The organism is Pseudomonas brenneri (genome assembly GCF_007858285.1).
In the GTDB taxonomy this organism is placed as follows: Bacteria; Pseudomonadota; Gammaproteobacteria; order Pseudomonadales; family Pseudomonadaceae; genus Aquipseudomonas; species Aquipseudomonas brenneri.
The window spans coordinates 1-94,327 of the sequence record NZ_VFIL01000016.1 but is presented as its reverse complement, the minus strand read 5'-3'; the positions used below and the strand labels follow the sequence as shown (position 1 = coordinate 94,327).

100 protein-coding genes, 4 tRNA genes and 1 pseudogene are annotated in these 94,327 nt (G+C 59.0%); 27 read left to right on the top strand and 78 right to left on the bottom strand.

Annotation, left to right across the window (positions count from 1 at the left end; translation table 11 throughout):
- Positions 1 to 188 precede the first annotated feature (188 nt).
- From FJD34_RS26170 to FJD34_RS26150, 5 genes are all read right to left on the bottom strand, one after another.
- Positions 189 to 473 (bottom strand): YceK/YidQ family lipoprotein, encoded by a 285-nt coding sequence (locus FJD34_RS26170; RefSeq protein WP_090292149.1) that lies wholly within the window; start codon positions 471 to 473, stop codon positions 189 to 191.
- The gene (gene ubiX / locus FJD34_RS26165; RefSeq protein WP_090292151.1) at positions 466 to 1,095 is read right to left on the bottom strand and encodes a flavin prenyltransferase UbiX; all 630 of its coding nucleotides are present in this window, start codon (positions 1,093 to 1,095) and stop codon (positions 466 to 468) included. The genes FJD34_RS26170 and ubiX overlap by 8 nt, the downstream gene beginning before the upstream one ends.
- Positions 1,092 to 2,441 carry a UDP-N-acetylmuramate:L-alanyl-gamma-D-glutamyl-meso-diaminopimelate ligase gene (mpl, locus tag FJD34_RS26160; RefSeq protein WP_090292153.1) on the bottom strand — a complete coding sequence of 450 codons (1,350 nt, stop codon included), beginning with the start codon at positions 2,439 to 2,441 and terminating at the stop codon, positions 1,092 to 1,094. The genes ubiX and mpl overlap by 4 nt, the downstream gene beginning before the upstream one ends.
- Positions 2,442 to 2,632: 191 nt before the next feature.
- Positions 2,633 to 3,739 (bottom strand): hypothetical protein, encoded by a 1,107-nt coding sequence (locus FJD34_RS26155; RefSeq protein ID WP_146552284.1) that lies wholly within the window; start codon positions 3,737 to 3,739, stop codon positions 2,633 to 2,635.
- A 425-nt stretch (positions 3,740 to 4,164) separates the two neighbouring features.
- Positions 4,165 to 6,090 carry a sigma-54-dependent Fis family transcriptional regulator gene (locus tag FJD34_RS26150; protein WP_065942793.1) on the bottom strand — a complete coding sequence of 642 codons (1,926 nt, stop codon included), beginning with the start codon at positions 6,088 to 6,090 and terminating at the stop codon, positions 4,165 to 4,167.
- Between the two features lie 291 nt (positions 6,091 to 6,381).
- On the opposite strand from FJD34_RS26150, the gene exaC reads away from it, so the two are divergent.
- From exaC to FJD34_RS26105, 9 genes are all read left to right on the top strand, one after another.
- A complete protein-coding gene (gene exaC / locus FJD34_RS26145) occupies positions 6,382 to 7,902 on the top strand; it encodes an acetaldehyde dehydrogenase ExaC (RefSeq protein WP_032861665.1) in 1,521 nt (506 codons plus the stop codon).
- A 141-nt stretch (positions 7,903 to 8,043) separates the two neighbouring features.
- A complete protein-coding gene (gene eat / locus FJD34_RS26140) occupies positions 8,044 to 9,477 on the top strand; it encodes an ethanolamine permease (protein WP_032861664.1) in 1,434 nt (477 codons plus the stop codon).
- A gap of 52 nt (positions 9,478 to 9,529) precedes the next feature.
- Positions 9,530 to 10,924, top strand: a complete 1,395-nt coding sequence (locus FJD34_RS26135; RefSeq protein ID WP_065942792.1) for an ethanolamine ammonia-lyase subunit EutB — start codon at positions 9,530 to 9,532, stop codon at positions 10,922 to 10,924.
- Positions 10,921 to 11,763, top strand: a complete 843-nt coding sequence (eutC, locus tag FJD34_RS26130) for an ethanolamine ammonia-lyase subunit EutC (protein ID WP_032861661.1) — start codon at positions 10,921 to 10,923, stop codon at positions 11,761 to 11,763. Before FJD34_RS26135 ends, eutC begins: the two co-directional genes overlap by 4 nt.
- Before the next feature lie 105 nt (positions 11,764 to 11,868).
- Positions 11,869 to 12,327 (top strand): GNAT family N-acetyltransferase, encoded by a 459-nt coding sequence (locus FJD34_RS26125; protein ID WP_029292284.1) that lies wholly within the window; start codon positions 11,869 to 11,871, stop codon positions 12,325 to 12,327.
- Positions 12,328 to 12,615: 288 nt separating this feature from the next.
- The gene (locus tag FJD34_RS26120) at positions 12,616 to 13,272 is read left to right on the top strand and encodes a DedA family protein (protein WP_029292285.1); all 657 of its coding nucleotides are present in this window, start codon (positions 12,616 to 12,618) and stop codon (positions 13,270 to 13,272) included.
- Between the two features lie 6 nt (positions 13,273 to 13,278).
- A complete protein-coding gene (locus FJD34_RS26115; protein ID WP_090292158.1) occupies positions 13,279 to 14,091 on the top strand; it encodes a M90 family metallopeptidase in 813 nt (270 codons plus the stop codon).
- Between the two features lie 111 nt (positions 14,092 to 14,202).
- Positions 14,203 to 14,730, top strand: a complete 528-nt coding sequence (gene ppa, locus FJD34_RS26110) for an inorganic diphosphatase (protein WP_003176323.1) — start codon at positions 14,203 to 14,205, stop codon at positions 14,728 to 14,730.
- 225 nt (positions 14,731 to 14,955) lie between these two features.
- Entirely contained in the window at positions 14,956 to 15,729 is a 774-nt protein-coding gene (locus FJD34_RS26105) for a LexA family transcriptional regulator (RefSeq protein ID WP_082445637.1), read from the top strand.
- A gap of 337 nt (positions 15,730 to 16,066) precedes the next feature.
- Here the strand turns inward: FJD34_RS26105 and FJD34_RS26100 are convergent, their stop codons facing one another.
- From FJD34_RS26100 to FJD34_RS26075, 6 genes are all read right to left on the bottom strand, one after another.
- A complete protein-coding gene (locus FJD34_RS26100; protein WP_090292161.1) occupies positions 16,067 to 17,440 on the bottom strand; it encodes a DUF1329 domain-containing protein in 1,374 nt (457 codons plus the stop codon).
- 34 nt (positions 17,441 to 17,474) lie between these two features.
- Complete coding sequence (locus FJD34_RS26095; protein WP_167360834.1) at positions 17,475 to 19,379, bottom strand: DUF1302 domain-containing protein; 1,905 nt, start codon at positions 19,377 to 19,379, stop codon at positions 17,475 to 17,477.
- Positions 19,380 to 19,517: 138 nt separating this feature from the next.
- Complete coding sequence (locus tag FJD34_RS26090; RefSeq protein WP_090292165.1) at positions 19,518 to 20,828, bottom strand: phospholipase; 1,311 nt, start codon at positions 20,826 to 20,828, stop codon at positions 19,518 to 19,520.
- Positions 20,829 to 21,033: 205 nt separating this feature from the next.
- On the bottom strand, positions 21,034 to 22,623 hold the full coding sequence (locus tag FJD34_RS26085) for an FGGY-family carbohydrate kinase (protein WP_050593406.1): 1,590 nt from the start codon (positions 22,621 to 22,623) through the stop codon (positions 21,034 to 21,036).
- Positions 22,624 to 22,633: 10 nt separating this feature from the next.
- Positions 22,634 to 24,223 (bottom strand): glycerol-3-phosphate dehydrogenase/oxidase, encoded by a 1,590-nt coding sequence (locus FJD34_RS26080; protein WP_090292167.1) that lies wholly within the window; start codon positions 24,221 to 24,223, stop codon positions 22,634 to 22,636.
- 4 nt (positions 24,224 to 24,227) lie between these two features.
- The gene (locus FJD34_RS26075; protein ID WP_090292169.1) at positions 24,228 to 25,823 is read right to left on the bottom strand and encodes an FAD-binding oxidoreductase; all 1,596 of its coding nucleotides are present in this window, start codon (positions 25,821 to 25,823) and stop codon (positions 24,228 to 24,230) included.
- Positions 25,824 to 26,052: 229 nt separating this feature from the next.
- On the opposite strand from FJD34_RS26075, the gene gliR reads away from it, so the two are divergent.
- The 7 genes and pseudogenes from gliR (at position 26,053) to FJD34_RS26040 (ending at position 33,434) form a co-directional block, all read left to right on the top strand.
- Complete coding sequence (gene gliR, locus FJD34_RS26070; RefSeq protein ID WP_090292171.1) at positions 26,053 to 27,072, top strand: AraC family transcriptional regulator GliR; 1,020 nt, start codon at positions 26,053 to 26,055, stop codon at positions 27,070 to 27,072.
- A 92-nt stretch (positions 27,073 to 27,164) separates the two neighbouring features.
- A pseudogene (locus FJD34_RS26065) lies at positions 27,165 to 27,760 on the top strand (NAD(P)H-dependent oxidoreductase).
- Positions 27,747 to 28,145, top strand: a complete 399-nt coding sequence (locus FJD34_RS26060) for a MerR family transcriptional regulator (protein ID WP_032861655.1) — start codon at positions 27,747 to 27,749, stop codon at positions 28,143 to 28,145. The pseudogene FJD34_RS26065 and the gene FJD34_RS26060 overlap by 14 nt, the downstream one beginning before the upstream one ends.
- Positions 28,146 to 28,258: 113 nt before the next feature.
- Positions 28,259 to 28,501 carry an exodeoxyribonuclease VII small subunit gene (locus FJD34_RS26055; protein WP_032861653.1) on the top strand — a complete coding sequence of 81 codons (243 nt, stop codon included), beginning with the start codon at positions 28,259 to 28,261 and terminating at the stop codon, positions 28,499 to 28,501.
- A complete protein-coding gene (ispA, locus tag FJD34_RS26050) occupies positions 28,498 to 29,385 on the top strand; it encodes a (2E,6E)-farnesyl diphosphate synthase (protein ID WP_032861652.1) in 888 nt (295 codons plus the stop codon). The genes FJD34_RS26055 and ispA overlap by 4 nt, the downstream gene beginning before the upstream one ends.
- Positions 29,386 to 29,495: 110 nt before the next feature.
- Positions 29,496 to 31,394 carry a 1-deoxy-D-xylulose-5-phosphate synthase gene (dxs, locus tag FJD34_RS26045; protein WP_090292172.1) on the top strand — a complete coding sequence of 633 codons (1,899 nt, stop codon included), beginning with the start codon at positions 29,496 to 29,498 and terminating at the stop codon, positions 31,392 to 31,394.
- Between the two features lie 138 nt (positions 31,395 to 31,532).
- Positions 31,533 to 33,434, top strand: coding sequence for a TonB-dependent receptor domain-containing protein (locus tag FJD34_RS26040; protein WP_032861649.1), 1,902 nt, complete (start codon positions 31,533 to 31,535; stop codon positions 33,432 to 33,434).
- A gap of 46 nt (positions 33,435 to 33,480) precedes the next feature.
- On the opposite strand, the gene FJD34_RS26035 is transcribed toward FJD34_RS26040, so the two are convergent.
- The 11 genes from FJD34_RS26035 to nrdR form a co-directional block, all read right to left on the bottom strand.
- Positions 33,481 to 34,278: a cobalamin-binding protein gene (locus FJD34_RS26035; RefSeq protein ID WP_090292174.1), complete on the bottom strand. Its 798-nt coding sequence runs from the start codon at positions 34,276 to 34,278 to the stop codon at positions 33,481 to 33,483.
- Positions 34,278 to 34,697 carry a hypothetical protein gene (locus FJD34_RS26030; RefSeq protein ID WP_032861647.1) on the bottom strand — a complete coding sequence of 140 codons (420 nt, stop codon included), beginning with the start codon at positions 34,695 to 34,697 and terminating at the stop codon, positions 34,278 to 34,280. The genes FJD34_RS26035 and FJD34_RS26030 overlap by 1 nt, the downstream gene beginning before the upstream one ends.
- On the bottom strand, positions 34,694 to 35,311 hold the full coding sequence (gene ribA / locus FJD34_RS26025; protein ID WP_032861645.1) for a GTP cyclohydrolase II: 618 nt from the start codon (positions 35,309 to 35,311) through the stop codon (positions 34,694 to 34,696). The genes FJD34_RS26030 and ribA overlap by 4 nt, the downstream gene beginning before the upstream one ends.
- Before the next feature lie 255 nt (positions 35,312 to 35,566).
- Positions 35,567 to 36,295: a substrate-binding periplasmic protein gene (locus FJD34_RS26020; protein ID WP_065942776.1), complete on the bottom strand. Its 729-nt coding sequence runs from the start codon at positions 36,293 to 36,295 to the stop codon at positions 35,567 to 35,569.
- A gap of 66 nt (positions 36,296 to 36,361) precedes the next feature.
- Positions 36,362 to 37,327: a thiamine-phosphate kinase gene (gene thiL / locus FJD34_RS26015; protein WP_090292176.1), complete on the bottom strand. Its 966-nt coding sequence runs from the start codon at positions 37,325 to 37,327 to the stop codon at positions 36,362 to 36,364.
- 18 nt (positions 37,328 to 37,345) lie between these two features.
- The gene (gene nusB, locus FJD34_RS26010) at positions 37,346 to 37,846 is read right to left on the bottom strand and encodes a transcription antitermination factor NusB (RefSeq protein WP_029299437.1); all 501 of its coding nucleotides are present in this window, start codon (positions 37,844 to 37,846) and stop codon (positions 37,346 to 37,348) included.
- Positions 37,843 to 38,319, bottom strand: a complete 477-nt coding sequence (gene ribH, locus FJD34_RS26005; protein ID WP_003176356.1) for a 6,7-dimethyl-8-ribityllumazine synthase — start codon at positions 38,317 to 38,319, stop codon at positions 37,843 to 37,845. Before ribH ends, nusB begins: the two co-directional genes overlap by 4 nt.
- Positions 38,320 to 38,409: 90 nt before the next feature.
- Positions 38,410 to 39,501, bottom strand: coding sequence for a bifunctional 3,4-dihydroxy-2-butanone-4-phosphate synthase/GTP cyclohydrolase II (gene ribBA / locus FJD34_RS26000; RefSeq protein WP_032861641.1), 1,092 nt, complete (start codon positions 39,499 to 39,501; stop codon positions 38,410 to 38,412).
- A 15-nt stretch (positions 39,502 to 39,516) separates the two neighbouring features.
- Complete coding sequence (locus FJD34_RS25995) at positions 39,517 to 40,179, bottom strand: riboflavin synthase (RefSeq protein ID WP_029299435.1); 663 nt, start codon at positions 40,177 to 40,179, stop codon at positions 39,517 to 39,519.
- Between the two features lie 48 nt (positions 40,180 to 40,227).
- Positions 40,228 to 41,364 carry a bifunctional diaminohydroxyphosphoribosylaminopyrimidine deaminase/5-amino-6-(5-phosphoribosylamino)uracil reductase RibD gene (ribD, locus tag FJD34_RS25990; RefSeq protein ID WP_032861638.1) on the bottom strand — a complete coding sequence of 379 codons (1,137 nt, stop codon included), beginning with the start codon at positions 41,362 to 41,364 and terminating at the stop codon, positions 40,228 to 40,230.
- The gene (nrdR, locus tag FJD34_RS25985) at positions 41,361 to 41,825 is read right to left on the bottom strand and encodes a transcriptional regulator NrdR (RefSeq protein WP_029299433.1); all 465 of its coding nucleotides are present in this window, start codon (positions 41,823 to 41,825) and stop codon (positions 41,361 to 41,363) included. Before nrdR ends, ribD begins: the two co-directional genes overlap by 4 nt.
- A 139-nt stretch (positions 41,826 to 41,964) precedes the next feature.
- Here nrdR and FJD34_RS25980 point away from each other — a divergent pair, with 139 nt between their 5' ends.
- The 4 genes from FJD34_RS25980 (at position 41,965) to trxA (ending at position 45,280) form a co-directional block, all read left to right on the top strand.
- A complete protein-coding gene (locus FJD34_RS25980) occupies positions 41,965 to 42,420 on the top strand; it encodes a YbaY family lipoprotein (RefSeq protein WP_032861635.1) in 456 nt (151 codons plus the stop codon).
- Complete coding sequence (locus tag FJD34_RS25975) at positions 42,417 to 43,070, top strand: class I SAM-dependent methyltransferase (protein ID WP_090292178.1); 654 nt, start codon at positions 42,417 to 42,419, stop codon at positions 43,068 to 43,070. The genes FJD34_RS25980 and FJD34_RS25975 overlap by 4 nt, the downstream gene beginning before the upstream one ends.
- Positions 43,071 to 43,333: 263 nt before the next feature.
- Entirely contained in the window at positions 43,334 to 44,335 is a 1,002-nt protein-coding gene (locus tag FJD34_RS25970) for an Abi family protein (RefSeq protein ID WP_090292180.1), read from the top strand.
- A gap of 72 nt (positions 44,336 to 44,407) precedes the next feature.
- A complete protein-coding gene (trxA, locus tag FJD34_RS25965; RefSeq protein ID WP_090292182.1) occupies positions 44,408 to 45,280 on the top strand; it encodes a thioredoxin in 873 nt (290 codons plus the stop codon).
- On the opposite strand, the gene FJD34_RS25960 is transcribed toward trxA, so the two are convergent.
- Positions 45,277 to 45,630, bottom strand: coding sequence for a hypothetical protein (locus FJD34_RS25960; RefSeq protein WP_065942772.1), 354 nt, complete (start codon positions 45,628 to 45,630; stop codon positions 45,277 to 45,279). The two genes, trxA and FJD34_RS25960, sit on opposite strands and share 4 nt — an antisense overlap.
- Positions 45,631 to 45,755: 125 nt before the next feature.
- On the opposite strand from FJD34_RS25960, the gene FJD34_RS25955 reads away from it, so the two are divergent.
- The 5 genes from FJD34_RS25955 (at position 45,756) to FJD34_RS25935 (ending at position 49,803) form a co-directional block, all read left to right on the top strand.
- On the top strand, positions 45,756 to 46,352 hold the full coding sequence (locus FJD34_RS25955) for a DUF2796 domain-containing protein (RefSeq protein ID WP_032861628.1): 597 nt from the start codon (positions 45,756 to 45,758) through the stop codon (positions 46,350 to 46,352).
- A 135-nt stretch (positions 46,353 to 46,487) separates the two neighbouring features.
- Entirely contained in the window at positions 46,488 to 47,198 is a 711-nt protein-coding gene (locus FJD34_RS25950; RefSeq protein ID WP_065942770.1) for an ABC transporter ATP-binding protein, read from the top strand.
- Between the two features lies 1 nt (position 47,199).
- Positions 47,200 to 48,465 (top strand): ABC transporter permease, encoded by a 1,266-nt coding sequence (locus FJD34_RS25945; protein ID WP_032861624.1) that lies wholly within the window; start codon positions 47,200 to 47,202, stop codon positions 48,463 to 48,465.
- A gap of 11 nt (positions 48,466 to 48,476) precedes the next feature.
- Positions 48,477 to 48,995, top strand: coding sequence for a DUF3299 domain-containing protein (locus FJD34_RS25940; protein WP_032861623.1), 519 nt, complete (start codon positions 48,477 to 48,479; stop codon positions 48,993 to 48,995).
- Positions 48,996 to 49,104: 109 nt separating this feature from the next.
- On the top strand, positions 49,105 to 49,803 hold the full coding sequence (locus FJD34_RS25935; protein WP_029299417.1) for an OmpW/AlkL family protein: 699 nt from the start codon (positions 49,105 to 49,107) through the stop codon (positions 49,801 to 49,803).
- 142 nt (positions 49,804 to 49,945) lie between these two features.
- Here the strand turns inward: FJD34_RS25935 and FJD34_RS25930 are convergent, their stop codons facing one another.
- Positions 49,946 to 50,830, bottom strand: a complete 885-nt coding sequence (locus FJD34_RS25930) for a sugar nucleotide-binding protein (RefSeq protein ID WP_032861622.1) — start codon at positions 50,828 to 50,830, stop codon at positions 49,946 to 49,948.
- Positions 50,831 to 51,107: 277 nt separating this feature from the next.
- Entirely contained in the window at positions 51,108 to 52,091 is a 984-nt protein-coding gene (locus tag FJD34_RS25925) for a GlxA family transcriptional regulator (protein ID WP_032861621.1), read from the bottom strand.
- A gap of 96 nt (positions 52,092 to 52,187) precedes the next feature.
- Here FJD34_RS25925 and FJD34_RS25920 point away from each other — a divergent pair, with 96 nt between their 5' ends.
- Entirely contained in the window at positions 52,188 to 52,736 is a 549-nt protein-coding gene (locus FJD34_RS25920) for a cysteine hydrolase family protein (RefSeq protein ID WP_032861620.1), read from the top strand.
- A 39-nt stretch (positions 52,737 to 52,775) separates the two neighbouring features.
- Here the strand turns inward: FJD34_RS25920 and tam are convergent, their stop codons facing one another.
- The 3 genes from tam to FJD34_RS25905 all read right to left on the bottom strand — a co-directional run bounded on the left by tam (position 52,776) and on the right by FJD34_RS25905 (position 55,617).
- On the bottom strand, positions 52,776 to 53,537 hold the full coding sequence (gene tam / locus FJD34_RS25915) for a trans-aconitate 2-methyltransferase (protein WP_065942768.1): 762 nt from the start codon (positions 53,535 to 53,537) through the stop codon (positions 52,776 to 52,778).
- Between the two features lie 160 nt (positions 53,538 to 53,697).
- Positions 53,698 to 54,213: a single-stranded DNA-binding protein gene (locus FJD34_RS25910; RefSeq protein ID WP_017849542.1), complete on the bottom strand. Its 516-nt coding sequence runs from the start codon at positions 54,211 to 54,213 to the stop codon at positions 53,698 to 53,700.
- A gap of 9 nt (positions 54,214 to 54,222) precedes the next feature.
- The gene (locus FJD34_RS25905; protein ID WP_032861616.1) at positions 54,223 to 55,617 is read right to left on the bottom strand and encodes an MFS transporter; all 1,395 of its coding nucleotides are present in this window, start codon (positions 55,615 to 55,617) and stop codon (positions 54,223 to 54,225) included.
- Between the two features lie 180 nt (positions 55,618 to 55,797).
- Here FJD34_RS25905 and uvrA point away from each other — a divergent pair, with 180 nt between their 5' ends.
- A complete protein-coding gene (uvrA, locus tag FJD34_RS25900) occupies positions 55,798 to 58,632 on the top strand; it encodes an excinuclease ABC subunit UvrA (RefSeq protein WP_029299403.1) in 2,835 nt (944 codons plus the stop codon).
- Positions 58,633 to 58,699: 67 nt separating this feature from the next.
- Here the strand turns inward: uvrA and bfr are convergent, their stop codons facing one another.
- From bfr to FJD34_RS28165, 50 genes are all read right to left on the bottom strand, one after another.
- Positions 58,700 to 59,164, bottom strand: coding sequence for a bacterioferritin (gene bfr, locus FJD34_RS25895; RefSeq protein WP_029299402.1), 465 nt, complete (start codon positions 59,162 to 59,164; stop codon positions 58,700 to 58,702).
- A gap of 155 nt (positions 59,165 to 59,319) precedes the next feature.
- Positions 59,320 to 60,768: a catalase gene (locus FJD34_RS25890; RefSeq protein WP_032861614.1), complete on the bottom strand. Its 1,449-nt coding sequence runs from the start codon at positions 60,766 to 60,768 to the stop codon at positions 59,320 to 59,322.
- Positions 60,769 to 61,008: 240 nt separating this feature from the next.
- Positions 61,009 to 61,395 carry a 50S ribosomal protein L17 gene (gene rplQ, locus FJD34_RS25885; RefSeq protein WP_007918448.1) on the bottom strand — a complete coding sequence of 129 codons (387 nt, stop codon included), beginning with the start codon at positions 61,393 to 61,395 and terminating at the stop codon, positions 61,009 to 61,011.
- A 41-nt stretch (positions 61,396 to 61,436) separates the two neighbouring features.
- On the bottom strand, positions 61,437 to 62,438 hold the full coding sequence (locus FJD34_RS25880) for a DNA-directed RNA polymerase subunit alpha (protein WP_003176403.1): 1,002 nt from the start codon (positions 62,436 to 62,438) through the stop codon (positions 61,437 to 61,439).
- Between the two features lie 22 nt (positions 62,439 to 62,460).
- Positions 62,461 to 63,081 (bottom strand): 30S ribosomal protein S4, encoded by a 621-nt coding sequence (gene rpsD / locus FJD34_RS25875; protein ID WP_003210056.1) that lies wholly within the window; start codon positions 63,079 to 63,081, stop codon positions 62,461 to 62,463.
- 18 nt (positions 63,082 to 63,099) lie between these two features.
- Positions 63,100 to 63,489, bottom strand: a complete 390-nt coding sequence (gene rpsK, locus FJD34_RS25870; protein ID WP_002555466.1) for a 30S ribosomal protein S11 — start codon at positions 63,487 to 63,489, stop codon at positions 63,100 to 63,102.
- Between the two features lie 30 nt (positions 63,490 to 63,519).
- A complete protein-coding gene (gene rpsM, locus FJD34_RS25865; protein ID WP_024077676.1) occupies positions 63,520 to 63,876 on the bottom strand; it encodes a 30S ribosomal protein S13 in 357 nt (118 codons plus the stop codon).
- Between the two features lie 129 nt (positions 63,877 to 64,005).
- Positions 64,006 to 64,122, bottom strand: coding sequence for a 50S ribosomal protein L36 (gene rpmJ, locus FJD34_RS25860; RefSeq protein WP_002555468.1), 117 nt, complete (start codon positions 64,120 to 64,122; stop codon positions 64,006 to 64,008).
- A 28-nt stretch (positions 64,123 to 64,150) separates the two neighbouring features.
- Positions 64,151 to 65,479: a preprotein translocase subunit SecY gene (secY, locus tag FJD34_RS25855; RefSeq protein ID WP_018612224.1), complete on the bottom strand. Its 1,329-nt coding sequence runs from the start codon at positions 65,477 to 65,479 to the stop codon at positions 64,151 to 64,153.
- Complete coding sequence (gene rplO / locus FJD34_RS25850; RefSeq protein WP_016969471.1) at positions 65,480 to 65,917, bottom strand: 50S ribosomal protein L15; 438 nt, start codon at positions 65,915 to 65,917, stop codon at positions 65,480 to 65,482.
- A gap of 3 nt (positions 65,918 to 65,920) precedes the next feature.
- Positions 65,921 to 66,097 carry a 50S ribosomal protein L30 gene (gene rpmD / locus FJD34_RS25845; protein ID WP_003176408.1) on the bottom strand — a complete coding sequence of 59 codons (177 nt, stop codon included), beginning with the start codon at positions 66,095 to 66,097 and terminating at the stop codon, positions 65,921 to 65,923.
- 2 nt (positions 66,098 to 66,099) lie between these two features.
- Positions 66,100 to 66,600 (bottom strand): 30S ribosomal protein S5, encoded by a 501-nt coding sequence (gene rpsE / locus FJD34_RS25840; protein ID WP_003186035.1) that lies wholly within the window; start codon positions 66,598 to 66,600, stop codon positions 66,100 to 66,102.
- A 3-nt stretch (positions 66,601 to 66,603) separates the two neighbouring features.
- The gene (gene rplR, locus FJD34_RS25835) at positions 66,604 to 66,954 is read right to left on the bottom strand and encodes a 50S ribosomal protein L18 (RefSeq protein ID WP_003186037.1); all 351 of its coding nucleotides are present in this window, start codon (positions 66,952 to 66,954) and stop codon (positions 66,604 to 66,606) included.
- A 10-nt stretch (positions 66,955 to 66,964) separates the two neighbouring features.
- Positions 66,965 to 67,498, bottom strand: a complete 534-nt coding sequence (gene rplF, locus FJD34_RS25830; RefSeq protein ID WP_003176412.1) for a 50S ribosomal protein L6 — start codon at positions 67,496 to 67,498, stop codon at positions 66,965 to 66,967.
- A gap of 12 nt (positions 67,499 to 67,510) precedes the next feature.
- A complete protein-coding gene (gene rpsH, locus FJD34_RS25825) occupies positions 67,511 to 67,903 on the bottom strand; it encodes a 30S ribosomal protein S8 (RefSeq protein ID WP_017848802.1) in 393 nt (130 codons plus the stop codon).
- A gap of 208 nt (positions 67,904 to 68,111) precedes the next feature.
- Positions 68,112 to 68,417: a 30S ribosomal protein S14 gene (rpsN, locus tag FJD34_RS25820; protein WP_003176414.1), complete on the bottom strand. Its 306-nt coding sequence runs from the start codon at positions 68,415 to 68,417 to the stop codon at positions 68,112 to 68,114.
- 13 nt (positions 68,418 to 68,430) lie between these two features.
- On the bottom strand, positions 68,431 to 68,970 hold the full coding sequence (gene rplE, locus FJD34_RS25815; RefSeq protein ID WP_003210069.1) for a 50S ribosomal protein L5: 540 nt from the start codon (positions 68,968 to 68,970) through the stop codon (positions 68,431 to 68,433).
- 22 nt (positions 68,971 to 68,992) lie between these two features.
- Positions 68,993 to 69,307 carry a 50S ribosomal protein L24 gene (rplX, locus tag FJD34_RS25810; protein ID WP_029299388.1) on the bottom strand — a complete coding sequence of 105 codons (315 nt, stop codon included), beginning with the start codon at positions 69,305 to 69,307 and terminating at the stop codon, positions 68,993 to 68,995.
- 11 nt (positions 69,308 to 69,318) lie between these two features.
- Complete coding sequence (gene rplN, locus FJD34_RS25805) at positions 69,319 to 69,687, bottom strand: 50S ribosomal protein L14 (protein WP_002555479.1); 369 nt, start codon at positions 69,685 to 69,687, stop codon at positions 69,319 to 69,321.
- A 23-nt stretch (positions 69,688 to 69,710) separates the two neighbouring features.
- Positions 69,711 to 69,977, bottom strand: coding sequence for a 30S ribosomal protein S17 (rpsQ, locus tag FJD34_RS25800; protein ID WP_003176419.1), 267 nt, complete (start codon positions 69,975 to 69,977; stop codon positions 69,711 to 69,713).
- A gap of 2 nt (positions 69,978 to 69,979) precedes the next feature.
- Complete coding sequence (rpmC, locus tag FJD34_RS25795; RefSeq protein WP_002555481.1) at positions 69,980 to 70,171, bottom strand: 50S ribosomal protein L29; 192 nt, start codon at positions 70,169 to 70,171, stop codon at positions 69,980 to 69,982.
- Positions 70,171 to 70,584: a 50S ribosomal protein L16 gene (gene rplP, locus FJD34_RS25790; protein WP_003232424.1), complete on the bottom strand. Its 414-nt coding sequence runs from the start codon at positions 70,582 to 70,584 to the stop codon at positions 70,171 to 70,173. The genes rpmC and rplP overlap by 1 nt, the downstream gene beginning before the upstream one ends.
- Positions 70,585 to 70,596: 12 nt before the next feature.
- The gene (gene rpsC, locus FJD34_RS25785; RefSeq protein WP_003176422.1) at positions 70,597 to 71,283 is read right to left on the bottom strand and encodes a 30S ribosomal protein S3; all 687 of its coding nucleotides are present in this window, start codon (positions 71,281 to 71,283) and stop codon (positions 70,597 to 70,599) included.
- Positions 71,284 to 71,296: 13 nt separating this feature from the next.
- Entirely contained in the window at positions 71,297 to 71,629 is a 333-nt protein-coding gene (rplV, locus tag FJD34_RS25780; protein ID WP_003103908.1) for a 50S ribosomal protein L22, read from the bottom strand.
- 11 nt (positions 71,630 to 71,640) lie between these two features.
- On the bottom strand, positions 71,641 to 71,916 hold the full coding sequence (gene rpsS, locus FJD34_RS25775) for a 30S ribosomal protein S19 (RefSeq protein ID WP_002555486.1): 276 nt from the start codon (positions 71,914 to 71,916) through the stop codon (positions 71,641 to 71,643).
- A gap of 16 nt (positions 71,917 to 71,932) precedes the next feature.
- Positions 71,933 to 72,757 carry a 50S ribosomal protein L2 gene (rplB, locus tag FJD34_RS25770; protein ID WP_003176423.1) on the bottom strand — a complete coding sequence of 275 codons (825 nt, stop codon included), beginning with the start codon at positions 72,755 to 72,757 and terminating at the stop codon, positions 71,933 to 71,935.
- A gap of 14 nt (positions 72,758 to 72,771) precedes the next feature.
- A complete protein-coding gene (gene rplW / locus FJD34_RS25765) occupies positions 72,772 to 73,071 on the bottom strand; it encodes a 50S ribosomal protein L23 (protein WP_002555488.1) in 300 nt (99 codons plus the stop codon).
- A complete protein-coding gene (rplD, locus tag FJD34_RS25760) occupies positions 73,068 to 73,670 on the bottom strand; it encodes a 50S ribosomal protein L4 (protein ID WP_029299292.1) in 603 nt (200 codons plus the stop codon). Before rplD ends, rplW begins: the two co-directional genes overlap by 4 nt.
- A 12-nt stretch (positions 73,671 to 73,682) precedes the next feature.
- Positions 73,683 to 74,318, bottom strand: coding sequence for a 50S ribosomal protein L3 (gene rplC, locus FJD34_RS25755; RefSeq protein ID WP_003194649.1), 636 nt, complete (start codon positions 74,316 to 74,318; stop codon positions 73,683 to 73,685).
- Positions 74,319 to 74,399: 81 nt separating this feature from the next.
- The gene (rpsJ, locus tag FJD34_RS25750; protein WP_003186070.1) at positions 74,400 to 74,711 is read right to left on the bottom strand and encodes a 30S ribosomal protein S10; all 312 of its coding nucleotides are present in this window, start codon (positions 74,709 to 74,711) and stop codon (positions 74,400 to 74,402) included.
- A 158-nt stretch (positions 74,712 to 74,869) separates the two neighbouring features.
- Positions 74,870 to 76,063, bottom strand: a complete 1,194-nt coding sequence (gene tuf / locus FJD34_RS25745; RefSeq protein WP_003176426.1) for an elongation factor Tu — start codon at positions 76,061 to 76,063, stop codon at positions 74,870 to 74,872.
- A 30-nt stretch (positions 76,064 to 76,093) separates the two neighbouring features.
- On the bottom strand, positions 76,094 to 78,199 hold the full coding sequence (gene fusA / locus FJD34_RS25740; protein ID WP_003232412.1) for an elongation factor G: 2,106 nt from the start codon (positions 78,197 to 78,199) through the stop codon (positions 76,094 to 76,096).
- A gap of 30 nt (positions 78,200 to 78,229) precedes the next feature.
- Positions 78,230 to 78,700 carry a 30S ribosomal protein S7 gene (gene rpsG, locus FJD34_RS25735; RefSeq protein ID WP_002555493.1) on the bottom strand — a complete coding sequence of 157 codons (471 nt, stop codon included), beginning with the start codon at positions 78,698 to 78,700 and terminating at the stop codon, positions 78,230 to 78,232.
- 117 nt (positions 78,701 to 78,817) lie between these two features.
- Complete coding sequence (rpsL, locus tag FJD34_RS25730) at positions 78,818 to 79,189, bottom strand: 30S ribosomal protein S12 (protein WP_002555494.1); 372 nt, start codon at positions 79,187 to 79,189, stop codon at positions 78,818 to 78,820.
- A 216-nt stretch (positions 79,190 to 79,405) separates the two neighbouring features.
- On the bottom strand, positions 79,406 to 83,605 hold the full coding sequence (rpoC, locus tag FJD34_RS25725; protein ID WP_032861612.1) for a DNA-directed RNA polymerase subunit beta': 4,200 nt from the start codon (positions 83,603 to 83,605) through the stop codon (positions 79,406 to 79,408).
- A 64-nt stretch (positions 83,606 to 83,669) separates the two neighbouring features.
- The gene (gene rpoB, locus FJD34_RS25720) at positions 83,670 to 87,743 is read right to left on the bottom strand and encodes a DNA-directed RNA polymerase subunit beta (protein ID WP_090292184.1); all 4,074 of its coding nucleotides are present in this window, start codon (positions 87,741 to 87,743) and stop codon (positions 83,670 to 83,672) included.
- 219 nt (positions 87,744 to 87,962) lie between these two features.
- Positions 87,963 to 88,328 (bottom strand): 50S ribosomal protein L7/L12, encoded by a 366-nt coding sequence (gene rplL / locus FJD34_RS25715; RefSeq protein ID WP_003176432.1) that lies wholly within the window; start codon positions 88,326 to 88,328, stop codon positions 87,963 to 87,965.
- Positions 88,329 to 88,406: 78 nt separating this feature from the next.
- Positions 88,407 to 88,907: a 50S ribosomal protein L10 gene (gene rplJ, locus FJD34_RS25710; protein ID WP_032861608.1), complete on the bottom strand. Its 501-nt coding sequence runs from the start codon at positions 88,905 to 88,907 to the stop codon at positions 88,407 to 88,409.
- Between the two features lie 199 nt (positions 88,908 to 89,106).
- Positions 89,107 to 89,802 carry a 50S ribosomal protein L1 gene (gene rplA / locus FJD34_RS25705; RefSeq protein ID WP_003176434.1) on the bottom strand — a complete coding sequence of 232 codons (696 nt, stop codon included), beginning with the start codon at positions 89,800 to 89,802 and terminating at the stop codon, positions 89,107 to 89,109.
- A complete protein-coding gene (gene rplK, locus FJD34_RS25700) occupies positions 89,802 to 90,233 on the bottom strand; it encodes a 50S ribosomal protein L11 (protein ID WP_003210097.1) in 432 nt (143 codons plus the stop codon). The genes rplA and rplK overlap by 1 nt, the downstream gene beginning before the upstream one ends.
- A gap of 117 nt (positions 90,234 to 90,350) precedes the next feature.
- Positions 90,351 to 90,884, bottom strand: a complete 534-nt coding sequence (gene nusG, locus FJD34_RS25695; RefSeq protein ID WP_003176436.1) for a transcription termination/antitermination protein NusG — start codon at positions 90,882 to 90,884, stop codon at positions 90,351 to 90,353.
- A gap of 9 nt (positions 90,885 to 90,893) precedes the next feature.
- Complete coding sequence (gene secE, locus FJD34_RS25690; protein WP_090292187.1) at positions 90,894 to 91,262, bottom strand: preprotein translocase subunit SecE; 369 nt, start codon at positions 91,260 to 91,262, stop codon at positions 90,894 to 90,896.
- 45 nt (positions 91,263 to 91,307) lie between these two features.
- Positions 91,308 to 91,383 (bottom strand) — tRNA-Trp (locus tag FJD34_RS25685).
- A 158-nt stretch (positions 91,384 to 91,541) separates the two neighbouring features.
- Positions 91,542 to 91,617 (bottom strand) — tRNA-Thr (locus tag FJD34_RS25680).
- A gap of 26 nt (positions 91,618 to 91,643) precedes the next feature.
- Positions 91,644 to 91,717 (bottom strand) — tRNA-Gly (locus FJD34_RS25675).
- A gap of 24 nt (positions 91,718 to 91,741) precedes the next feature.
- Positions 91,742 to 91,826, bottom strand: a tRNA-Tyr gene (locus FJD34_RS25670).
- 142 nt (positions 91,827 to 91,968) lie between these two features.
- Positions 91,969 to 92,415 (bottom strand): hypothetical protein, encoded by a 447-nt coding sequence (locus FJD34_RS25665; protein WP_032861606.1) that lies wholly within the window; start codon positions 92,413 to 92,415, stop codon positions 91,969 to 91,971.
- Between the two features lie 7 nt (positions 92,416 to 92,422).
- On the bottom strand, positions 92,423 to 93,172 hold the full coding sequence (locus tag FJD34_RS25660) for a pantothenate kinase (RefSeq protein WP_032861603.1): 750 nt from the start codon (positions 93,170 to 93,172) through the stop codon (positions 92,423 to 92,425).
- Positions 93,162 to 94,121: a bifunctional biotin--[acetyl-CoA-carboxylase] ligase/biotin operon repressor BirA gene (birA, locus tag FJD34_RS25655; protein WP_065942767.1), complete on the bottom strand. Its 960-nt coding sequence runs from the start codon at positions 94,119 to 94,121 to the stop codon at positions 93,162 to 93,164. Before birA ends, FJD34_RS25660 begins: the two co-directional genes overlap by 11 nt.
- 12 nt (positions 94,122 to 94,133) lie before the next feature.
- The coding region (locus FJD34_RS28165; RefSeq protein WP_211365105.1) for a hypothetical protein at positions 94,134 to 94,327 on the bottom strand (194 nt) is incomplete at its 5' end.

The window sequence follows — 94,327 nt, the reverse complement described above, 5'->3', positions numbered from 1 at the left end:
TGTTCTGAACCCTTTGCCATCCTCCAGGTAGGCCTGAACAGCGGTGAGCTTGAATTGATCTGAATACTTGCTCATGTGAACACCCCAAGAAATTGGATTTGTGTCCAACTTCTTGGGGGCAGTCCACAATGTGGGAGCGGGCTTGCTCGCTCCCACATTTTAGGTCGGTGTTAAACCTTGGCTCAGTGTTACAACCCACCCGTCGCATTAAACCCAACCCCCAATACCGTCAACGTCGACAGCGGCAACAGCAGCGTGTCGAGCAACGCGCTGGCCGGCAGATCAAGGCCCGGATAGCTCGGCGCTTGCGCACCAAAACGGTCCATGGCGCAACAACCTCCCTGCAGCGCATACAGGTCCAGGCGCGTCCCTGCATAGACCACCGGCGCGCCGGGTTTCGCCGCATCCAGGGTGCGCGCCGTGGCGCAACCCGCCAGGTGCAGCGCCAGCACGATCAACAGTGCTTTATTCATCGCTGCTCAAATGATGCTCACCCCAACGCGGCAGCATGTCCTGGGGGATATTCAGCAGGTTGAGGATCCGTGCCACCACAAAATCCACGAGGTCATCGATGGTCTGCGGCTGGTGATAAAAGCCCGGGGACGCCGGCAGGATGGTCACGCCCATGTTCGACAACTTGAGCATGTGCTCCAGGTGAATGCTCGAATACGGCGCCTCGCGCGGCACCAGGATCAACTGGCGGCGCTCCTTCAAGGTCACGTCTGCCGCGCGCTCGATCAGGTTGTTGCAGGCACCGGTGGCGATCGCCGACAAGGTGCCGGTGGAACACGGCACCACCACCATCGCTGCCGGCGCACCGGAACCGGAAGCCACCGGCGACATCCAGTCTTCCTTGCCGTAGACCTTGATCTGCCTCGCCGCAGCACCGGTGTATTCGGTAAGGAAGGCCTGCATCATCTGCACTTTAGGCGGCAGCGAGACATCCGTCTCGGTGGCCATTACCAACTGCGCCGCCTTGGAAATCAGGAAGTACACCTCGCGGTCTTCGCGCACCAGGCAGTCCAGCAGGCGCAACCCATAAGGTGCACCGGACGCGCCGGTCATCGCCAGGGTGACGCGCTCCGGCCCGCTCACTGCAGGGCCTCGGCGAGTTTACCGTGCAGGCCGCCGAAGCCGCCGTTGCTCATGATCACCACGTGAGTGCCGGGTTTGGCCTGGCTCTTGACCCGTTCAATGATGCCTTCCAGCGAATCACTGACAATCGACGGCACGCTGCAGAGTTTGGCCACGGCCGCCAGGTCCCAGCCAAGGTTGGCCGGTGCGTACCACACCACCTGGTCGGCATCATTGACGCTTTCCGGCAGGCCGTCGCGGTGTGCGCCCAGTTTCATGGAGTTGGAGCGTGGCTCGATAATGGCGATTACTGGCGCATCGCCCACGCGCTTGCGCAGGCCATCAAGCGTGGTGGCAATTGCCGTCGGGTGGTGGGCAAAGTCGTCGTAGATGGTGATCCCGTTCACTTCAGCGACCTTTTCCATCCGCCGCTTGACGCTCTTGAACGCACTCAGCGCAGCAATACCCATCGCCGGCACCACGCCGACATGGCGCGCAGCCGCCAGGGTGACCAGGGCGTTGGCGACGTTGTGCTGGCCGGTCATGTCCCACTCGACAATGCCCTGGGCCTCGCCCTCGAACAGCACCTCAAACCGGGAGCCATCCTCGCGGAGCAACTTGACCTGCCATTGGCCGCCCGCGCCAGTGGTTTGCACCGGCGTCCAGCAGCCCATCTCGATCACGCGCTGCAAGGCAGGCTCGGTGGTCGGATGGATCACCAGGCCTTCGCTGGGGATGGTGCGCACCAGGTGATGGAATTGCCGCTCGATGGCCGGCAGATCAGGGAAGATATCCGCATGATCGAACTCCAGATTGTTCAGGATCGCCGTGCGTGGGCGGTAGTGAACGAACTTGGAGCGTTTGTCGAAGAAGGCGCTGTCGTATTCATCGGCCTCGATCACAAAAAACGGCGTGTCGCCCAGGCGCGCCGATACCGAGAAATTCTGCGGCACACCGCCGATCAGGAAGCCGGGGCTCATGCCCGCGTGCTCCAGTACCCAGGCCAGCATGCTGCTGGTGGTGGTCTTGCCGTGAGTACCCGCCACCGCCAGCACCCAGCGGCCTTGCAGCACATGATCGGCCAGCCACTGCGGGCCGGAGACGTAGGGCAGGCCTTTGTTCAGCACGTATTCCACGGCAGGGTTGCCACGGGACATGGCATTGCCGATCACCACAAGGTCCGGGACCGGGTCAAATTGCGCCGGGTCGTAGCCTTGGGTCAGCTCAATGCCCTGAGCCTGCAATTGCGTACTCATCGGCGGATAAACGTTGGCATCGGAGCCGGTGACATGATGGCCCAGCTCTTTGGCCAGGACCGCCATTGAGCCCATGAAGGTGCCGCAAATACCGAGAATGTGAATGTGCATAGTCGACCTCGTAAAACATCGAGGCAGGTTAGCGCAGGGTGGGAAAATTCGCACTCTTTTACTGCAACCCAAAGAGTTGCAATCAAGCCCGGTACTTGGGCATTTCTGCACAACACCCAGCTTGATTGCACTCCCTTGGTGAAACAAACAAACGCACTCCAGCTACCGAATCAGAAGCAATGAAATTTATCTCACGCTGTCTGGGTTTTTTTTGCGTTTTCCACCTCGCGTACTGCAATAAGTCTGCCTATGCCCGAACTATTGAGATGCTCATACCTTTTATCCAGCGTATCCAATCTGACAGTAGCATCTTTCGACACGACTGCTGAATCGTCCTTGTATGGCCTGTAAATAAAATCATTTTTCTCCGAAACTTTCACCATGTTATTCTCAGCCGCATCATAAAGCTTTTCCATAACATCAAGGCGTTCATTTGTGCCAGTGGGCCATGTCGAGCTTTTTTCAAGGGCCTTACCGTCCCCGCCCTCAACCATGGTCTGAATTGTATTGACGGCATACAGAGTTTTTAGCTCAGCGTTCTCCAGGCGCAACTTAATCACGGCATCATCTTGTCCTCCGGGACTGCTTACCGCCGCCGCAGTATTAGTGGCCTGACTTAGGGCAGGCTGATGGATCGGAGGAAGTACCGGGGTATTGGCAGTAAAACTACCTTTGATAGTTTCGCCAGCCCAGACAGACCCCGCGTAGGTACCAATATTCAACGGTGCGCTGACAAGTCCATTTACGGAAGCATTCACAAAAGCATCACGTGTAACGGTTTTCAAACTGGTGTCCGTTTTAAACACCCCAGCCTTGACTAGGCGATCAGCGACAACCAGATTGGCCGCCACATCGCCAAATGTCTTCGGTTTGGCAACAGCAGGCTTGGCCGGGCCAGTGACTGATGAACCTGGGTGCTGCGTTTTGAACACCATGTCCCTGAATTTAGTCACCCCCGGGCTGTTTGGAGGGCCTGCTGGCCGGCTGTGACCAAGACCGGCGGTCTGTATATATTTACCTGGCGTCCCATTAGACGGCGGAAGCTTCGACTTTTTCGGAGAGGGAAGCGTGGGACGCTTGGGAAACTTAATCCCCCGCTTAGTACGTACAGACCCTTCATCCTGCTGCTTTTGCCCAGCAGTATGTGCCTGGTAGGACACCTGAGTCTTTTGGTTATCCATTGACTCATTCAACGTTGACACACTTTTCGTACTGGCGGCTGCCTGCTGACTGGGCAAGTCGGCCGCCGAATCTTTCATTTGAAAATAATTTGGAATAGGAGAACCTGTAATATTCATATCTTCACCTACATAGTAAAAAACACGTCTATGACGCGCCACTAGCACACTGACCCGCCTCTAGAACCTACAATTCCAAAATAATGAATCGTCCTTTATTTCTTAGTACAAGAAAGACAATGCTCAGTTCCACAAGACACATAATTCAAATCAAAAAATCACAACCCACACTTCAAACGCATCTTTCCTCAACACTGACGCACCGCACAAGCACCAAAACAAAAAAACAAAACCCATATTAAACAAGCACCTCACCAAACCACTCCCAGCAAGTGACTGCACAGCCTGGCACTCAGACTATATACATTATGGACTACAGCACTTAGCGAACATACCGGCGACTCGCCCACCGACAACTTACGAAAAGTGAAGGCGTGAGCAAGTTCGCCAGGAAAAGCGTAAAAGATCAAAAGCCCTCCTTGGCGTCACTCAGTTGCGGAGCGCAAAGCGATTCCATGTTTGCGCAATTTGCGGTACAGCGTATTGCGACTGACGCCCAACTGCTCTGCGGCAAGGCTCATATGCCAGCGCTGCTGTTCGAGCGCGGCCAGCAATACCAAGCGCTCGGCATCCTCCAGCGGCTGCTTACCCCGCTGTACGGTGATTTGCACCTGAGAGGGCGCCAGACGAACCATCGAGGGTAAATCGTCCATCTCTACCCGCCCACCGTCACACAGTGCAACCAAGGTGCGCAGCACCGTACGCAGTTGTCGGACGTTACCCGGCCAGGCGAAGTCCAGCAGCGCCTGACGGGCATCGCCATCCAGCACTATCGCCTGCCCTTCAGCTTCTTGTGTCAGCAGAAAGTCCAGTAACTGCGACTTGTCGCTGCGCTCACGTAACGCCGGCAACGCTACCTCCAGACCATTGAGGCGATAGTACAAGTCCTCGCGGAAGGTGCCGTCGGCCACCCGCATCAACAAATCACGGTGGGTTGCGCTGATAATGCGCACGTTCACCGCTTGCGGTTCGCCACCTATAGGCACCACCAACCGGTCTTCCAGCACCCTTAATAACCGGGTCTGCAACGCCAGGGGCATATCGCCGATTTCATCGAGGAACAAGGTGCCACCATCGGCCTGTTGCAGCTTGCCGCGCATGCCTTCCTTGCGGGCGCCGGTGAAGCTGCCGCCGCGATAACCGAACAACTCGCTCTCGATCAGGTTTTCAGGGATGGCCGCGCAGTTCAGGGCCACGAAAGCTTTGTCGGCGCGCTGGCTGGCGTGGTGCACGGCTTTGGCAAAGGCCTCCTTGCCGGAGCCGGTTTCGCCATTGATCAGCAGCGGCACGTCACGTTCGAAGACCCGCAGGGCCTTGCGAAAATCACTCTGCAGCGCCTCGTCACCCAGGCAGATCCCTGGCAAACGTGGCCGCTCAACCTTGGGCGGCGCTTGCACCACCGGGCTGGGTGCGCGGCGGGATTCACCGCGCAGTACGGCAAACAGGCTACGCCCATCGCGGGTACGCAGGGGCCAACTGGCGCTGGCATTGGCACTGGCGCGGCCGAGCAATTGGTCCAGGGTGCAATCGAAAAACATCTCCACCGGCAGGCCCAGCAAGCGCCCGCGTGGCTGGCCCAGCAGGTTCTGCGCGCTTTGGTTGAGCGCACAGATGCGCCCTTCGCCGTCGAATGCCAGCAGCCCTTCGCTGAAGAGCCCCACGGACTCGGCCTGCAGATGGAAACGCAGCAACCAGTGGTTTTCAAAGTGCCGCAGGAAATAGCAGCTCTCGATCATCTTCGCCGAGAGATTGACCAGCGCCATGGTGTGGAACTGGCTCTGGCGCGAAACCGCTTCGCGGGCCGACGATACGTCGAGCACAGCCAGTAAATCGCCATGAGGGTCGAACACCGGGCTCGCGGAACAGGTCAGCCCGGTATGGCGCCCGCGAAAGTGTTCGTCGCGATGAATGGTCAGCGCCTGGCGCTCCACCAGGCACGTGCCAATGCCATTGGTGCCTTCGCAGGCCTCGCTCCAATCGGCGCCGAGCCATAGGCCGGCGCGCTCGAACACCTTGCGTTCACTGGGCGCGGTGACGCAATTGAGGATCACCCCGCGCGCATCGGTCAGCAGCACCGCGTGGCCGGCGCCGGAAAGTTGTTGATGCAAATTATTCATTTCATTGCCGGCGATGTGCAGCACTTGTTGCAGGCGCTCGCGGCTTTCGAGCAGGCGATCATGCTCCAGCACCGTGGGGGCGATGGTCAGCGCCGGGTCGAGGTGGTAATCCTCCAGGCAGCGCAGCCAAGAGCGGGCAATCGACGGATCGCTGCCGGGGCCGTGCTGTGGGTCTTGCCCACGGGTGACGGTCAGGACTTGCCGAGCATGGCGGCTGAAATGATCGTTGTGCATGTTCTTATTGTTCTCCTGCTGCGTGGGACACACCGCGGACCGGGACGCCCAGCATCCTCCAGGCCTTGGCGCATTGCAATCCCAGGGCGACCCATGGGTCACAGGCTGTATCGCTTATGGCACAAAGTGTCACACAGGCTGTATCAGACTTGTCACAGCAAAGCCTTGCAACAAACCCCAAGCCCTTGATTTACCTGGCCCACAGGGCACTGGCCCGACCTTTGCTCTACGCTTTATCAAGCGCAGCCACGCTGCACTCCAATAAACATAAGAAGTCAGGAGATACCCACCATGCGTTATGCACACCCCGGTACTGAAGGCGCTATCGTTTCGTTCAAGGCCAAGTACGGCAACTACATCGGTGGCGAATTTGTTGCACCGGTCGATGGCAACTACTTCACCAATACTTCGCCGGTGAACGGCAAGCCCATCGCCGACTTCCCACGCTCCACTGCCAAGGATATCGACAAGGCACTGGACGCCGCCCACGCCGCCGCTGACGCCTGGGGCAAGACCTCGGCCCAGGACCGCTCGCTGGTGCTGCTGAAAATCGCCGACCGCATCGAACAGAACCTCGAACTGCTCGCCGTCACCGAAACCTGGGACAACGGCAAGGCCGTGCGCGAAACCCTCAACGCCGATATCCCCCTGGCCGCTGACCACTTCCGCTACTTCGCCGGCTGCATCCGCGCCCAGGAAGGCAGCAGCGCCGAGATCAACGAACACACCGCCGCCTATCACTTCCACGAACCACTGGGTGTGGTCGGCCAGATCATCCCGTGGAACTTCCCTCTGCTGATGGCTGCCTGGAAACTCGCGCCAGCCCTGGCCGCCGGCAACTGCGTGGTACTCAAACCGGCCGAGCAGACCCCGCTGGGCATCAACGTGCTGATGGAAGTGATCGGCGACCTGCTGCCACCGGGCGTACTGAACGTGGTCCACGGCTTTGGCAAGGAAGCAGGCGAAGCCCTGGCCACCAGCAAGCGCATCGCCAAGATCGCCTTTACCGGCTCCACGCCAGTGGGCTCGCACATCATGCATTGCGCGGCCGAGAACATTATTCCGTCCACCGTTGAGCTGGGCGGCAAGTCGCCGAACATCTTCTTCGCCGACATCATGAAAGCCGAGCCACAGTTCATCGAAAAAGCCGCCGAAGGCCTGGTGCTGGCGTTCTTCAACCAGGGCGAAGTGTGCACCTGCCCATCCCGCGCACTGGTGGAAGAGTCGATCTACGACGACTTCATGAAAGTGGTGATGAAGAAGGTCGAGTCGATCAAGCGTGGCGACCCGCTGGACACCGACACCATGGTCGGCGCCCAGGCGTCCGAGCAGCAATTCGACAAGATCCTGTCATACCTGGAAATCGCCAAGGGCGAAGGTGCCGAGCTGCTGACCGGCGGCAAGGTGGAGAAACTGACCGGCGACCTGGCCAGCGGCTATTACATCCAGCCGACCCTGCTCAAGGGCACCAACAAGATGCGCGTGTTCCAGGAAGAAATCTTTGGCCCGGTGGTCAGCATCACCACCTTCAAGGATGAAGCCGAAGCCCTGGCGATCGCCAACGACACCGAGTTTGGCCTGGGCGCTGGCTTGTGGACCCGCGATATCAACCGCGCGTACCGCATGGGCCGGGCGATCAAGGCCGGGCGTGTGTGGACCAACTGCTACCACCTCTACCCCGCGCATGCGGCGTTTGGGGGTTACAAGAAGTCCGGCGTGGGTCGTGAAACGCACAAGATGATGTTGGATCACTATCAGCAGACCAAGAACCTGCTGGTGAGCTACGACATCAACCCGCTGGGGTTCTTCTAACCCTCCCCCGCTCTCACACTTGAAATGCAATTAAATGTGGGAGCGGGCTTGCTCGCTCCCACATTTGGATCTTCATCAGTAGTTGCAACGTGCATTCGGCAGACATCCGCCGAGTTAAAACAATAAAAAAGGTACTTTCCCATGCCTAGCGAACCGACAGGATCCTCCGTCGACTTCGAAAAAGTCGGCTCCGAATATTTCCAACAACGCGAACTGAAAAAAGGCGCCGCCGGCTGGGTGCTCCTGGTCGGCCTCGGTGTTGCCTATGTGATTTCCGGCGACTACGCCGGCTGGAACTTTGGCCTGGCCCAGGGTGGTTGGGGCGGGATGTTCCTCGCCACGCTGCTGATGGCCACCATGTACTTGTGCATGTGTTTTTCCCTGGCCGAACTGTCCTCCATGATCCCCACCGCAGGCGGCGGCTATGGCTTTGCCCGCAGTGCATTCGGGCCTTGGGGCGGATTCCTCACCGGCACCGCGATCCTGATCGAATACGCCATCGCCCCCGCCGCCATCGCGGTGTTTATCGGCGCCTATTGCGAGTCGCTGTTCGGCATCGGCGGCTGGATGATCTACCTGGCGTTCTACATCATTTTTATCGGCATCCACATCTTTGGTGTCGGGGAAGCGCTGAAGCTGATGTTTGTGATCACCGCCGTCGCCGCGATTGCCCTGGGGGTATTCCTGGTGGCCATGGTGCCGCACTTCAACGTCGCCAACCTGCTGGATATCCCGGTGACCGAGGCCAAGGGCGCCAGCAGTTTCCTGCCATTTGGTTATGTTGGCGTGTGGGCCGCGATCCCCTATGCGATCTGGTTCTTCCTCGCCGTCGAAGGCGTGCCCCTGGCCGCCGAAGAAACCAAGAACCCGAAACGCGACCTACCGCGCGGCCTGATCGGCGCGATTGTGGTGTTGACCAGTTTTGCCCTGCTGATCCTGGTGATCGCCCCCGGTGGCGCGGGCACCCTGGCGCTGGTCAAATCGGGCAACCCGCTGGTCGAATCCCTGGCCCTGGCCTACGGCGGCTCGACCTGGATGGGCAGCTTCGTCAACCTGGTGGGCCTGGCCGGACTGATCGCGAGTTTCTTCTCGATCATCTACGCCTATTCCCGGCAGATCTTCGCCCTGTCCCGCGCCGGTTACCTGCCGCGCAAACTGTCGCAGACCAATAAAAGCAAGGCGCCGGTGCTGGCGCTGGTGATCCCGGGGATCATCGGTTTTGGCCTGTCGCTGACCGGCCAGGGCGACCTGCTGATTTTGGTGGCGGTGTTTGGCGCGACCATTTCCTACGTGTTGATGATGGCCGCGCATATCACCCTGCGCATCCGTCGCCCCAAAATGGAGCGCCCGTACCGCACACCGGGAGGCATCTTCACCTCGGGCCTGGCTCTGGTGCTGGCGTGTATCGCAGTAGTCGCGGGCTTCCTGGTGGATCCACGCGTGGTGATTGGCGCGGCGATCATCTATGGAGTATTAATTGCTTACTTTGCTTTCTACAGTCGGCATCACTTGGTAGCAGGCACGCCGGAAGAAGAGTTCGCGGCGATCCAGGCCGCAGAGGCCGCCTTGCACTAAACGCCGTAAACCACGGCGCGGGCCACCGCCCGCGTCGTCATGGAGAGTCTGTATGGCAAGTTTTTCTCATTCGGTCGGCGCCTTGACCTACCGTTTCGACAGCCTCAAGGACGTGATGGCCAAGGCCAGTCCCGCCCGCTCCGGGGACTTTCTCGCAGGCGTTGCCGCGCAGAACGATGGCGAACGTGTGGCAGCACAAATGGCCCTGGCCAATATTCCCTTGAAGCACTTCCTTGAAGAAGCGCTGATCCCCTATGAAAGCGATGAAGTCACCCGGCTGATCATCGACACCCACGACCAGCAGGCCTTTGCCGTGGTCAACCACCTGACCGTTGGCGGCCTGCGCGACTGGCTGCTCAGCGATGCGGCCGACGAACACAGCCTGCGGGCATTGGCACCCGGCCTGACGCCGGAAATGGCCGCCGCCGTGTCGAAGATCATGCGCGTGCAGGACCTGGTGCTGGTGGCGCAGAAAATCCGCGTCGTTACCCAGTTTCGCGGCACCCTGGGCCTGCGCGGGCGCCTGTCCACACGCCTGCAACCCAACCACCCCACGGATGAGCCGGCGGGGATCGCCGCGAGCATTCTCGACGGTCTTTTGTATGGCAACGGCGACGCCATGATCGGCATCAACCCGGCCACCGACAGCATCGCCTCGATCTGCGCCATGCTGGAGATGCTCGACGCGATCATTCAGCGCTACGAGATTCCGACCCAGGCCTGCGTGCTGACCCACGTCACCACCTCCATCGAGGCGATCAACCGTGGCGTGCCACTGGACCTGGTGTTCCAGTCGATTGCCGGCACCGAAGCAGCCAACGCCAGCTTCGGGATCAACCTGAATGTGTTGCAGGAAGGCTACGATGCGGGTTTGAGCCTGAATCGCGGGACCCTGGGGCAAAACCTGATGTATTTCGAGACAGGACAAGGCAGCGCCCTGTCCGCCAATGCGCACTTTGGCATCGACCAGCAAACCTGCGAAACCCGCGCCTATGCCGTGGCCAGGCATTTCAAGCCGTTTCTGGTCAACACCGTGGTCGGTTTCATCGGCCCCGAGTACCTGTACAACGGCAAGCAGATCATCCGCGCCGGCCTCGAAGACCACTTCTGCGGCAAGCTGCTGGGCGTGCCGATGGGTTGCGACATCTGCTACACCAACCATGCCGAAGCCGACCAGGACGATATGGACACCCTGCTGACCTTGCTGGGCGTGGCCGGGATCAACTTCATCATGGGCATCCCGGGCTCCGACGACATCATGCTCAACTACCAGACCACGTCCTTTCACGACGCGCTCTACGCCCGCCAGACCCTGGGCTTGAAGCCCGCGCCGGAGTTTGAACAGTGGCTGGCGAAAATGGGCATCTTCACGCAAGCCGATGGCAAGGTGCGGTTTGGCAACAACCTGCCACCGGCCTTCCGCCATGCCTTGGCGCAACTGGGATGAAGAAGGAGCCCGAAGTGCAGCTTGATACGCCAGAAAACGACAACCCATGGCTGGAACTGCGGCGCCTGACCCCGGCGCGGATTGCCCTGGGCCGCACCGGCACCAGCATCCCCACCGGCGCGCAACTGGACTTCCAGTTCGCCCACGCCCAGGCCCGCGATGCGGTACACCTACCGTTCGACCATGCCGAATTGAGCCGCCAGATGGCCGAGCGCGGCCGCGACAGCCTGTTGCTGCACAGCGCCGCACTCGACCGCCACAGCTACCTGCAGCGCCCGGACCTGGGGCGGCGCCTGAGCGATGAGTCGGCACAGACCCTGCGCGACTACGCCCTGGCCAACCCCGGCGGAGTGGACCTGGCGGTGGTGGTGGCCGATGGTTTATCAGCACTGGCGGTGCATAAACACACCGCGCCGTTTCTGACACGCATGGAAGAACAAACCCACGCTGAAGGCTGGTCGCTATCGCCGGTGATTCTGGTGGAACAAGGCCGGGTCGCGGTCGCCGATGAAATCGGGCAACTGCTCGGCGCAAAAATGGTGGTGATCCTGATTGGCGAACGGCCGGGGCTCAGCTCGCCGGACAGCCTGGGGCTGTATTTCACCTACAACCCCAAGGTCGGCCTCACCGATGCGTACCGCAACTGCATTTCCAACGTGCGCCTGGAGGGCTTGAGCTACGGCATGGCCGCGCACCGCCTGCTGTACTTGATGCGCGAGGCCTGCCGGCGACAACTGTCGGGGGTCAACCTCAAGGACGAGGCACAGGTTCAGACCCTTGAAACGGATGATCCGGACCTGATGAAAGGCAATTTCCTGCTCAGTCCGCCAAAGGAGTGATGCCGACACGATTGCGATTTTTAGCCGCTTTAGGCAGCATCAAGCAGCGGGCGCCCGAGTAATGGATCGTTTGCCGTCGTATTCCTATAGAAGTTGAGGCCTAGCATGCGGATTACTCAAGCGACTCTGGAACACCTGGACCTGTTGACCCCATTATTCGTCAAATACCGTGAGTTCTACGGTGCGCTGCCCTTTCCTGACTCGTCCCGGGCCTTTCTGGAAAAGCGCCTGCGCCGCAAGGAATCGGTGATCTACCTGGCGCTGCCGGATGACGACGACAGCAAGCTGCTTGGCTTTTGCCAGCTGTATCCGAGCTTTTCCTCGCTGTCATTGAAACGGGTGTGGATCCTCAATGATATCTACGTCGCCGAGGACGCCCGCCGCCAACTGGTAGCCGATAACCTGATGCGCACCGCGAAAAAAATGGCCAAGGAAACCAATGCCGTGCGTTTGCGCGTGTCGACCAGCAGCGATAACGCCGTGGCGCAGAAGACCTATGAATCCATGGGCTTTCGTGAAGACACCGAGTTCAAGAACTACACACTCCCGATCAGCGAAGACTGAAACACCGCAAAAAAATGTAGGAGCTGGCTTGCCTGCGATGCATACACCTCGGTGTGTCAGTCAGACCTCGGTGATGCTATCGCAGGCAAGCCTGCTCCCACATTTGGATCAGTGCTAGCCAGAATAGCTGCGACATCCCCCGCTACAAAACCAACACGCTTTTCACCACTCAATCCGTATAATGCCGACCTTTTAGGGCTGTAAGAAAATCGGCATACGCCTGTAGCCTTATTACCCGAAGCTTCCGCACAGGCCCGCTGAGCCAGGCCGTCCACACAGGTGCCATCCATGGATTTCAACCCGCTCGACCTTATCCTGCATCTCGACGTGTACCTCGACCTGCTGGTAACCAATTACGGTCCGTGGATCTACGCCATCCTGTTCCTGGTGATTTTTTGCGAAACCGGCCTGGTGGTGATGCCGTTCCTGCCGGGCGATTCGCTGCTGTTCATTGCCGGCGCCGTAGCGGCTGGCGGCGGCATGGACCCAGTCCTGCTGGGCGGCCTGCTGATGCTGGCGGCGATCATGGGTGACAGTACCAACTACGTGATCGGCCGAACCGCCGGAGAACGCTTGTTCAGCAACCCCAACTCGAAAATCTTCCGCCGCGATTACCTGCAAAAGACCCACGATTTCTACGACAAGCACGGCGGCAAAACCGTGACCCTGGCGCGCTTCCTGCCGATCCTGCGCACCTTCGCGCCGTTCGTCGCCGGTGTCGCCAGAATGCCTTACCCACGGTTCTTCGGCTTCAGCGTGCTGGGCACCATCCTCTGGGTCGGCGGCCTGGTCACCCTCGGCTACTTCTTCGGCAACGTGCCGTTCATCAAGAAAAACCTGTCGCTGCTGGTGGTGTTCATTATCCTGCTGTCGCTGGTGCCGATGATCATTGGCGTGGCACGCAGCCGCTTTGGCCGCACCTCATCCGAAGCCAAGCCGCACTGATCGGCCATGTGGTCCCTCAGCGCCTGGCGTCGCCGGCGCATCCTGGCCAAGCATCCCGTTGCCGATGAAACCTGGCAGCGGGTGCGCCATCACCTGACCTTCCTCGACGGCATCAGCGCCGAACAGGACCAATGGTTGCGTGAAGCCAGCATCCTGTTCCTCACCGAAAAACACCTCACGGCCCTGCCCGGCGTCGAACTGCACCAGGAACAACGCCTGCTGCTCGCCGTCCAGGCGCAACTGCCGCTGATGAACCTGGGCGACCTGGACTGGTACCAGGGCTTCCACGAAATCATCCTCTACCCCGATGACTTTCGCAGCCCCCAGCGCCATCGCGACGCCAGCGGCGTGGAACATGAATGGGACGGCGAACACAGTGGTGAAGCCTGGCAGCAAGGCCCGGTGATCCTCGCCTGGCCGGGCGTGCTGGCCAGTGGCAATTGGGAAGGCTACAACCTGGTAATCCACGAACTCGCGCACAAGCTCGACATGCTCAATGGCGATGCCAATGGCCTGCCGCCGCTGCATGGCGACATGCGCGTGCAAGAGTGGGCGAGCGTGATGCAGGGCGCCTATGACGACCTCAACCGCCAACTCGACCACAACCCCGACGCCGAAACCGCCATCGACCCCTACGCGGCGGAAAACCCTGCGGAATTCTTTGCTGTCACCAGCGAGTATTTTTTCAGCGCCCCGGATTTACTCACAGAAAGTTATCCACAGGTCTACGAGCAACTGAGCCACTTTTACCGCCAGGACCCACTGGCCCGCCTGAAACATCTGCAGGCCAGCGACCCGCGCTATCAGACTGAAGGCTAAGTACCGTACGACGTCTGGCGCGTGGCATCGGCGCAGGAATATGCCTATAATCGCCGCCACTTTTAGGCCAATCCGGCCAGTTTACCTGGCCAATAACGGGGGCAACGCCCAATGAGCTACAGCAAGATTCCGGCTGGCAAAGACCTGCCGAACGACATCTACGTCGCCATCGAGATTCCGGCCAACCATGCGCCGATCAAATACGAAATCGACAAAGACAGCGACTGCCTGTTCGTTGACCGTTTCATGGCCACCCCGATGTTCTACCCGGCCAACTACGGTTTCATCCCTAACACCCTGGCAGACGACGGTGACCCCCTCGACGTGCTGGTCGTGACGCCTTACCCGGTCACCCCAGGCTCGGTCATCCGTGCCCGCCCGGTTGGCATCCTGAACATGACCGACGACGGCGGCGGCGATGCCAAAGTTATCGCCGTACCACACGACAAGCTGTCCCAGCTGTACGTCGACGTGAAGGAATACACCGACCTGCCGCCACTGTTGCTGGAGCAGATCAAGCACTTCTTCGAGAACTACAAAGACCTCGAAAAAGGCAAATGGGTGAAGATCGACGGTTGGGGCAACGCAGACGCCGCCCGTGCCGAGATCATGAAGTCGGTAGCCGCCTATAAAGGCTGATACCCGCTACTCATTGCCACGGCAATCAAAAAAGCCCCGATCATCCGGGGCTTTTTTTGTGGGAAAAAATAAACAACAAGTTCAACAGAATAAACAAATCATCAACTAACGTTTAACTGAATACATTATCGACAGGATTTAACTTTCAATAAGGAAATACCTACATACACCAACTCAACACATAGTTTATTTGATCTAGTTTTCCGGCCAGTAAACTCTGCGTTTATGAATACATCAGGTGATCGCTTAAGAATATTACTTCGGGAAGTTCATCTTTCCGCATCCGACTTCGCCAAGAATCGCGACGTCACGCCCCAGCACGTAAACAACTGGTTCAAGCGTGGCGTGCCCATGGCCCGGCTCGACGAAATAGCAGAACTGCTGTGTGTCACCAGCCGCTGGCTGCGTACCGGCGAAGGCCCCAAACACCCGCCGACCAACTACCAACTGGAAGGCCCCAACACAGCAAACAACGCTGACGCACGCGAAGACTGCGGCCACTACCTCTGCGGCCCCAGCAGCGGCCCGGAAAAAATCGACGTGGAAATCCCCCTCCACGCCTCCTTCAACACCGAAGAAAGCCTACGCCTCTCCCTGCACACCCTGGAACAACTCAACGTCACCGCCGAACGTGCCCTGGGGGCCTACATGGTCGGCAACAGCATGACCGACATCATCCAGGACCGCGCCATCCTGGCCATCGACCGTGGCCGCACGCAAATCATCGACGGCGAAATCTACGCCCTCGAACACGACGGCATGCTGCGCATCAAATACCTCTACAACCGCCCCGGCGGCGGCCTGCGCATCCGCAGCCACAACAGCAACGAACACCCCGACGAACTCCTGACTTACGATCAGCGCTTCGAGCAAAACGTACACATCCTGGGCTGGGTCTTCTGGTGGTCCACCCTGAACAACCGCCGCCCTCCCGTCCCGCTGGACGAGCACCTGATCGGCCACGACAGCTCTAAATCAGACCAGACGCTGGAAAATTGAGAGGAGTGTAAGTATTATGCGCGGCACATTTGGCAGGGGTTGGCGTAGCGCCGACACACCCTGCCCGGCGATGCGGAGGAGTTCCCGCTGATGCCCCCTTTATCACTTGGGCGAGAGCTTGAGTGAACGATTGAAGGCTGGTGAGGTTTACCAAAAATAGACTTAACCAGTCCCCGAGAAGCCGGCCACAAGCCGGCTTTTTAATGCCCCCAAAACCTAATCCCATCTAAAAGCCCCCTGCTAACCAAACTATTCCAGGGCTTTAGTTATTCCCAACGAAAAACCAAGAGCCGCACCCTCAAGCACAGCTCTCGCGACCTAAGTAACAACAACAGCCCTACCGAGTCCCGCGCAACCGCAACCCCGCCGGCATAAAGTAAGAATCCTCCGGAATCGCCTGACCAAAATCCACCGTCTGTGGCTCTTCATTATCCAGGTTCTGTACGTAATACCGCCGTGCCTGCAGGTCATGGAACACGTCCAATGCACTCCAGGTAGTTGGCAAATCGTAGAAGTTTTTCAAGTAGGCCATCGACACCCGCCACAGTTCGCCACGGCCGTCGTACTGATCGACCACCGCTGCGCCCCAGCTGTCTTCATCGAGGTACAGCACGCGTTTGGAGTACAGGTGCCGCGCCGTTGGTTTGAGGGTGCCTTCGACTACCCACACGCGGTGCAGTTCGTAGCGGGTGTATTGCGGGTTGAGGTGGCCGACTTTGAGCAGGTCGGCGTATTTCACGTCGGCGCTGGCAACTTTGTAGTTGTTGTAGGGGATGTAGATTTCTTTCTTGCCCAGCAGTTTCCAGTCGTAGCGATCCGGCGAGCCGTTGAACATGTCGGTGTCGTCCGCCGTGCGCAGGCCATCGGAGGATGAGATCGGTGTGTCGTAGGCCAGGTTCGGCGCGCGGCGTACGCGGCGTTGGCCGGCGTCGTAGATCCAGGCTTGGCGGGCGTCTTTGATCTGGTCGAGGGTCTCGTGCACCAGGGTCGCGCCACCGGCCAGGCGGGCCGGGCTTTTTACGAAGGTCAGGTAGTAGAACAGGATGTTTTTCAGGTCGGCGTATTGCCCGCCCTGGCGATAGTAGTTGAACAGCCCTTCTTGCTGCGCCGTGACCAGGGCGAAGCTGCCATTACGCTGCACGGGCGCCTCCGAGGCGCGGCGGACCACATAGGTGCCGCGATAGCGGGTGATGTGGTTCCACAGCGCTTCCACGCCGTTTTGCGGAATGGGGAACGGCACGCCGCCAAAAGCATCGGCGAAGCCGGTGCCGCCGTCCAGCAGCTTGGCGCTGGTGGCGTTCTTGAAGGTGTTGTCATACACCCACTGCGGCGCCGAGCCGGAGCGCCGGCTCGGGTAGATGGGCATCTGGAAGCTGTCGGGGTAGCTGTTGAACAAGGCGATTTCGCCCGCCGTCAGGTTGGTCTTGTACTGTTCCAGGTTGGCCTTGGTGATGGTGAACAGCGGTTTGTCGCCGGCAAAAGGGTCGATGTGGTGCTTGCCCTTTTCATAACCCTTGGGCGCCTGGGTGATGCCGCCCTCCCAGGTCGGGATGGTGCCGGCGGCATTGCCCGCGCGCTCGGCGCCGAAGGGTGTGAGCTGGGACTTGAGCTGTTGCGCATCTTGGGGCGAGAGCGCAGCAAGCGCATTGCCAGCAGCCAGGCCGAGGGCCAGCGCCAGGCTGGCGGTGAGTATTCGATGTGTCTGAAACATGGCAAATCTCCAAAGAACCAGGGCGGACAGCGGCTTACAGGAAGTACTTGAGGTTGAAACCGATGTTGTCGCGGTCGCGGATAACGTTGTTCTGCCCGCCACCAAAGAACTCGGTGTATTGCAGCTCAGCTTCCAGCTTGTTCTGGTAGTTGGCCTTGAGCCCCAGGGTGTAAGCCTTGCGCCCCTCGATATAGTTGCCGGCCTGATAGGAGTTGCCTTTGAAGTCGTCCTTGTAGACCACGTAAGGCGACAGGTTGATCCCGGCGTACACGTCGTTCCAGGTACCGTTGAACATCACCGTATAGCTGTAGGAATCACGGTTCACCTGATCATCACGATCACCACCAGAGACGTAGGACGTGTTGCCGCTACCCGCGTAGTAGCGGGTACTGCCATCGTAGGCCTGGTACTTCAGGCTGCTGCCGCGCAGGTGCTCGGAAGCCAGTTCGAAGACCCCGAACAACGAGTCGAAGCTCAGGCCCGGACCGAAGTTGTAGATGCTGCCCACCGAGGTGTTGAAAGCCTCGACCCGCTCGGCGTTGTTGATCTGGCTGTCGAGGTTGACCATCTGCCCGCCGACATTGATGAACTGCCCGCCCGCCGCTGCGCCGGCACCATTGGCCAGGTCGCCGATCAGGTCGTTGGTGGCGGCGATGCCGATCGGCAGGTTCGGCCGGTAGGCCAGCTCGCCGAACACCGAGGCATTGCCCAGGGTGGTGTTGAAACTGAAGCCGTACATGCGGATGTCTTCGGCATAACGCCGGTGGGCCTGGATGTTGCCCATCACATCCACCGTCGCCAAACCATTGGCCAAGGCCGCCGCCTGGCTGCCGGCCACCGACGACAGCATGCTGGTCAGTGCCGCCATGTCGATGCCTTTATAGCCCGCCAGGTCAGCGGCGATGGTCGGCTCCTTGGCATGGTAGTTGACCAGGTACAGGCCGAACTCGGTGCTGTTGAGCTCCTCGGCGATATAACGGAAGGCGAAGCCGAACTGACCATCGTTGCGCGCGTTGTAGTCCTTGCCGATCGACGCCACCTTGAGGGTGTTGCCGTAGGCCGGGGTCATACCGTTGGCGTAGAGCCCGGTGCTGCGCAGCATGCCTCCGAGCATCGGGTTGTTGCCCAGCGCATCGTACAGGCCGATGACGTTGCCGCCGATGGGCGTCGGGGTGTCGAGGGCGCTGCCGGTGAAGTTGTTGTAGCCGGTGCGGCCGCCATCGGCGAACAGGTCGCTCTGGGAGTAGAAGGTGCCGACCGGATCGATGCGTGTCTCCTTCCAGTTCCACTGGTAGAAACTCTCCATCGACAGGTTGTCGCTCAAGCCGATATTGAAGCTGATGGCTTCCACCGGCATCAGCACTTCCTTGACCTCGGCGCCCGGCAGGCGGTATTTGGCCGCGTCCACCGGGTTGGTGGTGTTGACCCCGCCGCGATAGAAGATGCCCTCGCCCCAGTTGAATACCTGGCGCCCCAGTCGGGCAGTCAGGGGCATCTGGCCAACGTCCCAGTTGCCATAGACGTAGGAGTCGAGTATCTCCACGCGGCTGCCGGCAATATCCCGGGTCTGGTCGGTGAAGTGGTCATCCTGGGGATGGCTCTGGCTGGGTTGCGACGGGCTGTTGTTGCGGTAGTAGTCGTTGCGCTTGTCCATGATCTGGGTGTCATAGAACGCCGTGCCACGCACGAACAATCCGTAGTTCTGGTAGTTGGCTTCCAGCTCCGAAGTGATCTTGTACACCTCGGAAACCAGTCCGGTATCGAAGTTGCGATTGCCATCGTTGGTGTTGACGTCGTCGTTGCCCTTGTCGCGCCCCTGGACCCGCCACAGGCGCCCATAAGACAGGGTACTGTCGAACGAGCCGGTGACCTGCTTGTCCAGCAGGCTGAACTCCATGGCCTCCACGTTCCCACCGCTGCACAGTTGCAGCAGGCCCATCAGGCCGACACCCGCCCCAGTGGATTTGATGGACCATTTACCCTCGGATCCCGAGCCTTGCGCGCGCACTGTTGTGCTCATTGCCGTCTCTCCCCTGCAATCTTTCTTGTTGTTATTGCACTGCGATGTTCTGTTGTTTCACTGCGCCGGCGCCGGGCGGTCGAGGCCGGCCCGGACGTAGTTGCGACTGTGGGCGCCGAAGTGGCGCAACAACTGCACCAACTGCTCGTTGAGCCGGGCATGGTCGTAGCGTTCGGCGGGCAACTGGTTGCCGGCACTGAAGCTCTGGGTCGCCCCGGGCGTGGCCAACCACTGGCCGATGGCCTCGTCGAACACCACCGCCTGGGCATCCGCCTCGGCGCTGACCACCTGGCGCAGGTAGTCCACCGAATAGGCGGGGTAAGCAGCGTCCTGGGTGGTGTCGGCGTAGGCCGCCAGCATCGGGTTGCTCGCCCCCGTCAGCAGCAGGTGACGTAGCCAGGCGAATTGGTAGCGCTCCACTTCGTTGTGGCGTGTGGCGACACGTTCGATTGCCGCCTGTTTGTCGCTGTCATAGCCGGCCAGGGCCTTGCCTTCCATCAGCAGCATGCTGGTCAGGTCGTCACCCGGCAGCGTGGTGGCGTGATAGGGCTGGGTCAGGTCCTGCAGGTAGTGCATGCCCCAGCCCAGGAAGCGATAGCCCCAGTAGGGATGGCCATTGGCGAAGGCAAAACGCGCCAGGCCGAAGTACTGGTAGGCCCGCCAATCCGGCCAGTTGCGCAGCAGGAACGGCGCTGCGGCATACACCACCGCGCTCTCGTGGAAGAAGCCCATATGGAACGGCGCCTGGGAGCTGTACTGGAAACGCGCGTCGCCAAACGACTGCTCGCCGAAGCCATACAACGCGCCGACGTCACCCGGGTTGTCGCTGAACAAGTTGATATCGTGGCCGTAGTCCGGCTCGTCGGCGGCCGTCGCCAGCACCGCCAGCGGCGTGACCTCCTGCCCTGGCTGCAACTGGATAAAGCGCTGGCGATTCCACGGTGAGAGGGTCTGTTCGACCATCACGGCGGCGGCCTTGAGTTGCCGGCGGCCCGCCAGGTCTTCGCCGGTCATGGACTGGATCACCTGGGCCAGATGGATCTGTGGATTGACCCGCAGGGCCATGAGGAAGTCGCGACGCAGATCGGCCCCGGGCTGCGGCGTCAGGCGCAGGTTGTCGGGGCGCGGCGGGTAATCGGGAAAGTGGCTGCGGGCGAAGTTTTCCTGCTCGTCCAACAGGGCCACAAGGCCAGGGTATTGCTGGGAAAGAAACTGCTCAAGGGACTCGACCTGCACCTTTGGCGCCTCGTGCAACGCCGGCAAGTCTTGCAGGGCCAGGTAGCTGCCCACGCTGTGATTGGACCATGCGCCGACCCCGGGCGACAGACTCCACAGCCCCAGGCACAGCAGCAACGACGGCAACTTCATGGCTTTACGCTCTTGTTGTAGATGCGTTCAGCCTAACAATCCGGGTATACCCCGACACTGTCCGATCTTGCCAAAAAGACTCTCCAATAGCGCCACGTAGCGGGGTCTAATGCCCCTGTAGGAGCGAGCTTGCTCGCGAAGGACGTCAACGATAACGCGTGCTTGCATCAAGTTCTTCGCGAGCAAGCTCGCTCCTACAGGGGGTCTACGCCGGGTAGCCGGTGATCTCGCGGATGCTCTGGTACAGCGGCTTGAGCTGGCGATACATGTGCAGGTAGACCTCGCGGTACAAGCGGTCGTACATCTGTTGCGCCTCAGGCTGGGGCATGAAGACTTCAGCGGTGCGGGTCATGGCGGCGATGGCCGTATCAAAATCCGGGTACAGCCCAAGCCCCACGGCACAGGCAATCGCCGCCCCCAGCCCGGACGCCTCGAACACATGGGGGCGCTCGGCGGGCAGGCCAAAGATATCCGCGGTGAGTTGCATCGCCGCGTCGCTCTGGGAGCCGCCACCGGCCACGCGCAGGCGCTTGATCGGGGTTTTCGAACGGCGCTCGATACGCTCCTTGCCCTGGCGCAGCGCATAGGCCAGGCCCTCAAGAATCGCCCGGTAGATATGCGCCCGGGTGTGCACATCGCCAAAGCCGATCATCGCCCCCTTGGCCTCCACCCCGGGTTCACGGATACCCGGCGACCAGTAGGGCTGCAGGGTCAGGCCCATGGACCCGGGCGGCACCGCGTTGACCAGCGCATCAAACAGCTGCTCCGGTTCCAGGCCCTGCTCGCGGGCCTGCTGCATTTCCCGCAGGCCGAACTCGTTCTTGAACCAACTGACCATCCAGTAGCCGCGATAGATCATCACTTCGCAGTTGTAGTGATCAGGGATCGCCGCCGGGTAAGGCGGGATCAGCGGGACAATCTCCAGATAGCGCGAGCGAGTAGTGGTAATGGTCGCCGTGGTGCCATAGGACAGACACGCGGTCGTTGCCTCCACCACGCCGGAACCAAGCACCTCGCAAGCCTTGTCGGAGCCGGCGGCAATCAGTGGCAACCCCTCCGGGATCCCGGTATGGCGGCTGGCCTCGGCGGTGATGCGGCCCAGCTCTTCCCCCGGTTTGTACAGGCTCGGCAGTTGCTCCGCCCGCACCGCCAGGGCCTGCCATTTCCAGTCCCGGGGCGCGGCCCAGCGCAGGTGTTTGAAGTCGAAGGGCAAGTAGCCCACGCAACAGCCCACCGAGTCGACAAAACGGCCGGTCAGGCGATGGCTGAGAAACCCCGAGAGCAGCAGGAACTTGTCAGTGGCCGCCCAGATATCCGGCTGATGCTGGGCGATCCAGTTGGCCTCGGCCTGGGCGCGAAAGTAGTCCACCGTGGCCTGGGCGCCAATCAGCTTGAACAGCCAGCCCCAGGGCCCCTTGATCCCGCCCTTCGGCTCGCACTGGCGCTGGTCGAGCCAAAGGATGGCCGGCCGCAACGCCTGACCCTGGGCATCGACATTGATCAACGTGCCGCGCTGGGTGGTCAGGGACACGCCGCGGATCAGACTGCGGTCGATGCCGGTCTGCGCCCACAACTGCTGGCAGGCTTCCCCCAGTTTGCGCCAGTAATAATCCGGGTCCTGCTCGGCCCAGCCGGGCTGGCTGGAGTAGTAGGCCTGCAACTCGACCTTGCCTTTGCCCAGCAGGTTGCCCTGCAGGTCGAACAACAGCGCGCGGACACTCTGGGTGCCATTGTCGATCGCCAGCACATAGTCTTTGCCGGGGGTGTTGTTATCCACGAAGCTCTCTTTTTTCATGAAGCTCTCTTCAGATCGAGGCGCAGGGTACGCTGTGATGACGTTGCCAAAGTTGCAGGTAACGCTGCTGTTCCTGTTCCCAGCGCGCGTCGTCCCAGCCCAGGCGCGGCTGGCACAGCCGGCGGATGTCCGCCAGGTAGTGGGCCGCGCCTTCGGCCAATAGCAGGCCGAGGCGAGTGCGCCGCAACAACAGGTCGTCCAGGTGCAAAACCATCTCGGTCTCGGCGGCAAACGCCAGCTCCGCCCACAAGGTATCGCTGGCCCCGACGCAATCGCTGCCCAAGGTGCGTATCAAGCTGGCCAGGCGCGGCAGATCGCGGCCATGACGCCCGGCCAGGCGCCGCACGCCGGCGTCGCTCAGCCCGGGGATCGCCTGCAACGGTACGGCCTGGAACACCGGCGCGCCGTCATCCTCCAGGGGTTTGCCGAGCATCCCGGCACAGGCCCGCAGCACCTCGATGGCCTGGGGCCGGAAGGTGGTCAACTTGCCTCCCGCCAGGGTCACGCAGCCGGGCTCCTGCCACAGCACGTGCTCGCGGGTTTCATTCGATGGCTTGGCCTGGGAGTCGGCGGCGCCCACCACCGGGCGCACCCCGGACCAGGTACACAGCACGTCCGCCGCCGTCACCTGGGCTTGGGGAAATGGCTGGGCGCAAGCCTCCAGCAAGTAGTCGAGTTCCTCACAGGTGATGCTCGCACCAAGGTCCAGATCCTCGCGGTGATCCAGGTCGGTGGTGCCCACCACCGTGGCCCCTTCCCACGGAAAGACAAACACCGGACGGCCGTCGCGCCGATGCATGAAACTGAAGGCATGGGCCACCGGCAAGCGCCAGCCCGGCAACAACAAGTGACTGCCACGCAAGGGCCGCAACTGGCGCTGCCCGCCGCCCGGTTGCAGGCGCTCAGCCCAGGCTCCGGTGGCCACCGCCAGCACCGCGCAGCGCACTTGCATAACCGCGCCGCCCTCAGTGTCCTCGACCTCGACCCCACACACACGCTCGCCGTCGCGCAACACCTGGCGCACCCGCAGGCCATTGAGCACCCAGGCACCATCGGCACGGGCCTCGGCCAACACGCGCATGACCAGCCGCGCATCGTCGGTCAGCGCATCGCGAAACTGCGAGGCACCCAGCAGTCCTGGCTCCTTCAGGCCCGGTGCCAGATAGCGCAGTTGTGCAGGTTTATGGAACTGGCGGCTGCGACAACCGGCCAGCGCGTCATACAAGCGCAGCAAACCGCCGAATACCCGTGGCCCGGGGAACCCGCCGCGATAGTGCGGCATCAGGAAACTCATGGGGTCTACCAACCCCGGTGCCTCGCCCATCAAGCGTTGGCGCTCGCGCACCGAATCACGGGCCAGGCGCCACTGGCCCTTAGCGATGTAGCGCAGGCCACCATGGACCATTTTCGACGAGCGGCTGGAAGTGCCCCAGGCAAAGTCCCGCTGCTCCAGCAGCAGGCAGCGCCAGCCGCGCCGGGCCGCCTCGCGCAGGATCCCGGCGCCACTGATGCCGCCACCGATCACGATCAGGTCCCAGGTTTCCCTCGCCAGTTGCGGCAGCACGGCTTCGCGCCATTGGGCATTCCAGTCATTGCTCATGGGCCTAGTCTTCCAGCAGCGTGCCGGGGTTGAGGCGCCCGGCCGGGTCAAAATGCCGGCTCAGGCTGTGCAGCGCAGCCATCGCCAATTCGCCCTTTTCCCTCGGCAGGTAGGGCGCATGGTCCTTGCCCACGCCATGCTGGTGGCTGATGGTGCCGTGGTTTTCGACGATGGTGCGGCTGGCCGCCTGCTTCAGGGCCTTCCAGCGTTCGAGGGTGGCCGGGTAGTCTGCCGCCGGGCGGAACACATAGCTGGTGTAGATGCTCGACCCTTCGCCATAGACATGGGATAGATGGGTGAACACATGGACCCGCTCGCCCTCGGCCGCCAGGCAGTCGCGCAGGCTGGCCTCGATAGCGTGCAGCAAGCCGTCGACATGGCACCAATCGGTCGCAGTCTCCAGGGTGTCGACCACGTAGCCGGCCTGCCAGAGGTTCTCCCGCAGGTAGGGGAAGCGAAAGCGGTTCTGTTGCCATTTCTTGCCCAGCAGGGTGCCAGTGAACACGCCGCCAAAGGCCTTCAGATGCTGGCGCGCCTGGCGCAACGACAGGGCATTCTGCCGACGATTGCCGGTGACCCCGAAGGTCAGCAGGCATTTGCCCTCGCCAGCCCCGCGTAGCGCCAGGTAGCGTTCCAGCCAGGCGATTTGGTTGGGGTGGCCGGCCAGCGCCAGTTGGGTCTGGGTTTCCATGGCATTGGACAGGCGCAGCATCGACAGCGGCACCCGTGCCTGCACCAATTGCCGGATAGCCTGTAGGGCACGGGGCCAGTCCGGCAGGAACACGCCATAGAAGCGCTCATCCTCGGGCAGCGCACTGACCCGCACCTTGACCTCGGAAATGATGCCGAAGCGCCCTTCACTGCCCAGCACCACTTCCCGCAGGTCGGGGCCGGCGGCCGAAGCCGGGAAGGTCGGGATCTCCAGCGGCCCGGCGAACGTCTCCAGGGTGCCACCGGCGAACAGTTGCTCGATCCGCCCGTAGCGCAGCGATTGCTGGCCGCTGGAGCGGCTGGCCACCCAGCCACCCAGGGTCGACAGTTCCCAGGACTGCGGGAAGTGCCCCAGGGTGTAGCCTTTGGCCCGCAACTGGCTCTCCACCTGGGGGCCACTGGCGCCAGGGCCGAAGGTGGCGATCAGGCTTTGCTCGTCCAGGTCGAGCAGGCGGCCCATGTGTGCCAGGGACACCGTCAGCACCGGACGCAAGGACGCCGGCGGGTTGATATGCCCGGCCACCGAGGTGCCACCGCCATAGGGAATCAGGCACAGGTCGGCACTGTCGGCCAGGGCCAGCAACTGGCGGATCTGCTCGACGCTTTCCGGCAGGGCCACTGCATCCGGGTACTGGCCCAGAACACCTTCACGCAGGGCCAGCCAGTCCGGCAGGCTCTGGCCCCGGGCATGCATCAGGCGGTCACGGGGCTCGATGCTGTAAAGCGGATGGGGCGCCAGGCGCGAGGCGGGAACCCGGGCCAGGGCGCTGTCCAGGCTGGCGTCAGGCAGGGTGTGACCCTCGCCCAGTCGCTCGCGCAAGAACGCCGCCCCATGGGCCGGCATCTCCATCTGCGTGGTTTCTTCGCCCCAGCCGTTCCAGCGTCGCATGCGTGTTTCTCCCAGCAGATCGTGTGATTTTCAGTCCACCCATACTAATCAGCCGGCGCAAGCTGTCACGGTCGCATCAGGACAAATGGAGTAGCCAATTGGGTCAATCGGCCCATTACCCGATGTCGCCACGGGAGCATTTACTTTAGCCACGGTTTCAAATTACCTTGCCAGCCATCGAAGCGCGCAAGGTAATGCCGCCGGCAACACCCCCGCCAGGAACCCAATCATGCAGACACTCGGCTCGACCTCAGTCCCTCCTCTGCTGAAATACCTGCGCCATGCCGAACACCTTGGCGTGGCGACCGCCCCCGCCCTGGCGGCGGCCGGGATCACGGCCGGCCAACTGGACGACAACAGCCTGCGCCTGCCCGTGGAAGCCCACGAACGCCTGCTGGAGTATTTCTGCGAACATTCCGGGGACCTGTTGTTCGGGCTCAATTCGGCACGGTTCGTGTTGCCTAACTCGTGGAGCGTGCTGGGTTACATCACCATGAACTGCGCCACCCTGGGCGAGGCGATGAACCGCATCATGCCGTTCGAAAAGCTGGTGGGTGACATGGGCACCAGCCGCGCGGAGATGGTCGGTGAGCAGGTGCGGCTGATTTGGAACTGCCGCCACCAGCAGCCACGGATCCGTCGGCATATGGTCGAGAACGTGCTGGCGTCCTGGCTGGTGTATGCACGCTGGATCGCCGACACCGAGCTGTCGCCCAGCCAGGTGCTGCTCGAACACCCGTTGCCGGAAGGCGCGCAACTGAGCCAATACGAGGACTTCTTCGGTTGCCCGGTGTTATTCGAGCAATCCTGCTCGGCCTTGGTGGCGCCGTTGAGTTACCTGCAAACGCCCCTGCGCCAGGCCGATGCGCAATTGCTGCGCACCCTGGAGGAACATGCCCTGGCCCTGATGGCCTCGCTGGACGATTCGACCCTGGCGCTACGGGTGAAGAACGCCCTGCGCCAGTTGCTCAAGGAAGGCCTGCCGCGCAAGGAACAGGTGGCCGAGCAGTTCGCCATGTCGGTGCGCACCTTGCAGCGCCAGTTGCAACAGGCCGGTACGTCCTACCAGCAGATCCTCGACGACCTGCGCCAGGAACTGGCCGAGCACTACCTGCTGCACAGCGACCTGCCGATCCAGGACATCGCCCAATACCTGGGTTTCACCGAACCACGCTCGTTCCACCGCACCTTCAAGAGCCGCACCGGCGTGCCGCCGGGTGAGTATCGGCAGACTCACCGTGGGAGCTGAGGCCACCACCGCCGACTAGAAAGCCATTGCCCTTGACTCTCCCCTATACGGCAGACCCTACGCTGGGCATCATTTCCCTCAGGGCTTTCCCCGTGGTTCAGCGCATCCTGGTCATCCTCGGCCACTCCTCCAGCACCAGCTTCTGCTCGGCACTCGCCGAGACCTACCTCCAATCGGCCAAGGCCGCCGGCCATGAAGTCCGCATCCTGCACCTTGGCGAGCTGGTTTTCGACCCGATCCTGCACCACGCCTATCACCAAGCCCAACCCCTGGAGCCCGACTTGCTCGGCGCCCAATCCGACATACTCTGGGCGACACATCTGACGTTCGTCTTCCCTATCTGGTGGGGCGGCGTTCCGGCCTTGTTGAAGGGGTTTATCGAGCGGATTTTCCTCGCCGGCTTCGCCTTCAAATACCGCAAGGGCAAGGCGTTCCCCGACAAGCTCTTGAAAGGCCGAACCGCCCACCTGCTGGTGACCATGGACACACCCGCGTGGTATTACCGCTGGTTCTACCACATGCCCGGCATCCACCAGATGCGTAAGACCACCCTTGAGTTTTGTGGCATCAAGCCGATCAAGACAGTGATGTTCGGCCCGCTACTGGGCTCTACGGCGGCGCAGCGCGACAAGTGGCTGAAGAAGGCCGGCACACTCTTTTAGGAAAGGATCTGCATGTACATCGGTAAAGCCGCGCAGTTGTCAGGCACGACAATCAAGGCGATTCGTCACTACGAGGACATCGGCCTGCTGCCGCCCCCGCAACGCGAGGGGCGGTATCGGGTGTACTCGGCGCAGAGCGTTGAGCTGCTGACGTTTATCAAGTGTGCGCAGCTGTTGGGCTTCAAGCTCAAGGAGTTGCAGGGGATTTTGCACGGACACCGTGGCGACGAGCTGCCATGGCAGCGCGCCAACCAGGCGATTGCGCAAAAAAAGGTCGAATTGATGACGCAGATTACAGCCCTGCAACAGGTGCATGCCGGGCTGGTGGCGTTTGAGGGCAGCCTGGAGCAGGCCCAGGGCCAGTGCCCATTTGCGCGGTTGGTGGAAACGGGCACCGTCCTCAACACCTAATTCAGCAGGTCGCCTCATTGGTTTTGCAGGGCGTGCTCAAGCGCCCCTTATTTGCCCCTCCCCCCCCTATCTGCTAGTGTCGCGCCCGTTTACCGTCAACCGGAATAGCCGCCATGGCCCGCAAAAAAGTTGCACTCGATTTCGAACAATCCCTCGCCGATCTGCAAACCCTGGTCGAGCGGCTGGAGAACGGCGAGTTGTCGCTGGAAGACTCGTTGACGGCATTCGAGCAAGGCATTGGCCTGACTCGCGATTGCCAGAGCGCGCTGGCGCAGGCGGAGCAGAAGGTCCAAGTGTTGCTGGAGCGGGATGGGGAGTTGGCCGAAGAACCTTTCGACGCGGAACAACCGCAATGATCGACGTTTATCAGGCCAGCAGCCAGGCCCGGGTCAATGCTGCGCTGGAGCCGCTGTTTGTGGCGCCAAGCCCCGAACTCAAGCGTCTGTATGAAGCCATGCGCTACAGCGTGATGAACGGTGGCAAGCGTGTGCGGCCGTTGCTCGCCTACGCGGCCTGTGAGGCGCTGGGTGTGGACGCCGCGCAAGCCAATGGCGCGGCGTGTGCAGTGGAGTTGATTCACGCCTACTCGCTGGTACACGACGATTTGCCAGCGATGGACGATGACGATCTGCGTCGCGGCCAGCCCACCACCCACAAGGCCTTTGACGAAGCCTGTGCGATCCTCGCCGGTGACGGCCTGCAAAGCCTGGCGTTCAGCGCCTTGCTCGACCCACGCTTGAGCGACGTCAATGCCCAGATCCGTTTGCGCATGGTCACCGCGTTGGCCACGGCAGCGGGCCCGGCGGGTATGGTCGGGGGCCAGGCGATTGACTTGGGTTCGGTCGGCCTCAAGCTGGACCAGCAAGCCCTGGAATATATGCACCGGCACAAGACCGGCGCACTGATCGAGGCAGCCGTACACCTCGGCGCCCTGGCCAGTGGCCGCGCCGAAGCGGCGCAGTTGGCCGCCTTGCAGGTGTATGCCCGGGCCATCGGCCTGGCGTTCCAGGTGCAGGACGATATTCTCGACGTAGAAAGCGACACCGCGACCCTCGGCAAGCGCCAGGGCGCCGATATTGCCCGGGACAAACCGACCTATCCGTCGTTGCTCGGGCTGGAAGCCGCCAAGGCCTATGCCCTGGAACTGCGTGACCAGGCCCTGGACGCCCTGCGACCATTCGACGCGGCAGCCGCGCCGCTACGCGACCTGGCGCGGTATATCGTCGAACGTCGCCACTGATTACAGCGGTCATTACGGCCGCCTATCAGCCAAGTTCGGTGCTCTGCGTGGGCAGTTTGCAATGCTTGAGGTAAACTGCCGCCTCTTCTATACCTATAACGATTCGCCTGATGCCCACGACGTTTCAAGAGATTCCCCGCAAGCGCCCGACCACGCCTCTGCTGGACCGTGCCAACACGCCGGCCGGCTTGCGCCGCCTGGGTGAAGCCGAGCTGGAAACCCTGGCCGATGAGTTGCGCCTGGAATTGCTCTACACGGTCGGCCAGACCGGTGGGCATTTTGGTGCAGGCCTGGGCGTCATCGAGCTGACCATCGCGTTGCATTACGTATTCGACACCCCGGACGACCGGCTGGTGTGGGACGTGGGGCACCAGGCGTATCCGCATAAAATCCTCACCGGACGCCGCGAGCGCATGGCCACTTTGCGCCAGAAGGATGGCATTGCCGCCTTCCCGCGCCGCGCCGAGAGCGAGTACGACACCTTTGGCGTCGGCCATTCCAGCACCTCGATCAGCGCAGCCCTGGGCATGGCGATTGCCGCCCGCCTGCAAAACAGCGATCGCAAGGCAATTGCCGTGATCGGTGATGGCGCGCTGACAGCCGGCATGGCGTTCGAAGCGTTGAACCATGCGCCGGAAGTGGATGCCAATATGCTGGTGATCCTCAACGACAACGACATGTCGATCTCGCGCAATGTCGGCGGCCTGTCCAATTACCTGGCAAAGATTCTGTCCAGCCGTACCTACGCCAGCATGCGCGAAGGCAGCAAGAAAGTGCTGTCGCGCCTGCCAGGCGCGTGGGAAATTGCCCGCCGTACCGAAGAGTACGCCAAGGGCATGCTGGTCCCCGGCACCCTGTTCGAAGAATTGGGCTGGAACTATATCGGCCCGATCGACGGCCACGACCTGCCGACCCTGATCGCCACCCTGCGCAACATGCGTGACCTCAAGGGCCCGCAGTTCCTGCATATCGTCACCAAGAAAGGCAAAGGCTTCGCCCCGGCGGAAGTCGACCCGATTGGTTACCACGCCATCACCAAGCTCGAACCGCTGGACGCGCCCGTGGCGGCACCCAAAAAGGCCAGCGGGCCGAAGTACTCCGGTGTGTTTGGCGAATGGCTGTGCGACATGGCCGCCGCCGACCCGCGCCTGGTAGGCATTACCCCGGCGATGAAGGAAGGCTCCGACCTGGTGGCGTTCAGCGAGCGTTTCCCGCTGCGTTACTTCGATGTAGCGATTGCCGAGCAACATGCGGTGACCTTTGCCGCCGGCATGGCCTGCGAAGGCGCCAAGCCGGTGGTGGCGATCTACTCCACGTTCCTGCAACGCGGTTATGACCAGCTTATTCACGATGTGGCGGTGCAGAACCTCGACGTGCTGTTCGCCATCGACCGCGCCGGTCTGGTCGGCGAAGACGGCCCGACCCACGCTGGCAGCTACGACCTGTCGTACTTGCGCTGCATCCCCGGCATGCTGGTGATGACCCCGAGCGACGAGAACGAGCTGCGCAAGATGCTCAGCACCGGGCACCTGTACAACGGCCCGGCAGCGGTACGCTACCCCCGTGGCAATGGCCCGAATGCGGTGATCGAGAAAGACCTGGAACCGATCGAGATCGGCAAGGGCATCGTCCGTCGCCAGGGCAGCAAGACCGCATTCCTGGTGTTCGGCGTGCAACTGGCCGAAGCCCTGAAAGTGGCGCAGAACATCAACGCCACTGTGATCGACATGCGTTTCGTCAAACCTCTGGACGAAGCCCTGGTGCGCGAAATCGCCAGCAGCCATGAGTTGCTGGTAACCGTTGAAGAAAACGCCATCATGGGCGGCGCCGGTGCGGCGGTCAGCGAGTTCCTGGCGCGGGAGAATATCCTCAAGTCGGTGCTGCACCTGGGTTTGCCGGACATTTATGTCGAACACGCCAAGCCGGCGCAGATGCTGGCCGAGTGTGGGCTGGATGAAGCGGGGATTGAGGCTGCGGTGCGTGCGCGCATGACACTGCTGGGCCTGTAACACTGAGCAAAATGTGGGAGCGGGCTTGCTCGCGAATGCGGTGTATCAGTCAGCACATTTGATACTGACATACCGCATTCGCGAGCAAGCCCGCTCCCACATGGGTACTGTGTCAACTTCCAACGCTATGGACAGCCCATGAGCAGCCTTCGCCTTGCCCTATCCCTGCTGCTGCTCCCCGCCACCGACCTGCTGGCCGACAGCTTTGAACGCGATGACGCCCTGAAGCTCCCCGATGTGGTGATCAGCGCCAACCGCCAGGTCCAGGCGCGCAATGACAGCAGCGCCGCCAACACGGTCTTCACCCGCGACGATATCGACCGCCTGCAACCCTCCAGCCTCACCGACCTGCTCAGCCGCGTGCCCGGCGTGCAAGTGGCGCGGACCGGTGGCCGAGGCAGTTTGCCGGGGATTTTCATGCGCGGCACCAAGTCGGCGCAAAGCCTGGTGCTGGTGGATGGCCAGCGCATTGCCAATACCACGTCCGGCGACAGCGGCCTGCAATACCTGAATGTCGATCAGATTGAACGGGTGGAAGTGCTGCGCGGATCGCGCTCGGTGATTTACGGCAGTGACGCCATCGGTGGGGTGATTCAGGTATTTACCCGTCGCAATGCCGGACAAGGCCTGCAACCGCGCCTGAAACTGGGCTTTGGCAGCAACCACACCTGGGAGCGCAGCCTGGGCCTGTCGGGCGGCGATGAGCGCACGCGCTTCAACCTGGGCGCGAGCCTGGATGAAACCGCCGGTATCGACTGGAGTCACGCCTCCTTCCCCAGCGATCGCGATCATGATGCCTATCGCAACAAGTCGCTGAGCCTGAACCTCAGTCATAGGTTCAGTGATGAACTGGAGATGGGGTTCAACTTGCTGGATAGCCGTGGCAAGTCTGAATATGACAACAGCGCTGGACGCTACGACGATGTCATTAAACAAAGTTTCGGGCAGAAGCCCTATACCGACTACACCGTCAGCAGCGCCAGTGCCTATATCGACGCCCAACTCAACGAGGTATGGCAGAGTCGTGTAGAGCTGGGCCACAGCGAAAACCGCGACACCAAACGTGACAAGCTCAGCGCTGACTTCAGCGTGTTCAACACCTACCGCGACTCGATCAACTGGCAGAACGACCTGACACTCGACCAGCAAAACAGCCTGATCCTCGGCGGCGATTGGTATGAAGACCGTTTTCACGGCAGCACTACGTACAACGAAAACAGCCGCTGGAACCGCGCCGCATTTATCCAGCATCGATTCAAGGGCGAGTGGTTTTCCACCGAACTGGGGCTGCGCCGCGACCAGAACCAGCAGTTCGGCGGGCAGAACAGTTGGAGCGGCACGCTGACCTTGCCGGTCAACCCCAACAACGACGTGCTGTTCAGCTACAGCGAAGGGTTTCGTGCGCCGACGTTCAATGATCTGTACTACCCCGACACTCAGTACAGCAACCCTGACCTACAGCCCGAAACCTCGAAAAGCTACGAACTGCAATGGCGCAGCCAGCTCAGTGATAGCACGCAGCTGGAAGCCTCGCTGTACCGCACTGATCTGAGAGACGCGATCATCCTCGACGCCAGCGGCAAGCCACAAAACGTCGCCACCGCCCGCATCAACGGCTTCGAAGCCGCACTCAAACAGGAGCTGTTCGGCTGGCAGGGCAACCTCGGCCTGTCGATCATCGACCCACGCGACCGCAACAGCGGCCACACCCTCGCCCGCCGTGCCCGGCGCACCTTGAACCTGGACCTGGATCGGCAGTTCGATCAGTTGAGCCTGGGCGCCAGTTGGCAGGCAATCAGCAGCAGCTACGACGCCGAGGACAACAAAAACCGGCTCCCGGGCTATTACCTGGTGGGATTGCGCAGTGGCTGGGCGCTGAATCGGGAAGTGGCGTTGTCGCTGAAGGTGGATAACCTACTGGACCGCCGCTATACACGGGCGTGGTACAGCTATGACGATCCGGGCTTCCAGAATAACCAACCGTATCGGGAAGAGGGCCGGACGTGGATGGTTGGCGTGACATGGACGCCGCAGCTCTAAAGTTGTCTGGGGCGACGCCATCGCAGGCAAGCCAGCGATAGCGGTCTTAGCGGTTCGGCTCAATCACCTGACACAACCTCGCCACCGCCTCCACCATTTGCCCACTGGGCCGCTCCAGCCCTTTATCCGGCACGATCAGCAAACGCCCTTGCGCCACCGCCGCCACTTGCGGCCAAGCCTTCCAGTCCTGCAACTGCGCTTGATCCGCCGCCAGGATCACCTCGGGATCACGCTGCAACACCGACTCGATGCTGACCTGTGGCGCTGGCAACTTGAGGTCATCAAACACATTGCGTGCGCCGCACACACTTAACGCATCGCTGATGATCTGCCCACCGCCCACGGTGTACAGCGGCTGATTCCACACCTGATAGAACACCCGCAACGGCTCGCTGCGGTGATAGCGCTGGCGCAACGCAGCCAAGCGTTGGCGCAGTTGCGCGGCCAATTGGCGACCGGCATCGGCACGGCCCAACTGCCCGGCGATGGCTTCCACCTGACTGCTCAGTTGTTCAAGGCTATGGGGCTCGGCAACGTAGATCGGGATGTTCAGGCGTTTGAGTTGCTCGCGCTGGGCGGGGCCGACGCTGCCGGGCCAGAGCAGCAGCAAGTCCGGCTGCAGGCTGAGCAGTCGCTCCAGATCCAACTGCCCATAGCGCCCCACCGAAGGCACGTTGCGCAGTGCTTCAGGTCGTTCGCCGCCGTCGAGTACGCCCACCAACAGATCGGCAGCACCCAGTTCAACGGAGATTTCAGACAAGGAAGGCGCGAGGCTGACCACCCGCTCGACCGCCGTTGCCGACGCGCTGGCGGCCAGCAGCAGAACCACCAGCCAGCAACGCATCAACCGAGCTGACGCGGAATGCGGTAGAGGTAGAACAGCACCAGGGTCGACAAGGCCAGGAGAAACAGCGGCACCGCTTCCAGACCGACGAACACCGCCAGCGCACCGACCCAGGCCGGAAACGCCGCGACCAGCAATGCCGTGCGTCGACGGGCTGCAAGGGTGATCCAGGCGGTCGGTTCTTCAGGTGTATCGAGGGCCTTGGAGGTGGCGATCAACGCGTGTTTGTAGGCATGGAAGTAACGCAGGCTGGCAAACATCGAGGCGACACCGGCGATAAAGAACGGCATCGCCAGCACCGGCAACAGCGGCTCACCCTGGCCAAATACCAGGTTGATCACGAACAACGGCAGCAACGCCAGCGCCAGGTACTGCCACCAACTGAAGGACAGCCGCCGCTTGACCTGGCCGCGCGTCACGCCCGGTCGACCTCGCCCTGATGCTCGTTGCCCATCATGTGGTCGAGCTTGCTGGCCTTGGTCGCCAGGTAGAGTTTGTTGTGCGGGTTATGCCCGGTGTGCAGCGGCACGCGCTCGGCGACGGTGATGCCCATGTCGGTCATGGCCTTGACCTTGCGCGGATTGTTGGTCATCAGGCGCAGGGACTGCACACCAAGATGCTCAAGCATCGGCAGGCAGATGGCGTAGTCGCGCTGATCGGCGGCAAAGCCCAGGCGCTCGTTGGCTTCCACGGTATCGGCGCCGCCGTCTTGCAGTTCGTAGGCGCGAATCTTGTTCAGCAGGCCAATGCCACGGCCTTCCTGACGCAGATACAGCAACACGCCACGGCCTTCACGGGCGATGGCTTGCAAGGCGGCTTCCAGTTGCGAACCGCAGTCGCAGCGCTGGCTGAACAATGCGTCGCCGGTCAGGCACTCGGAGTGCAGGCGGCCCAGGACCGGAGCACCATCGGCCACATCACCCAGGCTGAGCACGACATGTTCGCGCCCGGAGGCTTTTTCAAGAAAGCCATGCATGGTGAACGTGGCAAAAGGGGTAGGCAGCTTGGAAGCAGCAACGAAAACGACGGGCACCGTGTGCTCCTGATTTCAGATTTCACAGAGGCGGGCATTGTAACAGCACGTTCCTACAGACGCTTAAGCTGAATTATCGCTGATAAAGATCAATAGGTTCGATTGGCCTTTGCCTTGGTTCTATGAATGCTCATCTTTTGATGTAGGAACGAGCTTGCTCGCGAAGGACGTCAACGATAACGCGTGCATGCAGGATAATCGCGGTGTTCTCTGGTTCTTCGCGAGCAAGCTCGCTCCTACATAAAGGCATGCTGGTCAGAACGGATAGGGCTGGTGCCAACGTTCGAAGATCGGCTTCAACTCGCCGCTTTTCACCAGGACCTCCATGCGCTGGTCAAACAGCGCCAGCAGCGCCCTGCCCCGCTCGTTGTCAGCAAACCCCAGGAACAATGGCAGCTCGGCCACATGGGTGAGCTTGAACACCGACGGATCAGACGCTTGGCCAACCACGTGTTTTACCTCGGTCAAGGCGTCGATATAGAAGTCTGCCCGCCCTTGCTGGAGCATCGGCAAAATCCCGCTGCGGCGCTCGATCTGGTTGAAACGGTGAATATTGGGCAGGTATTCCTCGTACTTGTAGCCGCGTACCCAGGCCAAACGGTAATTGCCCAGGGTCGCCAGGGTCGGCGCCTGGCTGCTCGCAAGTCCCAGGGCGTAGATGTGATCAGAGTCATAGTGCCTGCGCGCGTATAACACGCCTTCGGTTTCATCCCGATAGGAACCGACCCAGGCGTCCGCTTCGCCACGCCGGACCAGGCCGACCGAACGGGTGTAGGGCACGCTGCGGATCTTGACCTTGATCCCGGCCGGCTCGAAAATTTCGCGCATCAGGTCCCAACCCAAGCCACTGCCATCGGCGTTGGTGTAGTCGTTCCAGGTTTCACTGACCAGGCGAATCGGCCCAGGCACGACCTGCATCTCATCAGCCCGCACTGAAGACGCAACGATACACAGCAGGATCAGCAGCCAGCGACGTACATCCATGATGACGACCTCCTGTGAAAGCCCATCTTTTTCACAACCTAGCAAAGGGTAGCGTAGGTCACCACGTCACGGTGCCTGACGAAAATGCTGATAGCCACCAACGGCCGGGGTGATGTCCTGCCCGGCGGCATCGAGCAATGCCACGCCCGACCCCGCCTCCACGCGCCCAACCACATGGACCGGCCAACCGTCGGCCAGCAACGGCTCCAGCTCGCCGGGTGGCAAGGTGAAGGCCAGCACGTAATCGTCACCACCACTCAAGGCGGCTGCATGGGCCCCGTCATCGCCCAGGAAGGCCAGCAGCGCTACAGACAGCGGCAGCCGTTGCCACTCAATCACCAGCCGCGCGGCAGAAGCCTTGGCGATATGCCCGCAATCAGCCAGCAGGCCGTCGGAGATATCCAATGCTGACGTAGCCTTGCCACGCAACGCCAGGCCCAAGGCCAACTGCGGTTGCGGCGACCAGTAATGTGCCAGCAGCGGCTGGGCGATAACCGCGTCAGCGCTGCGCTGCCCCAATACCAACGGCAAGGCGCCGGCGGCATTGCCCAGGTCGCCACCCACACACAGCAAGTCGCCCGGCTGCGCACCGCTGCGAGTCAGCGCCTGGCCCGCCGGGACACGACCAAACACGGTGACGGTCAGGCTCAGCGGCCCGCGGGTGGTATCACCGCCCACCAGGCCCACGCCACAGCGCTGGGCCATGGCGTTCAAACCCTGGGCATAACGTTGCAACCAATCGGCCGAAACCGTCGGTGTGGTAAGCGCAAGGGTAAACGCGAGGGGGTTGGCGCCCATGGCTGCCAAGTCACTGACTGCCACCGCCAGCGAGCGCTGGCCGAGCAGGAACGGATCGCAGGGGTCGGCAAAATGCACGCCGGCCACCAATGTATCAGTAGAGATCGCCAGTTGCTCCCCTGGGGGAACCGCCAGCAGGGCGCAGTCGTCGCCGATCCCCAGGGCAATGCCTTCGCCGCCTTGCGCACAGGGCGCGGCGGCGAAGTAGGTGCGGATCAGCTCGAACTCGCCCATCAGGGAGTCAAGCGCAGGTTAGCGCTTGTACGCCTTCACTTCGGCTTCACGCAGGCGCGGGGCCAGCTTGTCGAGCACGCCGTTGACGAACTTGTGACCGTCGGTCGAACCGTAGACTTTCGCCAGTTCGATACCTTCGTTGATCACAACGCGATACGGCACGTCGACGCGCTTGAGCAGCTCCCAGGTGGACAGGCGCATCACGCACAGTTCAACCGGGTCCAGCTCTTCGAGGGTCAGGTCCAGGCAAGGTGCCAGGGCCGTGTCGATCTCGCTCAGGTTGGCATGCACGCCGTGCAGGATATCGTGGAAGTACGGCAGGTCGGCGAAGGTAAAGTCGTTGTCGACACGGAACTGCGCTTCGATTTCGTTCAGCGAAGTACCCGCCATCTGACGCTGATACAACGCCTGGGTCGCCAACTGACGGGCAGCGCGGCGCTTTTCGTTCTTCGATGGCTTGCCGGCGTCCGCAGGACGTGGCTCGCGTGGGTTGAAACGATCGCTCTCGTCGGAAATCACTTGGCCTCCAACTGCGACAGCAGGCTGACCATTTCCAGGGCGGACAGGGCAGCTTCAGCGCCTTTGTTGCCGGCCTTGGTGCCGGAACGCTCGATGGCTTGTTCGATGGAATCAACGGTCAGTACGCCGAAGGCCACTGGCACGCCGAACTCCATGGACACCTGGGCCAGGCCCTTGGTGCACTCGCCAGCCACGTATTCGAAGTGCGGAGTACCGCCACGAATGACTGCGCCCAGGGCGATGATTGCTGCGTATTCGCCTTGCTGGGCAACTTTCTGCGCAACCAGTGGAATTTCGAAGGCGCCAGGGGCACGGATAATCGTGATATCGCTTTCGCTCACACCGTGGCGAACCAGGGCGTCCACGGCACCGCTTACCAGGCTTTCAACCACGAAGCTGTTGAAGCGGCCAACCACCAGGGCGTAGCGGCCTTTGGGGGCGATGAAGGTACCTTCGATGGTCTTCAGGGTCATTCGACAAATCTCTTAAAGAGCCGGGACGCGTATATGACGCGCCCCTTAGTGATATTTGAACCGCGAACAAGACGCGACAATCGTCGGCCTTTATTCGGAGGGCACGTATTCTACTACTTCCAGGTCGAAACCGGATATCGCATTAAATTTCATGGGCGCACTCATCAGGCGCATTTTGCGCACGCCCAGGTCACGCAGGATCTGCGAGCCAGCACCGACGATGCTGTAGGTGGTCGGTTTTTTCACCGGCACCTGGTCAGCACTTTCGCGGATATGCGCCAGCAGCACATCGCCATCCACCGGGTTACCCAGCAACAGTACGACACCGCTACCCGCCTCGGAAACCGCGGCCATGGCGGCTCGCAAGCTCCAGCGGCCCGGCTGCTTGACCATCAGCAGGTCGCGCAACGGGTCCATGTTATGCACACGCACCAGGGTCGGCTCTTCGGCGCAGATGTTGCCCAGGGTCAGCGCCATGTGCACGTCGCCTTCCACCGAATCACGGTAGGTCACCAGGTTGAAATGCCCCAGTTCGCTGTCCAGCGGCTGCTCGGCAATCCGCTGAACGGTACGTTCGTGGATCATCCGGTAGTGAATCAGGTCGGCAATGGTGCCGATCTTGATGTTGTGTTCAGCGGCAAAGGCTTCCAGTTCAGCGCGACGGGCCATGGTGCCATCGTCGTTCATCACTTCGCAGATCACCCCGCTCGGCTCGAACCCGGCCATGCGCGCCAGGTCGCAGGCAGCTTCGGTGTGGCCGGCACGGGCCAGGGTGCCGCCAGGCTGGGCCATCAGCGGGAAGATATGCCCAGGGCTGACGATATCTTCGGCCTTGGCGTCTTTGGCGGCAGCGGCTTGCACGGTGCGGGCGCGGTCGGCGGCGGAGATACCGGTGGTCACACCGGTGGTCGCTTCAATCGAGACGGTGAACTTGGTGCCAAACCCCGAACCATTGCGCGGCGCCATCAGCGGCAGCTTGAGCAGTTCGCAGCGCTCGCGGCTCATGGGCATGCAGATCAGGCCACGGGCGTGCTTGGCCATGAAGTTGATATGTTCCGGCTGGCACAACTCGGCGGCCATGATCAGGTCGCCTTCGTTTTCGCGGTCTTCGTCATCCATCAGGATGACCATCTTGCCTTGGCGGATGTCTTCAACCAGTTCTTCGATGCTATTGAGCGCCACGCGGCACCCCCTTGGTCAGGATTTCAGGTAGCCGTTAGCGGCCAGAAAACTTTCGGTGATGTTACCGGCTGCAGGCTCTGCGGCCTTATCGCCCAGCAACAGGCGCTCCAGGTAACGGGCAAGCAAGTCCACTTCCAGGTTCACCCGGCGACCCGGCTGGTACGAGGCCATGATGGTTTCGCTGAGGGTGTGGGGAATGATGGTCAGTTCGAATTCGGCGCCATTCACGGCGTTCACGGTCAGGCTGGTGCCGTCGACGGTGATCGAGCCTTTGTGGGCGATGTACTTGGCCAGTTCTTTCGGTGCCCGGATGCGAAATTCCACGGCTCGCGCGTTTTCGCTGCGTGCCACTACTTCGCCGACGCCGTCGACATGGCCGCTGACCAGGTGGCCGCCCAGGCGGGTGGTCGGGGTCAGGGCTTTTTCCAGGTTGACCGGGCTGCCGGCCTTAAGGTCATTCATCGCCGTGCAGTCCAGGGTTTCCCGGCTGACGTCGGCGGCAAAGCCATTGCCCGGCAGTTCGATGACGGTCAGGCACACGCCACTGACGGCGATGCTGTCGCCCAGCTTGACGTCGCCGAGGTCGAGCTTGCCGGTTTCAACCAACAGGCGCACGTCGCCGCCTTTGGGGGTCATGGCGCGGATGCTGCCGATGGATTCGATAATGCCGGTGAACATGGCCTTCTCCTGGAAAACGGTGCGGGCGCCTGGGGCACCCGGTCAGAATTATACGCTCGCTGCTGGCACAGGGATGGCAGTGACTCGCCAGTCGTCGCCTACAGCGCGCATTTCAGTGATCTTGAGTTGGGGTGCATCGGCCAGTTTCTCAAGCGGCCAGTCCAGCAAAGGCCGAGCGGCGGAGCCCAGGAACTTGCCGGCGACGAAAATCACGTATTCGTCCACCAGCCCCTGCTGGGCAAACGCGCCCGCCAGGCTTGGCCCGGCCTCCACCAGCACCTCGTTGACGCCACGGGCCGCCAGGGCCACCAGCGCCGAGCGCAGGTCGACCTGGCCGTCGACGCCCGGTACCACCAGGCATTCGGGGCCACGGGGGAACTGGTTTTCCGGGGTCACGCAGGTGATGACCAGCGCCGGGCCGGCCTTGAAGAACGGGGCGTTGAGCGGCACCCGCAGGCGGCCATCGATCAGCACGCGCAGCGGTGGGCGCGACATCGCCAAAGCGGTGGTTTGCGGATCCAGGCCCAGCTCGGCGGCGCGCACGGTCAGGCGCGCACCATCGGCCAGCACGGTATCGGCGCCGGTCAGCACCACACTGGCCTCGGCCCGCAGGCGCTGCACGGCGGCGCGGGCGGCAGGGCCGGTGATCCACTGGCTCTCACCACTGGCCATCGCGGTGCGCCCATCCAGGCTCATCGCCAACTTGACCCGCACAAACGGCAGGCCGTGCTCCATGCGCTTGAGGAACCCGGGGTTCAGCGCACGCGCCTGGCTTTCCAGTACGCCGCTAAGCACCTCGATCCCGGCCTGGGCCAGGCGCTGCATGCCACGCCCGGCCACTTCCGGGTTCGGGTCCTGCATGCCCGCGACCACCCGTGCCACACCGGCTGTCACCAGCGCATCGGCGCAGGGTGGCGTATGACCATAATGGCTGCACGGTTCAAGGGTCACGTACACCGTGGCACCCCGGGCTTTATCGCCAGCGGCGCGCAAGGCATTGGGCTCGGCATGGGGTTCGCCGGTACGTTCGTGCCAGCCTTCGCCGACAATCTGCCCATCACGCACAATCACACAGCCGACCCGTGGGTTGGGGTGGGTGGTGTACAGGCCCTTGCGCGCCAATTCGAGGGCGCGGGCCATGTAATGGGCGTCGAGCACAGCCTGTTCTGCAGAAGGTGGGTTCATTCTTTGACCGGCTCACGGGCCAGGCGGTCGATCTCTTCGCGGAACTCGTTGAGGTCCTGGAAGCGTCGGTACACCGAGGCGAAACGAATGTAGGCAACTTCGTCGAGCTTTTGCAGCTCGCCCATCACCAGTTCTCCCACCACCAGGCTCTTGACCTCGCGCTCGCCGGTCGCCCGCAGCTTGTGCTTGATATGCACCAGCGCCGCTTCCAGGCGCTCGACACTCACCGGGCGTTTTTCCAGGGCACGCTGCATACCGGCGCGCAGTTTGTCTTCGTCGAAAGGCTGGCGGCTGCCGTCGGACTTGATCAGGCGTGGCAGTACCAGTTCGGCGGTTTCGAAGGTGGTGAAACGTTCACCGCAGGCCAGGCATTCACGCCGGCGACGCACTTGATCGCCCTCGGCGACCAGACGCGAGTCAATGACCTTGGTGTCGTTGGCACCGCAGAAGGGACAGTGCATGGTGGCAGGCAACAAAAAAAGGGAGGGCCATGGTAGCGCATCCCCGTGGCAAGACAAGCCATAGCCTTTACGGTATATAGGCTGACTATTATGTTTCTTATGTTTAGTTCACGGATTTTTGCCCTTTTTGGAGCCGTACATGCCGTTACGACCGCTGGTTTTACTCACTCTTTTCAGTTTTCTGGTCGCCTGCAGCAGCGAAGCGCCAAAACCGGCCGCACCGCAACCCACGCCACAACAAGAGAAAAAAATCCCCGGCCAGGAGCCTCTCGGGCCACTGCCCGCCTATCAGCGTGAAGTCAGCGGCACCCTCAATGGCGTGCCGGCCGGCGCCGAAGTCGAGCTCGCGCTGCTGGTGATCGACGAGCGCAGCCGCCCGCAACAATTGCTGGCCAGCAGTGTGCTGATCGGCAACAACAAGCCGTTGGACTTCCGCCTGCGCTTCAACCCACAAGCCTTCCCGACCGGCGCCCGTGTTGAGCTGCGTGGCCGCGCCAGCCAGTCCGGGCAGTTGATCCTGCATCTGCCGGCGGTGCGCATCCAGCAACCGATCACCCAGACCACCGGGCCCTTGCAACTCGTCCGCGCACCATGACGCTACCGCTGGACCTGCAACGGGCCTTGGGCGAACTGATCGGCGACGCACAACTGGTGCCCTGCCCGTTGCCCGGCACCGACCTGGCGTTGTGGCTGCTGGACGCCGACAACATGGACCGCGCCTTCAGCCCCGAGGAAACCCGGCGCATCCTGCATGAGCCGCCCTATTGGAGTTTCTGCTGGGCCAGCGGCCTGGCACTGGCCCGCTACCTGGCGGCCAACCCGCAATGGGTGGCGGGCAAGCGCGTGCTGGATTTCGGCGCCGGCTCCGGCGTTGCGGCGATTGCCGCCGCCAAGGCCGGCGCCCTGGAAGTGGTGGCCTGTGACCTGGACCCGCTGGCACTCGACGCCTGCCGGGCAAATGCTGGACTCAATGGCGTGACGCTGGGGTATTCGGCGGACTTCTTTGCCGAGGCCGATCGTTTCGACCTGATCCTGGTGGCGGATGTGCTGTACGACCGGGCGAACCTGCCGCTGCTGGATCAATTCCTCACGCGCGGGCGAGAAGCGTTGGTCGCCGATTCGCGGGTGCGCGACTTCCAGCATCCGGACTACCAGCGGCTGGGGATCCTGGAAGCGCTGACCCTGCCGGACCTGGCGGAGCCTTGGGAGTTTCGCAAGGTGAGCCTGTACCATTCGCGGCGCTAGGCACCTTAGTTATAAATCTTCAGCAATAGAGTGGCTAAGACAGCGGCCGCAAGGGCATGGAAAATACCGTCCTCCTGCACGCGGCCTGGACGATCGATCGGCATGCATTTCCTCCTGGTTTCGCTGGTCGGCGCCTCTCCAAAGGCGTTGCAAAAACCTGGGCAGTTGCATAGCCTGCGTGGCAATACACCCGCCATGCCTCTGGTTGCGCCAGCGACCAAGCACAAATTGTGCGGGTTTTTTATGCCTGGTGATTTTCCGGCATGAAGGCGTTCGACAAGCCTGCCATTGACGTCCCGGCCCAGCTGGAACTGCTCAAGTCGCGGGGCTTGATAATTGACGATGAAACAGGCGCTCGGTGCTTCCTGCAGTCGGTCAGTTTCTTTCGATTAAGCCCCTATATGCGGCCCTTCCAACAACCGGAAGATATCGACCACCACTTCCATGCTGGCACCCATTTTCACCAACTGGCACGACTCTACGATTTCGACCGACGTCTTCGCTTATTGGTTATGGATGCTATTGAGCGGGTCGAGATCGCCTCACGTGCAGTCATCAGTAATCACATGGGCCCCACCTACGGTAGCCATTGGTACATCGACGGCCAGACTTTTCACCCGACATTTGACCACCAGCGCCTGCTTGCAACGCTACACACCAAACAGTCTGTGGCAGCACGCGACTACGAACGCGAATGCCTGCGCATCGACCGACTGCACACAGACAGCAACCGAAAAGACCATCTCAAACGTCAAAGAGCCAAAGAAAGCTACGCGCGCCACTATCCAATTACCTACGATCACCCATCTCTCATGCCGAGCGGGGCCATGCTGGAAGAATTGACGCTGGGTGACCTCTCTCATCTCTACAAAGGCCTGGCCAGGGACGCGGATAAAAAAGCCATTGCCAGGCGCTTGGGACTGCCCGCACCACTGATGCAGTCCTGGCTTCACACGTTGACCACTGTTCGAAATATGTGCGCCCATCACTCACGGATGTGGAATCGGCAACCGGGCATTCGCCCCGAATTACCCAGAAAAGCCAATTTCCCGTGGCCAAAGCATCTCCTCCAGCCAGGATCCCATACCCGCACTTTTCCGACACTTTGCATACTTAACCACCTGATGTATCAGGTCAGCCCCCGTACTCGCTGGGACCAGCACCTTTATCACCTGATCAGCGACTTTCCCAACCTCAACCTAAAAGCGATGGGGTTCCTTCGTGACTGGTATCAGGACCCTTTTTGGCATGTATCTCGCGCTTGACCCTTGCGCGGCTTCCGATAGAGACCGCCAGTCTTTATAGTTGCCCCATCCCACGCGTCATTGAGAACCACCATGAGTGAGCCCACGCCGTACATTTTCGATGTCACCACCGCCACCTTCGATCAGGCAGTCATCGAGAATTCGTTCCACAAACCCGTGCTGGTGGATTTCTGGGCCGACTGGTGTGCGCCGTGCAAGGCGTTGATGCCGTTGCTGGCGCAGATTGCCGAGAGTTACCAGGGCGAACTGCTGCTGGCCAAGGTCGATTGCGAAGCCGAGCAGGATATCGTTGCGCGCTTTGGCATTCGCAGCCTGCCGACCGTGGTGCTGTTCAAGGATGGCCAGCCGGTGGATGGGTTTGCCGGGGCGAAACCGGAGTCTGAGATCCGGGCGCTGCTGGAACCCCATGTGCAGTTGCCACCACCCGCCGACGAAGACCCGCTGGAGCTGGCCCAGGCGCTGTTTGCCGAGGGGCGTATCAGTGAGGCCGAGGCCGTACTGGTGGCCTTGCTCGGTGAAGACAACACCAACGCCGCAGCGTTGATCCTCTACGCTCGCTGCCTGGCCGAGCGTGGCGAACTGGGTGAAGCGCAGACCGTGCTCGATGCGGTCAAGAGCGACGCGCACAAGGCAGCCCTCGCCGGCGCCAAGGCGCAGATCACTTTCCTGCGCCAGGCGGCTGACCTGCCTGATACCGCTGACCTCAAGGCCCACCTGGCGCAAAACCCGCAGGATGATGACGCCGCGTATCAGTTGGCCGTGCAGCAATTGGCCCGCCAGCAATACGACGCGGCGCTGGAAGGCTTGCTGAAGTTGTTTATCCGCAACCGCAGCTACAGCGAAGGCCTGCCACACAAGACGTTGCTGCAAGTGTTCGAACTGCTCGGCAATGACCACCCGCTGGTCACGGTCTATCGCCGCAAGTTGTTCGCTGCGCTGTACTAATCGCTGCCGATCCAACTGTACTGCGGCGTATCCCCGCCGCTGGACACCTTCACCTTGGCACTGTGACGCAAGCGCACCAACAGGCGCTTGCCCGCCTGGGCGTTGCCGGCCAGCCCTTCCAGGCGATCCGACAACTCCAGGCCGCTCAGTTGCCCGGCCTCGCGCAGCAGGTCCTGGGCGGCCTGCCACAGGTCAGCGTCCTGATTGACCGGTGCCGGGGCGGCAGGCACTTCGTCCGTCGCCGGCGCCACCGCCTGCAGGTGCGCGCCCAGCCGCGCCCAATCGCTCGCGTCCAACTCCAGGGTCAAGTCCACGGGCAACTCGCCGATGGTTCCACGAATTCGCATCATTGCTCGTCCTCCAGCAGTTTTCTGACGAGCATGCTCCCATGCGCCTTGCGCAACGCCAAGCAGACGGTCAAACTCTCAATGATATTGTTATAAGATCACATAACACTCATCCCGGGAGTCTTTCTATGCGCCGCCTGTTGCTCGCTTTGCCGTTTGCCCTGCTGCCACTGGCCATCGCCCAGGCCGCTGACGAACACAATCACGACCACGATCATGAACACGGTAGCCTTGGCGCCCATGAACATGGCGTGGGCCGCCTGAATGCGGTGCTCGATGCCAAGACTCTGGAACTGGAGCTGGAAAGCCCGGCGATGAACCTGGTGGGGTTCGAACACCTGGCCACTACCGCCGCCGACAAAGCCAAGGTCGCTGCCGTGCGCAAACAACTGGAACAACCCTTGGCGCTGTTCAGCCTGCCGAAGGCCGCCGGTTGTGTGGTCAGCACCCAGGAACTTGAGAGCCCACTGTTTGGCGACAAGCCAGAAGACGATCATGACCACGCCACCGATGGCAAAGGCGCTGCCGCCCACGACCATGATCACAGTGAAATCCACGCCCACTATCAGTTCACCTGCGCCACCCCCGCTGCGCTGAAAAACCTCGACCTGGCGAACATCTTCAAGACCTTCCCCGCCACCCTGAAAATTCAGGTACAACTGATCGGCCCGAGTGGCCAGCAGGGTGTTGAAGCCACGGCCAAGACGGCCACCCTGAAATTCTGACTCCACACGGTTGATGTAGGCGCTGGCTTGCCTGCGATGCAGACGACGCGGTGTATCAGTGACACCGCGCCGATGCCATCGCAGGCAAGCCAGCGCCTACAGTTGACCGCGCTCTACAGGTGATGTTGAGTTCCCATGACCCAAGCACTGATCGAACTGTCCGACCTGGGCTTCAACTGGCCCGATCATCCCCAGTTGCTGGATATCCCGGCATTTCGCCTGGAGCCGGGGGAAACCCTGTTTCTCAAGGGCCCCAGCGGTAGCGGCAAGACCACCCTGTTGGGCCTGTTGGGCGGTGTGCAGAAACCCACGCGCGGCAGCATTCGCTTGCTCGGCCAGGAGCTGACCGAGCTATCGGCCGCCGCCCGTGATCGGTTTCGGGTCGACCACACCGGCTATATCTTCCAGCAGTTCAACCTGCTGCCGTTTCTCTCGGTACGCGAGAACGTCGAACTGCCCTGCCATTTCTCCAAGCTGCGGGCGCAACGTGCGATCCAGCGTCATGGCAGCATCGATCAAGCCGCCGCAACCTTGCTCGCGCACCTGGGCCTCAAGGATGCGGGCTTGCTGGAACGCCGCGCCGACTCGCTGTCCATCGGCCAGCAGCAACGTGTCGCCGCCGCCCGCGCACTGATCGGCCAACCGGAACTGGTGATTGCCGACGAGCCGACCTCGGCCCTGGACCACGATGCCCGGGAAGCCTTCCTGCAACTGCTGTTCGCCGAATGCCGGGACGCGGGCGCCAGCCTGTTGTTCGTCAGCCATGACCAGAGCCTGGCACCGCTGTTCGACCGTCACCTGTCGCTGGCCGAACTCAATCGCGCCGCCACGCCGCTCGAGGTTTGAGATGTATTTATTCCGTCTAGCCATGGCCAGCCTGGCTAACCGCCGCTTTACCGCGATCCTCACCGCATTCGCCATCGCCCTGTCGGTGTGCCTGCTGTTGGCGGTGGAGCGCGTGCGCACCGAGGCCCGCGCCAGCTTTGCCAGCACCATCAGCGGCACCGACCTGATCGTTGGTGCCCGTTCCGGTTCGGTCAACCTGCTGCTGTATTCAGTGTTTCGTATCGGCAACGCCACCAACAACATCCGCTGGGACAGCTTCGAGCACTTCGCCGCCAGCCCCCAGGTGAAGTGGGCGATTCCGATTTCCCTCGGCGATTCCCATCGCGGCTACCGGGTGATGGGCACCAACGAGGCCTACTTCGAACACTACCAATACGGCCGCAAGCAAAACCTGCAACTGGCCAGTGGCCGCGCATTTGCCACTGACCCGTTTGAGGTGGTGCTCGGCGCCGAAGTGGCCGACGCCCTGCATTACAAGCTCGGTGACAAACTGGTGCTGGCCCACGGCGTGGCGGTGGTCAGCCTGGTCAAGCACGATGACAAACCCTTCACCGTGGTCGGCATTCTGCAACGCACCGGCACCCCGGTGGACCGCACGCTGCATATCAGCCTGGGCGGCATGGAAGCGATCCATATTGACTGGCACAACGGCGTGCCGGCCCAGGGCAAGGGCCGGATCAGTGCCGACCAGGCGCGCAATATGGACCTTACGCCGCAAGCGATTACCGCGTTTATGCTGGGCCTGAACAACAAGATTTCGACCTTCGCCCTGCAACGGCAAATCAACGAGTTCCGTGGCGAACCGATGCTGGCGATTCTGCCGGGCGTGGCCCTGCAAGAGTTGTGGAGCATGATGGGCACCGCTGAAAAGGCGCTGTTCGTGATCTCGCTGTTTGTGGTGCTGACCGGGTTGATCGGCATGCTCACGGCGATCCTCACCAGCCTCAATGAGCGACGCCGCGAAATGGCGATCCTGCGTTCCGTGGGGGCGCGGCCCTGGCATATTGCGAGCCTGCTGATTTTCGAGGCCTTCGCCCTGGCCCTGGCCGGAGTGGCGGCGGGGGTTGGCCTGTTGTATGTGTGTATTGCGGCGTCCCGTGGCTATTTGCAGGCCAATTACGGCCTGGACCTACCACTGGCGCTACCCAGCCCGTATGAATGGACGCTGCTCGCCGGTATTCTGGTCGCCGCCCTGCTGATGGGCAGCGTGCCGGCCTGGCGCGCCTATCGACAATCGTTGGCCGATGGCCTGTCGATCCGTTTATGAGGAAGGCTTTGATGCGCCGTGCCCTGCTTGTGCTGTTGTGGATGCTGACCCTGCCCGCCTGGGCCGCCGAGCCTCGGGATTTGTCGTGGCAGGAAATGATTCCACCGGACGCTCCGGTGGAGGTGCCGAATATGACGCCGCTGCACGACCTGTCGAACATGGCCGACGCCCTGTCAGCAGAGGCAGCGCCAGCGGCCAAGCAGGATTTGCCCAACGCGCCGGTGGTCGCAACCCTCAACGACCAGCACATCCGCCTGCCGGGCTATATCGTGCCGCTGGAGGTCAGCGAAGAAGGCCGCACCACTGAGTTCCTGCTGGTGCCGTACTTCGGCGCCTGCATCCATGTGCCGCCACCGCCGTCGAACCAGATCGTGCATGTCAGGAGCGAAATCGGCGTGAAGCTGGAGGAGCTGTACCAGCCGTATTGGATCGAAGGGCAGATGCAGGTCAAGCCTTCCACCAGCGAACTGGCGGATGCCGGGTATCAGATGGATGCCGAGAAGATCTACGTCTACGAACTGCCGCAATAGCGCGCTCCCACATTGCTGATCACGGTTTCATTGAGCTGAGTCAAAGGCTCACGCGTAACGATCTTTACCATTGGACACAGCCAACTAAAAACGTCCTTTGGAGCCACCCATGCACAAGTCTCTGCTCAGCGCTTCCCTCTTCGCGCTTGCACTCGCCGCCCCTCTTGCCCACGCCCACGAGGCTGGCGACATTCTCGTACGCGCCGGTGCAATCACTGTTAACCCAAAGGCCGACAGCGGCAGCGTCAAGGTTGACCAGGGCCCACTGGCCGGTACCAACCTGGGTGGCAAGGCGACCATGAGCAGCGACACGCAACTGGGCCTCAACTTCGCCTACATGCTGACCAACCACGTTGGTATCGAACTGCTGGCCGCCACGCCGTTCGAGCATGACGTGAAGATCAAGAACACCGCCCTCGGCGCCGCCAATGGCAAGCTCGGTACCCTCAAGCATCTGCCGCCGACCCTGAGCGTCGTGTACTACCCGCTGGACAGCAAATCGGCGTTCCAACCGTACGTCGGTGCCGGTATCAACTACACCTGGATCTATGACGAACACGTCGGCAGCCGCGCCCAGGGCGAAGGCTTCAGCAACTTCAAGGCCGAGAACTCCTGGGGCTGGGCTGCGCAGATCGGCGCGGACTACATGATCAACGACAAGTGGATGATCAACGGCCAGGTGCGCTACATCGACATCAGCACCAAAGCCACCGTCGACAACAACGCCCTGGCGGCGGGCACGCGTGCCAAGGTCAATGTGGACGTGGATCCGATGGTCTACATGGTCGGTATTGGCTACAAGTTCTAAGCCCGGCTTAATAAACGCCACAAAACAATGTGGGAGCGGGCTTGCTCGCGATGGCAGAGTGTCAGTCACCAGATGTATTGACTGATTCACCGTCATCGCGAGCAAGCCCGCTCCCACATTTTGTTGTTATGCGGCGGTCCCGTCAGTTATGCCGGTAGAAGCGATCGAGCAACGCCGGCAGCCCCGCACGCCACGCCCGTGGCTTGATGCCAAACGTATGCAGGATCTTTTTGCAGGCCAACACCGCATGTTGCGGTTCGTCGGCAGCATCCGGCCGTGCGGCATGGGCTTGGGCTGTTGGCGATTCGACGGCCAGCGCATGGAAATTGCGCGCCTCGGTAAGGATCGCCTGGCCCAGGGCCACAGGGGTAGTCGCCTCTTGCCCGGCGTAGTGGTAGGTGCCCCACAACGGCGCCGCACAATCGAGTTGCTTGAGCACTGAAATGATTACGCGCGCCGCATCGTCAACCGGTGTCGGGTTACCGCGTCGATCGTCGGCCAGCAACAACTCCTCGGGTTTCTCGGCACGCGCCAGGAAACGTCCGAGCGTGCCGTCAGCGCTGTCATCGAGCAACCAGCCAAAGCGCAGCAGCACATGTTGCGGGCAGGTGGCGCGCACACTCTGCTCAATGCGCCATAGCGCCTGGCCACGCAGGCCCAAGGGCACCGGTTCGTCTTTTTCGCTGTAGGCCGTGGCGCGCGAGCCATCGAACACCCGGTAGCTGGACGGTTGCAGCAGTGTGATGTTGTGGTGCTGGCACAATTCCGCCAAGCGCTCGACGGCCGATTCCTGCCCGGCCAGTCGCGCCTCGTTTACGCTCTCGGCCTGGAACCAGTCGAAATAGTAGGCGAGGTTGATCAAGGCGTCGGGACGGGTGTCGTCGAGCAATTGGGTAAGGCTGGCGGCATCCCAGCCGTCTTGGGGCGGGCGCGGGGCGAGGAAGCCGATGTCTTCTTCCGCACCGAGGCGAATCAGCGCCTGCCCGAGGGCATTCCCGCCGCCCAGTAACATAAGGCGCATTCGCATAGATTGAGCAGGCCCGGTCTGTTTGGAACGATGGCTATTATCGACAGGCGGTCAGGCCGTGCCGTTGGTATTTGCCAGAATCGTTGCATTTTGCGGGTTTGTAGCGCAACCGTCACTTACTAAGTGCCTTTGCATTGCGTGCTCCAATCATCGGGCCTGAATAATGCTCAACCGTTCGCCCACGATCCAGTCCAGCAGGATCAAGGTATAGGCCCGCTGGGATATCATCATCGCGGGCAAGCCCGCTCCTACATTGGTTGTGTGGCGTGTCCGGGACTCAGGCCGGGGCCTTCACCCCGAAGCGGTTGCGGTAATCGCTGGGCGCAAGGCCGGTGATTTTCCTGAAAGTCGCACGAAAGGCGCTCGGGTCCTGATAGCCCACGGTCCAGGCAATCTGATCAATGGTGGTGTTGGTGAACTCCAGCATCTGCCGCGCCTTGCCAACCCTCAGGTGCTGGCAATACTCGGTGGGTTTCAGCCCGGTGGCATTGCGAAAACGCCGCAGGAAGGTGCGCTCTTCCAGACAGGCTACCTGCGCCATCGCCGCGAGAGAGACATCCACCGCGCCGCTGGCCTGCAAGGCGTGCTGGACCTTGAGGATTGCCCCGTCGCCATGGCTCAGGATCGGCGCAAAGTTGCTGCCGCACTGACTCGCGCTGTCACTGTGCTCAATCACCAGGAAGCGCGCGGTGCCAGCGGCGATGCTCGGGCCCATGAGGCGGTCGACCAGGCGCAGACCCAGTTCGGACCAGGCCATCAGCCCGGCGCTGGTGATCAGGTCGCCATCATCGACGATAGGCTTGTCAGCCTCCAGGCGCACCGCCGGGAAACGACGGGCAAATGAGTCGGCCGACGACCAGTGGGTCGTCGCGCTGCGCCCATCGAGCAAGCCACTGCGCGCCAACATGATCGAACCGATGCACACGCCGCCCAGCACGGTGCCAGCCGCATGTTGCTGGCGCAGCCATTGCAATAGCTTGGGCGGTGCCTGTTCTTCGCAAAACTCGCCAATCGACGGCGGCACCAGCACCGCCATCAACGGTTGATCGGGGCCTGGCAGGCTGTCGAATGCCCGAATGGGAGTACCATCGCCAGCAACCTGCCAATGGCTGATACGCAACAACGGCAACTGCTCAGCCTGATGTTCGGCGGCAATGCGATTGGCGACCCCAAACAGGTCGGTCAAGCCGTGTACAGCCGCCATCTGCGCGCCGCTGTAAATCAGTACGCCAAGCTCGACGATCGAGCGTTCCAGAGCCATTGTCAGTTTTCCCCCTGTTATTGTCGGTGCGGCCAATCCCCGAGCCACATGCCAGCCACGATACTGGACGCATCAACCCATCACGAGAAAAACCCCATGGCCAAGCAAGCACTTATCCTAATTGATATCCAGAACGACTACTTCCCCCAGGGCAAATGGCCACTGGCTGGTGTCGAGGCTGCCGCCGACAAGGCACAACAACTGCTCCAGGTATTTCGCCAGGCCGGTGATGCGATAATCCACGTGCGCCATGAGTTCACCTCTGACGAGGCGCCCTTTTTCACCCCAGGCTCCGAAGGCGCGCACTTGCACCCCAAGGTACTGAACGAAAACGACGAGCCAGTGGTGCTCAAGCATTTTGTAAATGCGTTTCGCCAAACCAACCTGCGCGAGTTGCTGGAACAGCGCAGCATCACCGACCTGGTAGTCGTGGGCAGCATGAGCCACATGTGCATCGACGCCGTGGTACGGGCAGCAGCGGACCTTGGCTACACCGTTACAGTGATCCACGATGCCTGCGCCACCCGTGACCTGGAGTTCAATGGCAAGACCATCCCGGCGGCCCAGGTGCATGACGCGTATATGGCGTCGCTGGCATTTGGCTATGCGAGCGTGGTCTCGGCCGATGAGTTTCTGCAGGCATAAACAGGTGGCAGTCTGACTGCCACCTGTTGGCATGGAAAGTTAGCGCGTGGCGATGATGAACAGGCGCGGAAAAGGCAGCAACACCGTGCCATCTGCCAAGGCCGGATAGGCCTTGGTGATTAGCCCCAGGTAGGTATCGAGGAAGGCACTTCTCTCGGCGTCATCCAGGGGAGCCAGGAAAGGCCGCAACCCCGTGCCCTTGAACCACTCGACCACGGCGCCATGATCGCTGAGCGGGTGTTGATAGATGGTGTGCCACACATCCACGGTGCTGCAATGTGTGCTCAGCAGTTCGTAGTAGTAGCTCGCCGAGTGGCGCGCGTTGTGTTTGACCGCACCGATCTTGCCCGCCCACGGCCCTTGCGCCGCCACCTCACGGGCCAGGCGGTGAGCGGGCTCGTCAAGGTTGTCCGGGGTCTGCACCGCCAGCGTGCCACCGGGCGTCAACTGGTCCACCAGGTGCGGATAGAGCGTGGCGTGGTCCGGTAGCCATTGCAGCGAGGCGTTGGCAAGAATCACGTCGAATTTTTGCGCCGGGTTCCAGGCGCCGATGTCGGCCAATTCAAAGTTGAGCGCCGGCAGCCGTTCACGGGCGCTGACCAGCATGTCATCGGAACTGTCCAGGCCGGTGACCTGCGCCTGGGGAAAACGCCCGGCCAGCACCTCGGTGGAGTTACCCGGACCACACCCCAGGTCAACTGCGGTGCGCACATCGCCCGCTGGAATGGCAGCCACCAGGTCTCGAACGGGACGGGTGCGCTGTTGCTCAAACATCGAGTACTGCTGGGCAGACCAGGTCATCGGGGTTTCCTTCTTCGGCACGGGAATGAGCTATAGCCTAAATCTTGTGGCCCAGGAGAACAAACGCCAGAACCTGGGACATTTCGTACGCAAAAAACAAGAAACCCCCGCATCGCGGGGGTCTCAGGCCTAAACTTTACAAAATAGTCTTAGGTAGGAATTAGAACGGAATATCGTCATCAAAACTGTCGAAGTCAGCGGCTGGCTGCGGTGCGGCCTGCTGTGGTGCTGGGCGCGACTCACGCTGTGGCTGCTGGCTTGGCTGTGGACGCGACTGCTGTGGACGCGGTGCCGAGTTGGACATGCCACCCTGGCCCTGTTGGTCGCCCTGTGGACGGCCGCCCAGCAGTTGCATGGTGCCTTGCATGTCGACCACGATTTCGGTGGTGTAACGCTTGATGCCGTCTTTTTCCCACTCGCGGGTTTGCAGCTTACCTTCGATGTAGACCTGCGAACCTTTGCGCAGGTACTCACCGGCGATCTCTGCAACCTTGCCGAACATCGACACACGGTGCCATTCGGTTTTCTCGACCTTCTGGCCGGTCTGCTTGTCGGTCCACTGTTCGCTGGTCGCCAGACTCAGGTTGGTCACGGCATTACCGTTAGGCAAGTAGCGAACTTCGGGATCCTGGCCGCAAGTACCGACCAATATGACTTTGTTAACCCCACGGGCCATAACGTTCTCCTAGGCTGGGCGCGCTGTCGGCACTGGGTTGACCAGTTGCTCAAGCGTCGCGCGATCCAATAGTTCGGTGTCCAATTTGATGTAAATGGCCGCCTCTTCAGCGACCACGACTGCATCCGTTACCCCTACGACCGCCTTCAGGCGCTCTACCAGACCGCTTTCACGGATCGCCTCGGGCGATAGCGGCAAACGCAGGCTTGTGACGTAGGGAGGTTCGCGCATGGTAACAGCAAAGAGCAGCCAAAGTGCAGCCAGCCCGGCGCATCCGAGGAACACAACCGACAAACCGCCATGCTGGAACATCCAGCCGCCCATGATGCCGCCCAGCGCCGAACCGAGGAACTGGCTGGTGGAATAAACCCCCATTGCCGTGCCCTTGCCACCTGCCGGCGAAACCTTACTGATCAGCGAAGGCAGTGAGGCCTCCAGCAGGTTGAACGCGGTGAAAAACACCACCGTCCCAATGACCAGTGCCCGTAGGCTGTCGCCGAACTGCCAGAAGAATAGTTCAGTGAGCATCAATGTCGCGACGGCGCCGAGCAAAACTCGTTTCATTTTGCGTTTCTTCTCGCCGTAGATGATGAACGGGATCATGGCGAAGAATGAAATCAACAACGCGGTGAGGTAGACCCACCAGTGCTCTTCCTTGGGCAAGCCGGCTTTTTCCACCAGGGCCAGGGGCAAGGCAACGAAGCTGCACATCAGCATCGCGTGCAATACAAAGATACCTAAATCCAGGCGCAGCAGGTCCGGGTGCTTGAGCGTCGGCAGCAGCGCTTGTTTGGCCACGCCCGACTCACGGTGCTGCAGCGGCCCGGTGGAGCGCGGCACCATAAAGGCCACGATCACAATACCGAACAACGCCATGCCACCGGTGGCCAGGAACAGGCCGTGCAGGCCGAACGCACGGGTCAGCAGCGGGCCAACCACCATCGCAACGGCAAACGACAGGCCGATGGTCATGCCGATCATGGCCATGGCCTTGGTGCGATGCTGTTCGCGAGTCAGGTCTGACAACAGTGCCATCACTGCCGCGGAAATTGCACCCGCGCCTTGCAGGATGCGCCCGGCGATCACGCCCCAGATCGAATCGGCATTGGCCGCCAGCACGCTGCCCAGGGCGAAGATGATCAACCCCAGGTAGATCACCGGCCGGCGGCCAATGCGGTCGGAAATGATCCCGAACGGAATCTGGAAAAGTGCCTGGGTCAGGCCGTAGGCGCCAATCGCCAGGCCGATCAGGGCTGGGGTCGCGCCGGCGAGGTCCATGCCATAGGTCGCCAGCACCGGCAACACCATGAACATGCCCAGCATACGGAAGGCGAACACCAGTGCCAGACCGCTTGCCGCTCGGGTCTCGCCGCTACTCATGCGTTCGCTGTGGGGATCGTGCATGGAAAAACCTCGTGTGAACCGGCGGCGATTCTACCAGTCCCATCGATTGAGAGGGTATATGCGGCGCTTTGCCGCGCAGCTTTCATCCAAGCCTGAAATGGGCAAATCGACAGTGTATATTCATCCAGTCTTTAGCCGTATACTCCTGCATTATTTATACGCCCGCCGTACGAGGCCATCTTGGACAAGATCCTGATTCGTGGGGCTAGAACCCACAACCTGAAGAACATCGACCTGACCCTGCCCCGGGACAAACTGATTGTCATCACCGGTTTGTCCGGGTCTGGCAAGTCGTCGCTGGCGTTCGATACGCTGTATGCCGAAGGCCAGCGTCGTTATGTGGAGTCGCTGTCGGCCTACGCCCGGCAGTTCCTGTCGATGATGGAAAAGCCTGATGTCGACACCATTGAAGGCCTGTCGCCAGCCATTTCCATCGAACAGAAATCGACCTCCCACAACCCGCGCTCCACCGTGGGCACCATCACCGAAATCTACGACTACCTGCGCCTGCTGTACGCACGCGTCGGTATTCCGCGCTGCCCGGATCACGATATCCCGCTGGAAGCCCAGACCGTCAGCCAGATGGTCGACCTGGTACTGGCCCAGCCGGAAGGCGCCAAGCTGATGCTGCTGGCGCCGGTGATCCGCGAGCGCAAGGGCGAACACCTGTCGGTCTTCGAAGAACTGCGCGCCCAGGGTTTTGTCCGCGCCAGGATCAACGGCAAGCTATATGAGCTGGACGAAGCGCCGAAACTGGATAAACAGAAGAAGCACACCATTGATGTGGTGGTCGACCGCTTCAAGGTGCGTGCCGACCTGCAGCAACGTCTGGCGGAGTCGTTCGAGACCGCGCTGAAGCTGGCGGACGGTATCGCCCTGGTCGCACCGATGGACGACGAGCCCGGCGAAGAAATCATCTTTTCCGCACGCTTCGCCTGCCCGATCTGCGGCCACGCCATCAGCGAACTGGAACCCAAGCTGTTCTCTTTCAACAATCCGGCCGGCGCCTGCCCGACCTGTGATGGGTTGGGGGTCAAGCAGTTCTTCGACATCAAGCGCCTGGTCAATGGCGACCTGACGCTGGCGGAGGGCGCCATACGCGGCTGGGACCGGCGCAATGTCTACTACTTCCAGATGCTCGGGTCGCTAGCCGCCCACTATAAATTCAGCCTGGAAGTACCGTTCAACGAGCTGCCCGCAGAGCAACAGAAAGTCATCCTGCATGGCAGCGGCTCGCAGAACGTCGACTTCAAATACCTGAATGACCGTGGCGATATCGTCAAGCGCTCCCACCCATTCGAAGGCATCGTGCCCAACCTGGAACGTCGCTACCGGGAAACCGAATCGGCCAGCGTACGCGAAGAACTGGCCAAGTTCCTCAGCACCCAGCCCTGCCCTGATTGCCGTGGCACCCGCTTGCGTCGCGAGGCTCGCCACGTATGGGTCGGCGAGAAGACCCTGCCAGCAGTGACCAACCTGCCCATCGGCGACGCCTGCGAGTACTTTGGCGTACTGAAGTTGACCGGGCGTCGCGGCGAGATTGCCGACAAGATCCTCAAGGAAATCCGCGAGCGCCTGCAGTTCCTGGTCAACGTGGGCCTGGACTATCTGTCCCTGGATCGCAGCGCCGACACCCTGTCCGGCGGCGAAGCCCAGCGCATTCGCCTGGCCAGCCAGATTGGCGCCGGCCTGGTGGGCGTGCTGTACATCCTGGACGAGCCCTCAATCGGCCTGCACCAGCGTGACAACGATCGACTGCTGGGCACGCTCAAGCACCTGCGTGATATCGGTAACACGGTGATCGTGGTCGAGCACGATGAGGATGCCATTCGCCTGGCGGACTATGTGGTCGATATCGGCCCCGGTGCCGGCGTGCATGGCGGACATATTGTTGCCCAAGGCACACCGGCCGAAGTCATGGCACACCCGGACTCGCTCACCGGTAAATACTTGTCTGGCCGAGTGAAAATCGAAGTACCGGCCAAACGTACACCGCGCAACAAAAAACAGGCGCTGCACCTCAAGGGCGCGCGCGGCAACAACCTGCGCAATGTCGACCTGGAAATCCCCCTGGGCCTGCTGACGTGCGTGACCGGCGTCTCCGGCTCGGGCAAGTCGACGCTGATCAACAACACCTTGTTCCCCCTCAGCGCCACCGCGCTGAACGGTGCCACCACCCTGGAAGCTGCCGCGCATGACAGCATCAAGGGCCTGGAGCTCCTGGACAAGGTGGTGGATATCGACCAGAGCCCGATTGGCCGCACCCCCCGCTCCAACCCCGCGACCTATACCGGGCTGTTCACGCCGATTCGCGAACTGTTCGCCGGTGTGCCGGAGTCCCGTTCCCGTGGTTATGGCCCTGGGCGCTTCTCCTTCAACGTCAAGGGTGGGCGCTGCGAAGCGTGCCAGGGCGACGGCTTGATCAAGGTCGAGATGCACTTCCTGCCGGACATCTACGTACCTTGCGACGTGTGCAAGAGCAAGCGCTACAACCGCGAGACCCTGGAGATCAAGTACAAGGGCAAGAACATCCATGAAACCCTTGAGATGACGATCGAGGAAGCGCGGGTGTTCTTTGACGCAGTGCCGGCCCTGGCACGCAAGCTTCAGACCCTGATGGACGTGGGCTTGTCGTATATCAAGCTGGGGCAGTCGGCGACCACGCTGTCCGGTGGCGAAGCGCAGCGGGTCAAACTGTCTCGTGAACTGTCCAAACGCGATACCGGCAAGACCCTGTACATCCTTGACGAGCCAACCACCGGGCTGCACTTTGCGGATATCCAGCAGTTGCTCGACGTGCTGCACCGTTTACGAGACCACGGCAACACCGTGGTAGTGATCGAACACAACCTGGACGTGATCAAGACAGCCGACTGGCTGGTGGACCTTGGGCCGGAAGGCGGTTCCAAGGGTGGGCAGATAATTGCGGTGGGCACGCCGGAGCAAGTTTCCGAAATGCCACAATCCCATACTGGCTACTATCTGAAGCCGCTGCTGGCGCGCGACCGGGCCTGATTGTTCGGCCCAACAAAAAGCCCCTGTCACCATAGCGGTGACAGGGGCTTTTTTATAACCGGTGGAATCAGAACTGCGATTGCAGGTAGTTTTCCAGGCCGATCAACTTGATCAGGCCCAACTGCTTTTCCAGCCAGTAGGTGTGATCTTCTTCAGTATCGTTCAACTGTACGCGCAGGATTTCCCGGGTCACGTAGTCGTTGTGCTTCTCGCAAAGCTCAATGCCCTTGCACAGTGCGGCGCGGACTTTGTACTCCAGGCGCAAGTCGCTGGCGAGCATCTCAGGCACTGTGGTGCCGGTATCCAGGTCGTCAGGACGCATGCGCGGCGTGCCTTCGAGCATCAGGATACGACGCATCAGCGCGTCGGCGTGCTGTGCCTCTTCTTCCATTTCGTGGTTGATACGCTCGTAGAGCTCAGTAAAGCCCCAGTCTTCGTACATACGCGAGTGAATGAAATATTGGTCACGAGCTGCCAGTTCGCCCGTCAGCAACGTGTTGAGGTAATCGATTACGTCGGGGTGACCTTGCATCGCCCTACATCTCCCTGCTTGAAAGACCCTAGTTTGAACCATGCAGACCTGCAGGTCACGGGACGAACGGCAGAAAAGTGAAGATTTCCGGAGAAAAGTAGCTGAAATAACGCAAAAACCGCCCAAATGAGGGCGGTTCTGCTTATCACTTAGAGTTAGTTAATCGATACACCCAGCGCAGTTGCGATTCCTTCTCCATAAGCCGGATCTGCCTTGAAGAAGTGTTGCAGCTGACGTTGAACCACATCACTGGAAACACCCGCCATCGCGCCGGCGATGTTGTTGATCAACAGCGTTTTTTGCTCAGCATTCATCAAGCGGAACAGCGCACCGGCGTGGCTGTAGTAATCAGTATCCTCGCGGTGATCATAACGATCCGCTGCACCGCTCAGAGCCAGGGCAGGCTCTGCGTACTGTGGAGCTTGTTTTGGTGCATCGGCGTAGCTGTTTGGCTCGTAGTTGGGAGCCGCGCCACCGTTGCTGCCAAACGCCATGGAGCCATCACGCTGGTAGTTGTGGACCGGACTGCGCGAAGCATTCACCGGCAGGTGCTGATGGTTGGTGCCAATACGGTAGCGGTGCGCATCGGCGTAAGCGAACACACGGCCCTGGAGCATGCGGTCCGGCGACAAACCGACACCCGGCACCATATTGCTTGGACCGAACGCTGCCTGCTCCACTTCGGCGAAGTAGTTCAGCGGGTTGCGGTTCAATTCCAACTCACCCACCTCAATCAGCGGAAACTCTTTCTGCGACCAGGTTTTGGTCACATCGAAGGGATTCTCGTAGTGAGCATTGGCCTGGGCCTCAGTCATGATCTGGATGCACACACGCCATTTAGGGAAATCTCCGCGCTCAATGGCCTCAAACAGGTCGCGCTGGGCGTAATCCGGATCGGTACCGGCCAGGCGGGCTGCATCGGCAGGCGCGAGGTTCTTGATACCCTGCTTGGTCTTGTAGTGCCACTTCACCCAGTGACGCTCGCCATTGGCGCTGATCAGGCTGTAGGTGTGGCTGCCAAAACCATGCATGTGACGGTAGCCGTCCGGGATGCCGCGGTCCGAGAACAGGATGGTGACCTGGTGCAGCGCCTCGGGCGAATGCGACCAGAAGTCCCACATCATCTGTGCACTTTTCAGGTTGCTTTGCGGCAGGCGTTTTTGAGTGTGGATAAAGTCCGGGAATTTCAGCGGGTCACGGATGAAGAATATCGGGGTGTTGTTGCCCACGATGTCCCAGTTACCTTCTTCGGTATAGAACTTGAGTGCGAAGCCACGTGGATCGCGCTCGGTATCTGCCGAGCCGCGCTCGCCACCGACTGTAGAGAAACGCAGGAAGGTCGGCGTCTGCTTACCAACAGCTTCAAACAGTTTGGCGCTGGTGTATTGGGTAATGTCTTTGGTAACCGTGAACGTGCCATACGCTCCCGAGCCTTTGGCGTGTACACGTCGCTCTGGGATGTTTTCACGGTTGAAGTGGGCCAGCTTCTCGATCAGGTGAAAGTCGTCGAGCAGCAACGGGCCACGCGGGCCGGCGGAACGGGAATTCTGGTTGTCAGCAACGGGAGCGCCACTGGCGGTCGTAAGGGTTTTATTCTGGCTCATGCTCAATCTCCTCAGGTCAGTCTTGGAACTGCCGGCTAATCGGCTTAGAGGGAGTATTGACCATCAGCATGACGTCTACAAATTCATATAATTGTCGGCATCAATAGAAAAAAACTACCGTCACCTCCCTCTCCATAGCACCAGTATCAAGATTGAGGAGCGCTGCTTAAATAGGATTTGTCTTACTTCAAAAACAAAAAACCGGGCACTAGGCCCGGTTTTTCGTTGCAGACTGTCGTCTTACTCGGCGGATACAGCTTCGCCAGCAGTAGCACGATCAACCAACTCGACGTACGCCATAGGCGCGTTGTCGCCAGTGCGGAAACCGCACTTGAGGATGCGCAGGTAGCCACCCTCACGGGTAGCGTAGCGCTTGCCCAGGTCGTTGAAGAGCTTACCAACGATAGCTTTCGAACGAGTACGGTCGAAAGCCAGACGGCGGTTAGCCAGGCTGTCTGTCTTGGCCAAAGTGATCAGCGGCTCAGCAACGCGACGCAGTTCTTTGGCTTTCGGCAGTGTAGTTTTGATCAGCTCGTGCTCGAACAGCGACACCGCCATGTTTTGAAACATGGCCTTGCGGTGCGAGCTGGTACGGCTCAGGTGACGACCACTTTTACGATGACGCATGGTTCATTCCTTACCAAACTCACGTTCGGTGATTACGACGATCAGGCAGTCGCCTTGTCGTCCTTCTTAAGACTTGCAGGCGGCCAGTTGTCGAGGCGCATGCCGAGGGACAGACCGCGGGAGGCCAGAACGTCCTTGATTTCAGTCAAGGATTTCTTGCCCAGGTTCGGAGTCTTCAACAGTTCTACTTCGGTGCGCTGGATCAGGTCACCGATGTAGTAAATGTTTTCCGCCTTAAGGCAGTTAGCCGAACGTACAGTCAGTTCCAGATCGTCAACCGGGCGAAGCAGGATCGGATCGATCTCGTCTTCCTGCTCGATTACCACTGGTTCGCTGTCACCTTTGAGGTCGACGAACGCAGCCAACTGCTGTTGCAGGATGGTTGCAGCGCGGCGAATAGCCTCTTCAGGATCCAGAGTACCGTTGGTTTCCAGATCAATAACCAGCTTGTCCAGGTTAGTACGCTGCTCGACACGGGCGTTTTCCACCACGTATGCGATGCGGCGAACCGGGCTGAACGAAGAGTCAAGCTGCAAGCGACCAATGCTGCGGCTTTCGTCTTCATCGCTCTGACGCGAGTCGGCCGGTTCATAACCACGACCACGAGCTACAGTGAGCTTCATGTTCAGGGCGCCGTTAGACGCCAGGTTAGCGATTACGTGATCGGGGTTAACGATCTCGACATCATGATCCAGCTGAATATCGGCAGCGGTAACCACCCCCGAACCCTTCTTCGACAAGGTCAGCGTAACTTCGTCACGGCCGTGCAGCTTGATAGCCAGACCTTTAAGGTTCAACAGGATTTCAATTACGTCTTCCTGTACACCTTCGATGGCGCTGTACTCGTGGAGCACACCGTCAATCTCGGCCTCGACTACTGCACAGCCGGGCATTGAGGACAACAGGATGCGGCGCAGCGCGTTGCCCAGGGTGTGGCCAAAACCACGCTCGAGAGGCTCGAGAGTGATCTTGGCGCGGGTTGGACTGACAACCTGCACATCAATATGGCGGGGTGTCAGGAACTCATTTACCGAAATCTGCATGGATGCACCTATTTTCTAGCCCTTACTTGGAGTAGAGCTCGACAATCAGGCTTTCGTTGATGTCGGCGGACAGATCACTGCGAGCAGGAACGTTCTTGAAAACGCCCGACTTCTTCTCAGTGTCTACTTCTACCCATTCTACGCGGCCACGTTGGGCACACAGATCGAGAGCTTGGACAATGCGAAGCTGGTTTTTTGCTTTCTCGCGAATCGCGACAACGTCACCAGCACGAACCTGGTAGGACGGAACGTTAACGGTTTGGCCGTTTACGCTGACGGATTTGTGCGATACCAGCTGACGGGATTCGGCACGAGTCGAACCAAAGCCCATACGGTATACAACGTTGTCCAGACGGCATTCGAGCAGTTGCAGCAGGTTTTCACCGGTTGCACCTTTCTTGCCAGCAGCTTCTTTGTAGTAGCCGCTGAACTGACGCTCGAGAACGCCGTAGATACGACGGACCTTCTGCTTTTCACGCAGTTGGGTGCCGTAGTCGGACTGGCGACCGCGGCGTTGGCCGTGGATACCAGGTGCTGCTTCAATGTTGCACTTCGATTCGATCGCGCGCACGCCGCTCTTCAGAAAGAGATCGGTGCCTTCGCGACGAGCGAGTTTGCATTTTGGACCAATGTAACGAGCCATTCTTTACAATCTCCTGGATTACACGCGGCGCTTCTTCGGCGGACGGCACCCGTTGTGCGGGATTGGCGTCACGTCGGTGATGCTGGCGATCTTATAGCCACAGCCGTTCAAAGCACGGACAGCAGACTCACGACCTGGACCTGGACCCTTGACGTTAACGTCGAGGTTTTTCAGGCCATATTCCAGCGCAGCTTGACCAGCACGTTCAGCAGCTACTTGAGCAGCGAACGGGGTGGACTTGCGGGAACCGCGGAAACCCGAACCACCGGAGGTAGCCCAAGAAAGCGCGTTACCTTGACGGTCGGTGATGGTCACGATGGTGTTGTTAAAAGATGCATGGATGTGGGCGATGCCATCAACCACTGTCTTTTTAACTTTTTTACGAGGACGAGCAGCAGGTTTTGCCATGATAATTTTCCTGTCGATTCGCTGGGGCGATTACTTGCGGATCGGCTTACGCGGACCTTTACGGGTACGCGCGTTAGTCTTGGTACGCTGACCGCGTACTGGAAGACCACGACGATGACGCAGACCGCGATAGCAACCGAGGTCCATCAAACGCTTGATTTTCATGTTGATTTCGCGACGCAGGTCACCTTCAGTGGTGAACTTCGCCACTTCGCCACGCAGCAATTCAATCTGCTCGTCGCTCAGATCCTTGATCTTAGCGGCTGGGTTTACCCCAGCAACTGCGCAAATTTTCTGCGCAGTAGTGCGACCAACACCATAGATGTAGGTCAGCGAGATAACAGTGTGCTTGTTATCTGGAATGTTAACGCCTGCAATACGGGCCATTCAGTGGGACTCCAATTGACAGCTACCTACGCCCCGGAAGCCAAGAAATAGGGCGCGAGATAATATCGCTGTAATAACAAATAATCAACCCGGCAGCGCACTAGCTGCCGGGCTTCAAGCGGATCACACTCAGCCTTGGCGCTGTTTGTGACGCGGTTCCGCGCTGCAAATTACTCGAACAACACCTTCGCGGCGAATAATTTTGCAGTTACGGCACAGCTTTTTCACCGATGCACGAACTTTCATCACCAACTCCTCGAACCTTATGGGGTACTCAGCGCAACATGCCGCTGCCGTAGCCCTTCAGGTTGGCTTTCTTCATCAGGGATTCGTACTGGTGCGAAACGAGGTGCGATTGTACTTGGGACATGAAGTCCATCACAACCACGACGACGATCAGCAACGAGGTCCCGCCAAGGTAGAACGGAACGTTGGCTGCAACCACCAGAAACTGGGGTAGCAAGCACACGGCCGTCATATATAGAGCACCGAACAGGGTCAAACGAGTCAGAACGCCATCAATATAGCGCGCCGACTGCTCGCCTGGACGAATACCCGGAATAAAGGCACCGGACTTCTTCAGGTTTTCCGCTACGTCTTTCGGATTGAACATCAACGCCGTATAGAAGAAGCAGAAGAAAATAATCCCTGCACTAAACAGCAGAATATTCAACGGCTGACCAGGAGCGATCGACTGCGAGATGTCCTGCAACCAGCCCATACCTTCAGACTGACCGAACCAGGCACCCAACGAAGCCGGAAACAGCAAAATGCTGCTCGCGAAGATAGCAGGAATAACACCGGCCATATTCACTTTCAGCGGCAAGTGGCTGGTCTGCGCGGCAAAGACCTTACGGCCCTGCTGACGCTTGGCGTAGTGAACAGCAATACGACGCTGGCCACGCTCAATGAACACCACAAAACCGATAATCGCTACTGCCAGCAAACCGATGGCAACCAAGGCGAAGATATTGATATCACCCTGACGTGCAGACTCGAAAGACTGCCCGATTGCCCTCGGAAGACCGGCGACGATACCTGCGAAAATCAACATCGAGATACCGTTGCCAACACCACGCTCAGTAATCTGCTCACCCAGCCACATCATGAACATCGCACCAGCCACAAATGTGGTTACCGCGACGAAATGGAAGCCAAAGTCACCAGTGAACGCTACGCCCTGCCCTGCCAGACCGATGGACATGCCAACAGCCTGGACGAGAGCAAGAACGACAGTGAGGTAGCGGGTGTACTGGCTAATCTTGCGACGACCAGCTTCACCTTCCTTCTTCAACTGCTCCAGCTGCGGGCTGACGGCGCTCATCAACTGCATGATGATCGATGCCGAAATGTACGGCATGATCCCCAGTGCAAAGATGCTCATCCGTTCCAGCGCGCCGCCGGAAAACATGTTGAACAAGCTAAGAATGGTCCCCTCATTCTGTCGAAACAGGTCTGCGAGTCGGTCCGGGTTGATACCTGGAACCGGGATGTGTGCGCCTATTCGGTAGACGATAATCGCCAGGAACAGAAAACGCAGACGAGCCCAAAGTTCAGACATACCGCCTTTGCCGAGCGCTGAGAGAGCACCTTGCTTAGCCATTTATTCCTCGAACTTGCCGCCAGCTGCTTCGATAGCCGAACGCGCACCTTTGGTGGCGCCGATTCCCTTGCCGATAGTGACAGCGCGAGTCACTTCACCGGACAGCATGATTTTCACACGCTGTACGTTGACGTTGATCACGTTGGCATCTTTCAGGGTCTGCAGAGTAACGATGTCGCCTTCCACTTTAGCCAGCTCGGACAAACGCACTTCTGCGCGATCCATGGCTTTCAGGGAAACGAAACCGAACTTCGGCAGGCGACGATGCAGCGGCTGTTGACCGCCTTCAAAGCCTGGAGCAATGGTGCCACCGGAGCGGGAGGTCTGACCTTTGTGGCCACGGCCACCAGTCTTACCCAAACCGCTACCGATACCACGGCCCGGACGATGCTTTTCGCGACGGGAACCCGGCGCTGGACTCAGATCATTGAGTTTCATCGATTAACCCTCGACACGCAGCATGTAGTAAGCCTTGTTGATCATCCCGCGATTCTCGGGAGTATCCTGGACTTCTACAGTGTGACCGATGCGACGCAGACCCAAACCCTTAACGCACAATTTGTGGTTAGGGATGCGGCCGGTCATGCTTTTGATCAGCGTTACTTTAACGGTAGCCATGATCAGAAGATCTCCTTGACGCTTTTGCCACGCTTGGCGGCAATGGATTCAGGAGACTGCATAGCTTTCAAACCCTTGAAAGTGGCGTGAACCACGTTTACCGGGTTAGTCGAGCCGTAGCACTTGGCCAGAACGTTCTGAACGCCAGCAACTTCGAGGACAGCACGCATAGCGCCGCCAGCGATGATACCGGTACCTTCAGAAGCAGGCTGCATGTACACCTTCGAAGCGCCGTGAGCGGACTTCATTGCGTACTGCAGAGTGGTGCCGTTCAGGTCAACTTGGATCATGTTGCGACGAGCAGCTTCCATTGCCTTCTGGATCGCAGCAGGCACTTCACGCGACTTGCCACGGCCGAAGCCAACACGGCCCTTACCATCACCTACCACGGTCAACGCGGTGAAAGTGAAGATACGGCCGCCTTTAACGGTTTTGGCTACGCGGTTAACTTGAACCAGCTTCTCAATGTAGCCTTCGTCGCGCTTTTGGTCGTTATTTGACATAACTTAGAACTCCAGCCCAGCTTCACGAGCAGCATCAGCCAGCGCTTTCACGCGGCCGTGGTACTTGAAGCCAGAGCGGTCGAAAGCCACTTGCGAGACGCCAGCGGCCTTAGCACGCGTAGCGACCAGCTGGCCAACCTTAGTGGCCGCGTCGATGTTGCCAGTGGCACCATCACGCAGTTCTTTATCCAAAGTCGAGGCGCTTGCCAGGACTTTGTTGCCGTCGGCCGAGATGACCTGGGCGTAGATGTGCTGCGACGAGCGGAACACGCAGAGACGCACGACTTCGAGTTCGTGCATTTTCAGGCGTGCTTTGCGAGCGCGACGCAGTCGAGTAACTTTTTTGTCGGTCATTTGCTATGCCCTACTTCTTCTTGGCTTCTTTACGACGGACGACTTCGTCCGCGTAGCGCACACCTTTGCCTTTGTACGGCTCTGGTGGACGGAAGTCGCGGATCTCGGCAGCCACTTGACCTACCAGCTGCTTATCGATGCCCTTGATCAGGATATCGGTCTGGCTAGGAGTTTCAGCGGTGATGCCTTCCGGCAGTTCGTAATCCACTGGGTGCGAGAAGCCAAGGGCCAGGTTCAAAACCGTGCCTTTTGCTTGCGCTTTGTAACCAACACCGACCAGCTGGAGCTTGCGCTCGAAGCCTTGGCTTACGCCTTGGACCATGTTGTTTACCAACGCACGCGTGGTACCGGCCATTGCGCGAGTTTGTTGATCGCCATTGCGAGCAGCGAAACGCAGCTCACCAGCTTCTTCAACGATCTCAACGGACGAATGGATGTTCAGTTCAAGAGTACCCTTGGCACCCTTCACCGAAAGCTGTTGGCCTGCGAATTTTACTTCGACACCGGCTGGCAGCTTAACGGGGTTCTTAGCGACGCGAGACATGCTTATCCCCCCTTAGAACACAGTGCAAAGAACTTCGCCGCCGACACCGGCAGCGCGCGCAGCACGATCCGTCATCACACCTTTGTTGGTGGAGACGATAGACACGCCAAGACCGCCACGAACTTTCGGCAGATCTTCAACGGACTTGTACTGACGCAGGCCTGGACGGCTAACGCGCTTCACTTCCTCGATGACCGGACGGCCTTCGAAGTACTTCAGCTCGATGGACAGCAGTGGCTTGATTTCGCTGCTGATCTGATAACCCGCAATGTAGCCTTCGTCTTTCAGGACTTTGGCAACAGCTACCTTCAACGTGGAAGATGGCATGCTTACGACGGACTTTTCAGCCATCTGGGCATTACGGATACGAGTTAGCATGTCCGCTAACGGGTCCTGCATACTCATGGGCTAGACGCTCCTAATACAAAAAAATTAGCCTTGCGGCTACATATGTCACCGAGAATCTCCGGGCATAAAACACACGGGCTCAGGCGAGCCGCGTATTTTAGACACACTACGGAAATGAAACAAGCCCCAAAAGGGGCTTGTTCCAGATTCTAGGCCACCGGTGGTCAGTATCTTGCGATCCTGGCCACCTGGACTTCGAAAGTACTTACCAGCTGGCTTTAACCAGACCTGGTACGTCACCACGCATTGCCGCCTCACGCAGTTTGTTACGGCCAAGGCCGAACTTGCGGTAAACGCCGTGTGGACGACCGGTCAGGCGGCAGCGGTTACGCATGCGCGAAGCGCTTGCGTCACGTGGCTGCTTCTGCAGAGCTACTGTAGCTTCCCAACGTGCTTCTGGACTTGCGTTCAGATCAACGATGATAGCTTTCAGTGCTGCACGCTTCTTGGCGTACTTGGCAACCGTGAGCTGACGCTTCAGCTCGCGGTTTTTCATGCTCATCTTGGCCATGGTCCTACTCCAATCAGTTGCGGAACGGGAATTTGAACGCACGCAGCAGAGCGCGGCCTTCATCATCGTTCTTGGCAGTGGTGGTCAGGGTGATGTCCAGACCGCGGAGAGCATCGATCTTGTCGTAGTCGATTTCCGGGAAGATGATCTGCTCTTTCACGCCCATGCTGTAGTTACCACGACCATCGAAGGACTTGGCATTCAGGCCGCGGAAGTCGCGAACCCGAGGCAGGGAGATCGACAGCAGACGATCCAGGAACTCGTACATACGCTCACGGCGCAGAGTCACTTTGACACCGATCGGCCAACCTTCACGGACTTTAAAGCCAGCGATGGATTTCCGAGCGTAAGTCACAACGACTTTTTGACCGGTGATCTTTTCCAGGTCAGCAACAGCGTGCTCGATGACTTTTTTGTCGCCGATCGCTTCGCCCAGACCCATGTTCAGGGTGATTTTGGTAACGCGCGGAACTTCCATCACGTTCGAAAGCTTAAGTTCTTCCTTAAGCTTCGGAGCGATTTCCTTCCGGTAAATCTCTTTTAGTCGTGCCATGGTCTTATCTACCTAGCAGTGTTCAAGCATCAACCGCTTTTTGGGTCGACTTGAAGACACGAATTTTCTTACCGTCTTCTACTTTGAAACCAACGCGGTCAGCCTTGTTGGTTTCGCCATTGAAGATGGCGACGTTAGAAGCGTGCAATGGCGCTTCTTTCTCGACGATACCGCCCTGTACGCCCGACGCGGGGTTAGGCTTGGTATGACGCTTGACCAGGTTCAGACCACCAATGACCAGACGGTCATCAGCAAGAACCTTCAGCACCTTACCGCGCTTACCTTTGTCTTTGCCGGCGATCACGATGATCTCGTCGTCACGACGAATCTTTTGCATGTCGGATCTCCTTACAGCACTTCTGGGGCGAGCGAGACGATCTTCATGAACTTCTCAGTACGAAGTTCACGGGTCACTGGCCCAAAGATACGGGTGCCGATCGGCTCTTGCTTGTTGTTCAGAAGAACAGCAGCGTTGCCATCAAAGCGGATAATGGAGCCATCAGCACGGCGTACGCCGTGACGAGTGCGGACTACAACAGCAGTCATCACTTGGCCTTTTTTCACTTTACCGCGAGGAATTGCTTCCTTGACGGTAACTTTGATGATGTCACCGATACCAGCGTAACGACGATGGGAGCCACCCAGCACCTTGATGCACATAACACGGCGAGCGCCGCTGTTATCGGCCACATCGAGCATGGATTGAGTCTGAATCATATAATTTCTCCGACCCCTAGTCCTTAGACTTCCACAGCGCGTTCGAGAACATCAACCAGTGCCCAAGACTTGGTCTTGGCCAGCGGACGAGTTTCACGAATAGTGACTTTGTCGCCGATGTGGCACTGATTGGTTTCGTCGTGCGCGTGCAGCTTAGTCGAACGCTTAACATATTTACCGTAGATCGGGTGCTTAACGCGACGCTCGATCAAAACGGTGATGGTTTTGTCCATCTTGTCGCTGACAACACGGCCAGTCAGCGTACGGACAGTCTTTTCGGCTTCAGCCATGATCACTTACCTGCCTGCTGGTTGAGCACAGTCTTCACGCGAGCGATGTCACGCTTAACTTGCGAGAGCAGATGAGACTGCCCCAACTGGCCAGTTGCTTTCTGCATACGCAGATTGAACTGGTCGCGCAGCAGGCCGAGCAGTTGCTCGTTCAGCTGCTGTGCGGATTTTTCACGAAGTTCATTCGCTTTCATCACATCACCGTCCGTTTAACAAAGGCGGTGGCGAGCGGCAGCTTTGCAGCAGCCAGGGCAAAAGCCTCACGCGCCAGCTCTTCAGTTACACCCTCGATTTCATACAGGACTTTGCCTGGCTGAATCTGGGCTACCCAGTATTCCACGTTACCCTTACCTTTACCCATCCGAACCTCAAGAGGCTTTTTGGAGATCGGCTTGTCCGGGAATACACGGATCCAGATCTTGCCGCCACGTTTTACGTGACGGGTCAGTGCACGACGCGCTGACTCGATCTGACGAGCGGTGAGACGACCACGAGCTACAGACTTCAGCGCGAACTCGCCGAAGCTGACTTTGCTACCGCGCTGAGCCAGACCACGGTTGTGGCCTGTCATCTGCTTGCGGAACTTCGTACGCTTAGGTTGCAACATTTGGCGTACCCCTTACTTAGCAGCTTTTTTACGAGGCGCTGGTGCTTGTGGTTTCAGTTCTTCTTGGCGACCACCAATTACTTCGCCTTTGAAGATCCAAACCTTTACACCGATCACACCGTAAGTGGTGTGAGCTTCGTAGTTGGCATAGTCGATGTCGGCACGCAGGGTGTGCAACGGCACACGACCTTCGCGATACCATTCAGTACGTGCGATTTCAGCACCGCCGAGACGACCGCTCACTTGGATTTTGATGCCCTTGGCACCAATACGCATGGCGTTTTGCACGGCGCGCTTCATAGCACGACGGAACATTACGCGGCGCTCCAGCTGCTGAGCTACGCTCTGCGCAACCAGCATACCGTCGAGCTCCGGCTTGCGGATCTCTTCGATATTGATGTGCACAGGCACACCCATTTGCTTGGTCAGGTCCTGACGCAGTTTCTCAACATCTTCACCTTTCTTCCCGATAACGATACCTGGACGAGCGGTGTGGATGGTGATACGTGCAGTTTGGGCCGGACGATGGATATCGATACGGCTTACGGACGCGCTTTTTAGTTTGTCTTGGAGATACTCACGCACCTTCAGATCAGCGAACAAATAGTCCGCATAAGTCCGACCGTCTGCGTACCAGACGGAGGTGTGCTCCTTGACGATTCCCAGGCGAATGCCAATGGGATGTACTTTCTGACCCATCTCTTCGACTCCGTTACTTGTCAGCAACCTTGACAGTGATATGGCAAGACCGCTTGACGATGCGATCAGCACGGCCTTTGGCACGCGGCATGATACGCTTCAGCGAACGCCCTTCGTTGACGAAAACGGTGCTGACCTTCAGGTCATCAACGTCTGCGCCTTCGTTATGCTCGGCGTTGGCTACGGCCGACTCCAGCACTTTCTTCATGATCTCGGCGGCTTTCTTACTGCTGAAAGCCAACAGGTTGAGCGCTTCGCCCACCTTCTTCCCGCGGATCTGGTCGGCGACCAAGCGGGCTTTCTGGGCGGAGATTCGAGCGCCCGACAACTTAGCGGCTACTTCCATTTCCTAACCCCTTAACGCTTGGCTTTCTTGTCTGCCACGTGCCCACGGTAAGTGCGGGTACCGGCAAACTCGCCCAGTTTGTGGCCGACCATGTCTTCGTTAACGAGAACTGGGACGTGTTGGCGACCGTTGTGTACTGCGATGGTCAAACCGACCATTTGTGGCAGGATCATAGAACGGCGCGACCAGGTCTTAACTGGTTTGCGATCGTTCTTTTCCGCCGCCACTTCGATCTTCTTCAGTAGGTGAAGATCAATAAAAGGACCTTTTTTCAGAGAACGTGGCACTGTCGTATCCCTCTATTTACTTGCGACGACGGACGATCATTTTGTCGGTACGCTTATTACCACGAGTCTTCGCGCCCTTAGTCGGGAAGCCCCATGGCGATACCGGATGACGACCACCAGAGGTACGACCTTCACCACCACCGTGTGGGTGGTCAACCGGGTTCATGGCAACACCACGAACGGTTGGGCGAACGCCACGCCAGCGTTTGGCACCAGCTTTACCCAGCGAACGCAGGCTGTGCTCGGAGTTCGAGACTTCGCCCAGGGTCGCACGGCATTCAGCCAGCACTTTACGCATCTCACCAGAACGCAGACGCAGGGTCACGTAGACACCTTCACGAGCGATCAGCTGAGCCGAAGCACCAGCGGAACGAGCGATCTGTGCGCCTTTACCTGGCTTCAATTCGATGCCGTGTACGGTGCTACCAACTGGAATGTTACGCAGTTGCAGAGCGTTGCCCGGCTTGATCGGTGCCAGAGCACCTGCGATCAGCTGGTCGCCAGCACTCACGCCTTTAGGCGCGATGATGTAGCGACGCTCGCCATCTGCGTACAGCAGCAGAGCGATGTGAGCAGTACGGTTTGGATCGTATTCGATACGCTCGACAGTGGCAGAGATGCCATCTTTGTCGTTGCGACGGAAATCGACCAGACGATAATGCTGCTTATGGCCACCACCGATGTGACGAGTGGTAATGCGACCATTGTTGTTACGACCACCAGTCTTCGATTTCTTCTCGAGCAGCGGTGCGTGAGGAGCGCCTTTATGCAGCTCCTGGTTGACCACCTTGACCACAAAACGGCGGCCAGGGGAAGTCGGTTTGCATTTAACGATTGCCATGATGCACCCCTTCCTTACTCAGCACTGCTGCTGAAATCGAGATCTTGGCCTGGCTGAAGGGAGATAACTGCCTTCTTCCAGTCATTACGCTTGCCCAGACCGCGAGCAGTGCGCTTGCTCTTACCCAGAACATTCAGGGTAGTAACACGCTCTACTTTCACGCTGAACAGGCTTTCGACGGCCTTCTTGATTTCCAGCTTGGTTGCGTCAGTTGCAACCTTGAAAACGAACTGGCCTTTCTTGTCAGCCAGAACCGTAGCCTTTTCGGAAACGTGCGGGCCAAGCAGAACTTTAAATACGCGTTCCTGGTTCATCCCAGCAGCTCCTCGAATTTCTTCACGGCCGACACGGTGATCAACACCTTGTCGTATGCGATCAGACTAACTGGATCGGAACCTTGCACGTCACGTACATCAACGTGTGGCAGGTTGCGAGCAGCCAGGTACAGGTTCTGATCAACAGCTTCGGACACGATCAGAACGTCGGTCAGATTCATGTTGTTCAGCTTGCCCAGCAGATCTTTGGTTTTCGGACCTTCAACAGCGAAGTCTTGAACCACGACCAGACGATCAGTACGCACGAGTTCAGCAAGGATGGAGCGCAGTGCTGCGCGGTACATCTTCTTGTTGAGCTTCTGAGAGTGATCCTGTGGACGAGCTGCGAAAGTGGTACCGCCGCCACGCCAGATTGGGCTACGGATAGTACCGGCACGAGCACGGCCAGTACCTTTCTGACGCCAAGGGCGCTTACCGCCACCACGAACGTCGGAACGGGTCTTTTGCTGCTTGCTACCTTGACGGCCGCCGGCCATGTAGGCCACGACTGCTTGGTGAACGAGCGTCTCGTTGAATTCGCCGCCAAATGTCAGTTCGGAAACTTCGATCGCTTGAGCGTCATTTACATTTAATTGCATGTCAGCTTCCCCTTAACCGCGAGCCTTGGCCGCTGGACGTACAACCAGGTTGCCGCCAGTAGCGCCAGGAACAGCACCCTTGACCAACAACAGATTGCGTTCAGCGTCGACGCGCACTACTTCGAGGGACTGCACGGTCACGCGCTCAGCGCCCATATGACCGGACATTTTTTTGCCCTTGAATACACGACCAGGAGTCTGGCACTGGCCAATAGAGCCCGGGACGCGGTGGGAAACGGAGTTACCGTGAGTGTTGTCTTGGCCACGGAAATTCCAACGCTTGATCGTACCCTGGAAGCCTTTACCCTTGGACTGACCGGTTACATCAACCAGTTGACCAGCGGCGAAGATTTCAGCGTTGATCAGATCGCCAGCCTGGTAGTCGCCATCTTCAAGACGGAACTCCATGACAGTACGACCAGCTGCAACGTTTGCTTTAGCGAAGTGACCTGCTTGAGCAGCAGTCACACGCGAAGCACGACGCTCGCCGACAGTGACTTGCACTGCACGATAGCCATCGGTCTCTTCAGTTTTGAACTGGGTGACGCGATTCGGTTCGATCTCAATGACCGTGACCGGAATGGAGACACCTTCTTCGGTGAAAATACGGGTCATACCGCATTTACGACCGACTACACCAATAGTCATGTTGTAAACCTCATGAGTGTACGGGGCTTTCACCCGCTATGGCCGCCCATTTCAGAGCGTTACACGACTAAGACCCGAGTCTTAGCCGAGGCTGATCTGTACTTCCACACCGGCCGCCAGATCAAGCTTCATAAGTGCATCAACGGTTTTATCCGTTGGCTGGACGATGTCCAGAACGCGCTTATGAGTACGGATCTCGTACTGGTCGCGCGCGTCTTTGTTGACGTGCGGGGAGACCAGAACGGTGAACCGCTCTTTGCGGGTAGGCAGTGGAATAGGACCACGCACTTGTGCCCCAGTACGTTTCGCGGTTTCCACGATTTCCTGGGTGGATTGGTCGATCAGGCGATGGTCAAAAGCCTTCAACCTGATACGGATTTGCTGATTTTGCATTGGATTTCAGACTCCGGCTGCTATTCCCAGCGAGCGCAATACGCCCGTTAAAAGGAGGCGCAATTCTATAGACGCCCCAGATAGGTGTCAACCCAATAAAAAAGGCCTCCGCTAAGCGGAGGCCTTCTCAAAAAACCGAGCTATCTCAGAAGAGATAATTACTCGATGATTTTAGCTACAACACCAGCACCAACGGTACGGCCGCCTTCACGGATTGCGAAGCGCAGACCGTCTTCCATAGCGATGGTCTTGATCAGGGTGACAACCATTTTGATGTTGTCGCCTGGCATTACCATTTCTACGCCTTCCGGCAGTTCGCAGTTACCAGTTACGTCGGTAGTACGGAAGTAGAACTGTGGACGGTAGCCTTTGAAGAACGGAGTGTGACGACCGCCTTCTTCTTTGCTCAGCACGTACACTTCAGCTTCGAACTTGGTGTGCGGCTTAACCGAACCCGGCTTAACCAGAACCTGGCCACGCTCAACGTCGTCACGCTTGGTACCACGCAGCAGAACGCCGCAGTTCTCGCCAGCACGACCTTCGTCGAGCAGCTTACGGAACATTTCAACACCGGTGCAGGTGGTGACGGTAGTGTCACGCAGACCAACGATTTCCAGTGGATCTTGAACCTTGACGATACCGCGCTCGATACGACCAGTTACAACAGTACCGCGACCGGAGATCGAGAATACGTCTTCGATTGGCATCAGGAACGGCTTGTCGATAACACGAACTGGATCTGGGATGTAGCTGTCCAGAGTCTCAACCAGTTTACGAACGGACGTGGTGCCCATTTCGTTATCGTCTTTGCCTTCCAGAGCCATACGAGCAGAACCGATGATGATCGGAGTGTCGTCACCTGGGAAGTCGTAAGTGCTCAGCAGATCGCGCACTTCCATCTCAACCAGTTCCAGCAGCTCAGCGTCGTCTACCAGGTCAGCCTTGTTCAGGTAAACCACGATGTACGGAACGCCAACCTGACGGGACAGCAGGATGTGCTCACGGGTTTGTGGCATCGGACCATCAGCGGCCGAACAAACCAGGATAGCGCCGTCCATTTGAGCAGCACCGGTGATCATGTTCTTCACATAGTCAGCGTGACCTGGGCAGTCAACGTGAGCGTAGTGACGGATCAGCGAGTTGTATTCAACGTGAGCGGTGTTGATGGTGATACCACGAGCTTTTTCTTCTGGCGCGCTGTCGATTTTATCGAAATCAACGATTGCGGAACCGAATACTTCGGAGCAAACGCGAGTCAGAGCAGCAGTCAGAGTGGTTTTACCGTGGTCAACGTGACCGATGGTGCCAACGTTGACGTGCGGTAGGGAACGATCAAATTTTTCTTTAGCCACGACAATTAACTCCTTGCCTAAAGGACTGAATCAGCCTTGTTTTTTGGATACAGTTTCAGCGATATGCGCCGGAGCTGTGTTGTATTTTTTGAATTCCATAGAGTAGCTTGCGCGACCCTGGGACATGGAGCGAACGTCGGTCGCATAACCGAACATCTCACCCAACGGAACCTCGGCGCGAATCACTTTGCCGGAAACCGTGTCTTCCATACCCAAGATCATGCCGCGACGACGGTTAAGGTCGCCCATGACATCACCCATATAGTCTTCAGGTGTAACAACTTCTACCGCCATGATTGGCTCAAGCAACTCACCACCGCCCTTCTGGGCCAGTTGCTTGGTTGCCATGGAAGCAGCCACCTTAAACGCCATCTCGTTGGAGTCGACGTCGTGGTAAGAACCGTCAAAAACGGTTGCTTTCAGGCCGATCAGCGGATAGCCGGCAACAACACCGTTCTTCATCTGCTCTTCGATGCCCTTCTGGATAGCAGGGATGTATTCCTTAGGAACCACACCACCTACTACTTCGTTCACGAATTGCAGACCTTCCTGACCTTCGTCAGCAGGAGCAAAACGGATCCAGCAGTGACCGAACTGACCACGACCGCCGGACTGACGAACGAACTTGCCTTCGATTTCACAATTCTTCGTGATGCGCTCACGATAGGAAACCTGAGGCTTACCGATGTTGGCTTCGACGTTGAACTCACGGCGCATCCGGTCAACCAGGATGTCCAGGTGCAGCTCGCCCATGCCGGAGATGATCGTTTGACCAGTCTCTTCATCAGTCTTGACACGGAAAGATGGATCTTCCTGAGCAAGCTTGCCCAGAGCGATACCCATTTTTTCCTGGTCATCCTTGGTCTTAGGCTCTACGGCAACCGAGATAACCGGCTCCGGGAAGTCCATGCGAACCAGGATGATTGGCTTGTCAGCGTTGCACAAGGTTTCACCAGTGGTGACGTCCTTCATGCCGATCAAGGCCGCGATGTCACCAGCGCGTACTTCCTTGATTTCTTCACGGGCGTTTGCGTGCATTTGCACCATACGACCCACGCGCTCTTTTTTACCTTTAACCGAGTTGATCACGCCGTCGCCGGAGTTCAACACGCCCGAGTAAACACGGACGAAGGTCAAGGTACCCACGAATGGGTCAGTGGCAATTTTAAATGCCAAAGCGGAGAACGGTTCTGCGTCGTCTGCATGACGCTCCAGCTCGATAGTCTCGTCATCCGGGTCAGTACCCTTGATGGCAGGAATATCAACTGGCGCTGGCAGGTAGTCGATCACAGCATCGAGAACCAGGGGAACGCCCTTGTTCTTGAACGAGGAACCGCAAACAGCCAAGACGATCTCACCAGCGATAGTACGCTGACGCAGAGCGGCCTTGATTTCCACGTTGGTGAGCTCTTCACCTTCGAGGTACTTGTTCATCAGCTCTTCGTTGGCTTCGGCCGCAGCTTCAACCATGTTGTTGCGCCATTCGTCAGCCAGTTCCTGCATATCAGCAGGGATTGGCTTGCGAACAGGAACCATACCTTTGTCAGCATCGTTCCAGTAAACAGCTTCCATGGTCAGCAGATCGATCTGCCCCTGGAAATTGTCTTCAGAACCGATGGCCAATTGGATTGGAACCGGGGTATGACCCAAACGCTGCTTGATCTGACCGATCACGCGCAGGAAGTTGGCACCAGCACGGTCCATCTTGTTTACGTAAACAAGACGTGGAACGCCGTACTTGTTGGCTTGACGCCATACGGTTTCCGACTGAGGCTCAACACCCGAGGTACCGCAGAACACAACGACAGCGCCGTCGAGTACGCGCAGGGAACGTTCAACTTCAATGGTGAAGTCTACGTGGCCCGGGGTATCGATTACGTTGAAGCGGTGCTCATCTTTGTACTGCTTCTCGGAACCCTTCCAGAAGGCGGTAATAGCAGCAGAAGTAATGGTAATACCACGCTCCTGCTCCTGAACCATCCAGTCTGTGGTCGCGGCGCCATCATGCACCTCGCCCATCTTGTGACTTTTGCCGGTGTAAAACAGTACGCGCTCGGTGGTGGTGGTTTTACCAGCATCCACGTGAGCAACGATACCGATGTTACGGTAGCGGCTAATCGGAGTAGTACGAGCCATAAAGCCCTCGCAAAATTAGTGAAGCTAAGATTAGAAGCGGTAGTGCGAGAAAGCTTTGTTAGCTTCAGCCATACGGTGCACGTCTTCACGCTTCTTAACAGCAGCACCTTTACCTTCAGCAGCGTCCAACAGCTCGCCGGCCAAACGCAGAGCCATAGACTTCTCGCCGCGCTTACGGGCGAAGTCTACCAACCAGCGCATTGCCAGGGCGTTACGACGGGACGGGCGAACTTCGACCGGAACCTGGTAAGTAGCACCGCCTACACGGCGCGACTTCACTTCGACCAGCGGAGCGATGGCGTCGAGAGCTTTCTCGAAGATTTCCAGGGGGTCGCTGTTCTTGCGTTCTTTAACCTTTTCCAGCGCGCCATAAACGATACGCTCGGCAACGGCTTTCTTGCCGCTTTCCATCACGTGGTTCATGAACTTGGCCAGGATTTGGCTTCCGTATTTTGGATCGTCAAGCACTTCGCGCTTGGCTGCTACGCGTCTTCTTGGCATGGATAAGCCCTCAAACGGTCTTCAGGTTCGTTCGGAATCGGTGCCCTTGCGGGACGCCTCCGACCTTACTCTTATCGACTCAGAAAATAAGATGATTCAGTTTACAAAAAGCCGCTACTACTTAGGCTTCTTGGTACCGTACTTCGAACGACCCTGGTTACGACCTTTAACGCCGGAAGTATCCAAGGAGCCGCGTACGGTGTGGTAACGAACACCTGGCAAGTCTTTTACACGACCGCCGCGGATCAGTACCACGCTGTGCTCTTGCAGGTTGTGGCCTTCACCGCCGATGTACGAGGAAACCTCGAAACCGTTGGTCAGGCGCACACGGCATACTTTACGCAGTGCCGAGTTAGGTTTTTTCGGCGTGGTGGTATACACACGGGTGCATACGCCACGACGTTGCGGGCAGTTCTGCAGCGCAGGCACGTCGGATTTCTCGACGATACGCTTACGCGGCTGACGTACCAGCTGGTTGATAGTTGCCATCTACTAGCTCCACTGTTGTCTTGCGACGCTATTGTCTTGCAAGAAAAGCAAAATGGCAGGAACGAATTCCCGCCAAATTTAGGGGTACAAGAGTCTAAAGAGGATCTTGCCCCCAGTCAAGGCAAGGCCCCGACCTCCCCCTCCATCGAAACCCGACAAAACTGTCTTGTTCCGACGAACGGGGCTGCCAGGGCCCGGTCTTATTTATCGCAGAACTCAGTTACCGCTAGAGTTCAGCGCTTCGGTCAGTGCAGCTTCCACTTCACTGGCGCTTACGCGCAGCGGCTTGTCGAGTTCACGGCGACGCTTGCGCTCGCTGTGGTAGGCCAAGCCGGTACCGGCTGGGATCAGACGACCCACAACCACGTTTTCTTTCAGGCCGCGCAGGTAATCGCGCTTGCCGGTTACCGCCGCTTCGGTCAGTACGCGAGTGGTTTCCTGGAAGGAAGCCGCCGAGATGAACGATTCGGTGGACAACGACGCCTTGGTGATACCCAGCAGAACACGAGTGAACTTGGAGACAAACTTGTCTTCCGCGCCCAGACGCTCGTTCTCTACCAGTACGTGAGTCAGTTCCATCTGGTCGCCCTTGATGAAACTCGAATCGCCGGATTCAGCGATTTCAACTTTACGCAGCATCTGACGCAGGATGGTCTCGATGTGCTTATCGTTGATCTTCACGCCCTGCAGACGGTAAACGTCCTGGATCTCGTTAACGATGTACTTGGCCAGCGCACTCACACCCAGCAGACGCAGGATGTCGTGTGGATCGCTCGGGCCGTCAGAGATAACTTCGCCGCGGTTTACCTGTTCGCCTTCGAAGACGTTCAGGTGACGCCACTTCGGAATCAGCTCTTCGTACGGATCGGTACCGTCGTTCGGGGTAATGACCAGACGGCGCTTGCCCTTGGTTTCTTTACCGAACGCGATGGTGCCGCTGACTTCAGCCAGAATCGACGCTTCTTTCGGACGACGAGCTTCGAACAAGTCGGCAACACGCGGCAGACCACCGGTGATGTCGCGGGTCTTCGAAGTTTCTTGCGGGATACGCGCGATAACATCACCGATCGCGATCTTCGCACCATCCGCCACACCGACCAGGGCGTTGGCTGGCAGGAAGTACTGAGCGATAACGTCAGTGCCTGGCAGCAACAGATCCTTGCCGTTGTCATCGACCATCTTCACGGCAGGACGGATGTCTTTACCGGCAGCTGGACGATCTTTGGCGTCGAGTACTTCAATGTTGGTCATACCGGTCAATTCGTCAGTCTGACGCTTGATCGTGATGCCTTCTTCCATGCCCACGTAGGTCACGGTACCTTTCATTTCGGTAACGATTGGGTGAGTGTGCGGATCCCACTTGGCCACGATTGCGCCAGCGTCGACCTTGTCACCTTCTTTAACCGAAATCACAGCACCGTACGGCAGCTTGTAACGCTCACGCTCACGACCGAAGTCATCAGCGATTGCCAGCTCACCGGAACGGGACACAGCAACCAGGTGGCCATCCACTCGCTCAACGTGTTTCAGGTTGTGCAGACGGACAGTACCGCCATTCTTCACCTGAACGCTGTCAGCCGCGGAGGTCCGGCTTGCCGCACCACCGATGTGGAACGTACGCATGGTCAGCTGGGTACCCGGCTCACCGATGGACTGGGCAGCGATAACGCCAACCGCTTCACCGATGTTCACCTGGTGACCACGAGCCAAGTCACGACCGTAGCACTTGGCGCAGATGCCGTAGCGGGTTTCGCAGCTGATCGGCGAGCGAACAATCACTTCGTCGATGCTGTTGAGTTCGATGAACTCGACCCACTTCTCATCTACCAGGGTGCCGGCAGGAACGATAACTTCCTCGGTACCTGGCTTGAATACGTCACGGGCAATAACACGACCCAATACGCGCTCACCCAGCGGCTCTACAACGTCACCGCCTTCAATGTGCGGAGTCATCAGCAGGCCATGCTCGGTGCCGCAATCGATCTCGGTTACAACCAGATCTTGTGCAACGTCTACCAGACGACGAGTCAGGTAACCGGAGTTAGCGGTTTTCAACGCGGTATCCGCCAGACCTTTACGAGCACCGTGCGTGGAGATGAAGTACTGAAGTACGCTCAAACCTTCACGGAAGTTCGCAGTAATCGGCGTTTCGATGATGGAACCGTCCGGCTTGGCCATCAGGCCACGCATACCGGCGAGCTGACGGATCTGCGCAGCAGAACCCCGTGCGCCCGAGTCGGCCATCATGTACATCGAGTTGAAAGACTCTTGATCGACTTCGACACCATGGCGGTCGATGACTTTCTCTTTCGAGAGGTTGGCCATCATCGCCTTGGACACTTCGTCGTTGGCCTTGGACCAAAGGTCGATCACTTTGTTGTACTTCTCGCCCTGGGTTACCAGGCCGGAGGCGTACTGGCTCTCGATCTCTTTCACTTCGTCAGTGGCGGCACTGATGATGCGGGCTTTTTCATCCGGGATAACGAAGTCGTTAACACCGATGGAAACGCCGGAAATGGTCGAGTAAGCAAAACCGGTGTACATCAACTGGTCAGCGAAGATCACGGTCTCTTTCAGACCAACCACGCGGTAGCACTGGTTGATCAGCTTGGAGATCGCCTTTTTCTTCATCGGCAGGTTGACGACGTCGTACGACAGGCCTTTTGGCACAACCTGGTACAACAGCGCACGGCCGACAGTGGTGTCGACGATACGAACGTTGCTCACGCTGCCGCCGTCACGGTCGTTGACGGTTTCGTGGATCCGCACCTTGACCTTGGCGTGCAGTGCGGCTTCGCCGGCACGGAACACACGGTCAACTTCTTGCAGGTCAGCGAATACACGACCTTCGCCCTTGGCGTTGATCGCTTCACGGGTCATGTAGTACAGACCCAATACAACGTCCTGCGACGGAACGATGATTGGCTCACCGTTGGCTGGCGACAGAATGTTGTTGGTCGACATCATCAACGCACGCGCTTCCAACTGGGCTTCCAGTGTCAGCGGTACGTGCACGGCCATTTGGTCGCCGTCGAAGTCGGCGTTGTACGCAGCACAGACCAGAGGGTGCAGCTGGATAGCCTTACCTTCGATCAGTACCGGTTCAAATGCCTGGATACCCAGACGGTGAAGGGTCGGTGCACGGTTGAGGAGAACCGGGTGTTCGCGGATCACTTCAGCGAGAACGTCCCAAACCTCTGGCAGTTCGCGCTCGACCATTTTCTTGGCCGCTTTGATGGTGGTCGCGAGACCGCGCATTTCCAGCTTGCCGAAGATGAACGGCTTGAACAGCTCCAGCGCCATCTTCTTAGGCAGACCGCACTGGTGCAGACGCAGGGTCGGGCCTACGGTAATTACCGAACGACCGGAGTAGTCAACACGCTTACCGAGCAAGTTCTGACGGAAACGACCCTGCTTACCCTTGATCATGTCAGCCAGGGATTTCAGAGGACGCTTGTTGGAACCGGTGATAGCGCGGCCACGACGACCGTTGTCGAGCAAGGCGTCGACAGCTTCCTGCAACATACGCTTTTCGTTGCGCACGATGATGTCCGGAGCGGACAGATCAAGCAGGCGCTTCAAGCGGTTGTTACGGTTGATCACGCGGCGGTACAGGTCGTTGAGGTCGGACGTCGCGAAACGACCACCGTCCAACGGTACCAGCGGACGCAGGTCTGGCGGCAGAACCGGCAGAACGGTCAGCACCATCCACTCTGGGAGGTTGCCGGAACCCTGGAAGGCTTCCATCAACTTCAGACGCTTGGACAGCTTCTTGATCTTGGTTTCGGAATTGGTTTGCGGAATTTCTTCGCGCAGACGGCCAATCTCGTGCTCCAGGTCGATAGCGTGCAGCAGTTCGCGGACAGCTTCGGCACCCATGCGGGCATCGAAATCGTCGCCGAACTCTTCCAGCGCTTCGAAGTACTGCTCGTCGTTCAGCAGCTGACCCTTTTCAAGGGTGGTCATGCCTGGATCGATAACGACATAGCTCTCGAAGTAGAGAACGCGTTCGATATCACGCAGGGTCATGTCCATCAGCAAGCCGATACGGGACGGCAGCGACTTCAGGAACCAGATATGGGCAACCGGCGAAGCCAGCTCGATGTGCGCCATGCGCTCACGACGAACCTTGGCCAGTGCAACTTCAACGCCGCACTTCTCGCAGATCACACCACGGTGCTTCAAGCGCTTGTACTTACCGCACAGGCACTCGTAATCCTTTACCGGGCCAAAGATCTTGGCGCAGAACAGGCCGTCACGCTCAGGTTTGAACGTACGGTAGTTGATGGTTTCCGGCTTTTTAACTTCACCGAACGACCACGAACGGATCATCTCAGGCGATGCCAGTCCAATACGGATGGCGTCGAACTCTTCGACTTGACCCTGGTTTTTCAGCAAATTCAGTAGGTCTTTCAAGGCCTTTCCTCCTGGCGGAGCAGAGAGCGGGCTAAATAGCCCCGCTCTCGATTCGCGTCACGTGTTATTCGGTTTCCAGATCGATATCGATGCCGAGGGAACGAATTTCTTTGATCAACACGTTGAAGGACTCGGGCATGCCCGGCTCCATACGGTGATCGCCGTCCACGATGTTTTTGTACATCTTGGTACGACCGTTCACATCGTCCGACTTCACTGTGAGCATTTCTTGCAGAGTGTATGCAGCACCGTATGCTTCCAGTGCCCAGACCTCCATCTCCCCGAAACGCTGACCACCGAACTGAGCCTTACCACCCAGCGGCTGCTGGGTAACCAGGCTGTACGAACCGGTAGAACGAGCGTGCATCTTGTCGTCTACCAAGTGGTTCAGCTTCAGCATGTACATGTAGCCAACAGTAACCGGGCGCTCGAACTTGTTGCCGGTACGGCCGTCGAACAGCTGCATCTGGCCGCTTTCTGGCAAGTCTGCCAGTTTCAGCATGGCCTTGATTTCGCTTTCCTTGGCACCGTCGAACACTGGGGTAGCCATTGGAACGCCGCCGCGCAGGTTCTTCGCCAGATCCAGGATTTCCTGGTCGGTAAAGGTGTCCAGCTCTTCGTTGCGACCGCCGATCTCGTTGTAGATCTCGTGCAGGAACTTACGCAGGTCAGCGACCTTGCGCTGCTCTTCGATCATACGGTTGATCTTCTCGCCCAGGCCTTTGGCCGCGAGGCCCAGGTGGGTTTCAAGGATCTGACCAACGTTCATACGCGAAGGTACGCCCAACGGGTTGAGGACGACGTCGACCGGGGTGCCATTGGCATCGTGCGGCATGTCTTCAACCGGCATGATCACGGAGACCACACCTTTGTTACCGTGACGACCGGCCATCTTGTCGCCCGGCTGGATGCGACGACGGATTGCCAGGTAAACCTTGACGATTTTCAGCACGCCTGGAGCCAGGTCATCGCCCTGCTGCAGTTTGCGCTTCTTGTCTTCGAACTTGTCGTCCAGCAGACGGCGGCGATCAACGATGTAGGCCTGGGCCTTCTCAAGCTGCTCGTTCAGAGCATCTTCAGCCATGCGCAGTTTGAACCACTGGCCGTGCTCAAGACCGTCGAGGATTTCGTCGGTGATGTCCTGACCTTTCTTCAGGCCGGCGCCGCCTTCGGCCTTGTGGCCTACCAGGGCGGAACGCAGACGTTCGAAGGTCGCGCCTTCAACGATACGGAACTCTTCGTTCAGGTCCTTGCGGATCTCGTCGAGCTGGGTCTTCTCGATGGACAGTGCACGAGCATCACGCTCAACGCCGTCACGGGTGAAGACCTGTACGTCGATGACAGTACCCTTGGTACCGGTAGGTACACGCAGGGAGGTGTCTTTAACGTCGCTGGCTTTTTCACCGAAGATGGCACGCAACAGCTTCTCTTCTGGCGTCAGTTGGGTCTCGCCTTTCGGAGTAACCTTACCTACCAGAATGTCGCCAGCGCCAACTTCAGCACCTACGTAAACGATACCGGCTTCGTCCAGTTTGTTCAGTGCAGCTTCACCCACGTTCGGGATGTCCGCAGTGATCTCTTCAGGCCCAAGCTTGGTGTCACGTGCCACACAGGTCAGTTCCTGAATGTGGATCGTGGTGAAGCGATCTTCCTGAACTACACGCTCGGACAGGCAGATGGAGTCTTCGAAGTTGTAACCGTTCCAGGCCATGAACGCGATGCGCATGTTCTGGCCCAGTGCCAGCTCACCCATATCGGTGGACGGACCGTCTGCCATGATATCGCTGCGCTGAACCCGATCACCCTTACGCACCAGCGGACGCTGGTTGATGCAGGTGTTCTGGTTGGAGCGGGTGTACTTGGTCAGGTTGTAGATGTCGACACCGGCTTCGCCAGTTTCAACTTCGTCATCAGCAACACGAACCACGATACGGCTGGCATCAACAGAGTCGATCACGCCGCCACGACGAGCCACGACGCAAACGCCGGAGTCACGAGCTACGTTACGCTCCATGCCGGTACCTACCAGCGGCTTGTCGGCACGCAGGGTGGGTACAGCCTGACGCTGCATGTTGGAACCCATCAACGCACGGTTGGCGTCATCGTGCTCCAGGAACGGGATCAGCGACGCTGCGACCGAAACTACCTGCTTGGGCGACACGTCCATCAAGGTGACGTCTTCCGGCGCCTTGACGGTGAACTCGTTCAGGTGACGAACAGCTACCAGCTCATCGATCAGGACTTTCTTGTCGTTCATCGTGGCCGAAGCCTGAGCGATCACGTGATCAGCTTCTTCGATGGCGGACAGGAAGACGATCTCGTCGGTGACCAACGCGTCTTTCACCACACGGTACGGGCTTTCCAGGAAGCCGTACTGGTTGGTGCGCGCATAGGCCGCCAGGGAGTTGATCAGGCCGATGTTCGGACCTTCCGGCGTTTCGATCGGGCATACACGACCGTAGTGCGTCGGGTGTACGTCACGAACTTCAAAGCCAGCACGCTCACGCGTCAGACCGCCCGGGCCCAGTGCAGAAACACGGCGCTTGTGGGTGATCTCGGAGAGCGGGTTGTTCTGGTCCATGAACTGCGAGAGCTGACTGGAACCGAAGAACTCTTTCACCGCCGCAGCCACTGGCTTGGCGTTGATCAGGTCTTGCGGCATCAGGCCTTCGCTTTCAGCCATCGACAGACGCTCTTTGACCGCACGCTCAACACGTACCAGGCCAACGCGGAACTGGTTCTCAGCCATTTCGCCTACGCAGCGAACACGACGGTTACCCAGGTGGTCGATGTCATCGACGATGCCTTTGCCGTTACGGATGTCGACCAGAGTCTTCAGGACCGCAACGATGTCTTCCTTGCACAACACGCCCGAACCTTCGATCTCGGTACGACCGATACGACGGTTGAACTTCATCCGGCCTACAGCAGACAGGTCATAGCGCTCTGGGCTGAAGAACAGGTTGTTGAACAGGGTTTCGGCAGCGTCTTTGGTTGGTGGCTCGCCAGGACGCATCATGCGATAGATCTCGACCAGCGCTTCCAATTGGTTGCTGGTGGAGTCGATCTTCAGGGTGTCGGAGACGAACGGACCGCAGTCGATGTCGTTGGTGTACAGGGTCTCGATGCGAACAACCTGGGCCTTGGCGATTTTTGCCAGGATCTCGGTGTTCAGCTCGGTGTTGCACTCAGCCAGGATTTCGCCTGTAGCCGGGTGAACGATGACCTTGGCGGTGGTGCGACCCAGGACGTAGTCCAGAGGCACGTCCAGCGACTTGATACCGGCTTTTTCGATCTGGTTGATGTGGCGCGCAGTAATACGACGGCCAGCTTCAACAATGACCTTGCCCTTCTCGTCCTGAATGTCCAGGACCGCAATTTCACCACGCAGACGCGAAGCAATCAGCTCCAGGCTGAGGGTTTCATCCTTCAGGCTGAATACGTTGGTGGTGTAGAAGGCGTCCAGCACTTGCTCAGTGGTATAGCCGAGCGCGCGCAGCAGTACCGAGGCCGGCAGCTTGCGACGACGGTCGATACGCACGAACACGCAGTCTTTCGGGTCGAACTCGAAGTCCAACCACGAACCACGGTACGGAATGATCCGCGCGGAGTACAGGAGCTTGCCGGAGCTGTGCGTCTTGCCGCGGTCGTGATCGAAGAACACGCCCGGGGAACGGTGCAGCTGGGAAACAATTACACGCTCGGTACCGTTGATAACGAAGGTACCGTTCTCAGTCATCAATGGGATTTCGCCCATGTAGACTTCTTGCTCTTTGATGTCCTTGATCGCTTTGTTCGACGATTCTTTGTCGAAAATGATCAGACGGACTTTTACCCGCAAAGGTACGGCGTACGTAACACCGCGCAACACGCATTCTTTGACATCAAATGCCGGTTCGCCCAGGCGATAACCGACGTACTCCAGCGCAGCATTGCCGGAGTAGCTGATGATCGGGAAAACGGATTTGAAGGCCGCATGCAGGCCCACGTCGCGGAACTGATCTTTGGTCGCTCCCGCCTGCAAGAATTCACGATACGAATCCAGCTGGATAGCCAGAAGGTACGGGACATCCATGACGTCCGGCAACTTGCTAAAGTCCTTGCGGATACGTTTTTTCTCAGTATATGAGTAAGCCATCAGCGTTCCCCAGCTTGGTCACCTGCTTGTTTGGCCCTCCCGACGGGAGCAGCCAGAAAATCTTGCAAACCCCATGGTTTGCACCACCGCATCGGGTGGCTACAGCGCGTTAGTGGCGGCGACCGAGTCGACAGCCAAGAACGGAAAAAGGCCGGTGGCAAGAGCCACCAGCCATCAGCCTTCAGCTTAACGCTTGGGCTGGAGACGCAAGGTCGATGCTTACTTCAGCTCGACTTTAGCGCCTGCTTCTTCCAGAGTAGCTTTGGCTTTGTCAGCGGCGTCTTTCGACACAGCTTCCAGAACCTGGGCAGGAGCGCCGTCAACTACAGCCTTGGCTTCTTTCAGGCCCAGACCGGTCAGTTCACGTACTGCCTTGATCACGTTTACTTTCTTCTCGCCAGCTTCCAGCAGCATGACGTTGAATTCGGTTTGCTCTTCAGCAGCAACAGCAGCAACAGCTGGGCCAGCGGAAGCAGCGGCAGCGGAAACGCCGAATTTTTCTTCGAAAGCTTTGATCAGCTCAACAACCTGCAGAACCGACATTTCAGCTACGGCGTTGAGGATATCGTCTTGGGAGATAGACATTGCTGTATTTCCTGAATTGGGGGACGGCCTACGCGGCCATCGAAATAAACAAAAAAACGCGAGAGAGGTCGCTCAGCCTTAGGCTGCGGCAGCTTCTTTTTGCTCGCGAACTGCGGCCAGAGTACGAGCCAACTTGCTGGTAGCGCCTTGAATCACGCTCATCAGCTGAGAAATAGCTTCGTTACGGGTCGGCAGTGTTGCCAGTACGTCGATTTGGTTAGCTGCGAGGAACTTGCCCTCGAACGCAGCTGCCTTGATCTCGAACTTATCCTGACCCTTGGCGAATTCCTTGAACAAACGAGCAGCAGCGCCCGGGTGATCTTTGGAGAACGCAATCAGGGTCGGGCCGGTGAACACGTCGTTGAGGACACTGTATTCAGTGTCAGCAACAGCGCGCTTGAGCAGGGTGTTACGTACAACACGTACGTATACGCCAGCTTCACGAGCCTCTTTACGGAGTCCGGTCATAGCGCTTACTGTCACACCACGGGCATCAGCCACGACAGCGGACAGAGCAGCTTTGGCAGCCTCGTTGACTTCAGCGACGATGGCCTTCTTGTCTTCGAGATTAATTGCCACGGGTTTAACTCCTGCTTGTTACCGTTTCATCTGGCCTAGGCCGGATGTCGTTTTGGTGTCTGATTCGGTAAGGAACCGGGAGCACCATCTGCGTAGGCTTGATGGTTTAAGACTTGCGTCGCCTACGGTCTTGGATAGCCCCCGCCAGGCAGGGACCCCAATCTTTCAATTGGCGCGATCACTCACGCCAATGTGTGTCTTATACGTCCAGCGAGCCTTGGTCGATGACCAGACCTGGGCCCATAGTGGTGCTCAGGGTAACGCGCTTGACGTAGATACCTTTCGAGGAAGCTGGCTTGATACGCTTCAGATCAGCGATCAGGGCTTCAACGTTTTCCTTCAGCTTGACGGCGTCGAAGCCGACCTTGCCAACGGAGGTGTGAATGATGCCGTTTTTGTCGGTGCGATAACGAACCTGACCAGCCTTGGCGTTTTTAACCGCGGTGGCTACGTCTGGCGTTACGGTACCGACTTTCGGGTTAGGCATCAGGCCACGTGGGCCCAGGATCTGACCCAACTGACCTACAACGCGCATTGCATCCGGGGAGGCAATAACGACGTCATAGTTCAGGTCGCCGCCTTTCATTTCGGCAGCCAGGTCGTCCATGCCAACGCGATCGGCGCCAGCGGCCAGAGCAGCTTCAGCTGCCGGGCCTTGGGTGAAGACAGCAACACGTACAGTCTTGCCAGTACCGTGTGGCAGCACAGTAGCGCTACGAACGACCTGGTCGGATTTACGTGGGTCAACACCCAGGTTTACAGCAACGTCAACGGACTCGCTGAACTTGACAGTCGACAGCTCGGTCAGCAGGGCAGCAGCGTCTACAAAGTTGTAGGACTTGCCCGCTTCGATTTTGCCGGCGATAGCCTTTTGGCGCTTGGTCAGCTTAGCCATTACACACCCTCCACGTTAAGGCCCATGCTACGAGCAGAACCAGCGATGGTACGCACGGCTGCATCCATATCAGCTGCAGTCAGATCCGCGTTTTTGGTTTTCGCGATTTCTTCCAGCTGAGCACGAGTTACAGTGCCAACCTTAACGGTGTTCGGACGAGCGGAACCGCTAGTCAGACCAGCAGCTTTCTTCAACAAAACCGAAGCCGGGGTCGACTTGGTTTCGAAAGTGAAGCTACGGTCGCTGTATACAGTGATGATCACTGGAGTCGGCAGACCTGGCTCAATACCCTGAGTACGGGCGTTGAAGGCCTTGCAGAATTCCATGATGTTCACGCCGTGCTGACCCAGAGCTGGACCGACGGGTGGGCTAGGGTTGGCCTGAGCGGCCTTCACTTGCAGCTTGATGTAAGCGGTAATCTTCTTGGCCATGAGGCACTCCAATTACGGGTTCAAGCGCCTCGAAAGGCTCCCCGGTTACTTGCGCGTTTATCCCAGTGACGACAAAACCCCACAGCCTAAGGCTGCGGGGTTGGGATGCTTTGTCAGCTAGACCTTCTCGACCTGGCTGAACTCCAACTCTACCGGAGTAGAGCGACCGAAAATGAGCACTGCCACTTGGATCCGGCTCTTTTCGTAGTTAACTTCTTCGACAGTGCCGTTAAAATCAGCAAACGGACCATCAGTGACACGAACAACTTCGCCCGGCTCGAACAATGTCTTCGGCTTCGGCTTGTCGCTACCGTCAGCAACACGACGCAGAATCGCTTCTGCCTCTTTGTCGGTGATCGGCGCAGGCTTGTCAGCGGTACCGCCGATAAAGCCCATCACGCGAGGAGTGTCCTTGACCAAGTGCCAAGTACCCTCATTCATGTCCATCTGTACCAGCACGTAGCCAGGGAAGAACTTGCGTTCGCTTTTGCGCTTCTGGCCATTGCGCATCTCTACCACTTCTTCAGTGGGAACCAGAATTTCGCCGAAGCCATCTTCCATGCCTGCCAGCTTTACGCGCTCTAGCAAAGAGCGCATGACATGCTTCTCGTAACCCGAGTAAGCATGCACAACGTACCAACGCTTAGCCACGGGACACCCTTAGCCAACAATCAAGGAAACAAGCCAGCCGAGCAGGGAATCAAGACCCCACAACAGCAACGCCATAACCAGAACAACAGCCACAACAATTAGCGTGGTCTGCGTGGTTTCTTGGCGAGTTGGCCAAACGACTTTACGTATTTCGGTGCGAGCTTCCTTAACCAGTACGGCGAAAGACTTACCCTTTACAGTCTGCAGACCGATAAACACAGCCACAGCAGCAAGAGCAAGCAATACGAGTACGCGGTACAGGACCGGCGAAGCAGAATAATACTGATTGCCAACAACGCCTACGACCACCAAAGCGACGACAGCGAGCCACTTAACCAGATCGAAACGAGAGCTTTGAGCTTCAGCCTTAGGAGTCATCTATGAAGATCCTGTGAAAAGAAAGCCAGATACACCACGTGAATCTGGCAGGTCAGGAGGGAATCGAACCCCCAACCTACGGTTTTGGAGACCGTCGCTCTGCCAATTGAGCTACTGACCTAAAACAAAATCAGGCCGACCATTATGCAGGCCTGAAAAAGACTTTACAACAACCAACCCCAAGAGACTTGAAACAACCTGATAACACCAGGTAAAACAGAATCAAGCCGAGACAGCTGTTAAAACAAAGGCAGATATTTTCATATCTGCCTTGTTATATGGAGCTCTTGAGCGGATTTGAACCGCTGACCTCACCCTTACCAAGGGTGTGCTCTACCAACTGAGCTACAAGAGCGAAACATCTTGCACAACCTGCAAACTTGGAGCGGGTAGCGGGAATCGAACCCGCATCATCAGCTTGGAAGGCTGAGGTTCTACCACTAAACTATACCCGCGGAGCTTGCAGCTCACGCTAAAAATGGTGGAGGGGGAAGGATTCGAACCTTCGAAGTCGTAGACGTCAGATTTACAGTCTGATCCCTTTGGCCGCTCGGGAACCCCTCCTAAGCGAGCCGGCATTTTACATTACGCCGACCTTCTGTCAAGCATTTTCTCATTAAAAATATGAGGTTAGCTGCGTGACGATCGCTTCACACCAACTTCCCAAAAGGGTCATCACTGTGGAGCGGGCGCCATTCTATGCAAACTATTCGACAGTTGCAATGCCTTCGCACGGCATTATTTTATGTTTTAACTCATTGAATTCATTAGCAAGGCTTTCAAACGGCAGATCGTCAGCCAGGCGGCGACTTTCAGGTGCTACACGCAACCAGAAAGAAGGCGCGCCCGCCGAGACCAACGACTGGATTCGAGCCTTGATATCCAGGCTGATCAGACGCTGCTCAAGGAACTGGGCTTGCTCCTGGCCTGCGAACCCACCGATATACAAGCAACCTGCAGGCGCCTCTGGAGCCTTGGGCCGATCGCGACGCGCCACAGCGTCAGCCGACTCGCTCAACAACTGAATATCCTGCTGAGAGCCCCGATATAGCGCCAAGGGCGTTACATCCTTTGCACGCAAGGGCGCCTCTTGCTGGTGCCAGACGTAATAAAAGACATTGAGGACCAGCAACAACAGAAACAACCAACGCATAAAAACCTCAAGACAAAGGGCATGCCATCGCCAAGCCGACAAATACCAGGTCCGGAACGAAGCGAGCGCCTGGCAAGGCGTCAGCGACCAACTCAGCATCACCACCCGTAAGGAAAACCGAAAAGTCGCCCCCCCAGTAACTGCGGGCCAGCTCCAGTTGCGACTGCGCGAATCCACGCAGCATGAGCGTACAACCCCGCTCAACGGCCTGGGCAGTGGTACGTCCAGGTACAAGGCTTTCCAATGCACGCTCAGCGGCAACATCGTCATAGCGTATTTTTCGGGTGTGGGTGCGCAGCTGATTTCTCATCAGCGGCATACCAGGGCAGATAAACCCCCCAAGATGCTCGCCATCTGCCGTGATGAAATCAGCAGTGGCCGCCGTACCGAAATCAAGTACCAGGCATGCTCCAGAGGCTAGCTGGAAACCTCCAAGCATCGCCAGCCAACGATCCAGCCCCAAACGGGCGTACTCTTCATACCCATTGCGCACACCCGCCATCTCACGCGCTGGCGCAGCACAGCTTATAGAGACACCAAAGGCTGCAACCAACACGCCTACCAGGCGATTGGTCTCTTCCTGAGCGCGCACACTGACCAATCTGCAGTGCTGCAGTGAAAGACCAGCCAGTGAGTGAAGACCACCCAGCAACGCCACATCCGAATCAACAACACCTTCAGCAAAAACGGCCGCCTGGCTTGCCTCAAGGACACGCCATTTGATGAAGCTATTCCCACAGTCGAGCTCAAGAATCATCACGCAACCTCAGGCTTAACTCACCGCCACTGTAGATTTTCTCAACACCATTCACTTCAAGACGTAGCGCGCCTTGACCGTCGATACCCAGCACAACACCATCTATCTGGTTGACACCGGCGATCAACGACACCGCCCTACCCTGCCATAGATGATTGCGCTCCCACTCCTCTCGGATGACCGCAAAACCGAAGTCCCTATGACGCTCCAGATAAACTTGCAACGCCTGGCCCAGATGAGCGACCAGATGATTTCGATCTACCACGCGCCCCGTTTCTAGCTGTATCGATGTCCACTGCTGATCAACTTCCGCAGCGCCCCGCATGTTTGCGTTGATACCAATACCGAGCACCACGTGACAAACATCAGCGGGATCCCCTACCAATTCAAGAAGAATGCCCGAAATCTTCTTCGACCCAACAAGAACGTCATTAGGCCATTTCAAACCTGCCCCCTGGACACCAAGATCGCGCAGGGTTTGCATTACTGCCAACCCCACGACGAGGCTCAGGCCTTCAAGCTGTCGCAAACCACCATCGATACGCAGCACAAGGCTGTAGTAAACATTCTGTGCAAATGGACTGACCCACTGACGCCCTCGACGCCCCCTGCCAGCAGTCTGCTGCTCAGAGAGAACCAGGAAGGGTGCCGCTTGCCCCGCATCGATAAGACGTAGAGCCTCGGCATTAGTGGAGTCGATGGTATCGGATATAAAAACCGAACCTGCGCACAGCGGCGACTGCAAGGCGATCTCGTCAGCACTCAGCAGAACCAGCGGGGACGCCAATTGATAGCCTCTACCCCTGACTTTATGAATGGTCAGATCCAGCTCAACCTCCAGATGCTGGAGCTGCTTCCACACAGCACTACGACTGACGCCCAGGGCTGCGCCTAGCGCTTCACCCGAATGGAATCGGCCATCTTTCAGAAGTTTTAACAACGTCAGCATGCAGGTCTCGCCTCACAATGAGGCACGCATGATAGCCATGCGTAGGGCCATTGCATAGAAAGCAAGCTGACCGGTGATATTGGAATCTTGCAGCTGGAAACTTGAAGCTTGTAGCAGCCCCTTTCCGAGCGCCCAAAACAAAACCCCAACTGCTTTCGCAATTGGGGTTTCGGAATTTAATCTTGACGATGACCTACTCTCACATG

Coding starts and splice junctions, on each gene's coding strand:
- FJD34_RS25950 (WP_065942770.1), top strand. CDS start 46,488: ATGACCCAAGCACTGATCGAACTGTCCGACCTGGGCTTCAACTGGCCC.
- rpsL (WP_002555494.1), bottom strand. CDS start 79,189: ATGGCAACTATCAACCAGCTGGTACGTCAGCCGCGTAAGCGTATCGTC.
- rpmC (WP_002555481.1), bottom strand. CDS start 70,171: ATGAAAGCGAATGAACTTCGTGAAAAATCCGCACAGCAGCTGAACGAG.
- exaC (WP_032861665.1), top strand. CDS start 6,382: ATGCGTTATGCACACCCCGGTACTGAAGGCGCTATCGTTTCGTTCAAG.
- FJD34_RS25905 (WP_032861616.1), bottom strand. CDS start 55,617: ATGCACGATCCCCACAGCGAACGCATGAGTAGCGGCGAGACCCGAGCG.
- rpsC (WP_003176422.1), bottom strand. CDS start 71,283: ATGGGTCAGAAAGTACATCCCATTGGCATTCGCCTGGGAATCGTCAAG.
- secE (WP_090292187.1), bottom strand. CDS start 91,262: ATGACTCCTAAGGCTGAAGCTCAAAGCTCTCGTTTCGATCTGGTTAAG.
- FJD34_RS26080 (WP_090292167.1), bottom strand. CDS start 24,223: ATGAGCAATGACTGGAATGCCCAATGGCGCGAAGCCGTGCTGCCGCAA.
- FJD34_RS26125 (WP_029292284.1), top strand. CDS start 11,869: ATGCGGATTACTCAAGCGACTCTGGAACACCTGGACCTGTTGACCCCA.
- rplF (WP_003176412.1), bottom strand. CDS start 67,498: ATGTCTCGCGTCGCTAAGAACCCCGTTAAGCTGCCAGCCGGTGTCGAA.
- rplE (WP_003210069.1), bottom strand. CDS start 68,970: ATGGCACGACTAAAAGAGATTTACCGGAAGGAAATCGCTCCGAAGCTT.
- rpsH (WP_017848802.1), bottom strand. CDS start 67,903: ATGAGTATGCAGGACCCGTTAGCGGACATGCTAACTCGTATCCGTAAT.
- fusA (WP_003232412.1), bottom strand. CDS start 78,199: ATGGCTCGTACTACTCCGATTAGCCGCTACCGTAACATCGGTATCGTT.
- FJD34_RS25960 (WP_065942772.1), bottom strand. CDS start 45,630: ATGATGCGAATTCGTGGAACCATCGGCGAGTTGCCCGTGGACTTGACC.
- FJD34_RS26085 (WP_050593406.1), bottom strand. CDS start 22,623: ATGAAAAAAGAGAGCTTCGTGGATAACAACACCCCCGGCAAAGACTAT.
- rplA (WP_003176434.1), bottom strand. CDS start 89,802: ATGGCTAAGCTGACCAAGCGCCAAAAGGCTATCGCCGGCAAAATCGAA.
- rpsD (WP_003210056.1), bottom strand. CDS start 63,081: ATGGCTCGTTACATTGGTCCAAAATGCAAACTCGCTCGTCGCGAAGGC.
- rplX (WP_029299388.1), bottom strand. CDS start 69,307: ATGCAAAAGATTCGTCGTGACGACGAGATCATCGTGATCGCCGGCAAA.
- FJD34_RS25975 (WP_090292178.1), top strand. CDS start 42,417: ATGACGCTACCGCTGGACCTGCAACGGGCCTTGGGCGAACTGATCGGC.
- FJD34_RS25920 (WP_032861620.1), top strand. CDS start 52,188: ATGGCCAAGCAAGCACTTATCCTAATTGATATCCAGAACGACTACTTC.
- FJD34_RS25995 (WP_029299435.1), bottom strand. CDS start 40,179: ATGTTCACCGGCATTATCGAATCCATCGGCAGCATCCGCGCCATGACC.
- ppa (WP_003176323.1), top strand. CDS start 14,203: ATGAGCTACAGCAAGATTCCGGCTGGCAAAGACCTGCCGAACGACATC.
- FJD34_RS26170 (WP_090292149.1), bottom strand. CDS start 473: ATGAATAAAGCACTGTTGATCGTGCTGGCGCTGCACCTGGCGGGTTGC.
- rplR (WP_003186037.1), bottom strand. CDS start 66,954: ATGACCGACAAAAAAGTTACTCGACTGCGTCGCGCTCGCAAAGCACGC.
- FJD34_RS26035 (WP_090292174.1), bottom strand. CDS start 34,278: ATGCGTTGCTGGCTGGTGGTTCTGCTGCTGGCCGCCAGCGCGTCGGCA.
- trxA (WP_090292182.1), top strand. CDS start 44,408: ATGAGTGAGCCCACGCCGTACATTTTCGATGTCACCACCGCCACCTTC.
- FJD34_RS25940 (WP_032861623.1), top strand. CDS start 48,477: ATGCGCCGTGCCCTGCTTGTGCTGTTGTGGATGCTGACCCTGCCCGCC.
- rpsE (WP_003186035.1), bottom strand. CDS start 66,600: ATGTCAAATAACGACCAAAAGCGCGACGAAGGCTACATTGAGAAGCTG.
- rpsM (WP_024077676.1), bottom strand. CDS start 63,876: ATGGCCCGTATTGCAGGCGTTAACATTCCAGATAACAAGCACACTGTT.
- tam (WP_065942768.1), bottom strand. CDS start 53,537: ATGACCTGGTCTGCCCAGCAGTACTCGATGTTTGAGCAACAGCGCACC.
- FJD34_RS26090 (WP_090292165.1), bottom strand. CDS start 20,828: ATGAAGTTGCCGTCGTTGCTGCTGTGCCTGGGGCTGTGGAGTCTGTCG.
- FJD34_RS26060 (WP_032861655.1), top strand. CDS start 27,747: ATGTACATCGGTAAAGCCGCGCAGTTGTCAGGCACGACAATCAAGGCG.
- nrdR (WP_029299433.1), bottom strand. CDS start 41,825: ATGCACTGTCCCTTCTGCGGTGCCAACGACACCAAGGTCATTGACTCG.
- rpsN (WP_003176414.1), bottom strand. CDS start 68,417: ATGGCCAAGATGAGCATGAAAAACCGCGAGCTGAAGCGTCAGCTCACG.
- rpsG (WP_002555493.1), bottom strand. CDS start 78,700: ATGCCAAGAAGACGCGTAGCAGCCAAGCGCGAAGTGCTTGACGATCCA.
- gliR (WP_090292171.1), top strand. CDS start 26,053: ATGCAGACACTCGGCTCGACCTCAGTCCCTCCTCTGCTGAAATACCTG.
- FJD34_RS25925 (WP_032861621.1), bottom strand. CDS start 52,091: ATGGCTCTGGAACGCTCGATCGTCGAGCTTGGCGTACTGATTTACAGC.
- secY (WP_018612224.1), bottom strand. CDS start 65,479: ATGGCTAAGCAAGGTGCTCTCTCAGCGCTCGGCAAAGGCGGTATGTCT.
- FJD34_RS26120 (WP_029292285.1), top strand. CDS start 12,616: ATGGATTTCAACCCGCTCGACCTTATCCTGCATCTCGACGTGTACCTC.
- eutC (WP_032861661.1), top strand. CDS start 10,921: ATGAAGAAGGAGCCCGAAGTGCAGCTTGATACGCCAGAAAACGACAAC.
- ribD (WP_032861638.1), bottom strand. CDS start 41,364: ATGAACCCACCTTCTGCAGAACAGGCTGTGCTCGACGCCCATTACATG.
- FJD34_RS26055 (WP_032861653.1), top strand. CDS start 28,259: ATGGCCCGCAAAAAAGTTGCACTCGATTTCGAACAATCCCTCGCCGAT.
- FJD34_RS25665 (WP_032861606.1), bottom strand. CDS start 92,415: ATGCGTTGGTTGTTTCTGTTGTTGCTGGTCCTCAATGTCTTTTATTAC.
- rpmJ (WP_002555468.1), bottom strand. CDS start 64,122: ATGAAAGTTCGTGCATCGGTGAAAAAGCTGTGCCGTAACTGCAAAATT.
- FJD34_RS26075 (WP_090292169.1), bottom strand. CDS start 25,823: ATGCGACGCTGGAACGGCTGGGGCGAAGAAACCACGCAGATGGAGATG.
- rpsJ (WP_003186070.1), bottom strand. CDS start 74,711: ATGCAAAATCAGCAAATCCGTATCAGGTTGAAGGCTTTTGACCATCGC.
- thiL (WP_090292176.1), bottom strand. CDS start 37,327: ATGGGCGAGTTCGAGCTGATCCGCACCTACTTCGCCGCCGCGCCCTGT.
- rplO (WP_016969471.1), bottom strand. CDS start 65,917: ATGAAACTCAATGATCTGAGTCCAGCGCCGGGTTCCCGTCGCGAAAAG.
- rplP (WP_003232424.1), bottom strand. CDS start 70,584: ATGTTGCAACCTAAGCGTACGAAGTTCCGCAAGCAGATGACAGGCCAC.
- rplQ (WP_007918448.1), bottom strand. CDS start 61,395: ATGCGTCATCGTAAAAGTGGTCGTCACCTGAGCCGTACCAGCTCGCAC.
- rpsQ (WP_003176419.1), bottom strand. CDS start 69,977: ATGGCTGAAGCCGAAAAGACTGTCCGTACGCTGACTGGCCGTGTTGTC.
- FJD34_RS25955 (WP_032861628.1), top strand. CDS start 45,756: ATGCGCCGCCTGTTGCTCGCTTTGCCGTTTGCCCTGCTGCCACTGGCC.
- FJD34_RS26020 (WP_065942776.1), bottom strand. CDS start 36,295: ATGGATGTACGTCGCTGGCTGCTGATCCTGCTGTGTATCGTTGCGTCT.
- FJD34_RS25930 (WP_032861622.1), bottom strand. CDS start 50,830: ATGCGAATGCGCCTTATGTTACTGGGCGGCGGGAATGCCCTCGGGCAG.
- rplV (WP_003103908.1), bottom strand. CDS start 71,629: ATGGAAGTAGCCGCTAAGTTGTCGGGCGCTCGAATCTCCGCCCAGAAA.
- FJD34_RS25980 (WP_032861635.1), top strand. CDS start 41,965: ATGCCGTTACGACCGCTGGTTTTACTCACTCTTTTCAGTTTTCTGGTC.
- birA (WP_065942767.1), bottom strand. CDS start 94,121: ATGCTGACGTTGTTAAAACTTCTGAAAGATGGCCGATTCCATTCGGGT.
- rpmD (WP_003176408.1), bottom strand. CDS start 66,097: ATGGCTACCGTTAAAGTAACGCTGATCAAAAGCATGACCGGCCGCATC.
- FJD34_RS26115 (WP_090292158.1), top strand. CDS start 13,279: ATGTGGTCCCTCAGCGCCTGGCGTCGCCGGCGCATCCTGGCCAAGCAT.
- rpsK (WP_002555466.1), bottom strand. CDS start 63,489: ATGGCAAAACCTGCTGCTCGTCCTCGTAAAAAAGTTAAAAAGACAGTG.
- rpoB (WP_090292184.1), bottom strand. CDS start 87,743: ATGGCTTACTCATATACTGAGAAAAAACGTATCCGCAAGGACTTTAGC.
- FJD34_RS26105 (WP_082445637.1), top strand. CDS start 14,956: ATGAATACATCAGGTGATCGCTTAAGAATATTACTTCGGGAAGTTCAT.
- FJD34_RS25660 (WP_032861603.1), bottom strand. CDS start 93,172: ATGATTCTTGAGCTCGACTGTGGGAATAGCTTCATCAAATGGCGTGTC.
- FJD34_RS25935 (WP_029299417.1), top strand. CDS start 49,105: ATGCACAAGTCTCTGCTCAGCGCTTCCCTCTTCGCGCTTGCACTCGCC.
- eat (WP_032861664.1), top strand. CDS start 8,044: ATGCCTAGCGAACCGACAGGATCCTCCGTCGACTTCGAAAAAGTCGGC.
- rplB (WP_003176423.1), bottom strand. CDS start 72,757: ATGGCAATCGTTAAATGCAAACCGACTTCCCCTGGCCGCCGTTTTGTG.
- rplN (WP_002555479.1), bottom strand. CDS start 69,687: ATGATTCAGACTCAATCCATGCTCGATGTGGCCGATAACAGCGGCGCT.
- FJD34_RS25890 (WP_032861614.1), bottom strand. CDS start 60,768: ATGAGCCAGAATAAAACCCTTACGACCGCCAGTGGCGCTCCCGTTGCT.
- FJD34_RS25945 (WP_032861624.1), top strand. CDS start 47,200: ATGTATTTATTCCGTCTAGCCATGGCCAGCCTGGCTAACCGCCGCTTT.
- ribH (WP_003176356.1), bottom strand. CDS start 38,319: ATGACCCTGAAGACCATCGAAGGTACCTTCATCGCCCCCAAAGGCCGC.
- rplW (WP_002555488.1), bottom strand. CDS start 73,071: ATGAACCAGGAACGCGTATTTAAAGTTCTGCTTGGCCCGCACGTTTCC.
- FJD34_RS26150 (WP_065942793.1), bottom strand. CDS start 6,090: ATGCACAACGATCATTTCAGCCGCCATGCTCGGCAAGTCCTGACCGTC.
- FJD34_RS26155 (WP_146552284.1), bottom strand. CDS start 3,739: ATGAATATTACAGGTTCTCCTATTCCAAATTATTTTCAAATGAAAGAT.
- rplC (WP_003194649.1), bottom strand. CDS start 74,318: ATGACTATTGGTGTAGTCGGTCGTAAATGCGGTATGACCCGTATTTTC.
- FJD34_RS26040 (WP_032861649.1), top strand. CDS start 31,533: ATGAGCAGCCTTCGCCTTGCCCTATCCCTGCTGCTGCTCCCCGCCACC.
- rplK (WP_003210097.1), bottom strand. CDS start 90,233: ATGGCCAAGAAGATTACCGCTTACATCAAGCTGCAAGTGAAGGCCGCT.
- FJD34_RS26095 (WP_167360834.1), bottom strand. CDS start 19,379: ATGGGCCTGCTGCAACTGTGCAGCGGTGGGAACGTGGAGGCCATGGAG.
- mpl (WP_090292153.1), bottom strand. CDS start 2,441: ATGCACATTCACATTCTCGGTATTTGCGGCACCTTCATGGGCTCAATG.
- FJD34_RS25910 (WP_017849542.1), bottom strand. CDS start 54,213: ATGGCCCGTGGGGTTAACAAAGTCATATTGGTCGGTACTTGCGGCCAG.
- dxs (WP_090292172.1), top strand. CDS start 29,496: ATGCCCACGACGTTTCAAGAGATTCCCCGCAAGCGCCCGACCACGCCT.
- FJD34_RS25880 (WP_003176403.1), bottom strand. CDS start 62,438: ATGCAGATTTCGGTAAATGAGTTCCTGACACCCCGCCATATTGATGTG.
- bfr (WP_029299402.1), bottom strand. CDS start 59,164: ATGCAAGGTCACCCCGACGTAATCGATTACCTCAACACGTTGCTGACG.
- FJD34_RS26135 (WP_065942792.1), top strand. CDS start 9,530: ATGGCAAGTTTTTCTCATTCGGTCGGCGCCTTGACCTACCGTTTCGAC.
- FJD34_RS25970 (WP_090292180.1), top strand. CDS start 43,334: ATGAAGGCGTTCGACAAGCCTGCCATTGACGTCCCGGCCCAGCTGGAA.
- ispA (WP_032861652.1), top strand. CDS start 28,498: ATGATCGACGTTTATCAGGCCAGCAGCCAGGCCCGGGTCAATGCTGCG.
- FJD34_RS26100 (WP_090292161.1), bottom strand. CDS start 17,440: ATGTTTCAGACACATCGAATACTCACCGCCAGCCTGGCGCTGGCCCTC.
- rplL (WP_003176432.1), bottom strand. CDS start 88,328: ATGTCTATCTCCCAAGACGATATCCTCAACGCCGTAGCTGAAATGTCG.
- rplD (WP_029299292.1), bottom strand. CDS start 73,670: ATGCAATTAAATGTAAATGACGCTCAAGCGATCGAAGTTTCCGAACTG.